103 protein-coding genes, 1 pseudogene and 1 riboswitch (1 of these 105 cut by a window edge) are annotated in these 115343 nt (G+C 66.5%); of the genes and pseudogenes, 50 read left to right on the plus strand and 54 right to left on the minus strand.

Annotated elements, in window-relative coordinates:
• The first annotated feature begins 234 nt into the window (after positions 1–234).
• The 5 genes from QPK29_RS16640 to QPK29_RS16660 all read left to right on the plus strand — a co-directional run bounded on the left by QPK29_RS16640 (position 235) and on the right by QPK29_RS16660 (position 9930).
• Positions 235–1581: an efflux RND transporter periplasmic adaptor subunit gene (locus QPK29_RS16640; RefSeq protein WP_371768120.1), complete on the plus strand. Its 1347-nt coding sequence runs from the start codon at positions 235–237 to the stop codon at positions 1579–1581.
• Between the two features lie 148 nt (positions 1582–1729).
• Complete coding sequence (locus tag QPK29_RS16645; RefSeq protein WP_371768121.1) at positions 1730–4846, plus strand: efflux RND transporter permease subunit; 3117 nt, start codon at positions 1730–1732, stop codon at positions 4844–4846.
• Positions 4843–8082 carry an efflux RND transporter permease subunit gene (locus QPK29_RS16650; RefSeq protein ID WP_056137126.1) on the plus strand — a complete coding sequence of 1080 codons (3240 nt, stop codon included), beginning with the start codon at positions 4843–4845 and terminating at the stop codon, positions 8080–8082. The genes QPK29_RS16645 and QPK29_RS16650 overlap by 4 nt, the downstream gene beginning before the upstream one ends.
• 8 nt (positions 8083–8090) lie before the next feature.
• Positions 8091–9536: an efflux transporter outer membrane subunit gene (locus QPK29_RS16655; RefSeq protein ID WP_371768122.1), complete on the plus strand. Its 1446-nt coding sequence runs from the start codon at positions 8091–8093 to the stop codon at positions 9534–9536.
• A gap of 4 nt (positions 9537–9540) precedes the next feature.
• Positions 9541–9930, plus strand: a complete 390-nt coding sequence (locus QPK29_RS16660) for a hypothetical protein (protein WP_056330567.1) — start codon at positions 9541–9543, stop codon at positions 9928–9930.
• 72 nt (positions 9931–10002) lie between these two features.
• Here QPK29_RS16660 and QPK29_RS16665 read toward each other — a convergent pair whose 3' ends face one another.
• On the minus strand, positions 10003–10995 hold the full coding sequence (locus QPK29_RS16665; protein WP_371768123.1) for a bile acid:sodium symporter family protein: 993 nt from the start codon (positions 10993–10995) through the stop codon (positions 10003–10005).
• Positions 10996–11211: 216 nt separating this feature from the next.
• Between QPK29_RS16665 and QPK29_RS16670 the strand changes: the two genes are divergently transcribed.
• The 3 genes from QPK29_RS16670 to QPK29_RS16680 all read left to right on the plus strand — a co-directional run bounded on the left by QPK29_RS16670 (position 11212) and on the right by QPK29_RS16680 (position 15882).
• On the plus strand, positions 11212–12930 hold the full coding sequence (locus tag QPK29_RS16670) for a rhamnogalacturonan lyase B N-terminal domain-containing protein (protein WP_371768124.1): 1719 nt from the start codon (positions 11212–11214) through the stop codon (positions 12928–12930).
• 11 nt (positions 12931–12941) lie between these two features.
• Complete coding sequence (locus QPK29_RS16675; protein ID WP_160410048.1) at positions 12942–13598, plus strand: hypothetical protein; 657 nt, start codon at positions 12942–12944, stop codon at positions 13596–13598.
• Positions 13599–13743: 145 nt separating this feature from the next.
• The gene (locus tag QPK29_RS16680) at positions 13744–15882 is read left to right on the plus strand and encodes a S46 family peptidase (RefSeq protein WP_371768125.1); all 2139 of its coding nucleotides are present in this window, start codon (positions 13744–13746) and stop codon (positions 15880–15882) included.
• 4 nt (positions 15883–15886) lie between these two features.
• On the opposite strand, the gene QPK29_RS16685 is transcribed toward QPK29_RS16680, so the two are convergent.
• From QPK29_RS16685 to QPK29_RS16710, 6 genes are read right to left on the minus strand one after another with little or no spacing between them, the layout of a single operon-like run.
• Positions 15887–17263: a sensor histidine kinase gene (locus QPK29_RS16685; protein ID WP_371768126.1), complete on the minus strand. Its 1377-nt coding sequence runs from the start codon at positions 17261–17263 to the stop codon at positions 15887–15889.
• Complete coding sequence (locus tag QPK29_RS16690; protein ID WP_371768127.1) at positions 17260–18651, minus strand: sigma-54-dependent transcriptional regulator; 1392 nt, start codon at positions 18649–18651, stop codon at positions 17260–17262. The genes QPK29_RS16685 and QPK29_RS16690 overlap by 4 nt, the downstream gene beginning before the upstream one ends.
• A 9-nt stretch (positions 18652–18660) precedes the next feature.
• Positions 18661–19857: an ABC transporter permease gene (locus QPK29_RS16695; RefSeq protein WP_371768128.1), complete on the minus strand. Its 1197-nt coding sequence runs from the start codon at positions 19855–19857 to the stop codon at positions 18661–18663.
• Positions 19857–21110 (minus strand): ABC transporter permease, encoded by a 1254-nt coding sequence (locus QPK29_RS16700; protein ID WP_371768129.1) that lies wholly within the window; start codon positions 21108–21110, stop codon positions 19857–19859. The genes QPK29_RS16695 and QPK29_RS16700 overlap by 1 nt, the downstream gene beginning before the upstream one ends.
• Positions 21100–21783: an ABC transporter ATP-binding protein gene (locus tag QPK29_RS16705; RefSeq protein WP_056330580.1), complete on the minus strand. Its 684-nt coding sequence runs from the start codon at positions 21781–21783 to the stop codon at positions 21100–21102. The genes QPK29_RS16700 and QPK29_RS16705 overlap by 11 nt, the downstream gene beginning before the upstream one ends.
• Before the next feature lie 19 nt (positions 21784–21802).
• The gene (locus tag QPK29_RS16710; RefSeq protein WP_400189784.1) at positions 21803–23050 is read right to left on the minus strand and encodes an efflux RND transporter periplasmic adaptor subunit; all 1248 of its coding nucleotides are present in this window, start codon (positions 23048–23050) and stop codon (positions 21803–21805) included.
• Positions 23051–23235: 185 nt separating this feature from the next.
• Here QPK29_RS16710 and pnuC point away from each other — a divergent pair, with 185 nt between their 5' ends.
• Positions 23236–23853, plus strand: a complete 618-nt coding sequence (gene pnuC, locus QPK29_RS16715; RefSeq protein ID WP_371768131.1) for a nicotinamide riboside transporter PnuC — start codon at positions 23236–23238, stop codon at positions 23851–23853.
• Positions 23850–24458, plus strand: a complete 609-nt coding sequence (locus QPK29_RS16720; protein ID WP_371768132.1) for an AAA family ATPase — start codon at positions 23850–23852, stop codon at positions 24456–24458. The genes pnuC and QPK29_RS16720 overlap by 4 nt, the downstream gene beginning before the upstream one ends.
• 55 nt (positions 24459–24513) lie before the next feature.
• Here the strand turns inward: QPK29_RS16720 and QPK29_RS16725 are convergent, their stop codons facing one another.
• The 3 genes from QPK29_RS16725 to QPK29_RS16735 form a co-directional block, all read right to left on the minus strand.
• Positions 24514–26646, minus strand: coding sequence for a TonB-dependent siderophore receptor (locus tag QPK29_RS16725; protein WP_056137151.1), 2133 nt, complete (start codon positions 26644–26646; stop codon positions 24514–24516).
• Between the two features lie 85 nt (positions 26647–26731).
• A riboswitch (TPP riboswitch) is annotated at positions 26732–26831 on the minus strand.
• Positions 26832–26903: 72 nt separating this feature from the next.
• A complete protein-coding gene (locus tag QPK29_RS16730; protein WP_371768133.1) occupies positions 26904–28061 on the minus strand; it encodes an iron-containing alcohol dehydrogenase in 1158 nt (385 codons plus the stop codon).
• 75 nt (positions 28062–28136) lie between these two features.
• Positions 28137–29093, minus strand: coding sequence for a DUF535 family protein (locus QPK29_RS16735; RefSeq protein ID WP_371768134.1), 957 nt, complete (start codon positions 29091–29093; stop codon positions 28137–28139).
• A gap of 250 nt (positions 29094–29343) precedes the next feature.
• Between QPK29_RS16735 and QPK29_RS16740 the strand changes: the two genes are divergently transcribed.
• The gene (locus tag QPK29_RS16740; RefSeq protein ID WP_371768135.1) at positions 29344–30051 is read left to right on the plus strand and encodes a glutathione S-transferase; all 708 of its coding nucleotides are present in this window, start codon (positions 29344–29346) and stop codon (positions 30049–30051) included.
• 1 nt (position 30052) lies between these two features.
• Here QPK29_RS16740 and dkgB read toward each other — a convergent pair whose 3' ends face one another.
• Both dkgB and QPK29_RS16750 read right to left on the minus strand, forming a co-directional pair.
• Positions 30053–30859, minus strand: coding sequence for a 2,5-didehydrogluconate reductase DkgB (gene dkgB / locus QPK29_RS16745; RefSeq protein WP_371768136.1), 807 nt, complete (start codon positions 30857–30859; stop codon positions 30053–30055).
• A gap of 16 nt (positions 30860–30875) precedes the next feature.
• Complete coding sequence (locus QPK29_RS16750; protein WP_371768137.1) at positions 30876–32084, minus strand: MFS transporter; 1209 nt, start codon at positions 32082–32084, stop codon at positions 30876–30878.
• 249 nt (positions 32085–32333) lie between these two features.
• On the opposite strand from QPK29_RS16750, the gene QPK29_RS16755 reads away from it, so the two are divergent.
• From QPK29_RS16755 to QPK29_RS16770, 4 genes are all read left to right on the plus strand, one after another.
• Positions 32334–33230 (plus strand): LysR family transcriptional regulator, encoded by an 897-nt coding sequence (locus QPK29_RS16755; RefSeq protein ID WP_371768138.1) that lies wholly within the window; start codon positions 32334–32336, stop codon positions 33228–33230.
• A 25-nt stretch (positions 33231–33255) separates the two neighbouring features.
• Complete coding sequence (locus QPK29_RS16760; RefSeq protein WP_371768139.1) at positions 33256–34107, plus strand: PhzF family phenazine biosynthesis protein; 852 nt, start codon at positions 33256–33258, stop codon at positions 34105–34107.
• Positions 34108–34236: 129 nt separating this feature from the next.
• Positions 34237–35010 (plus strand): hypothetical protein, encoded by a 774-nt coding sequence (locus QPK29_RS16765; protein WP_371768140.1) that lies wholly within the window; start codon positions 34237–34239, stop codon positions 35008–35010.
• Positions 35011–35110: 100 nt separating this feature from the next.
• Complete coding sequence (locus QPK29_RS16770; RefSeq protein WP_371768141.1) at positions 35111–38071, plus strand: putative bifunctional diguanylate cyclase/phosphodiesterase; 2961 nt, start codon at positions 35111–35113, stop codon at positions 38069–38071.
• Here the strand turns inward: QPK29_RS16770 and QPK29_RS16775 are convergent.
• From QPK29_RS16775 to QPK29_RS16785, 3 genes are all read right to left on the minus strand, one after another.
• Entirely contained in the window at positions 38068–38409 is a 342-nt protein-coding gene (locus QPK29_RS16775) for a DUF4124 domain-containing protein (protein ID WP_371764451.1), read from the minus strand. The two genes, QPK29_RS16770 and QPK29_RS16775, sit on opposite strands and share 4 nt — an antisense overlap.
• 62 nt (positions 38410–38471) lie before the next feature.
• Positions 38472–39425 (minus strand): DMT family transporter, encoded by a 954-nt coding sequence (locus tag QPK29_RS16780; protein WP_371768142.1) that lies wholly within the window; start codon positions 39423–39425, stop codon positions 38472–38474.
• A gap of 107 nt (positions 39426–39532) precedes the next feature.
• Positions 39533–40174, minus strand: a complete 642-nt coding sequence (locus tag QPK29_RS16785) for a hypothetical protein (RefSeq protein WP_371768143.1) — start codon at positions 40172–40174, stop codon at positions 39533–39535.
• Between the two features lie 982 nt (positions 40175–41156).
• Here QPK29_RS16785 and QPK29_RS16790 point away from each other — a divergent pair.
• From QPK29_RS16790 to QPK29_RS16800, 3 genes are read left to right on the plus strand one after another with little or no spacing between them, the layout of a single operon-like run.
• Positions 41157–42674 (plus strand): TadE/TadG family type IV pilus assembly protein, encoded by a 1518-nt coding sequence (locus QPK29_RS16790; protein WP_371768144.1) that lies wholly within the window; start codon positions 41157–41159, stop codon positions 42672–42674.
• The gene (locus QPK29_RS16795; protein WP_371768145.1) at positions 42671–43165 is read left to right on the plus strand and encodes a TadE/TadG family type IV pilus assembly protein; all 495 of its coding nucleotides are present in this window, start codon (positions 42671–42673) and stop codon (positions 43163–43165) included. Before QPK29_RS16790 ends, QPK29_RS16795 begins: the two co-directional genes overlap by 4 nt.
• 49 nt (positions 43166–43214) lie before the next feature.
• On the plus strand, positions 43215–43775 hold the full coding sequence (locus tag QPK29_RS16800) for a TadE family protein (protein ID WP_371768146.1): 561 nt from the start codon (positions 43215–43217) through the stop codon (positions 43773–43775).
• Positions 43776–43846: 71 nt separating this feature from the next.
• Here QPK29_RS16800 and QPK29_RS16805 read toward each other — a convergent pair whose 3' ends face one another.
• The 5 genes from QPK29_RS16805 to ompR form a co-directional block, all read right to left on the minus strand.
• Positions 43847–44299 (minus strand): hypothetical protein, encoded by a 453-nt coding sequence (locus tag QPK29_RS16805; RefSeq protein WP_160410055.1) that lies wholly within the window; start codon positions 44297–44299, stop codon positions 43847–43849.
• Positions 44292–45020, minus strand: coding sequence for a helix-turn-helix transcriptional regulator (locus QPK29_RS16810; RefSeq protein ID WP_371768147.1), 729 nt, complete (start codon positions 45018–45020; stop codon positions 44292–44294). The genes QPK29_RS16805 and QPK29_RS16810 overlap by 8 nt, the downstream gene beginning before the upstream one ends.
• 250 nt (positions 45021–45270) lie before the next feature.
• Positions 45271–45630 (minus strand): YXWGXW repeat-containing protein, encoded by a 360-nt coding sequence (locus QPK29_RS16815; protein ID WP_371768148.1) that lies wholly within the window; start codon positions 45628–45630, stop codon positions 45271–45273.
• A 107-nt stretch (positions 45631–45737) separates the two neighbouring features.
• Positions 45738–47084: an ATP-binding protein gene (locus QPK29_RS16820; RefSeq protein WP_371768149.1), complete on the minus strand. Its 1347-nt coding sequence runs from the start codon at positions 47082–47084 to the stop codon at positions 45738–45740.
• 29 nt (positions 47085–47113) lie between these two features.
• Positions 47114–47878, minus strand: a complete 765-nt coding sequence (ompR, locus tag QPK29_RS16825; RefSeq protein WP_056137191.1) for an osmolarity response regulator transcription factor OmpR — start codon at positions 47876–47878, stop codon at positions 47114–47116.
• 219 nt (positions 47879–48097) lie between these two features.
• Between ompR and QPK29_RS16830 the strand changes: the two genes are divergently transcribed.
• The 3 genes from QPK29_RS16830 to QPK29_RS16840 all read left to right on the plus strand — a co-directional run bounded on the left by QPK29_RS16830 (position 48098) and on the right by QPK29_RS16840 (position 52417).
• Positions 48098–48472, plus strand: a complete 375-nt coding sequence (locus tag QPK29_RS16830; RefSeq protein WP_371764460.1) for a hypothetical protein — start codon at positions 48098–48100, stop codon at positions 48470–48472.
• A 117-nt stretch (positions 48473–48589) separates the two neighbouring features.
• Positions 48590–50473: a flagellar assembly protein A gene (locus QPK29_RS16835; protein WP_371768150.1), complete on the plus strand. Its 1884-nt coding sequence runs from the start codon at positions 48590–48592 to the stop codon at positions 50471–50473.
• A gap of 75 nt (positions 50474–50548) precedes the next feature.
• Entirely contained in the window at positions 50549–52417 is a 1869-nt protein-coding gene (locus QPK29_RS16840) for a M2 family metallopeptidase (protein WP_371768151.1), read from the plus strand.
• Here QPK29_RS16840 and QPK29_RS16845 read toward each other — a convergent pair.
• Positions 52414–53445: an HDOD domain-containing protein gene (locus QPK29_RS16845; protein ID WP_400189785.1), complete on the minus strand. Its 1032-nt coding sequence runs from the start codon at positions 53443–53445 to the stop codon at positions 52414–52416. The genes QPK29_RS16840 and QPK29_RS16845 overlap by 4 nt on opposite strands.
• A gap of 152 nt (positions 53446–53597) precedes the next feature.
• On the opposite strand from QPK29_RS16845, the gene QPK29_RS16850 reads away from it, so the two are divergent.
• Positions 53598–54062 (plus strand): chemotaxis protein CheW, encoded by a 465-nt coding sequence (locus QPK29_RS16850; protein ID WP_056137447.1) that lies wholly within the window; start codon positions 53598–53600, stop codon positions 54060–54062.
• 124 nt (positions 54063–54186) lie between these two features.
• On the opposite strand, the gene QPK29_RS16855 is transcribed toward QPK29_RS16850, so the two are convergent.
• The 8 genes from QPK29_RS16855 to dapC form a co-directional block, all read right to left on the minus strand.
• Complete coding sequence (locus tag QPK29_RS16855; protein WP_371768153.1) at positions 54187–56154, minus strand: ATP-binding cassette domain-containing protein; 1968 nt, start codon at positions 56152–56154, stop codon at positions 54187–54189.
• A gap of 124 nt (positions 56155–56278) precedes the next feature.
• Entirely contained in the window at positions 56279–57166 is an 888-nt protein-coding gene (gene prmB, locus QPK29_RS16860; protein WP_056137193.1) for a 50S ribosomal protein L3 N(5)-glutamine methyltransferase, read from the minus strand.
• A gap of 15 nt (positions 57167–57181) precedes the next feature.
• Complete coding sequence (gene dapE / locus QPK29_RS16865; protein WP_371768154.1) at positions 57182–58333, minus strand: succinyl-diaminopimelate desuccinylase; 1152 nt, start codon at positions 58331–58333, stop codon at positions 57182–57184.
• Complete coding sequence (locus QPK29_RS16870; RefSeq protein ID WP_056137195.1) at positions 58330–58692, minus strand: ArsC family reductase; 363 nt, start codon at positions 58690–58692, stop codon at positions 58330–58332. The genes dapE and QPK29_RS16870 overlap by 4 nt, the downstream gene beginning before the upstream one ends.
• A 306-nt stretch (positions 58693–58998) precedes the next feature.
• Positions 58999–59616, minus strand: coding sequence for a hypothetical protein (locus QPK29_RS16875; protein WP_400189786.1), 618 nt, complete (start codon positions 59614–59616; stop codon positions 58999–59001).
• Positions 59617–59680: 64 nt separating this feature from the next.
• Positions 59681–60823, minus strand: a complete 1143-nt coding sequence (locus QPK29_RS16880; RefSeq protein WP_371768156.1) for a PilT/PilU family type 4a pilus ATPase — start codon at positions 60821–60823, stop codon at positions 59681–59683.
• 163 nt (positions 60824–60986) lie between these two features.
• Positions 60987–61826 (minus strand): 2,3,4,5-tetrahydropyridine-2,6-dicarboxylate N-succinyltransferase, encoded by an 840-nt coding sequence (gene dapD / locus QPK29_RS16885; protein WP_160410062.1) that lies wholly within the window; start codon positions 61824–61826, stop codon positions 60987–60989.
• 25 nt (positions 61827–61851) lie between these two features.
• On the minus strand, positions 61852–63072 hold the full coding sequence (gene dapC / locus QPK29_RS16890; protein ID WP_371768157.1) for a succinyldiaminopimelate transaminase: 1221 nt from the start codon (positions 63070–63072) through the stop codon (positions 61852–61854).
• Positions 63073–63178: 106 nt separating this feature from the next.
• On the opposite strand from dapC, the gene QPK29_RS16895 reads away from it, so the two are divergent.
• Positions 63179–63982: a YoaK family protein gene (locus QPK29_RS16895; protein WP_056137200.1), complete on the plus strand. Its 804-nt coding sequence runs from the start codon at positions 63179–63181 to the stop codon at positions 63980–63982.
• An 8-nt stretch (positions 63983–63990) separates the two neighbouring features.
• Here QPK29_RS16895 and QPK29_RS16900 read toward each other — a convergent pair whose 3' ends face one another.
• On the minus strand, positions 63991–66264 hold the full coding sequence (locus tag QPK29_RS16900; protein WP_371768158.1) for a glycoside hydrolase family 31 protein: 2274 nt from the start codon (positions 66262–66264) through the stop codon (positions 63991–63993).
• Between the two features lie 103 nt (positions 66265–66367).
• Positions 66368–67381, minus strand: a complete 1014-nt coding sequence (locus tag QPK29_RS16905) for an AraC family transcriptional regulator (RefSeq protein ID WP_229502097.1) — start codon at positions 67379–67381, stop codon at positions 66368–66370.
• 95 nt (positions 67382–67476) lie between these two features.
• Here QPK29_RS16905 and QPK29_RS16910 point away from each other — a divergent pair, with 95 nt between their 5' ends.
• From QPK29_RS16910 to QPK29_RS16925, 4 genes are read left to right on the plus strand one after another with little or no spacing between them, the layout of a single operon-like run.
• Positions 67477–69069: an FAD-binding oxidoreductase gene (locus tag QPK29_RS16910; RefSeq protein ID WP_371768159.1), complete on the plus strand. Its 1593-nt coding sequence runs from the start codon at positions 67477–67479 to the stop codon at positions 69067–69069.
• Positions 69066–70634, plus strand: a complete 1569-nt coding sequence (locus tag QPK29_RS16915) for a glycerol-3-phosphate dehydrogenase/oxidase (RefSeq protein WP_371768160.1) — start codon at positions 69066–69068, stop codon at positions 70632–70634. Before QPK29_RS16910 ends, QPK29_RS16915 begins: the two co-directional genes overlap by 4 nt.
• Positions 70624–72201, plus strand: coding sequence for an FGGY-family carbohydrate kinase (locus QPK29_RS16920; protein WP_371768161.1), 1578 nt, complete (start codon positions 70624–70626; stop codon positions 72199–72201). Before QPK29_RS16915 ends, QPK29_RS16920 begins: the two co-directional genes overlap by 11 nt.
• Before the next feature lie 56 nt (positions 72202–72257).
• A complete protein-coding gene (locus tag QPK29_RS16925) occupies positions 72258–72815 on the plus strand; it encodes a GNAT family N-acetyltransferase (RefSeq protein WP_056137206.1) in 558 nt (185 codons plus the stop codon).
• A gap of 34 nt (positions 72816–72849) precedes the next feature.
• On the opposite strand, the gene QPK29_RS16930 is transcribed toward QPK29_RS16925, so the two are convergent.
• From QPK29_RS16930 to QPK29_RS16945, 4 genes are all read right to left on the minus strand, one after another.
• Entirely contained in the window at positions 72850–74190 is a 1341-nt protein-coding gene (locus QPK29_RS16930; protein ID WP_371768162.1) for a diguanylate cyclase, read from the minus strand.
• A gap of 185 nt (positions 74191–74375) precedes the next feature.
• Entirely contained in the window at positions 74376–75569 is a 1194-nt protein-coding gene (locus QPK29_RS16935) for an aminotransferase-like domain-containing protein (protein WP_056137208.1), read from the minus strand.
• Positions 75570–75698: 129 nt separating this feature from the next.
• The gene (locus QPK29_RS16940; protein ID WP_160410068.1) at positions 75699–76160 is read right to left on the minus strand and encodes a RidA family protein; all 462 of its coding nucleotides are present in this window, start codon (positions 76158–76160) and stop codon (positions 75699–75701) included.
• A gap of 96 nt (positions 76161–76256) precedes the next feature.
• Positions 76257–77177, minus strand: a complete 921-nt coding sequence (locus tag QPK29_RS16945; protein WP_371768163.1) for a DMT family transporter — start codon at positions 77175–77177, stop codon at positions 76257–76259.
• A 182-nt stretch (positions 77178–77359) separates the two neighbouring features.
• Here QPK29_RS16945 and QPK29_RS16950 point away from each other — a divergent pair, with 182 nt between their 5' ends.
• Positions 77360–78721, plus strand: a complete 1362-nt coding sequence (locus tag QPK29_RS16950) for an aminotransferase-like domain-containing protein (RefSeq protein WP_371768428.1) — start codon at positions 77360–77362, stop codon at positions 78719–78721.
• A 3-nt stretch (positions 78722–78724) separates the two neighbouring features.
• Here QPK29_RS16950 and QPK29_RS16955 read toward each other — a convergent pair whose 3' ends face one another.
• The 3 genes from QPK29_RS16955 to QPK29_RS16965 are packed head-to-tail and all read right to left on the minus strand — an operon-like array spanning position 78725 to position 80575.
• Positions 78725–79651, minus strand: coding sequence for a DMT family transporter (locus tag QPK29_RS16955; RefSeq protein WP_371768164.1), 927 nt, complete (start codon positions 79649–79651; stop codon positions 78725–78727).
• Entirely contained in the window at positions 79648–79971 is a 324-nt protein-coding gene (locus tag QPK29_RS16960; protein ID WP_056137213.1) for a DMT family transporter, read from the minus strand. Before QPK29_RS16960 ends, QPK29_RS16955 begins: the two co-directional genes overlap by 4 nt.
• 1 nt (position 79972) lies before the next feature.
• Positions 79973–80575, minus strand: a complete 603-nt coding sequence (locus QPK29_RS16965) for a glutathione binding-like protein (RefSeq protein ID WP_056137214.1) — start codon at positions 80573–80575, stop codon at positions 79973–79975.
• Positions 80576–80671: 96 nt separating this feature from the next.
• On the opposite strand from QPK29_RS16965, the gene QPK29_RS16970 reads away from it, so the two are divergent.
• The 3 genes and pseudogenes from QPK29_RS16970 (at position 80672) to aroQ (ending at position 82850) form a co-directional block, all read left to right on the plus strand.
• Positions 80672–81529: a LysR family transcriptional regulator gene (locus QPK29_RS16970; RefSeq protein WP_371768165.1), complete on the plus strand. Its 858-nt coding sequence runs from the start codon at positions 80672–80674 to the stop codon at positions 81527–81529.
• 58 nt (positions 81530–81587) lie between these two features.
• Positions 81588–82364: pseudogene (locus QPK29_RS16975) on the plus strand (transporter substrate-binding domain-containing protein); the annotation flags it as partial.
• Positions 82365–82376: 12 nt separating this feature from the next.
• Positions 82377–82850 (plus strand): gamma subclass chorismate mutase AroQ, encoded by a 474-nt coding sequence (aroQ, locus tag QPK29_RS16980; RefSeq protein WP_371768429.1) that lies wholly within the window; start codon positions 82377–82379, stop codon positions 82848–82850.
• Here aroQ and QPK29_RS16985 read toward each other — a convergent pair.
• Genes QPK29_RS16985 through QPK29_RS17005 form a run of 5 tightly spaced genes read right to left on the minus strand, consistent with a single transcriptional unit; the run spans position 82828 to position 86540 of the window.
• Positions 82828–83436 carry a GyrI-like domain-containing protein gene (locus tag QPK29_RS16985; protein WP_371768166.1) on the minus strand — a complete coding sequence of 203 codons (609 nt, stop codon included), beginning with the start codon at positions 83434–83436 and terminating at the stop codon, positions 82828–82830. The genes aroQ and QPK29_RS16985 overlap by 23 nt on opposite strands.
• Positions 83437–83440: 4 nt before the next feature.
• Positions 83441–84736 (minus strand): RNA polymerase sigma factor, encoded by a 1296-nt coding sequence (locus tag QPK29_RS16990; RefSeq protein WP_371768167.1) that lies wholly within the window; start codon positions 84734–84736, stop codon positions 83441–83443.
• Between the two features lies 1 nt (position 84737).
• Positions 84738–85619, minus strand: coding sequence for a YciI family protein (locus QPK29_RS16995; RefSeq protein WP_371768168.1), 882 nt, complete (start codon positions 85617–85619; stop codon positions 84738–84740).
• A gap of 10 nt (positions 85620–85629) precedes the next feature.
• Positions 85630–86055, minus strand: coding sequence for a YciI family protein (locus QPK29_RS17000; RefSeq protein ID WP_371768169.1), 426 nt, complete (start codon positions 86053–86055; stop codon positions 85630–85632).
• Positions 86052–86540, minus strand: a complete 489-nt coding sequence (locus QPK29_RS17005; protein ID WP_371768170.1) for a VOC family protein — start codon at positions 86538–86540, stop codon at positions 86052–86054. The genes QPK29_RS17000 and QPK29_RS17005 overlap by 4 nt, the downstream gene beginning before the upstream one ends.
• Positions 86541–86787: 247 nt before the next feature.
• On the opposite strand from QPK29_RS17005, the gene htpG reads away from it, so the two are divergent.
• Entirely contained in the window at positions 86788–88710 is a 1923-nt protein-coding gene (gene htpG / locus QPK29_RS17010) for a molecular chaperone HtpG (RefSeq protein WP_371768171.1), read from the plus strand.
• Between the two features lie 51 nt (positions 88711–88761).
• Here htpG and QPK29_RS17015 read toward each other — a convergent pair whose 3' ends face one another.
• Genes QPK29_RS17015 through kynU form a run of 4 tightly spaced genes read right to left on the minus strand, consistent with a single transcriptional unit; the run spans position 88762 to position 92607 of the window.
• Positions 88762–89877 (minus strand): acyltransferase family protein, encoded by a 1116-nt coding sequence (locus tag QPK29_RS17015; protein WP_371768172.1) that lies wholly within the window; start codon positions 89875–89877, stop codon positions 88762–88764.
• Positions 89878–89891: 14 nt separating this feature from the next.
• Positions 89892–90437, minus strand: a complete 546-nt coding sequence (locus QPK29_RS17020; protein WP_371768173.1) for an RBBP9/YdeN family alpha/beta hydrolase — start codon at positions 90435–90437, stop codon at positions 89892–89894.
• 46 nt (positions 90438–90483) lie between these two features.
• The gene (gene kynA, locus QPK29_RS17025) at positions 90484–91281 is read right to left on the minus strand and encodes a tryptophan 2,3-dioxygenase (RefSeq protein WP_371768430.1); all 798 of its coding nucleotides are present in this window, start codon (positions 91279–91281) and stop codon (positions 90484–90486) included.
• 51 nt (positions 91282–91332) lie between these two features.
• Positions 91333–92607 carry a kynureninase gene (gene kynU / locus QPK29_RS17030; protein ID WP_371768174.1) on the minus strand — a complete coding sequence of 425 codons (1275 nt, stop codon included), beginning with the start codon at positions 92605–92607 and terminating at the stop codon, positions 91333–91335.
• Between the two features lie 507 nt (positions 92608–93114).
• Between kynU and flhD the strand changes: the two genes are divergently transcribed.
• From flhD to QPK29_RS17105, 15 genes are all read left to right on the plus strand, one after another.
• Complete coding sequence (flhD, locus tag QPK29_RS17035; protein ID WP_036230363.1) at positions 93115–93432, plus strand: flagellar transcriptional regulator FlhD; 318 nt, start codon at positions 93115–93117, stop codon at positions 93430–93432.
• A 117-nt stretch (positions 93433–93549) separates the two neighbouring features.
• Positions 93550–94098 (plus strand): flagellar transcriptional regulator FlhC, encoded by a 549-nt coding sequence (gene flhC, locus QPK29_RS17040; protein WP_056137227.1) that lies wholly within the window; start codon positions 93550–93552, stop codon positions 94096–94098.
• A gap of 20 nt (positions 94099–94118) precedes the next feature.
• On the plus strand, positions 94119–94892 hold the full coding sequence (locus tag QPK29_RS17045) for a class I SAM-dependent methyltransferase (protein WP_371768175.1): 774 nt from the start codon (positions 94119–94121) through the stop codon (positions 94890–94892).
• 134 nt (positions 94893–95026) lie between these two features.
• Positions 95027–95887 carry a flagellar motor stator protein MotA gene (gene motA, locus QPK29_RS17050; protein ID WP_056137229.1) on the plus strand — a complete coding sequence of 287 codons (861 nt, stop codon included), beginning with the start codon at positions 95027–95029 and terminating at the stop codon, positions 95885–95887.
• A gap of 36 nt (positions 95888–95923) precedes the next feature.
• Positions 95924–96925: a flagellar motor protein MotB gene (gene motB, locus QPK29_RS17055; RefSeq protein ID WP_371768176.1), complete on the plus strand. Its 1002-nt coding sequence runs from the start codon at positions 95924–95926 to the stop codon at positions 96923–96925.
• 25 nt (positions 96926–96950) lie between these two features.
• Positions 96951–97502, plus strand: coding sequence for a hypothetical protein (locus tag QPK29_RS17060; RefSeq protein WP_056137231.1), 552 nt, complete (start codon positions 96951–96953; stop codon positions 97500–97502).
• A gap of 146 nt (positions 97503–97648) precedes the next feature.
• Positions 97649–98014 carry a response regulator gene (locus QPK29_RS17065; protein WP_036230353.1) on the plus strand — a complete coding sequence of 122 codons (366 nt, stop codon included), beginning with the start codon at positions 97649–97651 and terminating at the stop codon, positions 98012–98014.
• A gap of 36 nt (positions 98015–98050) precedes the next feature.
• Positions 98051–100213, plus strand: coding sequence for a chemotaxis protein CheA (gene cheA, locus QPK29_RS17070; protein WP_371768177.1), 2163 nt, complete (start codon positions 98051–98053; stop codon positions 100211–100213).
• Between the two features lie 35 nt (positions 100214–100248).
• A complete protein-coding gene (locus tag QPK29_RS17075; RefSeq protein WP_036230347.1) occupies positions 100249–100746 on the plus strand; it encodes a chemotaxis protein CheW in 498 nt (165 codons plus the stop codon).
• 76 nt (positions 100747–100822) lie between these two features.
• Entirely contained in the window at positions 100823–101680 is an 858-nt protein-coding gene (locus QPK29_RS17080; protein ID WP_371768178.1) for a CheR family methyltransferase, read from the plus strand.
• Positions 101681–101697: 17 nt separating this feature from the next.
• Entirely contained in the window at positions 101698–102297 is a 600-nt protein-coding gene (cheD, locus tag QPK29_RS17085) for a chemoreceptor glutamine deamidase CheD (RefSeq protein ID WP_056137233.1), read from the plus strand.
• A gap of 17 nt (positions 102298–102314) precedes the next feature.
• Positions 102315–103388 carry a protein-glutamate methylesterase/protein-glutamine glutaminase gene (locus tag QPK29_RS17090; RefSeq protein WP_371768179.1) on the plus strand — a complete coding sequence of 358 codons (1074 nt, stop codon included), beginning with the start codon at positions 102315–102317 and terminating at the stop codon, positions 103386–103388.
• A gap of 156 nt (positions 103389–103544) precedes the next feature.
• Positions 103545–103940, plus strand: a complete 396-nt coding sequence (cheY, locus tag QPK29_RS17095) for a chemotaxis response regulator CheY (protein ID WP_036230336.1) — start codon at positions 103545–103547, stop codon at positions 103938–103940.
• On the plus strand, positions 103941–104573 hold the full coding sequence (cheZ, locus tag QPK29_RS17100) for a protein phosphatase CheZ (RefSeq protein WP_056137235.1): 633 nt from the start codon (positions 103941–103943) through the stop codon (positions 104571–104573).
• Between the two features lie 59 nt (positions 104574–104632).
• Entirely contained in the window at positions 104633–105841 is a 1209-nt protein-coding gene (locus tag QPK29_RS17105) for an EAL and HDOD domain-containing protein (RefSeq protein WP_371768180.1), read from the plus strand.
• Between the two features lie 26 nt (positions 105842–105867).
• Here the strand turns inward: QPK29_RS17105 and QPK29_RS17110 are convergent, their stop codons facing one another.
• The 5 genes from QPK29_RS17110 to QPK29_RS17130 form a co-directional block, all read right to left on the minus strand.
• Positions 105868–106623, minus strand: a complete 756-nt coding sequence (locus QPK29_RS17110) for a flagellar brake protein (protein ID WP_371768181.1) — start codon at positions 106621–106623, stop codon at positions 105868–105870.
• 108 nt (positions 106624–106731) lie between these two features.
• Positions 106732–107571 carry a pantoate--beta-alanine ligase gene (panC, locus tag QPK29_RS17115; protein ID WP_371768182.1) on the minus strand — a complete coding sequence of 280 codons (840 nt, stop codon included), beginning with the start codon at positions 107569–107571 and terminating at the stop codon, positions 106732–106734.
• A gap of 21 nt (positions 107572–107592) precedes the next feature.
• Positions 107593–108474 (minus strand): segregation and condensation protein A, encoded by an 882-nt coding sequence (locus tag QPK29_RS17120; RefSeq protein ID WP_056137238.1) that lies wholly within the window; start codon positions 108472–108474, stop codon positions 107593–107595.
• 45 nt (positions 108475–108519) lie between these two features.
• Positions 108520–108717, minus strand: coding sequence for a DUF3460 family protein (locus QPK29_RS17125; protein ID WP_056137239.1), 198 nt, complete (start codon positions 108715–108717; stop codon positions 108520–108522).
• Positions 108718–108807: 90 nt separating this feature from the next.
• Positions 108808–110124 (minus strand): enoyl ACP reductase FabMG family protein, encoded by a 1317-nt coding sequence (locus QPK29_RS17130; protein ID WP_371768183.1) that lies wholly within the window; start codon positions 110122–110124, stop codon positions 108808–108810.
• A gap of 166 nt (positions 110125–110290) precedes the next feature.
• On the opposite strand from QPK29_RS17130, the gene QPK29_RS17135 reads away from it, so the two are divergent.
• On the plus strand, positions 110291–110536 hold the full coding sequence (locus QPK29_RS17135) for a hypothetical protein (protein ID WP_156650961.1): 246 nt from the start codon (positions 110291–110293) through the stop codon (positions 110534–110536).
• A 19-nt stretch (positions 110537–110555) separates the two neighbouring features.
• Here the strand turns inward: QPK29_RS17135 and metG are convergent, their stop codons facing one another.
• Positions 110556–112691: a methionine--tRNA ligase gene (gene metG / locus QPK29_RS17140; protein ID WP_371768184.1), complete on the minus strand. Its 2136-nt coding sequence runs from the start codon at positions 112689–112691 to the stop codon at positions 110556–110558.
• Between the two features lie 147 nt (positions 112692–112838).
• On the opposite strand from metG, the gene apbC reads away from it, so the two are divergent.
• Both apbC and QPK29_RS17150 read left to right on the plus strand, forming a co-directional pair.
• Entirely contained in the window at positions 112839–113927 is a 1089-nt protein-coding gene (apbC, locus tag QPK29_RS17145) for an iron-sulfur cluster carrier protein ApbC (protein ID WP_056137242.1), read from the plus strand.
• A 140-nt stretch (positions 113928–114067) separates the two neighbouring features.
• Positions 114068–115105, plus strand: coding sequence for an RNA methyltransferase (locus QPK29_RS17150; protein WP_371768185.1), 1038 nt, complete (start codon positions 114068–114070; stop codon positions 115103–115105).
• Here the strand turns inward: QPK29_RS17150 and QPK29_RS17155 are convergent.
• Positions 115074–115343 carry the 3' end of a 2'-5' RNA ligase family protein gene (locus QPK29_RS17155; RefSeq protein WP_371768186.1) on the minus strand. Its footprint extends 450 nt past the window's final position, so the window shows 270 of its 720 coding nt (coding positions 451–720); its start codon lies beyond the right edge, outside the window; its stop codon occupies positions 115074–115076. The genes QPK29_RS17150 and QPK29_RS17155 overlap by 32 nt on opposite strands.

Genomic DNA, 115343 nt, shown 5'->3' on the forward strand with positions numbered 1-115343 from the left:
CAAAACGGGGGCGGGAATCTTCCCGCGCCCGTTTTGTTTCGATCTCCCCGCATGTAGGCGGCTTTGGTGTAAAGCCATGTAAAGATGCAACTATCCACGCCCGGGCACGTCGCCCGCTCACCAGGCTGAACGATTGGCTGTCCGTACGTTACGAAACATAAAGTCCCTCTTGGGCGTGCTACATTCAAGGGAACTTTTATTGTGCTTTTGAACACTCGGCCACCAGGGATCAGCATGGATTCGACCGTCACACCCGACAAGAATAAAACCCCGACCCAACCCAAGCGCTCGCGCCGCACCCGCATCATCGGGATCCTCATCGCCATCGTCGCGATGGGCGGCCTGGGCTGGCTCGCCTGGCACCTCGTGCACCAGCAGCCGCAGGGCGCGCCCGGCGGCGCGGGGAGGCAGGGCGCGGGCGGACCAGGGGCGGGCCGCGGTGGTCCGGGCGGCGGGCGCGGCATGCCGGCAACGACGGTCGGCGTCGGCAAGGCCGAGCATGCCGACATCCCGATCGTGCTGGACGCCCTCGGCACAGTGACCCCGGCCGCCGTCGCGACCGTGCGGCCGCAGGTCGGTGGTGTGCTGCAGAAAATCCTGTTCACGGAAGGCCAGCTCGTCAAGCAGGGCCAGGTGCTGGCGACCATCGACCCGCGCCCGTCCCAGATGGCGCTGCTGCAGGCGACGGGCCAGCGCCAGCGCGACGAGGCCCAGCTCGAATCGGCCAAGGTCCTGCTGTCCCGCTACCAGACCCTGCTCCAGCAGGACTCGATCGCGCGCCAGGACGTCGACACGCAGGCGGCCCTCGTGAAACAGCTGCAGGGCGCCGTCACGACCGACAAGGCGGCCGAAGGCATCGCCCAGATCAACCTCGGCTACACGCAGGTGCGCGCGCCGATCGCCGGACGCGTGGGCCTGCGTACGGTGGACATCGGCAACCTGGTGGCCAGCAGCGATGCGAACGGCATCGCCGTCATCACCCAGCAATCGCCGATCGACGTCGAATTCGCCGTGCCGCAGGACCACCTGCCCGCGATCCAGGCGCGCATCAACGCGAACGCCACGCTGCCCGCGACGGCGCTGGACCGCACCCGCACGCGCGAGCTGGCGCAGGGCCGCTTCATGGCGCTGGACAACCAGGTCGACACCTCGACCGGCACCGTCAAGGCCAAGGCCCGCTTCGGCAACGAGGCTTCCAAGCTGTTCCCCAACCAGTTCGTGAACGTCCGTCTGCAGGTGAACGTCATCAAGAACGCGATCACGGTGCCGGTGACGGCATTGCGCCACGGCGCCAACGGCGACTACGTCTACGTGCTGGATCCGCAGACCCGCACGGTGAAGCTGACGAACGTGAAGCGGGGCGAGGAGGATGCCGAGCGCGTCGAGATCACGAGCGGCCTGAAAGGCGGCGAGACCGTCATCACGGAAGGCGCCGACCGCCTGAAGGATGGCGCGAAGGTGACGCTGCCGGGCGAGCATCCGGCGCGCGGTGCCGGTGTTCAGGGCCGCCAAGGGGCGCAGGACGGCGCGCAGCAGGGCCAGCACCGGCGCCGCCAGCAGCAGGAAGGGGCGGCACAATGATGTCGTTCGCAGTCGCCGAGGCCCGCGCCACCAGCATGTCGTTCCCGCGCAGGCGGGAATCCAAGTACTGCCCGCACCGCGTCGGCTCGAAAAACTTAGGCCCCGGCCTGCGCCGGGGCGACGGTCTCGCGTGTGACGGAGATGGTCGATGAGCCCATCCGCACCGTTCATCCGCCGCCCCGTCGCCACGTCGCTGCTGATGCTGGCGATCGTGCTGGCGGGCCTCGTCGGCTATAAATTCCTGCCGCTGTCCGCGCTGCCGCAGGTCGACTTCCCGACGATCCAGGTGCAGACGCTGTACCCGGGCGCGAGTCCGGAAGTGATGGCGCGCACCGTGACGGCGCCGCTGGAACGCCAGTTCGGCCAGATGTCGGGCCTGGCGCGCATGAGTTCCAACAGCGCGGCCGGCGTCTCCGTGATCACCCTGCAGTTCACGCTTGGGCAGACGCTCGACGTGGCCGAGCAGGAAGTGCAGGCCGCGATCAATGCCGGCGGCTCGCTGCTGCCGACCGACCTGCCGGCGCCGCCCGTCTACGCCAAGGTCAACCCGGCCGACGCGCCCGTGCTGACGCTCGCCATCACGTCCGATTCGATGCCGCTGACGGAGGTGCAGAACCTCGTCAACACGCGTCTCGCGCTGAAGATCAGCCAGGTGACGGGCGTGGGCCTCGTCACCCTGCAGGGCGGCCAGCGTCCGGCCGTGCGCATCCAGGCCAACACCGAGGCGCTCGCCGCCAACGGCCTCGGTCTGGACACGCTGCGCACCGCGATCACGAACGCCAACGCCAACAGCGCCAAGGGCAGCTTCGACGGCCCGCTGCGCGCCTACACCATCAACGCCAACGACCAGCTGGTGACGGTGCCCGACTACACGAATTTGATCGTCGCGTACAAGAACGGCGCCCCCGTGCGCCTGGGCGACGTGGCGAAGGTCGTCGACAGCGCGGAAAACGTCAAGCTGGGCGCGTGGGCGAACATGAAGCCGGCGATCATCCTGAACGTGCAGCGCCAGCCGGGCGCCAACGTGATCGCCACCGTGGACGCCATCAAGCAGCGCCTGCCCGAGCTGCAGGCCAGCCTGCCGCAGAGCATCCACATGGACGTGCTGTCGGACCGCACGAACGGCATCCGCGCTTCCGTCGAACACGTGCAGATCGAGCTCGTGCTGGCCGTCGTCCTCGTCGTGCTCGTGATCTTCGCGTTCCTGCACAGCATCCGCGCCACCGTGATCGCGAGCCTCGCGGTGCCGATCTCGCTCGTCGGCACGTTCGGCATCATGTACCTGCTCGGGTACAGCCTGAACAACCTGTCGCTGATGGCGCTGACGATCGCAACGGGCTTCGTCGTCGACGATGCCATCGTCATGATCGAGAACATCTCGCGCTACATCGAGGAAGGCGAGAAGCCGATGGACGCCGCGCTGAAGGGCGCCACGCAGATCGGCTTCACCATCATTTCGCTGACCGTGTCGCTGATCGCCGTGCTGATCCCGCTGCTGTTCATGGGCGACGTCGTGGGCCGGCTGTTCCGCGAATTCGCCGTGTCGCTCGCCATCACGATCCTGATCTCGGCCGTCGTGTCGCTGACGCTCGTGCCGATGATGTCGGCCCGCTGGCTAACGCAGCACGACAAGTCGCACAGGTCGGGCTTCGAGCGTCAGTTCCAGTCGTTCTTCGACTGGACCGTCGGCCACTACGACCGCGGCCTGAACTGGGTCCTTGCGCGCCAGGGCCTGACCCTGCTCGTCGCGTTGGGCACGCTCGTGCTGACGGCGATCCTGTGGACGTTCATCCCGAAAAGCCTGTTCCCCACGCAGGACACGGGCCAGCTGCAGGCGCGCGTGGAAGCGCGCCAGGCGATCTCGTACAGTTCGATGGCCGAGATGCAGCAGGCCGCCGCGCGCGAGATCCTGGCCGACCCGGACGTCGAATCGCTCGCGTCGACCGTGGGCGTGGATGCCGCCAACAACACGATGCTCCACACGGGCACCATGCTGATCAACCTGAAGGCGAAGCACGACGACCAGCAGGATGTCATGAACCGCCTGCGCCGCCGCGTGGCGCAGAACGTGGCCGGCGTCACGCTGTACCTGCAGCCGACCCAGGACCTCACCATCGACGCCGAGACGGGACCGACCCAGTACCGCCTGTCGATCGAGGGCGCGGACACGAAGACGGTGACGGAGTGGGCGAAGAAGATGGTCGACGCGATGGCGCGCCGCAAGGAGCTGGCGAACGTCGTCACGGACGCGGGCGCCACCGGCGCGGCCGCCTACGTCAACATCGATCGCGACAGCGCGTCGCGCCTGTCCGTGACGGCGTCGAACGTCGACGACGCGTTGTACAGCGCGTTCGGCCAGCGCATCGTGTCGACCATCTTCACGGAGACGAACCAGTACCGCGTGATCCTGGAAGCGCAGCAGGACGACAAGATGTCGCTCGACGCGCTGTCGGACCTGCAGCTGCGCACGGGCTCCGGTGCGCCGACGCCGCTGTCCGCGATCGCCTCCATCACGGAGCAGGCCGCGCCGCTGCAGATCACGCACGTGGCGCAATACCCGGCGACGACCATCGGTTTCGACACCGCGTCCGGCATCAAGCTGGGCACCGCCGTCGTCGCGATCAAGGAAGTCGCGCAGGAGATCGGCCTGCCGGGCTCCGTGACCATGACGTTCCTCGGCGCGTCCGGCGCGTACCAGGCGTCGCTGTCGAACCAGCTGTGGCTGATCCTCGCGGCCGTCGTCTGCGTGTACATCGTGCTGGGGGTGCTGTACGAGAGCTACATCCACCCGCTGACCATCCTGTCGACCCTGCCGTCGGCCGGCGTCGGCGCGCTGCTGGCGCTGGGGATCACGGGACAGGGCCTCGGCGTCATCGGCATCATCGGCATCATCCTCCTGATCGGCATCGTGAAGAAGAACGCGATCATGATGATCGACTTCGCCATCGAGGCCGAGCGCGACGAGGGCAAGGACCCGCGGACGGCGATCCACCAGGCCGCGATGCTGCGCTTCCGTCCGATCATCATGACGACGCTGGCGGCGTTGTTCGCCGCCATCCCGCTGATGCTCGGCTGGGGCGAGGGCGCCGAGCTGCGCCGGCCGCTGGGCCTCGCGATCTTCGGCGGCCTGATCGTCAGCCAGCTGCTCACGCTGTTCACGACGCCCGTCATCTACCTCGCGTTCGACCGCCTCGCGCGGCGCTGGAGCGGCGCGGAACCCGCCAAACCCGGCGGCGCGGTGAAACCCGGCGGAGCGGGCGCATGAGTCTCTCGCAGCCGTTCATCAAGCGGCCCATCGCGACGGTGCTGCTGACCATCGGCATCGCGCTGGCGGGCATCGGCGCGTTCTTCGTGCTCCCCGTGTCGCCGCTGCCGCAGGTCGACTTCCCGGCGATCTCCGTGTCGGCCAACCTGCCGGGCGGCAGTCCGGACACGATGGCGACGTCGGTCGCCACGCCGCTGGAACGACGGCTGGGCGTGATCGCGGGCGTCAACGAGATGACGTCCAGCAGCGGCAACGGCTCCACCCGCATCAACCTGCAGTTCGACCTGACGCGCCAGATCGATTCCGCCGCGCGCGAAGTGCAGGCCGCGATCAACGCGGCGCGCGCCGACCTGCCGGCCACCCTGCGCAGCAATCCGACGTACCGCAAGGCCAATCCGTCCGACGCGCCCGTGATCATCCTGGCGCTGACGTCGAAGACGCGTTCGCCCGGCCAGATCTACGACGACGTGTCGAACGTCGTGCAGCAAAAGCTCGCGCAGGTAAAGGGCGTGGGCGACGTGGAGATCGGCGGCGGCTCGCTGCCGGCCGTGCGCGTCGACCTGAACCCGTACCAGCTGAACCAGTACGGCCTGTCGACCGAGGACGTGCGCGCCGCCATCCAGGCGACGAATGCCAACCGGCCGAAGGGCGCGCTGGAAGGGCAGGGCATGCGCCTGCAGATCTATTCGCAGGCGAACACGCCGACCAATGGCCGCACGGCGGCCGACTACAAGGGCCTCGTCGTCGCATGGCGCAACGGTTCCGCCATCCGCCTGCAGGACGTCGCCACGGTCTGGGACGGTGTCGAGAACATCAACACGCTGGGCCTGTTCAACGGCCAGCCCGCCGTGATCGTGCTGGTGACGAGCCAGCCGGGCGCCAACGTCATCGAGACCGTGGACGGCGTGCGCGCGCTGCTGCCGCAGCTGCAGGCCCAGTTGCCGCAGGACGTGCGCATGCAGGTCGCGTCGGACCGCACCAATTCCATCCGCGCGTCGCTGCACGAGATCGAGATGACGTTGATGATCTCGATCCTGCTCGTCGTGCTCGTGGTCTCCGTGTTCCTGCGCAGCGTGCGCGCGACCGTCGTGCCGGCCGTGGCGACCGTCGTCTCGCTGCTGGGCACCTTCGGCGTGATGTACCTGCTGGGCTTCTCCCTGAACAACCTGTCGCTGATGGCGCTCACGGTGGCGACGGGATTCGTCGTCGACGACGCCATCGTCGTGCTGGAAAACACGAGCCGCCACGTCGAGCAGGGCATGGACCGCATGAAGGCGGCGCTGCTGGGCGCGCAGGAAGTGGGCTTCACGGTGCTGTCCATCAGCCTGTCGCTCGTGGCCGTGTTCATCCCGCTGCTGTTCATGGGCGGCCAGGTGGGCCGGCTGTTCCGCGAATTCGCCGTCACGCTGTCGGCCGCCGTGATGATCTCGCTCGTGATCTCGCTGACGACGACGCCGATGCTGTGCGCGATGCTGCTGAAACCGGGCCAGGCGCTGCACGACCACGTGGGCCGCAAGCAGGGCCGCCTCGCGCGCTGGGCCGAGCGGGCCTTCGACGGCGTGCTGAAGTCGTACGAGCACGCGCTCGACTGGGCGCTCGACATGAAGCCGCTCGTGATGCTGATCCTCGTGTTCGTCGTCGGCCTGAACGTGTATCTGTTCTCGGCCGCGCCGAAAGGCTTTTTCCCGCAGCAGGACACGGGCCAGGTCAACGGCGGCCTGCGCGCGGACCAGAGCATCTCGTTCCAGGCCATGCAGGGCAAGCTGCGCCAGCTCGTGAACATCATCAAGAGCGATCCGGCCGTCGACACCGTCGTCGGCTTCACGGGCGGCTCGCGCGCGGGCGGCGGCTTCATGTTCCTGAATCTGAAACCCGTCGACGAACGCGCCAAGGGCGAGAGCGGCCAGGCCGTGATCGCGCGCCTGCGGCCGAAGCTCGCGCAGGTGACGGGCGTGCAGCTGTTCCTGAACCCCGTGCAGGACCTGCGCATGGGCGGGCGCCAGTCGAACTCCACGTACCAGTACACCTTGAAAAGCGACAACCGCGCCGACCTGAAAACGTGGGCGACGAAGCTGGCGGACGCGATGAAGGGGCAGAAGGCGCTGACCGACGTCGACACCGACCAGGCGGACAACGGCGTCGAGACCTATGTCGACATCGACAAGCAGACGGCCGCGCGCCTCGGCATCAGCGCAAAGGACATCGACAACGCGCTGTACGACGCGTTCGGCCAGCGCCAGGTCGCCAACATCTACGACGAGTTGAACCAGTACCACGTGATCATGGGCGTCGCGCAGCAGTATGCGCGCTCGCCGGCCGCGCTGGACGACGTGTATGTGCCGGCGAAGAACGCGCCCACGGCCGCCGCCGGCACGCCCGCCGCGCCCGCGAACCTGACGGCCGCGCGCGATCCGTCCGGCGGCGCGGCGCTGTCGTCGTCCGCCACCACGATGGTGCCGCTGTCCGCCATCGCCCACTTCGCGGAGCGCTCGACGCCGAGCTCAGTCAACCACCAGGACGGCGAGCTGGCGACGACGATCTCGTTCAACCTCGCGCAGGGTTTTTCGCTGTCGGAAGCGCAGCAGGCGGTCAAGCAGGCGGAGGCCGATATCGGCATGCCGACCAATGTGCGCGGCAGCTTCCAGGGCCAGGCCAAGCAGGCGCAGGAATCGAGCCAGCAGCAGCCGCTGCTGATCCTCGCCGCCATCGTCGTCATCTACATCGTCCTCGGCATCCTGTACGAAAGCCTCGTGCATCCGATCACGGTGCTGTCGACGTTGCCGTCGGCCGGCGTGGGCGCCGTGCTGGCGCTGCTGCTGTTCCACATGGAGTTTTCCATCATCGCGCTGATCGGCGTGTTCCTCCTGATCGGCATCGTGAAGAAGAATGCGATCCTGATCATCGACTTCGCGCTGGAAGCGGAGCGCGCGCGCGGCCTGTCGGCCACGGAGGCCGTGCGCGAGGCGTGCCTGCTGCGCTTCCGCCCGATCCTGATGACGACCCTGGCGGCGGCGCTGGGCGCGCTGCCGCTGGCGATCGGCTTCGGCGAGGGCTCCGAGCTGCGCCAGCCGCTGGGCATCGCCATCATCGGCGGCCTGGTCGCGAGTCAGCTCCTGACGCTGCTGACCACGCCCGTCGTCTACGTCTACCTCGACAAGCTCCGCCGCCGCAACGCGGACGAGCATCACCTGGTCCGCCATCCGCTGGAGGACCAGCCCACGACTTCCCAGCCATGAACCGAACCATGCCAATTGCCACGACCATTCGTCCGCTGATCTCCGCGTTGCTCGCCGCCGCCGTGCTGTCCGGCTGCGCGCTCGCGCCCACGTACGAGCGCCCGGCGACGCCGCAGCCGGCCGCGTTCAAGGAACTGCAAGACTCGGCGTCTGCCGGATGGGCGCCCGCCGCACCGGCAGATACGCTCGACCGCGGTCCATGGTGGACCCTGTTCAACGACCCCGTGCTCGATGGCCTCGCGCGCCAGGTCGAGGTCAGCAACCAGAACGTGGCGGCGGCCGTCGCCGCGTACAGCCAGGCGCGCGCGCTCGTCGCGCAGCAGCGCGCGGCGCTGTTCCCGACCGTGACGCTGACCGGCGGCGCGAACCGGAACGGCAACGGCGGTGGCAACGACAACAACAATGGCCGCACGTCGAACAGCTTCCGCCTGAACATCGGATCGAGCTGGGAGCCGGACGTGTGGGGGCGCCTGCGCGCGGGCATCTCCGCGGCGCAGGCCAATGCCCAGGCCAGCGCGGCCGACCTCGCGTCGGCACGCCTGTCCGCGCAGGGCGAACTGGCGGCCGACTATTTTTCGCTGCGCTCCGTCGACGCCCAGCGCGCGCTGCTGGCCACGACCATCGAAGGCTACCAGCGCGTGCTGAAGATCACGCAGAACCGCTTCGACGTGGGCATCGTGCCCCACTCGGACGTCTACCAGGCCCAGACCCAGCTCGCCAGCGCGCAGAGCGACGACCTCACGTTGGCCCGCCAGCGCGCGCAGCTGGAGCACGCGATCGCGGTCCTCGTCGGTAAGGCGCCGGCCGACTTCGCGCTGGCGCCGGCGCCGTGGACAGTGACGGTGCCGGACGTGCCGGTTGGCGTGCCGTCCACGCTGCTGGAGCGCCGGCCCGACATCGCCGCGTCCGAACGCGCGGTGGCCGCGGCCAATGCGCAGATCGGACTCGTGCGCGCCGCCTACTTCCCGCAGATCGGCCTCACGGCGTCGTACGGCCCGTCCGCCAGCGCCATCGGCGACCTGTTCAAGGCATCGAGCATGGCGTGGGCACTGGGCCTGTCGGCCACCGAGACGATCTTCAACGGCGGCGCCAACCGCGCGGCGGTGCAGGGCGCCGACGCGGCGCGCGAGCAGGCCGTCGCGCGCTACCGCCAGACGGTGCTGGACGCCTTCGCCGACGTCGAGGACCAGTTGAACGCCACGCGCGTGCTGGCGCAGCAGCAGGAGCTGCAGCGCCAGGCATCGGCGGCGGCGGACAAGGTCGAGGAGCAGGTGCTGAACCGCTACAAGGCCGGCCAGGTGAGTTATTCGGAAGTGGTGCAGGCCCAGGTGACGGCCCTGAACGCGCGCCGCGCGCTCGTGCAGACGCAGGGTAACCGGCAGACGACGGCCGTGGCGCTGATCCAGTCGCTGGGCGGCGGCTGGCACGCGGACCAGCTCACCGCGCAGGAGTAACACCATGCCCGCATGGAGCGCGCTGTACCTCGCCGGCGACGTCGCGCTGTCGGCCTGGATGCTGCGTCGGGACTTCCGCCGCCGCGGCCGCGCGGCCGTCGTCGCGACGGCCGAACTGCTGGGCAGCGTGAGCCTCGCGCTGCCGGCGCTCGCCTACCTCGACATGGATTTCGCGGCGCTGCTGAACGATGCGGCGCTGTGGTCGTTGTTCGCGCTCGGGATGGTGGCGCTGGCAAGCTTCGGCTGGCGCGACATCCGCGCGAGCCTGCATGATCCGCGCACGGCCTGGCTGCCGCCGCGCCGACGCTGGCTCATCACGGCGCTGGGCCCCGGCATGATGCTCGCAGCCGCGTTGCCGGAGGTATGGTGGGGCGGACTGGCTTTGGCCAAATAAAACCGGGGTCAGAGCCCGAATTTTGGCAACAGCCTCAAAGACATTTCCAAAAATCGGGCTCTGACCCCGGTGTTAACGCTGTTCTCGGCCCCATTTCTGGGCCAGCACCGCGCAGACCATCAGCTGGATCTGGTGGAACAGCATCACGGGCAGGATGACCATGCCCAGCGCGCTCGGCGCGAACAGCACCTTGGCCATCGGCACGCCGCTCGCGAGACTCTTTTTGGAGCCGCAGAACACGATGGTGATCTCGTCCTCGCGGCTGAAGCCCAGGCGCCGGCTCGTCCACGTGGCGAGGCCCAGCGCGATCGCCAGCATCACGCAGCTGATGACGACGAGCGCAACGAGCGATTCCCCCGACAGCTTGTGCCACAGGCCTTCGTTGACGGATTCGGAAAACGCCGTGTAGACGACCAGCAGGATCGAGCCCTGGTCGACGATCTTCAGCATCGGCTTGTGGCTGTCCACCCATTTGCCGATCCACGGACGCAGGACTTGCCCGGCCAGGAAAGGCAGCAGAAGCTGCTCGACGATGGTGATCACGGCGTCCAGCGACGAGCCGCCCGCCGCGCCCTGCACGATGAGGGTCGACACGAGCAGCGGCGTGACGAAGATGCCGACGAAATTCGACGCCGACGCGCTGCACACGGCCGCCGCCACGTTCCCGCGCGCCATCGACGTGAACGCGATCGACGACTGCACGGTGGAGGGCAGGGTGCACAGGAACAGGATGCCCACGTACAGCTCGGGCGTGACGACGTTGCCCGCCAGCGGCTTCAGGGCGAGACCCAGCAGCGGGAACATGACGAAGGTCGACGCGAGCACCAGCAGGTGCAGGCGCCAGTGCGTCATGCCGGCGACGATCGCTTCGCGCGACAGCTTCGCGCCGTGCAGGAAGAACAACAGGCCGATGGCGACGGTGGTGACCTTGCCGAGGACGACGGCCGTCTCGCCCGCGCACGGCAGCACGCTCGCGAGGGCGACGGTGCACAGCAGCAGGATGGTGAAGGTGTCGATCGACAGGCGGCGGAGGAGGGCGGAAACGGGTGCGAGGAGACTGGGCATGGTGATGGTCGGCGAGAAGCTCCGGACGGCGCCGGACCCGCCATTCTATCTGCATCTGCTGGCCTCCGCTCAAGCGCGTGATTCTTTGCGTGGCAAGCATTCCACGCCGTTGACCCGCCGCGTGCAGCCCGTCAATACTGATGTGCAAACCCGGGTGCGTACATATTTGACAATCGGGACCGACGTCCCGACAAACCGACAAACAGGAGACAGACGATGCACATGTATATGCGCAGGACCGCGTTCGCCTCGACGTTATGCTTGCTGGCCGCCGGCTGCGGCGACGCCGGCAACACCGCCACCGCCGGCGCCACCCGCACGCTGGCGACCGTCGCCACGGCATCCGCGTTCGGCCTCACCCAGGATGCCAGTTTCTACACGATCGACACCGGCGCGGGCCTCGTGTTCAAGGTGCTGCGCCTGGACAACGGCGTCAGCACGCAGTCGGCCGGCGACCTCGCGTCGCTGGTCTACAACGGCGTCGAGTACCAGGACCAGGGCCGCGGCACGCAGGTCAATTCCGGCTTCGACTACCTGTACAAGGGCATCTCCGCGGTGGACGTGAACGCGGAGACGATCGGCAGCGACGTCGTCAAGGTGACCGTGCGGGCGGGCGGCCTCACGCACTACTACATCGCGCGCCGCGGCGAGGCGAAGATCTACATGGGGACGTATTTCACGAGCGAGCCCGATACGCTGAACCTCGCGCGCTTCATCGTGCGCGTGCCGATCGCGCGGCTGCCCAACGGCCCGGCGCCGTCCGACCTGCGCGGCACCAGCGGGGCGATCGAAGCGAGCGACGTCTTCGGCATGCCGAACGGCGAAACGCGCTCCAAGCACTACTCGAACATGCGCCTGAAGGACTGGCAGTTCATCGGCGCGACGGGGACCAATGTCGGCCTGTGGATCGTCCGCGACGACAACGAGGGCAATTCGGGCGGCCCGTTCTACCGCAGCCTGCTGAACCAGGCCACGGCGACGAACCAGGAGATCACCTACATCATCAACTACGGCGAGGGCCAGACGGAGCCGCTGCGCACGAAGATCCTCAACACGTACACGATGGTGTTCAACGACGGTTCCGCACCGGCACCGGTGGACACGTCCTGGCTCGGCGCCCTCGGCCTCACGGGCTGGGTGGGACCGGAAGCACGCGGTGCGGTGAGCGGGGCCGCCATCACGGGCCGCGATCCGCGCTTCGCCTACACGGTCGGCTTCGCGAATGCGACGGCCCAGTACTGGACGGCGGCCGACGCCACGGACGGCCATTTCGCCAGCACCGGCATGATCCCCGGGACCTATACGATGAAGGTCTACAAGAACGAGCTCGCGGTCGACACGCGCACGGTGACGGTCGGCGCAGGCGCCACGACGGACGCGGGCACCGTCGCCGTGACGGGCGATCCGGGCAGCGCGGCCGCGCTCTGGCGCATCGGCGAGTGGGACGGCACGCCGGCGGAATTCATCAACGGCGGCAAGGTCGCGACGATGCACCCGTCCGACGTGCGCATGGCGTCGTGGACGCCGGGCGATTACGTGGTCGGCACGTCGACCCCGGCGACCGGCTTCCCCGCGTATCAGTGGAAGGACGTGAACGGCACGCTGACCGTGCGCTTCAACCTGCGCGCGAGCCAGATCGTGCCGCTGCGGCTGCGCGTCGGCATCACGGACGCCTTCGCGGGCGGACGGCCCAAGGCGCAGGTGAACGGCTGGGTGTCGGCGAATCCGCCCGCATCCACGCAGCCGTCGTCGCGCACGCTGACGGTCGGCACCTACCGCGGCAACAACACGATGTATACGTTCGACATCCCCGCCACCGAACTGGTCGTGGGCCAGAACGTGCTGACGCTGACGGCGATCAGCGGCTCCAGCGGCATCCGCTTCCTGAGCCCCGGCTACAGCTACGACGCGCTCGACCTGATTCCCACGCCATGATGGAGACGACCATGCATGTCAAGAACCGCCTGCTGTGCGCAGCCGCGCTAACCCTGGTCGCGCAATGGGCGGGCGCCGCCGTGCTGCAGACCCTCGGTGCCGGCACGGCCGTCGGCACCGTCACCAACGCGGCGCACTTCGACCTGAACACGGCGCTCGCCAACGACTGGATCGAGGACGGCCTGCTGTTCCACGCAAGCGGCTACGGCGCCAACAACGGCTGCGGCTATGCCGGCGTGGACTGCTACGACGCGGTGTCCGACCTGAGCCCCGCGTTCTCCGGCAACTACCTCGCCACGTCCGGCACGAACGCGTACATCAGCGTGCGCCGCGCGGACGGCGCAGATATCTACCGGATCGAGTTCGCGGCCGGCAGCGGCTACCAGTCCCTGAACGGCTACTGGGCCACGTATGCGGATGGCCAGCGCACCGGCAGCGGCAACTTCAGCTCTCCGCGCGGCGCGATCCTGGGACTCGTCGACGGGAACGGCTTCGACGAGGTGCGCTACTTCGCCTTCTCGACCGCAAACCGGCAGGCGGGCTACAGCGCGCCCGCGCTGGACGAGGTGCGCGTCGGCCTGCCGGAACCGGCGTCGCCGGCGTTGTGCGCGGCCGCGCTGGCGGGGATGGCGGCGGCGCTGCGGCGACGCAAACGTAAATACGCCTGATCGGTGGAATTACGGGATGTGGCGTCCGCGCGACGCCGTTATGGGGGCTGTACATACTCTCCCTGGGCGAATCGTGACAATTTTGTTTCCGAAACAAGACGGCTAGACGATATACTCGTGTTTGCTTTTTTTCGCGAGGTTTGTCTTGTTCAAATCCGTCGTCCTTCCCGTCGCCCTGCTGGGGGCGAGCGCCGGTGCGCTCGCCGACGAGGGCCAGTGGCAGCCGCACCAGCTGCCGCAGCTGAAATCCGAGCTGAAACGCATCGGCATCACGATTCCGGCCGAGCGGCTCGCCGACCTGTCGAAACACCCGATGAGCGCCATCGTGGCGACGCCGGGCTGCTCGGCGTCGTTCGTGTCGCCGGACGGTCTCGTCGTCACGAATCACCACTGCGGCTACGGCGCGATCCAGCGCAACTCGACCCCGGATCACAATTACATCGCCAACGGCTTCCTCGCGAAGACGCGCGCGGAAGAATTGCCGGGCGGTCCGAACACGGTCGTCTACGTGACGGAGAAGGTCGAGAACGTGACGGATCGCGTCCTGAAGGGCCTCGGTGCCGGCATGTCGGGCAAGGAGCGCCACGAGCAGGTCGGGGCGCGCATCAAGGCGCTGATCGCGGAGTGCGAGAGCGACAAGGCCTACCGCTGCGCGGTCCCGGCGTTCAACCGCGGCGGCGAGTACTACCGCATCAAGCAGCTGCTGATCCGCGACGTGCGCCTCGTCTACGCGCCTGCGAACAGCGTGGGCGACTTCGGCGGCGACATCGACAACTACGAGTTCCCGCGCCACGTCGGCGACTTCTCCTTCCTGCGCGCGTACGTCGGCAAGGATGGCCGCCCGGCAGATCCGTCGCCGGACAACGTGCCGTACAAATCGAAGAGCTTCCTCGTCGTCTCGGCCGAAGGCCTGAAGGCGGGCGACCCGATCCTGCTGGCCGGCTACCCGGGCCGCACGAGCCGCTACAAGCTGCCGGCCGAGATCCGCTTCGCGCGCGACGTCGACTATCCGGCCAAGGTGGCATCGATCACGGCCGACCTCTCGGTGATCGCGGCCGCCACGATGGGCAACCCGGACTACACGGTGCGCTACGCGAGCGTGGCGAAGAGCCTGAACAACGTGCTGAAAAAGACGCGCGGCCTGCTGGACGGCTTCGCGCGCAAGGACATCGCTTCGATCAAGGATGCGCAGGACGCCGAATTCCGCACCTGGTACAAGCAACACGGCACTGGACCGAAGAATTTGCTGGCCGACCTCGACGCCGCCATCGCCGCCGACATGGCGACGACACAGCACGAGACCGCATGGGCGGAAGCCACGCACAGCGACCTGCTGAAGAGCGCGCGCACCCTGTACCGCCTGGCGCTGGAACACCAGAGGCCGGACGCGCAGCGCGAAGCGGGCTTCCAGGACCGCGACGTCTCGTTCATCAAGGCGCGCCTGGCCCGCCTCGAGCAATCGTTCGTGCCCAGCGTCGACCAGGCCCGCTGGCAGTCCGCGCTGGTCCGCTACGGCAAGATCGACACGGAGGTGCGGCCGCACGGGCTGGACGGGCTGCTGCCCGCGCAGAACGCGCTGGCCCCGCTGTACAAGGGCACGGAGCTGGGCGACACGGCGAAGCGCCTGGCCTGGATCGGCAAGGACGCGGACGCGTTCCGCAAATCGAACGACCCGTTCATCCAGCTGGCCGTGCACCTGCACGACGTCGGCCTCGCGCTGGAAGAGCGCCGCAAGGAAGTCGACGGCAACCTGGAACGCGTCGTCCCGCTGTACATGGACGCCGTCGTGGCCTGGAAGAAGTCGCAGGGCAAGCCGGTCTACCCGGACGCCAACGGCACCTTGCGCGTGACCTACGGCACCGTGGCGCCGTACAGCCCGCGCGACGGCATCGTCAAGGGACCGTTCACCACCGTCGAAGGCATCCTCGAAAAGCAGACGGGCAAGGCGCCGTTCGACGCGCCGAATTCGCTGCTGCAGGCAATCCGCGACAAGCGCTACGGCCAGTTCCGGGATCCGGCGCTGGGCACGGTGCCGGTGAACTTCCTGTCGAGCGCCGACACGACGGGCGGCAATTCCGGTTCCGCCGTGATGAACAAGCGCGGAGAACTGGTCGGCCTGAACTTCGATTCGACCTATGAGTCGATCACGAAGGACTGGTACTTCGATCCGGTGATCACGCGCGCGATCCACGTCGACATCCGCTACATGCTGTGGGTGATGAAGGAGGTCGACCATGCGGACAACCTGCTGAAGGAAATGACGATCAAGTACCCGAAGGGGTAATGCGTCACGGCGCCGGGAACCAGATGTCGAACCGCGTCTCTCCTGGCGCCCCCGGTGCCAGCGAATACGTGCACCCGTGCCGCTGCAGCACCTCGCGCACGAACATCAACCCGATCCCCTGGCCGCCTTTGCGCGTCGTGAAGAACGGCGTGAATAGCGGCCGGTCCGGCCCGGTGGCCAGCAGGTCGCCGGAATCGACGACCGACAGCCGGACCCTCCGGCCTTCATCCACAAGCTCCAGTCGGATCGTACCCTGTGCCTGACCGGCAGCCTCGATCGCTTCCATCGCATTCTTGACGATGTTCATGAGGGCCTGCTCGATCAGCTGCGCATCCAGTGCGAGCGGCGCGACGGCATCGCAGCGGTGCCAGCCCAGCGCGATGCCGCGGCTGCTGCATTGTTCGCGGTTCAGCCACAGGATGTCGTCGACGACGGCTTTCAGATCCGTCGGGCGCGGTTCCGGCGGCGGCATCTTGACGACCTTCGTGAAGCGGTCGATGAATTCGCCGAGGCTCGCATTGCGGCGCTTGACGGCGACGATGGCCGTCGCGAAGTCGCCCGCGTCCCGTTCGTGCAGCTGGTCGCGGTAGTACAGCAGCGAGTCGAGCACGGAGCCCGTCGCGGCCACCGTGTTGTTGACTTCATGCGCCAGCACGCGGATCAGGCGTGCGTACGTGGCCCGCTCCGAGTCTTCCAGTTCCGCCGTCAGTTCCTCGACCATGATGAAGTGGCGCGCGAAGCCGCGGTCGTAGAACTGGCCGCGCTGGGCGCGGTAGCGGCGGCCGTCCGGGTCCGTCAGCAGGCGCGATTCGCCCAGCGGCAGGGCGTCCAGCTGCGCGGCGAGCTGGCGGCTGCGCGCGTGTCCGCGCGCGTCGAGGTGTCGCGCGAATCCGGCAGCGCCGTCGGCCCAGGCGGACAAGCGCTTGCCCTCGGGCCGGTCCAGGCCGAGCAGTTCGCCCGCGCTCGCGTTCACGAGGCTGATCGCGCCGTCGAAGTCGAACACGAGGACGGCGACCGGCGTCGCTTCCAGCAGGCGGTCGAGGAAGCCCTGCTGCTCGCCGATCGCGAGGCGTTCGCGGTGCAGCGCGGCCAGCATCGTGTTGAACGTGTCCACGAGGTCGTCCAGTTCGCGCGACGCGGGCGCGGCCAGGCGGTTGGCGTAGTGCTGGTCCTGCAGCAGCTCATGGAAGCGGCGCGTGTAGCCGAGCGGTTCCAGCGCCTGGCGCACGAGCCGCCAGCCCAGGCCCAGGCTCGCGAGCAGCAGCCCTTCCGCGCCGACGAACAGCAACGGCCGCGCGGGCAGCAGGAGGGCGGCGCAGCCGAACAGCGGCACGTGCAGCGCGAGGATGTACGTGCCGAGGCGCGGGCGCAGCCGCATCATGCGGCGCCGTCCGCGCCGGCGAGGCCGTGGCGTTCCAGCCTGCGGTACAGCGCCGTGCGCGACAGGCCCAGGGCCTTCGCCACGCGCGAGATGTTGCCCGCGTGCTGGCGCAGCGCCTGTTCGATCATCAGGCGTTCGACCTGGTCCAGCGTCATGCCGTCAACGCCGAGCCGGCCGCCGGACACGCCTTCGTCGACGGCGTTCGTCGCGAGGAAGTCGGCCTGCGTGAGCACGTCCTTGCCGGCCAGGAGGAGGGTGCGTTCCAGCGTCTGCTTCAGCTGGCGGATGTTGCCGGGCCACGGCTGCGCCGCGAGCCAGTCCAGCGCCTGCGGGGCGAGGGCGACGGCTCGCAGGCCATAGCTGTCGGCCACATGCTCCACGATATGGCGCGCCAGCAGCGGGATGTCGCTGCGCCGTTCGCGCAGCGGCGGCAGGCGGATCGTGATCAGGTTCAGGCGATAGAACAAGTCTTCGCGGAAGTCGCCGGCGGCGACGAGCTCCGCCAGTTCACGGTTGGTGGCCGAGATCACGCGCACGTCGGCCTGCTCCGCGCGGCTCGCGCCGACGGGCTGGTAGCGCTGGTCCTGCAGCACGCGCAGCAGTTTCACCTGGTCGCCGCGGTTCAGTTCTCCGATCTCGTCGAGGAACAGCGTGCCGCCGTCGGCGCTGGCGATATGGCCCTTGCGGTTGTCGCGCGCATCCGTGAACGCGCCGCGCACGTGGCCGAACATCTCGCTTTCGAACAGCGACGTCGTGATGGCGCCCATGTTGATCTTGACGATAGGCGCAGCCCGGCGCGGGCTGTTGCGGTGGATGGCGTCGGCGATCAACTCCTTGCCGGTGCCGCTCTCGCCGAGGATCAGCACCGGGGCGCGCGTGGCCGCGACCTGCGCGATCGTCTCCAGCACTTTCAGCAGCTTCGGGTGCGCGCCGACGATGGCAGTGAAGTCATACCTGGCATCGAGCGCGGTGCGCGTGCGGCTGCTTGCTGTTGGCGGCGTGCCGAGATCGAGCGTCGCTTCGATCAGGTCGACCAGTTGGGCGTTGTCCCAGGGCTTGGTGAAAAAGTTCGCGGCGCCCGCCTTCACGCCGCGCACGGCCAGCGCGATCGAGCCCCAGGCCGTCATCAACAGCACGGGCAGCGCCGGATGCGCGGCCTTGGTGCGCGCGAGCAGGTCGAGGCCCTCCTCGCCGCTCGTCTGCAGCGAGAAATTCATGTCCTGTAGGACGAGGTCGAATGGCGTTGCGTCGAGTTGCGCCAGCGCCTCGCGCGGCCCGTCCGCGCATGCCGCGTCGAAGCCGGCCTGCTTGAGGAGCAGGGCCAGCGAGACCTGGACGGCGTGGTCGTCGTCGACGACCAGTACGCGCCGCCTGCGTTGTGGTTCCATGTCAGCCTTTTATTCGTAGTGCAGTGCCGCGGCCGGATCGAGGCGGCTCGCGCGCCAGCCGGGGTAGAGCGAGCACGCCAAGGATAGCAGATAGATAACGGCCATCGACAGCCCCACGGCGCCGGCGAACACGGACCAGTTCAAGGTGTCGCCCAGCGCGCCGGTGAGCGGCAGCTGCACGAGCAGCACGAGGCCGACGCCCATCGCCAGGGACCCGATGAGCAGCTGTTCGAGGACGATCTGGCGGTAGATGTCGGCGGCGCGCGCGCCGATCGCGCGGCGCAGGCCGATCTCGGGGATCCGGCGCGTCGTGTTCTGCCACAGCACGCCGAACAGGCCGAAGGCGACCATGACGAGCATGAACGACGCGATCACGCCCGCCACGGCCAGCGGAATGAGCTGCTCCTTCAGCAGCGAGGCGCGCAGCGATTGCAGCGGCGCGATCTGGTAGCCCCAATCGTTGCGGACCGCCTTGAGCCGCTCGTTCAGCTTCGCCTCGAAGCCGCGCGGCGTGCCGGGCGCGACGCGCAGCAGGATCGTGCGCACGCGCGATTCCGTCGTGTGCGGCGTGAACCGCATGAGGACGAAGTTCGTCGGCACCATCAGCGGGCCCTGGTTGCGGAACGTGTCCACGATGCCGATCACGCGGAAGGTGCGCGTGACGCCGTAGTCCGTGCTCGTGTAGCGCTGGCCCAGCGCCGGCCGGCCCGGGAACATCTCGGCCGCCACGCGCCGGTTCACCACGGCCGGCCGCGCGTCCTGGCCGTCGTCGGCGGTGCTGAACCAGCGGCCGGCCACGAGCCGCATGCCGAGCACCTCCGGCAGGTCGTCGCCCGCTTCGATGGTATTGGTCTGCACGGCGGCGCCGGTCTGCGGCGACGCGAACTGCGTGGTCCACGTCGAGCGGGTATAGGGCGCATAGCTGGCAAAGCTCACGGCGCGCACTTCCGGCAGTTCCAGCAGGCTGCGGCGCATGGTGTCGTAGACGTCCGGCGCGATGGACTTGGGCGGTGCCTCGCCCATCTGCATCTGCACGGACCACGTGTCGGTGCCGTCGAAGCCGACCGGCTGGCGGTACAGCTGCCAGTAGCGCAGCCCGAACGCGGCGATGCCGAACACGATGACGAAGGCGAGCAGGATCTCGAGGCTCAGCATGAGGTTCCTGGACTTGCGCTTCCAGGTCAGTCGCAACAGGTGGCGCAGCATCACGCGGCTCCTTTCAGGGCATGGACGGGATCGAGGCGCGACATCTTCCACGCGGGGATCGCGCCGGACAGCAGGCCGAACACGAAGGCGAGCAGCATGCCGCAGCCGAACACGGTCGGGTTGATGTGGACTTCCAGGTACGGGATCAGCTGCGATGCTTCGAGCCACCACAGCACACCCTGGGCGCAGGCCAGGCCGAGCAGGCCGCCGGCGAGGCACAGCAGCACGTTCTCGACGACGAGCTGGCCCGCGAGCTGCAGGCTGGTGGCGCCGAATGCCTTGCGCACGCCGATCTCCGCGCTGCGTTCCATGATGCGGCCCATGTTCAGGTTGACGAGGTTCAGCGCGGGCAGCAGCATGAACACGAGCATGCCGCCCGCGATCATCGCCAGGAGCCGGCTGCCGCCGGAATCGACATGGCTCTCCCGGCCCTGCAATGCGCGGGCGACGACGTCGAGCTTCGTATCGGCCCAGAACGTCGTCTTGCCGAAGATCTGGTCGCCGACCGGCTGGATGGTCTTCGCAACCCGTTCGACGTCGGCGCGGACGCGCGGCAGGTCGGCGGGCGAGCGCGCCAGCAGCAGCGCGGCGAACATGCCCGTGTATTCGTCGCGGTAGTTCGACGACGGGAACGTGGACAGGGGCGCCCAGATGTCCGCGTACGCGTTGATGTGGATGACGTCCGCGACGACGCCGATGATCTCGAACGCCTGGCCGTTCACGCTGATCCGTTGGCCGACCGCGGCGGCCCCGGGGAACAGCTGGCGCGCCGTCGTCGCGTTGACGACGGCTACCATGCGGCCCAGGCGGTCGTCGTCCTCGTCCGGCAGGCGGCCGGCCAGCAGCTTGAATTGCATGATCTTCCAGTAGTTCGCGTCGACGCGGCGCATGTCGAGCCGGCTCACGCGGTCGCCCTGGTAGACCGAGACCTCGCTCGTCGTCGTGATGGCGGAGACGCGCTCCACGCTCGTCAACGGCATCAGGTAGCGCGAGATCGTCTTGTAGCCCAGCAGGCCGGTGCGCAGGCCGGTGGGCAGGCCCTTGTCGTTGACGCTCTCGCTGCGCATGCCGTACACCTGCAGCAGGCGGTCGCTCCGGCCCTCCACGCCGGTCGGCCAGAACGCCGTGTCGAGCAGGGCGCTGATCACCATCAGCACGACGAGCGTGAGCACGATGCACGCGAGGTTGATGGCCGTGAACAGCTTGCGGCGCATGAAGACCTTGTAGGCGGTCAGCAGGTAGTTACGCAGCATGGAGATGCTCCGGCTGGACGAGCTGGCCGTCGAACACGCGCACGATGCGGCCGACCTGCGACGCCTCGCGCTCGTCGTGCGTGACCATCACGATGGTCGTGCCTTCCGCGTTCAGTTTCAGCAGGATGTCCATGATCTCGGCGCCCATCCGGCTGTCCAGGTTCCCCGTCGGCTCGTCCGCGAGCAGCACGTGCGGCTGGCCGACGATGGCGCGCGCGATCGCCACGCGCTGCTGCTGGCCGCCGGACAGCTGGTTCGGGTAGTGGTCCATGCGCGCGGACAGGCCCACGCGGGCCAGCGCCTCGCGCGCGAGCCGGCGCCGCTCGCCGCCGGACACGCTGCGGTAGAGCAGGGGCAGTTCCACGTTGTCGATCACGCGCAGGTCCTGGATCAGATGGAAGCTTTGGAAGATGAAGCCGAACGTCTGGTTGCGCAGCTTCGCGAGCTGGCGGTCGGCGTAGCGCTTGATCGGAATGCCGTCCACGTCGATCGCGCCCTGGCTGGGCCGGTCGAGCAGGCCGATGAGGTTCAGCAGGGTGCTCTTGCCGCAGCCGCTGGGGCCCATCAGCGCGACGAATTCGCCGCGCTCGACGACGAGGTCGATGTCTTTCAGGGCCAGCGTTTCCACCTTGTCGGTGCGGTAGGTCTTGCTGACCTGGTTCAGTCTGATCATGGTGTCCTCTCGTTTGGATTCAGTTCGTGATGCGGATGCTGTCGCGGTGCTTGAAGTCGGCCGTGTCGGAGACGACGACGCGGTCGCCCGCGTGCGCGCCGGCCACGACCTCGACGACCTTGCCGTCGCCGGCGCCCAGGTCGAGGGTCGTCCTGCGCGCCACGCCGTCGCGCACGACGAACGCGGGCTGCGGGCCGCGGCCGTTGAACGCGGGGCCGCCGTCGACCACGAGCACGTTCGTGCGGCGCTCGGTGACGACGGCGACGTCGACGCGCATCTTGTTGCGCAGGTGCGGATTGCGCGGTTGGGCGAGGTCGACGAGCAGCTTGATGGTGCCGTTCTGGATTTCGGGCAGGATCGTGTGGACGGCGCCGGCCATGACCTCGCCGTTCTGCTCCACCCGCACGGCCTGTCCCGGCGCGAGCTGGCGCGCGTGGAAGTCGGACAGCGTCGCCTCGACGCGGTAGTTGTTCAATTCGGAGACGCGCGCGACGAGCTGGCCCGCAGCCACGCTCGCGCCTTCTTCCTCCAATAGCCACGTGAGCATGCCGCCGAACGGGGCGCGCACGCGGGTGCGGTCCAGCAGCTGCTCCTGTTGCGCGATCTGCTTTTGCAGGATCGCCTTCTGCAGGTCGGCCGCCGCGATATTGGTGGCCGTCGTGCGGTGCGTGGCCTCGAGCAGCGCGCGCTGCTGGCGCAGCTGGATCTCCGTGCGCTTCACGTTCAGCTGCGCGGTCAGCAGGTTCTCGCCCGATACGAGGCCGCTTGAGCGCAGCTTTTCGTTGCGTTCCAGCGTGGCGCGCGCGGCCTGCAAATCGATCTCCAGCAGTTCGAGGCTGCTCGTGATCTGCGTGCGCTTCTGTTCCAGTTCCTGCTTCAAGGTGGCGATGCGGTTGTCCTGCTGCGCGAGCTGTTCCTTCAGCGCTTCCAGCGCGAGGCGGATGTCGCGGTCGTCCAGTTCGAGCAGCAGGTCGCCCGCGCGGACCTGCTGCCCGGGCTTGGCGAGGACCTTCGCGACGCGGCTCGCGCCGGGACTGGCCACCACTTCCTCGTGCACGGGGATGACGACGCCGGCCGCGCCCACCGTGTTGTCCACGTTCCCGCGCCGGACTTCCGCGACGACCACGTCGGCCGCGGACACGCTCGGACGCAGCGCGCGGTTCAGGCCCCACGCCGCGGCGCACAGGGCCCCGAGAACGAGGAGCGTGGAGGCGAGCCGCATGCGGGTGCGGCGGTGGAGGATGTCGAGCGGGATGGCCTGGTCCATGATCAAAGCGGGCATTGTGATGCTGCCTGTACTGCAAGCCCCGTGCCAGCAGGGTTTCCCTCTGGGGGCGGACTGCCGCATTGCCCGCTGGCGGGCAGCGGTGTCCGGAAACGGACACTCGCCGTCGGGTTGCATAAACCCGCGCCACCTTCCATAATCGCCGACTCACCTGTCATTGTCCGCCCATGAACGATACCCTGGTCCTGCTGGGCTTTTCCACCACGCCGCTCGAACTGCTCGGCTTCGTGCTGTCCGTCGCGACGGTCGTCCTGACCATCCTGCGCAATCACTGGGGCTGGTTCTTCGCCATCGTGTCGTCCGCCACGTACGGGGTCGTGTTCTTCGACGCCCGCCTGTACGGCGACGCCGGCCTGCAGGGCGTGTTCATCGCCGCCTCGATCTGGGGCTGGTGGCAGTGGCTGCGCGGCGCCGGGGGCAGGCCGCTGCCCGTGACGCGCCTGTCGCACACGGGCCGGCTCGCGTCGCTGCTCGGCTGGGCCGTCGGCTTCTTCGCGCTGTCGGCATTCCTGAAGGCGTGCACGGACACGGACGTGCCCCACATGGACGGCTTCCTCACCGCGGGCAGCCTGCTGGGCCAACTGCTCACGGCGCAGAAGAAGATCGAGAACTGGCACACGTGGATCGTCGTCGACATCCTGTACGTGGGCCTGTACATCTACAAGGGCCTGCACCTCACGGCGATCCTGTACGCCGTGTTCGTCGTGCTGGCCGTGCTGGGCCTGCGCGCGTGGACCCATGCCGCGCAGGACGCGGACATGCCGGTGGCCGAGGGCGCGCGATGACCGTGGCGCCGGTGGACCGTGTAGCGCTGCTGGGCGCCGAATCGACGGGCAAGTCGACATTGGCGCAGGCGCTGGCGGCGCGCTACGGCACGTTGTGGGTGCCGGAATACCTGCGCGAATTCGTCGAGGTGAACGCGCGCGTGCCGCGCGAGGACGACCAGCCCGGCATCGCGCGCACGCAGCGTGCCCGCGAGGCGCTGCTCGCGCGCGACCCGCGCGTGCGGGACTTCCTGTTCGTCGACACGACGCCGCTGATGACGGCCGTGTACAGCCGCATCTACTGGGGTCGCGTGCCGCCGGACCTGCTCGCCCTGGAAGCGGAACACGACTACGCGTTCACGCTCGTCGCGGCGCCCGATCTGCCATGGGTGCCGGATGGGTTGCAGCGCGAGTCGGAGGAGGTGAGGCAGCGCGTGCATGCGCAGCTCGTGGACGTGCTGGATACGCGGGGAATTCCGTTTGCGCTGCTGACGGGGGAGCTGGACGCGCGGGTGCGGCAGGTGGAAGCATTGATAGGACCACCCGACGCCCGTCGTTCCCGCGACAGCGGGAACCCATGCCGAGCTACTGAATCCGGTCCCTCGGATACAACGCGATCTGTTTAAACGGGCAGACTCCGGAGAGTCGGCATGGGCCCCCGCTTTCGCGGGGGCGACGAGGTCAGAAGTCGAACTGCGCCGACGCCCGGAACGTCCTCGGCGCGCCCGGCAACAGATAGCCGCCCAGCGCCGGCGTCACATCGCGCCAGTAGAACTTGTCGAACAGGTTCTCCGCCCGAGCACGCAAGGTGACGTTCGTCGTGCCCCATTTCAGGCCGTACGACGCGCCCACGCCGAACACGTGGTAGTCCGGCACGAACACGGTGTTCTCGACGTCGAACGCCTTCTTGCCCGAGTACTGCCACGTGCCGTCCAGCTTCAGGCCCGGGATCGCGGCGACGGCGTACTGCACCCATGCCGTCGACTTGAACGCGGGGACGTCCGTCACGCGCTTGCCGTCGATGCTCGCCTGGCCCGTGCCTTCCTGGCGGGTGTTCAGCGCCATCAGCGACACGCTCCAGTCCAGCGCCGGCGTCGCCCGGCCCTGGGCGGTCAGCTCGATGCCGCGGTGCGTCTCACGCCCGTTGCGGACGAACGTGTTGTTCGCGTTCGTGTATTCCAGGCCCTGGCGGATCTGGAACAGCGCGGCCGACAGGTTCAGGCCATTGTCCAGCGCGGCCTTGGCGCCGATCTCGACCTGGTGCGAACGCTGCGGCGCCAGCACCGAATTCTCATTCGTCGTCTGCATCGGCGCGATGCCGCCGTGCTGCAGGCCGTGGCTGACGGCGGCGTACACGTTCCAGTCGCGCGCGGGGCTGAAGACGAGGCCCACGTTCGGCAGCAGGAACGAGTCGTCGGCGTGTACGTAGCCGGTGGCGTCGTCGACGAATTCGCTGCGCTTGATCTGGACGTGGCGCAGGCCCGCGTGCAGGGTCAGCTGGTTCGTCAGGCTCACGATGTCCTGCGCGAACACGGCGCGTTCCTCGTCGCTGCGGCGCTCGAACACGGGGCCCGTCACGCGGTCGGCCGGCACGTGCGGCGTCACGAGCGGGTGCCAGATGTTGCTGTAGCCGACGTAGTCGTAGACGTAGTCGCCGAAGCTGTCGTGGCGCTCCGAATACGACGCGCCCAGCGTGAGCGCGTGGCGCAGCGCGCCGGTCGCGAATTTACCCTGCACCTGCGCCTGCACGCCCCACGGCGACTTGCGCTCGCCCGTGCTCTGGTAGTCGTAGACGTCGTAGTCGCCGTTGCCGCAGTAGCCCGGATAATAGCCCGCGCCCTCGTTGCTGCAGCCGTAGGGGAACGCGGTGAAGTCGTCGCGCTTGAACCAGTGCTTGTTGCCGGACACGGTGGCGGTCCAGTCCTGCGCCAGCTTGTATTCGAAGCGCAGGCCCACGTTGCTGTCCTTGGTCGTGACGGGGCGCGTCCACGGCTGGTCGTTCAGCAGCATCTTGGCCGACACGCCGGTCGGCAGCGTCGTACCCTGGATCAGCTGGAAGCCGGGCGCCGTGATCTGGGCCTTGCGCTGGTAGTCCATGTCCAGCTGCAGCAGCGCATCCGGCGTGATCTGCCAGTCGAAGGCGGCCGACACGAACTGGCGGTCGCCGTTCGCGCCGCGCACGTAAGGATGCAGGTCGGCGGCGGCCGCGTTGATGCGGTAGCCGAAACGGCGGTCCTCGAAGCGGCCGCCGAGATCGACGGTGCCGTACAGGGTGCCGCGCTCGGACACTTCAACCGTCGCGGAACGCAGCGGTGCATTCGTCGGGCGCTTGGTCACGTAGTTGACGATGCCGCCCGGCGTGGCGATGCCGGCCGTGAGGCCCGCGAGGCCCTTCAGGATTTCGAAGCGTTCCTTGTTCTCCAGCGGAATCTGCGTGTCGCCCGGGATCGCGAAGCCGTCCTTGCGATAGCTGTAGTTGTTGTCGAGGGCGAAGCCCCGGATGGAGAATTGCTCGGCATAGCCGACGGCGTTGTAGGCGTCGGCGACGGATGCGTCGAAGCGCACCGCCTCGGTCGTCGAGCGGATCGACAGGTCCTGCATCTGCGTGCGGCCCATGGAGACGATGGAGGCCGGGGTGTCGAACAGCGACGCTTCGCCGAAGCCGCCGACGCTGGCGCGGTCGACGGCGATGAAGCGGTTGCCCGTCACGACGACTTCGGCGACGGGGTGGGTGGTGTCCTGGGCATGTGCGTTCGCGATGAAGGCTTGCGCGATGGCGTACGCGACTGCGGTGTACTTCAAATGACGGTTCATGGTTTGCTCGTTTTCGCGCGCCGGCGATGGGCGCGCTGCTTTTTCTTAAAAGCCGGAGCCAACGGGGGGAAGGGCAAACAAGGATGGGAACTGCGTTGCGCTTTCCTTCGCTGGCATTATCCAGATCAGGTACGAAGGGTATCTCTCACCCGGGAAGCGAACTCCCAGGACCCCTAGCGAAGGCGCGAGTGTAGCACAACGCGCCTTGTCGTGATGCTTCAGCCAATAGACATGTTGTAAAGCGGATGGTTCCGCGCTCAGGCGGCCCCTTCCAGCGCCGCGCGCGCCACGTCCAGCGTGACCTCGCCGGTCTCGCCCATGCGCGTCATGCCATGCGCTTCCAGTGCGGCAATCACGGCCGGGATCGCATCGCGGCCCAGGCCATAGTCGGACAGCTTTGTCCCTACGCCCATGGCGCGGAAGAAATCTTCCGTGCGGGCGATGGCCGCCTCGATGCGCGCATCCTCGTCGCCCGTGCGGAGATCCCACACGCGGGCCGCGTATTGCAGCAGTTTCTCCCGCTTGGCCGCGCGGCGCACGCGCAGCATCGACGGCAGCACGATCGCCAGCGTCTGCGCGTGGTCGAGGCCGTACAGCGCGGTCAGCTCGTGGCCGATCGTGTGCGTGGACCAGTCCTGTGGCACGCCGGTGCCGATCAGGCCGTTCAAGGCCAGCGTGGCCGTCCACATCAGGTTGGCGCGTACATCGTAGTTCTCCGGCGCGGCCAGCGCCCGCGGACCGTCCTCGACGAGCGTCAGCAGCAAACCTTCCGCAAAGCGGTCCTGTACCTTGGCCTGGGCCGGGACCGTCATGTACTGCTCCATCACGTGGACGAACGCGTCGACGACGCCGTTGCCCACCTGGCGCGCGGGCAGCGTGTAGGTGCGGGTCGGGTCGAGCACGGCAAACTGCGGGTACACGGTGCGCGAGACGAACGCGAATTTTTCCTGCGTGCGCTTGCGTGTGATGACGGCGGCCGCGTTCATCTCGGACCCGGTCGCCGGCAGGGTCAGCACGACGCCGATGGGCAGCGCCGCGCGCACGTTCTTCGCGTGCTGTTCGAGGATGGTCCACGGATCGGCGTCGAGCAGGGCGCCCGCCGCGACGAACTTGGTGCCGTCGATGACGGAGCCGCCGCCCACGGCCAGCAGGAAGTCCACGCGTTCGCGGCGGACGAGCGCGATCGCTTCGGATAACGTTTCGACCGTGGGATTCGGCTCGATGCCGCCGAACTCGAACACGGTGCGGCCGGCCAGCGCGGCCATCACGGCGTCGAACGTGCCGTTGGCGCGGATGCTGCCGCCGCCGTACAGCACGAGGACGCGCGCCTCGGACGGCACCAGCTTGCCGATGCGCTCGATCTGGCCGTCGCCGAACAGGATGCGGGTGGGATTATGAAAGTCGAAGTTGTGCAAGGTGATCCTCTGGTTTTGCTCAGAGGATCATTATCGCGCAGGTGTCCTGCCGGCGTGGGCCAGGCCGGCAGGCTTTCAGGCCGGTTCGGGCACCGCGGCCGGATGCGCCACGTGCGCGCGCGCATGCAGCAGATGGCGCTGGATGACGGCGCGGGACGCGTCACCGATCAGCCGCCAGTGTTCGCGCCGCAGCGCCGCGCGCTTGCGGTGCTTGGACGGCATCTCGGACAACGGCTTCACGTAGAACGGCAGCGGGATCAGGTAGCCGTCGCGCCCCGGCATGTCCTCGCCGCCGAGGATCTTCCAGAAGCCGTCATACGCGTTGGCAAAATGTTTTTCCGGATCGGGATCGTAGGCGATGTGCGCTTCGCTGCGGATCGCGACGACCTTGTCCATGCCGAGCGCCAGCGCGATGCCCTGCATGGCCGCGAAGCAGAAGAAGCTGGGCGAGTTGTTCGGGAAGACCCGTTCGAACGCTTCGAACGCGGCGCCGGAATCGATCCAGCGGCCCTGGTTGCGCGCGATGAACGGGACGACGGGCATGTTGACGCCCACCATGTCGCCTTCCAGCCAGCTGAAGGACAGGCGGTGCAGGCATTTGCCGTCCGCGATGAGGGCGAGGGTGAGGTCGCCTTCGGCATTGCTGCGCGACGCCATCTCGAGCTGGATCATGAACGTGCTGCCCTCGGCCTCCTGCTGCCACAGGGGCAGGCAGCGCTGGCCGTAGACGGCGTCCAGGTAGCTGTCGTTGAACGTCGTTTCTTCGAACCGGTAATGGCTCAGCACGGCCTGCACGCGCTGGCGCGGGCTCAAGTCCTTGATGAGGTAGTCGCGGTGGCTGAGGTGGTGGAACAGGTCGTCGCCGGCGTCTTTCGCGACGTGGTTGCGGTAGACACCCAACTGGCACAGCGCGCGGTGGTCGCGGTAATAGGCCAGCACGCGCAGGCTGCGCGCGATGCACAGCACCCACGACGACAGGCTGTACTGGCGGCGACGGGCCATCCAGTGTTTGGTCAGGTGAGCGAAAATCATAATGCGCTCCGGGCAAAATCGTTATCGGTGGTTGCGTCTTGTTGGTTTGCTTAACGGAAATAAATCGTTCAGCAGATCAAGATCGGAGCCTCCGATGCCCCATCCCGTTATCAATTCTTGTTTTCATGTCTCTCTTTTTATTAATCTTTTGTCAGGCAAGCGCCAGACGCAAGACTAGCACGATTGCCGCGCCGAACATCAAAATCCTGCTCGATAATTGAGTCAGACCGAACAAGTTGAGGAGCATGGCATGGTGTATGAACTTTTTTATTGGCCGAGCATCCAGGGCCGCGGCGAATTCGTGCGCCTGGCGCTGGAAGAGGCAGGAGTGCAATACGTGGACGTGGCGCGCGAGCCGGGCGGCATGGCGCGCATGATCGCGGCGATGGACGGCGCCGACCACCCGTCGTTCGCGCCGCCGTTCCTGAAGGCGGGCGACGTGACGGTGGGCCAGACCGCCAACATCCTGATGTTCCTGGGCGAGCGCCACGGGCTGGCGCCGCAGGATGCGCAAGGTAGATACTGGGTGAACCAGATCCAGCTGACCATCGCGGACCTGGTCGCCGAGACGCACGACACGCACCATCCGATCGCGACGTCGCTGTATTTCGAAGACCAGCGCCCGGAAGCCAAGCGCCGGTCGGCCGATTTCATCGACACGCGCATCCCGAAATTCTTCGACTGGTTCGAGAACATCCTGGCCCGGCCCGAACCGAAGGACTACCTGCTGGGCGACGCGGTCACGTACGCGGACCTGTCGCTGTTCCAGCTCGTCGCGGGCCTGCGCTACGCCTTCCCGAAGGCGCTGGGCCGTATCGACGCGGGCTATCCGCTGCTGACGGCGCTGCACGACCGGGTGGCCGCGCGGCCGCGCATCGCGGCCTACCTGAAGTCCGGGCGGCGGATTCCCTTCAATGAAGAAGGGATCTTCCGCCACTACAAGGAGTTGGACAGGTAGTCTAGTCCCACGCCGGCGCGAAGTCCGGGCTGACGAGGCGTTCGTCCCGGTCCAGCGCGTCGATGTCGGCGATGTCCTGCCGCGACAGGATCAGGTCGCGCGCCCGCAGGTTGCTCTCCAGGTTCGCGCGCTTCGTCGACGACGGGATCACGGCATATCCCTTCGCCATCGCCCAGGCCAGCGCCACCTGGGCCGGCGTCGCGCCGTGCACCTGCGCGATGCGGGCGATGGTGGCGTCGTCCATCACCTTGCCGTAGGCGAGCGGCATGTAGGCGGTGAGGTGGATGCCGGCATCGACCATGAACGCGTCCACTGCGCGGTTCTGCAGGAACGGGTGCAGCTCGACCTGGTTCGTCGCGATGTTGTCCGCGCCCACGGCCGCGATGGCGTCGCGCAGCAGCGCAATCGGGAAGTTCGACACGCCGATGGCGCGCGTCAGGCCCGCCTCGCGCGCGGCCAGCAGCGCTTCCATCGATTCCGCGACGGACACCGCGGCGCCCGGCGACGGCCAGTGGATCAAGGTGAGGTCGACGTAATCCGTGCGCAGTTTCACGAGGCTTTCTTCGAGGCTGGCGCGCAGGCGGTTCGCGGCCAGGTGCTCGGTCCAGATCTTGGTGGTGACGAAGACGTCGCCGCGCGCCACGCCCGATCCTGCCAGCGCCTGGCCGACTTCGGCCTCGTTGCCGTAGATCTGCGCCGTGTCGATGTGGCGGTAACCCAGTTCCAGGCCGGTGGCGACGGCATCGATGGCCTGCCGTTCCTTCAGGCGGAACGTGCCGAGGCCCAGTTGCGGGATAGTGGTATGCATGGTTTCTCCTTTCAATTCAATGCATGGCGACGGCGCGTTCGCCGTGGACGGCGTGCTGCGGCGCCGGATCGCGCCGGTCCAGCCAGCCGGCCAGCGTGGTGAGGGCGAGCGCGCCGATGACGATCAGGGCGCCGATCCACGGCGTGTGCATCAGGCCAAAGTGCGCGACGATCAGGCCGCCGCCCCACGCGCCGATGGCGATGCCGACGTTGAACGCGGCGATGTTCAGGCCCGACGCCACATCGACCGCACCCGGCGCATCGCGCTCGGCGCGCTGCACGACGTAGACCTGCAGGCCCGGCACGTTGCCGAAGGCGACGGCGCCCCAGGCCAGCACGGTGACGAGGACGGCGATCTTGTTCGCGGCCGTGAAGTCGAGGACGAACAGCACGCCGGCCAGCAGCGCGAACACGATCTGCAGGGCGCGCACGGGGCCCTTGCGGTCCGCCAGCTTGCCGCCCCAGATATTGCCGAAGGCGACCGACACGCCGTACACGAGCATCACGAGGCCCACGCTGTTCGACGAGAAGCCGGCGACCTGTTCGAGGATCGGCGCGAGATACGTGAAGGCGATGAACGAGCCGCCGTAGCCCAGCGTGGTCATCGCATACACGAGCAGCAGGCGCGGTTTCTTCAGCACGGACAGCTGCGTGAGAAGGCTAGCCGGCTTGCTGCCGGCGATGCCGCGCGGGACGAGCAGGGCGATGCCGGCGAATGCGATCACGCCCAGCAGCGCGACGGCCAGGAACGTCATCTGCCAGCCGAAGTGCTGGCCGATGAACGTCCCGAGCGGGACACCGGTCACGAGGGCCACGGTCAGGCCGCTGAACATCAGCGCGATGGCGCTGGCCGCCTTTTCTTTCGGCACGAGGCTCGTCGCGATCGTCGAACCGATCGAGAAGAAGACGCCGTGGGCGAGGCCCGTCAGCACGCGGGCGGCCATCAGGGCGGCGTAGCCGGGGGCCATCCACGCGGTCAGGTTACCGGCCGTGAACAGCAGCATGAGGCCGAGCAGCAGCGTCTTGCGCGGCACCTTGCCGGTGAGGGCGGTCAGCACCGGCGCGCCGATGGCGACGCCCAGCGCGTACAGGCTCACCAGCAGGCCGGCGGACGGCACGGATACGTGCAGGCTGGAAGCGATGGTGGGGATCAGGCCGACGATCACGAATTCCGTCGTGCCGATGGCGAAGGCGCTCAGTGTAAGGGCCCATAAAGCGAGTGGCATTCTTGTTCTCCTAAAAGTACCGTCGTTCCCGCGGAGGCGGGGATCCAGGTTCTGCTCATGTCGCCGCAGCGCCTGCAAAATTGGGCCCCCCGCCTTCGCGGGGGCGACGTCGGTGGCGGGGGCAACGTCGGTGGCGGGGGCAACGTCGGTGGCGGGGGCGACGTGGGTTATCGATGGGGGCATTCTGGCCGTCCCGTCCACAAAGAAAAACCCGTGGCCGTACAATAGACTTTTGACCTGGGAGCAAAAATGCTGGACGTGGGCGCGTTGATCGCATTCGTCGCCGTGATCGACACGGGTTCGTTTTCGAATGCCGCCGAGCGGCTGGGGCAGACGCCGTCCGGCGTGTCGCGTACCATCTCGCGTCTGGAGCAGCAGCTCGGCATGACCCTCATCCACCGCACGACGCGCCGCCTCGATCTCACCAAGGAAGGCAGCTGGCTGCTGGCCCGCGCGCGCCGCATCCTCGCCGACCTGGAAGAGACGGAGTCGCAGGCCGCCCTCGCGCGCGCGCAGCCCGCGGGCCTCGTGCGCGTGAACGCCGCGACGCCGACCCTGGATCACCTGATCGCCCCGCAACTGGCGGACTTCCTCGATGCGTACCCGCAGGTGCAGGTGGAACTCACGAGCGGCGAGACCGTCGTCGACCTGATCGAGGAGAAGGCCGACGTCGCGATCCGCATCGGCCAGTTGACCGACTCGACGCTCAATGCCCGCCGCCTGGGCCGCAGCCGCATCCGCGTGCTCGCCGCCCCCGGCTATCTCGAACGCCACGGCACGCCGCGGCAAGTGAAAGACTTGATGAAGCACCGCCTCGTCGGCTTCGTCGCGCCGGCGTCGCTGAATACGTGGCCGCTGCGCGCCGGCACGGAAGAGGGCTGGCGCATCGCGCCGCACGTGACGGCCACCAGCGGCGAGACGGTCCGCCACCTCGCGCTGCAGGGCGCGGGCATCGTCAGCCTGTCCGACTTCCTCACGCGCGCCGACGTCGCCGCGGGCCGCCTCGTGCCGGTGCTGGAAGAGGCGGCGCTGCCGTGGACCCAGCCCGTGTGGGCCGTGTTCTACAAGCAGGGCGCGCTGGCGCCGCGCGTGAAGGCGCTCGTCGACTTCCTCGCCGACCGGCTGGCCGGCGTGCTCGAACCTTGACCATCCATCCCGACAAGGAGACCGCATGACCATCACGACTTCGCACATCCTTCGCATCGCCGCATTCTCGGACGGCGACGCCGGCGGCAATCCGGCCGGCGTCTGGATCGGGGAATCCCTGCCGCCGGCCGACGAGATGCAGCGCCTGGCCCACGCCGTCGGCTATTCGGAGACGGCATTCGCCGAGCCGCAAGGAAAGGGCTGGCGCGTGCGCTACTTCTCGCCGGCGTCCGAAGTGCCGTTCTGCGGCCACGCGACGATCGCGCTCGGCGCCGCGCTGGCCCGGCGCGACGGCGACGGCGTGTATGCGCTGGCGCTGAACGATGGCGACATCACGGTCGAAGGGCGACGAGAAGGCGGTCGCGTGGCCGCCGCGCTGCAATCGCCGCCGACGTGGAGCCGCCCGGCCGCGCCGGAACCCGTCGCGGACGCATTGATGCTGTTCGGTTACCACGACGCAGACCTCGACCCGCGCATCCCGCCCGGCCTTGCCCACGCGGGCGCGAACCACCTCGTGCTGGCGCTGGCCAGCCGCGACCTGCTGGCCGCCATGCGCTACGACCTGGAGGCGGGCCGCGCGCTGATGGAGAAGCACGGCCTGACGACGATCGTGCTGGCCTGGGTGGAGTCCCCGCGGCGTTTTCATACCCGCAATCCATTCGCGATCGGCGGCGTCTACGAGGACCCGGCCACGGGCGCGGGCACGGCCGCACTGGCCGGCTACCTGCGCGACCTCGGCTGGCCGCACGGCGGCGCGATCGACGTCGTGCAGGGCGAAGACATGGGCATGCGGTCGTTATTGCGGGCCGAAATCGGTCCGGAACAGGGCGGTTCGATCCGCGTTAGCGGGACCGCAAGAATGTTGATGAAAGACTAATGAAATTGATCATGATTTATTGAAAATTGAAATAGGGGCAAAAGACACGCTTTTTCGACAATTTGTTAACCCCTGCAACGTTGATAAAGTTCAAAACATCCGTTTCTGAACATCAACACAGGAGTCAACATGGAAATGCGCCACCCCGGCGTTCTTCGCCCCGCCGTTTCAGGCCCCGCCGCCGGCGTGGGCAAGCCGACCGAACGCCTGCCCTTCACCATCCGCCGCGTGGACAACGAGGCCGACTTGTGGAAAGCCGTCCGCGTGCGTCACGCCGCGTATGCGCGCCACGTCCCGGACTTCGCGCGGCAGCTCGTCAAGCCCGAATCTTCCGACTACGGCGACGACGCAATCGTTTTCCTCGCCGAATCCAAGCTGGACGGCGCACCGCTGGGCACGGCCCGGATGCAGACGAACCTGGATGAGCCGCTGCATGTGGAAGCGTCCGTCGCGTTGCCCGACTGGCTGCGTGGCCAGCCGCTGGCCGAGATGAGCCGCCTGGGCGTGGACAACGGCCGCATCGGCCGCATGGTCAAGACCGCGCTGCTGAAGGCCGGCGTCATGTATTGCCAGCAGAACGGCATCCACTGGGCCCTGGCGACAGGCCGCGCGCCGATCGACCGCCAGTACGAACAGCTGACCTTCGTCGACGTGTTCCCGGAACTGGGCTTCATCCCGCTGCGCCACGTGGGCAATATTCCGCACCGGATCATGGCGTTCGACATCTCGACGATCGAGGAACGCTGGACGGCCGCGCAGCACCCGTTGCTGAACTTCTTCTGCCACACGCACCACCCGGACATCGATGTCCGGGGCCATGCCGGTGTGCGGCCGCCGTTACCCAATGCGGGTGCGATGGGTGTTGTAAGGCAGGCATCGGAATGGCACGAACTTGTTGCCTGATCCATTAATTGCATGACGGCATTACTGTAAAGCTGTATCCTTGCGAAACGATAACGGCCGCCCGCGCCAACGGGCCGCGATACGAGCTTTTCAGATACTCATGCAATTCACATCATCCGGTCGCTGGAAACTGCCGGGCATGGCGCAGTCCGCGCTGGACCTGACGTTCAAGGCGTTCGCCTATTATCTGATTCCGATCGTGATCGGTGTCGTTTCCATCGTCGCCCTCATGTGCTGGGACAGCCAGTACGTGTCGGGCAGCAGCGATGCGCGCGACATCCGCGTCCTGAAGGAAACCGCTCCGCTGAGCCCGCCCGCGGCCAACGCCCGCCTGCATGCCGCCGTTCCGGTGTCGTACTTCGACACCCACCTGTCCGAAGCGCCCGTGTGGTTCCGCTTCAGCACGCGTCCGCGCGCGCCCGGCAGCATCGTCGGCGACGTCATCGAATTCCCGTCGCGCCACGCCGTCGATATTTCCTGCTGGGACGCCGCCACCCTGCAACTGCTCGGCATGGCCACGCGCGAGCAGGGCACGCCCTATCTGCATCCGTCCAAGGCCGGCTTCGCCCTGCAACTCACCGACCTGCCGCGCGAGATCCTGTGCCGCGGCACGTTCGCCGGCCCCGCGCGCGTGAACGTCGTGCAATGGCCGGAGACTCAGTTCGACCTGTCCGTCGAGGGCTACCACCGCAAGTCGGGCCTGCTCGACGGCGGCATGATCGTGCTGTCGCTGTTCGTCCTGATCACGGCGCTCATCAACCGCCAGCCGCTGTACGTGCTGTTTTCCGGCTGGCTGCTGCTGAACCTGCGCATCGCCGGACTGTCGGCCGGCTGGGACATCCAGTGGCTGGGCATGACCGTGCCGCCGCAATGGATGCTGCTGGGCCGCTCGCTGACGATCGCGTTGTACGGCGTGTCCACGCTCACGCTGTACCAGGCCCTGTTCCGCGAAGAGCTCGTCAAGACGCGCTGGGCGATCCCGCTGCGCATCACGCAATGGGCGTGCATCCCGCTGCTCATCGGTGCCGTCACCATGCCGTACGGGACGTTCCTGCCGATGCTGTGGGTCATCATGGCCTTCGGCTTCACGCTGATGACGCTGGGCCTCATCACGATCATCATCCGTTCGCGCAACCGCGTGGCGGGCTGGTTCGCGGCCTCGTTCGCGCTGACCTATGTCGCCTCGCTGGCCGAGGTCGTGTCGGCGGCGCTCGGCATGCACCAGGTGCTGAACGTGATCAACAGCGTGACGGCGGCGCTCGCGTCGAGCCTGCTGGCCGCGCTGGCCGTCGCCGAGCAGATGCGCATGGAAACGCAGAAGCGCCGCGAAGCGCAGGAAAAGCTGGAACATGCCTACGAAGCGATGCCCGTCGGCCTGTTCACGCTGGACATGTACGGCAACATCGTGAGCGCCAACCCGGCCATGCGCAAGATGCTGGGCATCACCGAGATCGTCCCCGGCCGCACGTCGTGGAAGCAATTCTTCGCCGACAGCCTGTGGTCGGAATTGCTGGAGCAGGTGCACTTGCGCAGCAACGCCGAGATGCAGATCGCCAGCCGCGACGGCGCCCAGCGCTTCATGGTCAGCGCCACGCTCGCGCGCGGCCGCGTGGAGGCGGTGCTGCAGGACGTCACCGAGCAATACCAGGCCACCGAGCAACTGCGCTTCATGGCCAACAACGACCCGCTGACGAAAGTCTTCAACCGGCGCGGCATCGAAAAGATGTTCGAGGGCGCGGCCCAGCTGCTGGGCGCGGGCAAGCCGCTGGCGCTGGCCTACATCGACCTCGACCGTTTTAAACTGATCAACGACCTGTTCGGCCACGCGGCCGGCGACGAAGTGCTGAAGCAGGTGTGCGAACGCATGGAACTGACCTTGGCCGGCGGCCAGAAGATCGGCCGCGTGGGCGGTGACGAATTCGTCATCGTCATGCCGGATACCGCGATCCCGCTGGCGTCGCTGATCTGCCGCGGCATCGTCGACCGCATCGGCGGCACGCCGTACCGCGTGGGCGACAAGGCGTTCCACGTGCGCGGCTCCGTCGGCCTGATCGAAGTCTCGCCGGGCATGCCGATGAAGGACGCCGTGTCCACCGCGGACCGCGCCTGCCGCGAGGCGAAGGGCGGGCACCACGAAGGCCTCGTCGTGTACGAACGCGGTTCGAACGCGTTCCAGGAGCGCGCCAACGAATTGAACCTCGTCGCGCGCCTGTCGGGTCCGGACGCCACCGACGGCATGTTCCTCGAGATGCAGCCGATCATGTCGCTCTCCGCGCCGTACGAATCGCTGAACTTCGAGGTACTGCTGCGCATGCGCGAGGCGGATGGCCGCGTGGCCCCGGCCGGCCCGCTGATCGCCGCCGCCGAGAAGAGCGGGCGTGCGGGCGTGATCGACCGCTGGGTGCTGTCGACGACGCTGTCGTGGATCGAGGACAACCTGGAATCGCTGACCAATACGCGCTTCGTGTGCATGAACCTGTCCGGCGCGTCGCTCAACGACGAGCGCTTCGTGCAGGACACGCTGGAAGTCCTGGCCCGCTACACGCACGTGGCGAGCCGCCTGTGCATGGAGATCACGGAAAGCGTGGCGCTGCACGACCTGGACAACACGCGCCGCTTCATCGACCAGGTGCGCAACTTCGGCGTGAAGGTGGCGCTGGACGACTTCGGCGCGGGCTACACGTCGTTCTCGTACCTGAAGGAGCTGCCGGCGGACGTGCTCAAGATCGACGGCAACTTCATCGTCAACATCAACGCGCACCCGGCCAACGTGGCCATCGTGGAAGCGATCGTCAGCCTGGCCGGCAACCTGGGCATGCGCACGATCGCGGAGTGGGCCGAGGACGCGGCCACGATCCGCACGCTGGCGGAGATCGGCGTCGACTACGTGCAGGGCTATGCGGTGGCGCGTTCGCAGCTGCCGGAAAAACTGCTCGCCGCGAGTTCATCGGCCAGCTTCATCCAGGGCGAGGACGTGCTGCAGCTCGTGCGCACGCTGGGTACGTCGGCCAATGAGTCCGACCTGCTCGGATTCGCGCCCTGCGACGGGCACCTGTCCTAATTCAAACCGGCCAGGCGCGGGCGCGCGTCCTGCAGCATCAGCATGCGCCGCGCTTCCTTCAGCGTGGCGATGTCGCGCGCCAGCTTCACGGGCGCCGCGAGATTCGGCCGCTTCCACGTCACGCGCGGCAGCTCGGCCGCGGGCAGCACGTGGCGCTGCGGCGGCAGCGGGCCGGTGTCGCGCGACACGGGCGTCGAGACGGAACCGGATGCGCAGGGCTGGTCCGTCAGCGTGACGTGACCATTGCTGTCCACGCATTTGACGATCTCGCCGGCCCATGCCGGCGCCGCCAGTACCGCGGCGGCGATCATGCTCAGCAGTCTAACTGGGCGTTTCATGGTGTTCTCCTGTGCTAGGTTCCCATCGTGCCCCGCGCGGCCGCCTGCCTCTGTTCGGTGCCTCACCCAGTGCGCATGTCGGCCTCCAGCGCCTTCGGGACGCGCGTTTCTTCGCGATGTGCCCGCGTGCACAGGACGACCCCCGCGACCAGCAGCGCCAGCGCGACCGCTTCGAGCGGCGTCGGCCAGCGGCCCTCCCACAGGTAGCCGTACAGCGACGCGAAGATGGTCTCGAACACGATCATCTGCCCCGTGAGCGTGAGCGGCAGCGCGCGGCTGGCCACGTTCCACAGTCCATTGCCGAGCACGGAACAGAACAGCGCCATCGCGCCGACGAGACCGGCGAAGCGCAGCCAGTCGGAGTTCGTGTGGACGAGTGTGTCGCCATAAAACGCGGGCACCGCCAGCACGATCGCTTCGAGGCCCGTGACAACGCCCGTCAACAGGCTCCAGTCCTGCGCCGACACGTGGGCCAGCCGCGCGAGCCAGCGGCTGTTGCTGACGGCATACGTCGTCCACGACACGAGCGCGCCACCGGCGCACAGCAAGCCCGTCAGGGAGCTCCAGCCGGAGGTGGCCAGCGATTGCCAGCTGATGCAGACGAGCCCGGCCATGCTGCAGGCCAGCGAGGGCAGCAGTTCGCGCAGTGCCGGAGAATGGTGCTCGCGGCTGCCGACGAGCGTCACGGCGAGCGGCAGCAGGCCGATCACGAAGGCAGTCATCGCGACGCCGCCCGTCTGCACGGCCCTGGCCAGCAGCACGTAGTACAGGATGTTGCCGATGACACTGAGCCACGCAAGGGCCCGCCACTCGCGCCAGCCGAGCGCGCCCTTCAGCCGGCGCCACGACGGCGCGACGAGCACGGCGGCGACGAGCCCGTAGGCGAGATAGCGCCCGGCGGACAGCTGCAGCGGCGGAAAATCGGCGGCCAGCTTGGGGGCCAGGAAGACGAGTCCCCAGAACGCGCCGGCGACGATGCCGGCCACGATGCCGAGGAGGGTTTTGTTGGTGGTCACGGGATGCTCCAGATGCGGAAAGCATCCATTGTCGGGGGCGGGCGACGGGGTGTCTTGGCTGGAACTACTGGCGAATTGACCGCGTCTCCCGATGTCCGCTTTGCGCGCTAGAGCACTGCCCGATTCTGCGAAATCGACCGGTTGAATTCGAGCCAGCTATTGCCGAGCGCCGTGATCTGGTAGTCATTGCCGATACGCTGCAAAAACATATTCGATTCCAGCCAGGTCCGGATTTCCTCGCTCATCATGGGCGCATCCAGGCCGCATTGAATGCTGTTGAGCGCACGCACGCAGGCATAATGCTTCAGCGCCTGCCGGCCTTTCACAGTGATCACGGGCTTGCCGTCGTCATCCAGCTGAATCAGGCCAAACCGGCGCAATTCAACGGGACACTCGGCAATCGTCATCCTGTGCATGCCGGTGTCCGCTTCGAAGCGAAGACGGTGCAGGATCGCCATCGCCGCCGCGTCGAGCGTGACCGGTTCGTCGTCGTCGGTTGACGCTGGATGCGGGTCTGCGGACCCAGACGGCGCTTCATCGATACGACGTCGCTGCGCGCGGCGTTCCTCGGGAATGGCCAGCACACGCTCGACCAGCGCCTCGTCGAGGCCATTGCGCAGGAGTAGATTTTTCGCGGCGGCGTTGCCGAAACTGCGCCGCATGACGAACATGGTGCGCAGGATTTTTGCGGTGACGCCATCGGTACGTCGATCTCCCGAGCGTCGATCAGGGTGAATCACGAGAGCCATGGCCGCCAAAAGATGTGTCGATGATTAATAATAACAAAAAATCATCAAAAATGGAGGCTCAGGCTGTTTTGTCTTACTGAAACAAGCGGCCGGGTCCGGCCCTTTCCGCCATTGTCGCGCCAGGTTTCCGATAAGTCAGCCCCACGAGCGAAACGGCGATAACCCAGAGTGCCCATGCGTCAAGCATGTAGGGGAACAGGGCCACTGGATTCCCTCCAGGCGCCAGGACGCCTCCAGACACCAGGGGCGCTCCGGCGCCCAGGGCCAGCACTGCGCTGGATATGAAGAAGTGCCGCAGGCAGAAGCTGATCCTGGACCAGGGAAAAAAGATCAGTCCAGCCATGCAGAACGTGAAAAGGGTGCAGGAACCGGATTTTATGGACAGCCCCCAAAGTCCCCCGATCCCTGCCAATGCCAGGCACGGCAACACGTCGCTGCCGCTATAGCCACCTGATGAAACCTGGGCGCCGGGATTGGAACTGCCGAATCCAGGCCACCATGCCCTGCACCTGCGTAGTGCGAGGGAAGAAATCATGCCGCCGATGAGTGCGACTGTGAGATGCAAGCGTATTCCCCCGCCGTGCTGGAAAAGCAGGATTTCAAAATTCGCCCCAACCAAGAATCGAGCAGAAAAATACGCTGAATGTCAGGTTTGCCGTTGCCGAATCAATTTTTCTGCGAACCATGATGATGGCTTTCCAAAGTCAATGGGCGACGGGTTCGACGTTGTTGAATCACAGGAACCCCTAGTCTGGTCGCCTACGAAATTTGCCTCAAGCAAACGCCTGCCCAAGGTTGCTGTGGCTCAGTCGTTGCCAGCCCAATTGAGGCGCGCCGCTTGGGCACAGGCAGTGTTGTACGTTCTCCGCATCCCAATCGAGATTGCTGGGAATCAATGCCACAGTGTTGCTCAACCTTAAAATCTACCTTGGCTCTATTTAATTGATCTGTCGCAAATATCGCCAGATGAAGGAGGAACGTGATGAAAGAAACGATGCTCACGCTCGATCGGCATTCCCCTTTCCTGACAGGCGGGTCATTCTCTTGTTCCGGCCGCAGCATGAATCGGGAAACCGGCGCAATTGCCATCATGACCGCCGTACTTCTACCCGTAATTTTTGGCTTTTTTATGCTGGCTCTCGATTTCTCGCGGATTTACAACCGTAAAGTGGAAATGCAGACCTTGGCTGACGCCGTTGCGATCGCCGCAGCGAAAAAACTGGATGGAACAACCACTGGAATCAGCGCGGCGCTGGCTGCTGCGCAAGGCGTCGTGGAAGACCCGGCGAATGGTCCCAAGTACGACTATCTGAACAATATTACTTGGGAAAATGCCGCGATAAAATTTGGGGCTTCACCTGACGGCAACTCGGGCTGGAAATCCGATGGCGAGGCGGCAGCTTCTCCAGCCGGGCTGGTGTTCGTAAAAGTGGACACCGGGCTGCTGAGCGGACATTACGGAAAAGTCGACATGTTCTTCGCTCCCATACTGTCCTCATCTTTCAGTTCCGTCGAAACCGGCCACATTACCATTGCAGGCAAGGCGCGCCTCCAGGTTACGCCGCTGGCCATTTGCGCTATGTCTCCCACGGCGAGAGCAAGGCGCCAGAACGCGAACGGGACCCAATACGACGAACTGGCCGAGTACGGCTTTCGCCGCGGTGTCGGCTATAACCTCATGAACCTCAATCCGAACGGGCCGACAGCAATGAGTTTCCAGGTCGACCCGGTTTCATTGGCAGGCGGCGCTACAACCAATTTCAACCAATCGATTTACGAGCCGTATATCTGCACAGGAACGATGGCCGTCCCGAAAGTGACGGGTGCGACGGTTGCCGTCCAGAGCCCATTTCCAATTGGTACGTACTACAGTCACCTCAACTCCCGATTTGACCCTTATTCGGGGACCTGCGACGTCAACACCTCGCCGCCGGACAGCAATGTCAAGCAATACGCGTTTGCCGGCGTGAGCTGGATGTCCACGAAGGCTACGGTCCAGGTTGCAAAAACGGATACCTCGACTACCGCAATGCTGCAGACGGTTGCCGAGATTGGGCCGACGAATTACCCGACTGCGGTAGATTACGGGGCGCTCTGGTCTTTTGCCCGCGCGGTTCCCTGGTCGTCCGTTGCAGATCCGGCCGCACCGGAACCCGCCGGGGGTTATACGTCCTTCAATGCAACTTCACTCATCTGGAGCAAGTTGTACGGGTCCGCTTCGACGGTTGGAACCTATCCGAGCTCGACACCTTATCTCACGACCAGTGGCAGCTCATATTTTCAGACTCCACCAACAGTGGCGCGCCGGCCCGGCGCCAAGAATAGACGGGTCCTGAACATACCCCTGCTTTCGTGTCCAGTAACCGGCTCTACCGCGACGGTGCTCGGGATCGGGAAATTCTTGATGACCATACCGGCCGATTCCAGCGCCATCTACGCGGAGTTCGGCGGCATTGCGACTGACGCGCAACTGGGCGGACCAGTGGAGATCTATCAATGAGCGCACCGATTCGAAAACCGTCCTTGCGCGGAAGAGGCAGCGTTGCCGTCGAGTGCGCAATCGTACTTCCTATTCTCCTGCTCCTGATAAGCGGCCTGTTGTTCTTTGCCCGGGTGTTCTGGTGCTACACCGTCGCACAAAAGGCCGCGCATGACGGCGCCAGGTTCCTGGCGGCGACCACACTGCGGGAAATCGCGCCATCGTCAGCCGGCCCCGTGGTACCCGTTGCCGTCGTGGCACAGAAAATCGCAATGGATGAGCTCGCAGAACTGAATCCCGGCGGGGGCATCAGTGCCACGGCCCTGTGTTACGTAGGTAGCCCGACCCCGTACTGGGACCTGTGCTACGGTTACGACGTCCCGAAGAAGGTTTCGGTACGCGTCACCGTTTCCGTCTCCGACCCGTTCTTCGATCCATTTACAGAGCTATTTACCGATGGCAGTCCAATCATTCTCAGGGCGGTCATGGCAACGGACTATGTAGGGGGCTGAGGTGAGGAGACCATCCATTCGGCCCCCGATGCGGGCTGCACAGAGCGGTGTGGCAGCAGTTGAATTTGCGCTTGTCGGGCTTCTGTTTTTCACGGTCGTATTCGGCACCATCGAGATCGCCCGGGTAATGTACATGTACAACACACTTGCCGAAGTCACCCGGCGCGCAGCGCGAGCCGCCGCCAATATCGACTGGCGCGACACCGCCGAATTGGATCGTGCGAAGCAGCACGCGATTTTTCGAGATTCCCCAGGAGAACTGCCGTTCGGTGCGCCTATCACCGACCAGCACATCCGCATCGATTACCTGTACCTGAAACAGGACGGAACGACGACTTACGAACCTATCTCGGCCGGATCCATGCCCGGCAGCCCCGGCCGGAACCGTCTAAACTGCCTGACAAATCCTTACGGCAGCGCAACAGGCCCATCCAATACCTGTATTCGCATCGTTCGTGCCCGGATATGCAAACCCGATACCGATTGCGAAGCGGTCGACTACCAAATTCTGATCCCCCTCGTGAACCTGGGAGTAAAGCTGCCGATATCCACTACGCTCGTCAGCGCCGAGACGCTGGGCTATCATGCCGGCGATCCAGTTTCACCTTGAGCGAAATTGAATCGCCTGCGCCAGCTACGCTTCGACAGGCTTTCGAAACGTCGGTTTGCGGCCCGCAGCTTTCATTTCTTGCGATGAAACCGCCGCGCCCCGATGGGCTTTCCGGCCGCATACTCGATCAATTCGATATGCTGGGTATCGTAGATCAACGGATAATTGATCCGAACCGCCGAGCCACCGCTGCCGCAGGTACCGTCATCCAGTTGGAGCAGATAGGTCGGTATGCTGCCCTTGGCCCCCGCGACGAACTTCGTGCCGCGCGCGTTCACGTACACCGTTCCCGGCTTTTCCTGTCGTACCGCGAATTGGCGCACGCACCTGGGCACTGACTTGTCCCGCCCATGCCAGGCGATGGTGTCGCCCTTCACGGTAAGCGTCGTGTAGGGCGATGCCGCCTGGTCGTCCGCGAGCCAGCGTCCGGCAAACGGCACGGGATCCGCCAGCACAGGCGAACTGCAGCCAAGACCGGCCACGACCGCAACGAGCCGTGCGCAAGACATCACACGCTCAGCCATGCCGATTCGCCCGTCGATACGCTCCAGGCGTCATCCCCGTCGCATCCCGTAGCGCCCGCGTCAGCGCGCTCTGGTCCGAAAAGCCGGCCGCCAGCGCGATCTCGGCGATGGAACGCGACGTGTCCGCCAGCCACGCCTGTGCGCGTGCCAGGCGGACGCCGCGCAGCCACGCGTGCGGACTCGAGTCCAGTTCCGTGCGGAACAGGGCGTGCAGGCGGCTGACGGACAGGCCCGCGTGGCGCGCCATCGAATCCGTCGTCCAGGCGAGACCGGGCTCCGCTTCGACGCTGGCCATGAGCGCGGCGAGGCGCGAGGCGGGGCGGGGCGCGTCCAGCGCGATGGTGTCGAGCAGCAGCGGGACCCAGCCCCGCAGCAGTCCGCGATCGAAGGCCTGCGTACGCATCACGCCCATGAATTCGACCAGCTTGCGCGCGCCCGGGCCGAGGCTCATGAACGGGCGGTCGAGCATGCGGTCCCAGGCCGGGTGCGCCATGGCGGCCGGTTCGACGTCGAGGATCAGCGACTGGTTGGTCCCGATGCCGCACTGGGCGTGCCAGGTGTTCGGCGCGACGCAGGCGGCGCGCAGCGGGTCGAGCCGTCCGCGGCGGCCTTCGATGTCGAGCAGCACGGCGCCGCTCACGGGCAGGACCAGCTGGGCGAACACGTGGCGGTCGGTGACGATGTCGGCGCCATAGGTGCGCAGGTGGAGGTCGGTATCCATGGCGGGCAGTCTAGCAGTGATTGTGCGACAAGGCCTACAAGTCGACGGGAAAAAATATATGCGCCTACCCTCTTGCAGGCGCGGCCGCCGTCCCAATTTGCCATCCTGATCCAGCGCCTTCGGGCGCGTGTCTCCTCTGTCTCCTCCAAGTGCAAACTTGGATTTACCGCCTGGCGCAGCAATGCGCAGGCGGTTTCTTTTTTGTGGGGTGCGCCCGGCCAGCCTGTCCGGGCGCGGTGCCGCCGCTGCGTCAGTCCCGGCGCGGATTGTTGGGATGGTCGTCGAACCGGTTCGGCACGCCGTCGCCGTCACGGTCGCCGCGGCGCCACCCGCCGCGTTCCATCACCCAGTGGCCGTCGCGCTCGACCCAGGTCGGTGCGCGGTAGGCGTAGCCGTGGCGCTGGCGCAGCCATTTGCCGTTCGTCCAGACGTAGCGGCCGTGGCGCCATTCCCAATGGCCCGGGGCCCACACGTAACCGTGGCGCGCGGCCGGGATGCGCTCGTCGCGCGGCGGGGGCGGGGCAGTGCGGATGACGACGTCGGCGGCGGCCGGCAGCGCGACGCTGCCGAAGGAGCCTGCAACCAAAGCGGCAATGAGCAGTTTTTTCATCTTGGCCTCCTCATAAGTAGGTGTAGACCGACTGTACTGCCGCGTTACGGGCGCGACCGTGCGGCGTTTCGCTTAACGCCGCAACTTAAGGTGCGATGGGGAAAGAGTCAGGTGGCCAGGGGCAACGCGAACTGCAGCACGAGCCCGCCGCCGTCGCGGTTGCGCACGGTGAGCTCGGCGTTGTGGCGGGTGATCACGCGTTCGACGATGGCGAGGCCCAGGCCCGCGCCGTTGGCCTGGCCGCGGGCGCTGTCCAGGCGGGTGAATGGCCGCAGCAGCTGCTCGATCTGGTCGTCCGGGACGCCGGTGCCGTGGTCGTTGATCTCGACGACGGCACGGCGGCCGTGGCCCGTCATCCTGACGTGCAGGGCCATGTCGATCTCGGTGACGTCCGCGCCCGGCGTCTTGCCGTAGCGGCGCGCGTTCTCGATCACGTTGTTGATCACGCGGCGCAGGTCGGTCGAGTTGCCCATCACGTGGATGTCCGCGTCGATGTCGGTCGAAGTGCGCACGTCCGGCAGGCGGGCGGCCGTGTGCGCGCAATCTTCCAGCAGTTCCGAGAGGTTCACCGGCACGAACGTCGCGCTTTCCGTGGGGCGCGCGAAGTCGAGGAACTGGCCGATGATGGCGTCCATCTGGGCGATGTCCGACTGCATGCCGGTGCGGGCTTCGTCCGACAGCGGCGCCATCTCCACTTCCAGCTGCATGCGCGCGAGCGGGGTGCGCAGGTCGTGCGAGATGCCGGCCAGGATCACGGCGCGGTCCTTCTCGAGCTGCTGCAGGTCGTCGACCATCTGGTTGAAGCTGCGGTTCGCCTCGATGATCTCGCGCGATCCTTTTTCCGGCAGCGGAGTGGGGCGCTTGCCCTGGGCGATCGAGCGCGCGGCCGCCGTCAGGCGCGCGAGCGGCAGGTTGACGAGGCTCGAGATCAGTGCGGCGCCCAGCAGCGACAGCACGCCGACCACCGTGGCCCAGCCGAGCCATTGCACGCGCGTGAGGCCGGGCAGCTTGTCGCGCTCGAGCATGAGCCAGTACTTGTCGCCGTCGATGTCGAAGCTGACCCAGAAGCCGGGGATCTCGTTGACCATGCGCGAGAAGCGCGTGTCCGGTCCCAGCTTGTCGCGCACGAGGGCGGCCACTTCCGGCATCAGCGAATTCGGCGGCGGCGGTTCGACCGTGTCCGTCGGCTTCACGTCGTAGATACGGATGCCCTCGTTCGACACCAACTCGAATAACAGTTCGCGCCGCAGGTCGGGCGCGGAGTGCGTCAGCGCGGCCTTCGTGATGGTGACGACGGAGACCAGCAGCTCGGCCGTCTGCTCGACCTGCGGGCCGCGCTGGAAGACATTGAGCATGCCGATCCACGAGGCCATCGACAGGCCCGTCAGCATGGACAGCAGGAAGAAGGTGCGCCAGAACAGGCCACTCTTCATCCTGCCGAAAATCCGCGGCATGGCCTGTTCCTTCGAGGTTGATGCGAACACTAGCGCGGCTGGCCTTCAGGAATGAATACGTAGCCCAGGCCCCATACGGTCTGGATGTACAGCGGGCTCGACGGGTCCGGCTCGATCAGCTTGCGCAGGCGCGAGATCTGCACGTCGAGCGAGCGGTCGAATACTTCGTACTCGCGGCCGCGCGCCAGTTCCATCAGTTTTTCGCGCGACAGCGGCTGGCGCGCATGGCGCGCGAACACTTTCAGCACCGAGAACTCGCCCGTGGTCAGCGGCACGGTCTCGCCGTTTTTCTTGAGCGTGCGCGTGCCGAGGTCCAGCACGAAGTCGCCGAATTCGAAGGTCTGGGGCGTCTCGCTCGGCGCGCCGGGGATCTCGTCCGGGCCCTTGCGGCGCAGGACCGCGTTGATGCGGGCCACCAGCTCGCGCGGGTTGAAGGGCTTCGGCAGGTAGTCGTCCGCGCCCATCTCGAGGCCGACGATGCGGTCGACGTCCTCGCCTTTCGCGGTCAGCATGATGATCGGGGTCTGGTCGCCGGCACCGCGCAGGCGGCGGCAGATCGACAGGCCGTCTTCGCCGGGCAGCATCAGGTCCAGCACGAGCAGGTCGTAGCGCTCGCGCAGCCACAGTTTATTCATTGCCGGCGCGCTTTCGGCGGTCACGACCTGGAAGCCCTGTTCGGTCAGGTAGCGGCGCAACAGGTCGCGCAGGCGCACGTCGTCGTCGACGACCATGATCCGGGCGGAGTGGCCGCCATTCGCGCCGGCCGTGCCGGCATTCGAGCTCGTTGCATTCATTGTTCTGTCGGATTTGTCAGATTAATGTCGCTATGGTAACGTCTTATGGCTCGACGCCAAGGGGGTATCGTTGAGCCATTACATTGTGTTACAAACTTTACCCAATTCGCCTTATGCCCGGAGTCGATTCCTCATACACTGGCCTCATCGAATCGCAGCTTACACCACAGCTCAAAACCACAGCTTACTCCTGACACGGCAACGCGAATGAGGAACACCATGAACAGTGCGTTCACACATCACCACGCAGCGAAAAAGGCCGGCCGCCTGGCCCGCCTCGCTGTGCTGGCGTGCGCCCTGGTGCTGGGAGCCGGCGGCGCGTTTGCCCAGCAAAACGGCGACCGGCGGGACGACCGCGGCGACCGGGGTGACTTGCAATCGCAGCCGCAGTTCTCGCGTTTCCGCCTGCCTCCGCAGGGCCGCGACCAGCGCGACGACATGCGCGCCTACGAGGAACAGCGCCGTGCCCAGCAGCAGGACCAGCGCGAGCAGCAGCACGAGCGCCGCGGCAGCCGCATGACGCCGGACGAACGGCGCGACCTGCGCCGCCAGATCAACGAAGCGGGCATGGACCTGTACCCTCAGCGTCGCTGAAATTTCTCTGCATCAACTTAGTTGCTTGTTGTTTATTTTCAAGTGACAACATGATACGCTAGCCGGATTCTGCCGCGGCCCAGCCCATGCCGCGGCATCAACCGCACGGAGCGTATCGTGACCACAGACATTTCCGTAACGGCGACCCGCTTCGCCGCGACCGGTCCCGAGCATTGCATCGCCAAACGCGACGACGGCGTGTATGCCGATCCCTCCGTGCTCGGCACCACGCTGGTCGCTGCCATCGACAACGTCTACCGCGCGGGGAACTACTTCACCGGGATCGATTATCCCGTGCTGATGAAGGCGCTGTTCGGCCACGGTCCGGAGCTGCCGCAAGGGCCGGACGGCACGACGCTCGTGCGCTTCGCGGCCGACATCCAGACCTTCGATCCGGCGCGCCGTGCCCTGTACCGCGCCGTCAAGATCGGACGCGGCTATGCGGAATATTACTTCGAGCCCGTCTGGCTGCCCGACCCGGCCGACCCCGACGCCCCTGGCTTCCAGACCCGCCTCGATCTCGACGAATTCATCGCCGACGTGTGGATCAAGGGCATCCGCTTCGGCCTCGACCTGCCGGCCATCCGCGCCGCGATGGAATCCACCAGGGCCGACCGCGTCACGGTCGCGCGCCAGCTCGAGCCGAGGCCGGGCGAGGATGCCCACATCGTCGAAGTGTCGGATGACCTCCACCGCAGCGATGCGCCGCTCGAACTGGGCAATGGCCGCCTCGACCTGAACAGCTTCCAGAACCGCTTCCCGCAGATCCAGGCCGGCGTACGCCTGTTGAAGAAAGTCCCTGCGACGGCGGGCGCGATGGGCTTCGAGATGTCCGGCGCGGCGCTGCCGCCCGAGCCGGGGCGCGACGTCGACCTGCCGGCATATGCGGGCACCGGCACGAAGGTGGAGCGCACGCCGGAAGGCGAGTTCCTCGTGTCCAGCGCGGCCGGGTTCCTGATGGTCGATGCGAAGACGAGCCGCATCTCGGTCGAGGACAAGGTCGTCAGCCACGACGGCGTCAGCGCCAAGACGACGGGTAACCTGAGCCTCACCGGCGACTACGAGGAGTTCGGCGAAGTCCAGGAAAAGCGCGTGATCGAGGCCGACAGCATCACCGTCCACGGCGACGTGTTCGGCAGCCTCGTGTCGCGCGGCGGCACGGTCGACGTGCGCGCGAACCTCGTGGGCGGCAGCGCCCGCAATGCGCGCGGCGACATCCACGTGCGCGGCGTCGCGTCGGCTTCGGTGCTGTGCGCGGAAGACGGCCGGATCGTCGTCGAGCGCGCGGAAAACTGCGTCATCGCGGGCACGCGCGTCGAGGTCAATCATGCCGTCAACTGCGAGATCGTCGGCGACGAAGTCGTCGTGAACATGGCCGAGGGCTGCGCGCTCGCGGGCCGGCGCGTGACGGTGGAATGCACTGTGCCGCGCAAGCAGAGCGAGATGCTGGTGGCCGTGCTGCGCGAGGAAGGCCAGCAGATCGACGAGGTGATCGCGGCGGTGACGCAGCGCGTCGCGCAGTTCGCCACCCTGGCCGCGCAGCTGAAGGCCGCGCAGGATGCGCTGACGGGCAAGCCGGACGTGCGCCGCTACCTGATGCTGGCCACGCGCGTGCGCAAGGGCGAGATCAGCCTGACGCCCGAGCAGGCGCGCCAGTTCCAGAAGATGGCGCAGGACGTGGGCCCGGCGCTGAAGGCGATCGGCGATGTCTCCGCGAAGATCAAGGCCGCGGAAGCGGAGCAGCAGGCGGGCACGCACATGCTCGCAAACCTGCAGGCGCAGCGTGGCGACGCGGCCAGCATTTCCAGCGTGGCGATCGCCTCGGTGCAGGGCGAGACGCAGGTGCGCATCCTCGCCTACAGCCCTGCGGGCGGCCAGCCCTGGCGGTGGTTGCCGCGCGAGATCCGCACCCGGCTGCGCGGACCGCAGGCGGGAGAACTCCTGTTCATGGGCGGCGCGGGCAGCGTCGCGTGGAGCAGCGATACCGTCGCTGCGTCGTAAAGTTTATACTTGGGCGTGGCCGCGAGGCCATACCCATAACGACTCCAATCCGACAGAGGGGAAACCTTGAACACCATGCGTCCCATCCTCCAGCGCCGCCCGATCGGCGCGCTGGTCGCCGCGATGTGTGCCGGCGCGCTATTCGCAGCGCCGGCATATTCTGCAACCAAGGCAGCCAGCAGCAAGGGCAAGCCGACCGTGGCCGAAGCAGAGCGCTTCGTCGCCGAATCCGAAAAGAAGCTCGACCAGCTGGGCCTCGACGCCGGCCGCGCCGAGTGGGTGGCCGAGAACTTCATCACGCTCGACACCGAGACACTGACCGCGCAGGCCAACGAACAATACCTGACCGTGAGCGGCGACATCGCCCTCAAGGCGCGCCGCTACAACGGCCTGAAGGTGCCGGAAGCGAGCGCCCGCAAGCTGATGCTGATGCAGCAGTCGCTGATGCTGGAAAACGCCGACGACCGCGGTGCATACGCGCGCCTGGCCGCCAGCATGACGGGCGCGTACGGCAAGGCGAAATACTGTCCGGCGGCCGCTGCCGGCGCGGCAAAGCCGGACTGCATGCCGCTGGGCGAACTGGAAAAAGTGCTGGCCACGAGCCACGACCCCGCGCGCCTGAAGGAAGTCTGGCTCGGCTGGCACGCCCAGTCGCCCGCGTACAAGCAGGATTATGCGAAGTATGTCGAGCTGTCGAACAAGGGCGCCCGCGCGATGGGCTATGCCGACACGGGCGCGCTGTGGCGCTCGCGTTACGACATGGCGCCGGATGCCTTCTCGGCCGAGATGGAGCGCCTGTGGCAGCAGGTGAAACCACTGTACGACTCGCTGCACACGTACACGCGCTACAAGCTGCGCCAGGCCTACGGTCCGGACGTCGTGCCGGCCGACGGCCCGATCCCGGCCCACCTGCTGGGCAATATGTGGGCGCAAAGCTGGGACAACCTGTACCCGATCCTGAAGCCCGCCGGCCTCGAAAAGGGTGAAGACCTGACGGCGCTGCTGGAAGAGCGCAAGACGAGCGCCGTCGAGATGACGCGCTATGCCGAAGGCTTCTACACGTCGCTGGGCATGCGCAAGCTGCCGGCCACGTTCTGGGAACGTTCGCTGCTGACGAAGCCGCGCGACCGCGAAGTCGTGTGCCACGCATCCGCCTGGGACCTGGACGGCAAGGACGACGTGCGCGTCAAGATGTGCATCACGCCGACGGCCGAGGACTTCCGCGTCATCCACCACGAGCTGGGCCACTTGTACTACGACCTCGCGTACAGCAACCAGTCGCCCATGTTCAAGAACGGCGCCAACGACGGCTTCCACGAAGCCATCGGCGACACCGTCGCGCTGTCGATCACGCCGGCCTACCTGAAGAAGATCGGCCTGATGAAGACGGACCCGGATCCGAAGCAGGAAATCGGCCCGCTGCTGTACACGGCGCTGCAGAAGATCGCGTTCATGCCGTTCGCGTACAAGGTCGACAAGTGGCGCTGGCAGGTCTACGGCGGGCAGGTCAAGCCGGCCGACTACGACAAGGCCTGGTGGGCGCTGACGCAGCAGTACCAGGGCGTTTCCCGTCCCGCACCGATCGCGGACGGCGGTTTCGACGCCGGCGCCAAGTTCCACGTCGCGAGCGACACGCCGTACGCGCGCTACTTCCTCGCCCACGTGCTGCAGTTCCAGTTCCACCGCGCGCTGTGCAAGGAAGCGGGCGACACGGGACCGCTGTACCGCTGCTCGATCTACGGCAACCAGAAGGCGGGCGCCAAGTTCCAGCAGATGCTGGAGATGGGTACGAGCAAGCCATGGCCGGAAGCGCTGAAGGCCGTGACGGGGTCGGACAGGATGGATGCGACCGCGATGCTGGAATACTTCGCGCCGCTCAAGACCTGGCTGGATGAGCAGAACAAGCAGCTGGCCGTCGAAGACGCGAAGCTGACGAAGCGTTAATCCGCGGCGGCTTCCGCCAGGGCGGCGTAGCATTGCGCCGCTTCCGGCGGGAGCCCTGCGAACAGATGTTCATCCGCCTCGTCGACGAGTCCCTGCTCGACGAGCATCCGCACCTTCCCGAGATAATCCGCCAGCTTGAGCAAACGCCCCAGCGGCGACATGACCGCGCCGCGCCGCAAGTCGCCCTGTTCCAGCAGCGCCTGTGCCACCGTGTCGGGAAAATTCCACTCGCGCGCGATGCTTGCGCACAGGCCGCGCGTGGCGCGGGGCAGCTGGGCGAGGAACACGTCGGTGCCGAGGCGCTCGCCGTCCTTCGCCTCCTGGTCCATGATGCGCAGGCTGACGATCAGCCCCACGTTCTGCAGCAGCCCGGCGAGGAAGGCGTCGAACGGTTCGATGCCGGCGCCGGCCAGCTGGCGCGCGGCGATCGCGCAGCGCTCCGAATGCGCCCACAGGTGCTGCGCCAGCCGGCGCGTATAAAATCCCGAACGTACGTCGATGATGGGCCGGAACGCGACCGTCGTGATCAGCTGGCGCAAGCCCTCCTGGCCGATCAGGATCACGGCCTGTTCGACGCTCGTGATCGACTGGCCCGTCCCCCGGTAGCAGCTGTTGGCGAGACGGACGACGGCCGCCACCAGCACGGGATCGGTCGCGATCGTGCGCGACAGCGCGCTGCCGGAAAACGTCTCGCTGCGCAGGCTTTGCAGCAGTTGCGGGACGAGCCCCGGCATGCGCCGCACGAGCGCCGCGCCGGACTGCTGCGTGCCGACGATCGCCGCCAGCGCTTCCAGCACGCGCGTCTCGGCGTCGGAGAGTTCGAGGCCGCCGTCCGCGCGGTCGAACAGCCACGCGTGCCAGGCGCCGTTGATCCGTTCCAGCTGCTCGAACGAGACGGGGGCCGTGCGCGGTTGCGGCGCGAGTGCCGCGGGTGCGGGAGCAGGGGCGGGAACAGGCTCGACGGCCGGCTGCGGCTGCGTTTGCGCCACGGACGGGCTGGAAAACAGGCTTTGCAGCCACCGGAACATCGTCATCCCCTTTAGGTCAATTCCGAACATTGTACGGACGTAAGCGCTGAGCGCAAGGTAGGAAATGTCTCATTGATTGTTGACTGCACTCAACAATTTCCAATCGTCATCGCCTTAGCATGGCGATCTTGAGGAAAGGATCCGCCATGCACATGACTACGACGACCACCACCCAATTCCTGAGTTTTACCCTCGGCGGCCTCGAGTACGGGCTCGACGTCGCCAAGGTGCAGGAACTCCGGGTACTCAAGGCACTCGAGCGCTTCACATCGGACGGCGAGATCGTCGGCGGCGTGGCCGTCTCGCGCGGCGTGATCATGCCGCTCGTCGACATGCGCGCCGCCTGCGGCACGTCGCCGGACGCGCCCGATCCGATGACGGACGTGATCATCCTCAGGCTGTCGACCTGCACGATGGGGATGGTGGTGGATGGCGTGACGGGCGTCGTGTCGCTGGCGCCCGAGCAGGTGTCGCCGGTGCCCGGTGCGGACCAGGCGCAGGTCGATTACCTGATCGGGCTGGGGCAGATGGGGGCGCGGCGGTTGATTCTGGTCGATATCGACCGGTTGATGTCGGTGCGGAGGCCGAAGAAGGACGGGGCTCGGCAAGTCGCCTGACCGTCGTTCCCGGACTAGCCGTCCGCCTTGGCGGGAACCCAAGTTGCTTGCGCTGTCGAGATGCATGCAACTTGGGCCCCCGCCTGCGCGGGGGCGACGGTTATTCGAGCGTGTACGTAAAAAATCAGGCGACCAGGCTTTCCAGCTGCTCCTGCAATTCCAGCCACTCGTTCTCGAGATTGCCCAGATCCCGCGTCAGGAAGGCCTGGTCGGCCACGAGATTCTTCAGCTCTTCCTTCTTGTCCGCCTCGTAGATGCCCGGCTCCAGCAGCCGGGCGTCGACCTCGGCCTTCTTCGCGTTCAGCTTGGCCATCTGCTCTTCCAGCCGCTTGATGCGGTTTTCGATGGGCTTCTTCAGCGCGGCCAGGCGCTGGCGTTCTTCCGCTTCCAGGCGCTTCTGTTCCTTGCGGTCGACGGCGGGCGCCGGTGCGGCCGGGCTTGAGGACGGCAGCGGTGCGCTCGTGCCGGCATCGCCCTTCAGCTTGGTCTGGAACAGCCAGTCCTTGTAGTCGTCCAGGTCGCCGTCGAACGGTTGCAGGCGGCCGTCGGCCACGATGATGAACTGGTCGGTCGTCGCGCGCAGCAGGTGGCGGTCGTGCGAGACGACGACCAGCGTGCCTTCGAACTGCGCCAGCGCCAGGGTGAGCGCCTCGCGCGTCTCCAGGTCCAGGTGGTTGGTCGGTTCGTCCAGCAGCAGCAGGTTCGGACGCTGCCACACGATCAGCGCCAGCGCCAGGCGCGCCTTCTCGCCGCCGGAGAACGGCTTGATGGAACTCGTCACCATATCGCCCGGGAAGTTGAAGCCGCCGAGGAAGTTGCGCAGTTCCTGCTCGCGCGTGGTCGGCGCGATCTTTTGCAGGTGCCACAGCGGCGATTCGTCGTGGCGCAGCATCTCGACCTGGTGCTGGGCGAAGTAGCCGATCACGAGGCCCTTGCCGAGCGTCGCCGTGCCCGCGAGCGGCGCGAGGTCGCCGGCCACGGTCTTGATCAGCGTGGATTTACCGGCGCCGTTCACGCCGAGGAGGCCGATGCGCTGGCCCGTCTGCAGCGAGAAATTCACCTTGTGGACGATGGTCTTGCCGCCGACCTTGTCGCCATGCGCGTCGAGCAGCGGGTAGCCGGCGTCGACGTCTTCCATCACGAGCAGCGGATTCGGCGCCGAGACCGGGTCGCGGAATTCGAACGAGAACTCGGCCGCCGCGCGCAGCGGGGCCAGCTCTTCCATCTTCGCCAGCGCCTTCATGCGGCTCTGCGCCTGGCGGGCCTTGGTCGCCTTGGCCTTGAAGCGGTCGACGAACGATTGCAGGTGGGCGCGCGTGCGCTGCTGCTTTTCGTAGGCGGCGGCCGCCAGCACGAGGTGGGCGGCGCGTTGGCGCTCGAACGCGGAGTAGTTGCCCGAGTAGCGCTTCAGCTTGCGCTCGTCGATGTGCACGATGACGTTCACGATCTCGTCGAGGAAATCGCGGTCGTGCGAGATGATGATCAGGGTGCCGGTGTAGCGCTTGAGCCAGTCCTCGAGCCAGATGATGGCGTCGAGGTCCAGGTGGTTGGTCGGTTCGTCCAGCAGTAATAAATCGGAAGGGCACATCAGCGCCTGCGCCAGGTTCAGGCGCATGCGCCAGCCGCCGGAGAAGCTGGCGACCGGTTGGCGCATCTGGTCCAGCGAGAAGCCCAGGCCCAGCAGCAACTGCTCGGCACGGGACTGCACCGTGTACGCGTCGGCGTCGGCCAGCGCCGAGTGGACGTGGCCGATGGCGAGGCCGTTCTCCGTCGTGTGGGGCAGGGCTTCCAGGCGGTCCAGCTCGGCCTGCAGGGTGCGCAGGTTGGCGTCGCCGTCGATGGCGTACTCGATGGCGGGTCGGTCCAGCGCCGGGGTCTCCTGCGCCACATAGGCCATGCGCCAGCGCGCGGGGAAGTCGATCGCGCCCTGGTCCGGGTGCAGCTCGTTGCGCAGCATCGCGAACAGGCTGGATTTGCCGGCGCCGTTCGCGCCGATCAGGCCGATCTTGTCGCCGGGATTGAGGGTCAGGTCGGCGTCTTCCAGCAGCGGTTTCGTGCCGCGCATCAGGCTGACGTTGGAGAATCGGATCATTTCAGTAGCTACCGTAAAAACGTCGTTCCCGCGGAAGCGGGAATCCATGCTGAGCATCAGAATGCCGAGTCAGTATGGATTCCCGCGTGCGCGGGAATGACGGTGTGTCTTGGGACGACGTGGATTACTTCGCCAGTTGTTCCGCCGTCAGCAGGAACACCGCATCATCGCCCTGGCTCGTGGTCAGCCAGGTGAGGCCCAGGTGCCCGAACGCCGCTTCCGCATACTCGCGCTCGTTGCCGATCTCGACGATCAGCACGCCTTCCGGCGTGAGGCGCTCGGCCGCGCCGTCGACGATCTTGCGCACGAGGTCCATGCCGTCTTCGCCGCCGGCCAATGCAATCTGCGGCTCGCGCAGGTATTCCGGCGGCAGCTTGCCCATCGAATCGCTGTTCACGTACGGCGGGTTCGTCACGATCAGGTCGTACTTCTTGAACGGGACGTGCTGGTACAGGTCGGACTCGATCGGGTTTACGCGGCCTTCGAGCTTGTAGTCGCGGATGTTGCGCTCGGCCACGGCCAGCGCGTCCTTCGAAATGTCGACGGCATCGACGACGGCGTTGGGAAACGCGTCCGCCAGCATGATCGCCAGGCAGCCGGAGCCGGTGCACAGTTCGAGCACGTTCTCGACGCCGTCCGGATCGGCCACCCACGGGCTGAACAGGTTCGGGATCAGCTCGGCGATGAACGAGCGCGGCACGAGCACTCTTTCGTCGACGTAGAAATTGTAGCTGCCCAGCCACGCCTCATTGGTGATGTAGGCGGCCGGCACGCGCTCGTTGACGCGGCGCTCGATGACGGCCATCACCTGCAGGATTTCTTCCGGCAGCAGGCGGGCGTCGAGGAAGGGCTCGAGCTTGTCCAGCGGCAGCTTCAGGGTGTGCAGGATCAGGTAGGCGGCCTCGTCGAACGCTTCGGCGCTGCCGTGGCCGAAGAACAGCTTGGCGCCGTTGAAACGGGTCACGGCGTAGCGCAGCAGGTCGCGGGGCGTGCAGAAATGGGTCGTGGTCATGGCCTGGTCTCGTCGTTATGCCGCGGACGGCGGGATGGTCAGCAATCGCTCCAGCGTGCGCCGGTAGATGTTCTTGAGCGGATCGATGTAACGCACTTCGATGTGCTCGTCGATCTTGTGGATGCTGTCGTTGGGTGGCCCGAATTCTATCACCTGGGGGCAGATACGGGCGATGAAGCGGCCGTCCGACGTCCCGCCCGTGGTCGAAAGTTCCGTCGTCACACCCAGTTCCTGCTTGATCGAGCCGCAAATCGCGTCCGACAAGGTCCCCTTCGGCGTGAGGAACGGGTGGCCGGACAGCGTCCATTTCAGGTCGTAGTCGAGGCCGTGGCGGTCGAGGATCGCGTGCACGCGCGCCTGCAGGCTCTCGGCCGTGCTGGCGGTCGAGAAGCGGAAATTGAAGTCGACCTTCAGCTCGCCCGGGATCACGTTCGTCGCCCCGGTACCGGCCGCGATATTGGACACCTGCCAGCTCGTCGGCGGGAAGTACTCGTTGCCCTCATCCCATTGCTCGGCAGCGAGCTCGGCCAGCGCGGGCGCCGCCTGGTGGATCGGGTTGCGCGCCAGGTGCGGGTAGGCGATATGGCCCTGCACGCCCTTGACGACGAGGCAGCCGGACAGCGAGCCGCGGCGGCCGTTCTTGATCATGTCGCCCAGCACGTGGCTGGACGTGGGTTCGCCCACGAGGCAGTAGTCGATCGTCTCGCCCCGTTCTTCCAGCAGGTCGCAGACGATGACGGTACCATCCGTGGCCGGGCCTTCCTCGTCGGACGTGAGCAGGAACGCGATCGAGCCCATATGATCCGGGTGCGCGGCCACGAATTCCTCGACGGCGACGACCATGGCGGCGATCGACGTCTTCATGTCCGACGCGCCGCGGCCGTACAGCCTGCCGTCGCGCCGCGTCGGCACGAACGGTTGCGACGCCCATTGGTTCGCGGGCCCGGTCGGCACGACGTCCGTGTGGCCGGCGAACACGAACACGGGCGCCGCATCGCCGCGCCGGGCCCACAAATTCGTCACGCCGTTCGACTCGATCGTCTCGCAGCGGAAGCCGAGCGGCGCCAGCAGGGCCTGCAGCTTCTGCTGGCAGCCCTTGTCCTGCGGCGTGACGGAATCGAGCGCGATCAGCTCCTCCGTCAGGAGTTGGGTGCGCGACGGCTTCATGCCGGCCAGTCTCCGAACAGGTCTTCGTACTGGGCGGCCGAGAAGCCGACGGACACGCGGCCGCCGCCTTCGAGGACCGGACGCTTGATGACGGACGGATTTTCCAGCATCAGGTCGAGGGCGCTGGCCTTGTCGACGACCTGCGCGCGGCGCTCGTCGGTCAGCTTGCGCCACGTGGTGCCCTTGCGGTTGACGAGCGTTTCCCAATCGATCTGCTCGAGCCAGCGCGCAACGGTGGCGCGGTCCAGGCCTTGCTTCTTGAAGTCGTGGAACTCGAATGCCTGGCCGTTGTCGGCGAGCCAGGTGCGGGCTTTCTTGACGGTGTCGCAGTTGGGAATACCGTAGAGGGTCTTCTTCATGGCGGGGTGGTCTTGCTGTTCGGGAAGGCGCGAAGGATAGCACAGGCCGGCTATCCCACCGACAGTTTACCAATGGCGAAGGGAGGGCGGCGTTATGTACGTCGATTGGATAAGGTTCTCACCGTCGATGCCGGCGCCCCGCCCGCTCGATACCGCCGGCGCACCGACCTGCGACGACCTGGTGAACAATGTCGCGGCGGGATAGAGAGCGTTGCCGGCGGCGTCCAGGTCGCCGTGCGCAGCCCGGCGGTACACGCCCATCGCCGGACGGCCGTCGTCGAGTAAACGCTGGCCGGCGAGGCCGGCTTACTTCTGCGGCCTGAAGGCGTGGCTGTTGTCGAACCCAAACTGATTTTCGTCATACATCCGCTTCATCTTGCGCACTAAATGCGTTTGCAGAACGGGCGGCAGCTTGAAGTACGACGCGCTGGCGGTGGTCGAGCGTTGCAGGTCGAGGTCGCCTGTGATGGCCCGGATGGCGGCTTTGGCGTCACGATGAAAAGCGATCATCTTCAGCCGGCCTCCATAGGGGGCGCGCAGCATCTTGCCGTTGTCGCTGGCGTAGAAGCGGTAGACCAGGATCGGATCGACCAGGCCATCGCCGTCTATATCGTTCAACTCGGTCAGCTTGGTCCACCATTGCACACCGGCCGTCCCCGCCAGTGCGCTATCGCTGACTGTGCCCATGGCCGCCAGGGTTGGTCCTGCATTTATCTTGAACAAGTGCGCGCCGATCTTGCTCGACAAGGTGTCGTCATCGTAGCGGCGGTCGCCGCTTTCGGTCAGGTACACCACGTATGCGCCGCTCTTGTCGCGATAGCAGAAGTGGGCGAACACCGGCAAGCTCACCTTGGCGGCCTTGAGGATATCGCGATGCAGCAGGAAGTCATCGCCGACGCAGCCCGAACCGGGCACGGCATGCACGTTCGAGGACGATAATACGAGAAGGCCACACAGGAGTGCGGTCGATAGCGGACGGTCAGTCAAGTCAACTATCCAGCGTAAATTCCGTGAACGACGGCCCATCCGGCTCGGCCGGTTTGGGCGCTTCCTCTTCCTTGGCCTTGCTGTCCGGCCCGTTATTGATCAGCCAGAGCAGATTGGTGGCCGAGTCGGCATTCGCCAGCGCCTCGTCCTGCGTGATGAGGTCGGCCTGCACGAGTTCCAGCAACGCCTTCTCGAACGATTGCGACCCCGGCGACAGGCTCTTGTCCATCGCTTCCTTGATCTGGCCGATCTCGCCCTTTTCGATCAGGTCGGCGACGTAGCGCGTGTTGACCATGATCTCGACCGCGGCCTGGCGCCGCCCGCCGGCCTTCGCGCGCACGAGGCGCTGCGACACGATCGCCTTCACGGCGGACGACAGGTCCTGCAGCAGCGCGGGGCGGTTCTCGATCGGGTAGAAGCTGATGATGCGGTTCAGCGCGTTGTAGCTGTTGTTCGCGTGCAGGGTCGCCAGCACGAGGTGGCCAGACTGGGCGTAGGCGAGGGCGGCGGCCATCGTGTCCTTGTCGCGAATCTCGCCGATCAGGATGCAGTCCGGCGCCTGGCGCATCGAATTGCGCAGGGCGACGTCGAAGCTCTTCGCGTCGCTGCCGATCTCGCGCTGGTTGACGATCGCTTTCTTGTTCTTGAACAGGTACTCGATCGGGTCTTCCAGCGTGAGGATGTGGCCGTGGCGCTGCTCGTTGCGGTGGTCGAGCATGGAGGCGATCGTCGTCGACTTGCCGGAGCCCGTCGCGCCGACGATCAGCAGCAGGCCGCGCTTCTCCATGATCAGCTCGGACAGCGCGGACGGCAGGCCCAGCTCGGCCAGCGGCGGGATCGTGGCGGGAACGAAACGGAACACGGCGGAAATGCTGCCGCGCTGGCGGAATGCGGAGAGACGGAAACGGCCCAGGTTCGGGACCGAGATGCCCATGTTGAGCTCGTTTTCGCGGTCCAGCTCGTCCATCTGCTCCGGCGACGCGATTTCGGCCAGCAGGACGCGGATATTGTCCGGCTCGAGCTTGTTCTGGTTGATCGGGATGAGGTTCCCGTTGATCTTGATGTGGACTGGGGAATTGACCGCGAAGAACATGTCGGACGCGTTCTTTTCCTTCATCAACTGGAACAGGCGTTCCATCATCATGGCCTCTCTCCCTTGCTTTGCGCTAATACCCCCCATCGTCGTTCCCGCGAAGGCGGGAACCCATGCTGAGGCACCGACGCCGCATCTTTGCACTATCGATGTGCGTTCGGCTGTGCGATTTCTGATGCCCAGTATGGATTCCCGCTTCCGCGGGAATGACGGATCAGACGCCGCGCAGCAGCTCGTTGATACCCGTCTTCGCGCGGGTCTTCGCATCGACCTGCTTGACGATCACCGCGCAATACAGGCTGTACTTGCCGTCGGCCGACGGCAGGCTGCCCGACACGACGACCGAACCGGCCGGGATGCGGCCATAGCTCACTTCACCGGTCTCGCGGTTGTAGATCTTGGTCGACTGGCCGATGTACACGCCCATCGAGATCACCGAGTTCTCTTCGACGATCACGCCTTCCACGATTTCCGAGCGGGCGCCGATGAAGCAGTTGTCTTCGATGATGGTCGGGTTGGCCTGCATCGGTTCCAGCACGCCGCCGATGCCCACGCCGCCCGACAGGTGGACGTTCTTGCCGATCTGGGCGCACGAGCCGACCGTCGCCCACGTGTCGACCATCGCGCCTTCGTCGACGTAGGCGCCGATGTTCACGTACGACGGCATCAGCACGACGTTCTTGCCGATGAACGAGCCGCGGCGGGCGACGGCCGGCGGGACGACGCGGAAGCCGCCCTTGGCGAAATCTTCGGCCGAGTAGTTGGCGAACTTGGTCGGGACTTTATCGTAGAACTGCAGGCTGCCGCCGAGGCCCGCCGCCGAGCCCATTGGGGTGTTGTTCTCGAGGCGGAACGACAGCAGGACGGCTTTCTTGATCCACTGGTTCACGACCCAGCTGCCGGTGTCCTTCTGGGCGACGCGCAGGCTGCCGTCGTCAAGGCCGGCCAGCACGTGGGCGACGGCGTCGCGCACTTCGGCGCTGGCGCTGGTCGGGCTGATGTCCGCGCGCTGTTCCCACGCGGTGTCGATGATGGTCTGGAGTTGTTGGGTCATGATATTGGTCTATACAGGTGGTGTTTCAGGAAGCCTTGAGATCGTTGCAGAACTGGACGATGCGGTTCGCCGCCTCCAGTCCTTCGTCCACTTCGGCGACGAGCGCCATGCGGATGCGGTTGCGGCCCGGATTGCTGCCGTGCGCGTCGCGCGCCAGGTAACTGCCGGGCAAAACCGTCACATTATATTCGGCGTACAGGCCGCGTGCGAACTCCGTGTCCGACAGGCCCGTGCGGCGCACGTCGGCCCACAGGTAGAAGCCGGCGTCCGGCAGCTCGACGTCCATCACCTGCTTCAGGAGCGGGGTGATGAGGTTGAACTTTTCCTTGTACAGCATGCGGTTCTCCTGCACGTGGGCCTCGTCGTTCCACGCGGCGATCGACGCGGCCTGCACCGGCGGCGACATCGCGCCGCCGCAGTAGGTGCGGTACAGCAGGAATTTCTTCATCAGTTCCGGATCGCCGGCGACGAAGCCCGAGCGCATGCCCGGCACGTTCGAGCGCTTCGAGAGGCTCGAGAACACGATCAGGTTCGCGTACGGACGCGCGCCGCTGCTCCGGCCCAGCTGGTGCGCCGCTTCCAGCGCGCCCAGCGGCGGCGTGGCGCCGAAATAGATCTCGGAATAGCACTCGTCGGCCGCGATCACGAAGCCGTGGCGGTCGGCCAGCGCGAACAATTCGCGCCAGTCGTCCAGCGACAGCACGGCGCCCGTCGGATTGCCCGGGGAGCACAGGTACAGCAGCTGTACACGGGACCATACCTCGTCCGGCACGCTGGAGTAATCGCAGGCGAAGTTGCGGGCCGGCTGGGAATTCACGAAATACGGCTCGGCGCCCGCCAGGTAGGCCGCGCCTTCGTAGATCTGGTAGAACGGATTCGGGCTGACGACGAGCGCGCCCGGCTTGCGCGGGTCGATCACGGTCTGGGCGATCGCGAACAGCGCCTCGCGCGAGCCGTTCACCGGCAGCACCATCGTGGCCGCATCCAGCGCCGGAATCCCGTAGCGGCGCTCCAGCCATGCGGCGATCGCGGCGCGCAGCGGCTCGTTGCCGTGCGTCGTCGGATACGTGGCGAGGCCGGCCATCGCGTGCGTCAGCGCTTTCTGGATGAACGCGGGCGTCGGGTGCTTCGGCTCGCCGATGCCGAGGCTGATGGCGTTGTAGTCGGGATTCGGCGTGACGCCGGCGAACAGCTGGCGCAGCTTTTCGAACGGGTACGGGTGCAGGCGGTCGAGATGTGGATTCACGGCGATGTGTTTTCCTGGCGATATTCGAGGTGAGAAGGGCAATTATAGCCACGTGACCCCGGGTGCGTTAGTATTGACTTAAGGAATCCAAATCGAACCCATCATCATGCAGCGCTCCGTCGACTATGTCCGCACCCTGACCGCGCAGGCGCGCAGCGCCCGGGCCAACCGCCACCTCGGCTATGCACTGGCGGGCGTGGCCGGGGCCGTGAACGCCGGCGGCTTCCTCGCCGTGCAACAGTACACGTCGCACATGACGGGCATCGTGTCGTCGGCCGCCGACAATCTCGCGCTGGGCGCCTTCGACCTCGTGCTCGACGCGCTCGGCGCCATCGTCTCGTTCCTGCTGGGCGCGGCCACCACGGCGATCCTCGTCAACTACGGCCGGCGCCGTGCGCTGGCCAGCGAATACGCGTTGCCGCTGCTGTGCGAAGCCATGCTGCTGCTCGCCTTCGGCGTGCTGGGCGCCCAGCTGTCCAGCGTGCGGGGCCTGTTCGTGCCGGCCACGGTGATGCTGCTGTGCTTTACGATGGGCCTGCAGAACGCGCTCGTAACGAAGATCTCGCATGCGGAGATCCGCACGACGCACATGACGGGCATCGTCACCGACATCGGCATCGAACTCGGCAAGATGATGTACTGGAACGTGGACGATGGCTTGACCAGCCCTCCGCACCCGCGCGTGACCGCGAACCGCGGGCGCCTCGTCCTGCTGTGCGGCCTGCTGGGGGCCTTCTTCTGCGGCGGCGTCGCGGGCGCGCTCGGCTTCAAGATCTTCGGCTACGTGGTGACGGTGCCGCTGGCGCTGCTGCTGTGCGGCCTCGCCATCGTGCCGGCGCTGGACGATTTGCGGGCCGGCGCCCGCGCGCGCCTGCGCGCACGCCTCCGTGCCGGCAGGCGCGCGCGCTGAGCGGCGCGTCAGCCGCCGCAGTGCGGCAGCGCGACGGAAGCCGCCTTGTCGTCATAGACGACCTTGACGATGGCGCCGGGCTTGGGACCGCAACGCACCGCGAACGCCTGGCGGGCCGGCATGCCGTCGTAGCGGCCCTGGCGCGGCGCGATGTCGAGGCGCCTGGCGCCGTCGTTCCACGTCATCCGCACGACCGCATACTCGCCTTTCTCGTAGGCGTAACCGTCGCCGCCGTCGTCGTACAGTTCATAAGCGCCATCCTTGCCCGGATAGACGACGAGATCCACAGGCGCATCCGATTTCTCGTCCGCGAACTGCTTCACGGGGCCCAGCGGCAGGATGCTGCCGGCGCGCACGTAGAGGGGAATGGTCGCGATGTCGGCCTTCGCCGTCACGACCTGGCCGGCCGCCAGCCGCGCGCCGCTCCAGAAGTCGTACCATGCGTCCTTGCCGGGCAGGTAGACGTCGCGCGCCCGCGCCTTCGCCTGCACGACGGGCGCCACGAGCAGGGCCTTGCCGAACATGTACTGGTCCGGGATGTGGAGCGCGTGCTCGTCCTCGCGGAAGTCGAAGGCGAGGGCGCGCATCATCGTGCCGTCGTTGTGCGTGACGTCCCACGACGCCGAATAGATGTACGGGAGCAGGCGGTAGCGCAGGTCGATGTAGTCGCGCATGATCTTCTGCGTGGCGTCGTCGAACTGCCAGATCTCCTTGCCGTCGCCGGTGCCGTGCACGCGGAACATCGGGTTGAACACGCCGAACTGGAACCAGCGCGTGAACAGTTCCGCGTACGCCGGATCTTTCGGCGAACCGCCGAAGAAGCCGCCGATGTCGGCCGACCAGTACGGGATACCGCTCAGCATGAAATTCAACCCGGCCGGAATCTGGCGGCGGAACACGTCCCAGTTGCCCATCGTGTCGCCCGACCACGTGATGGCCGCGTTGCGCTGCTGGCCCGCGTACGCGGAGCGGGTCAGGATGAACGCGCGCTTGCCGGGCTGGTCGCGCTTCATCCCGTCATGCACGGCCGTCGTGTGCAGCAGCGGATAGGCGTTGTAGACGACGCTGCCCGGACCGGCGCCGGTCTGCAGTTCGCGCATCTGGCCCCACCAGCCGCCGAGTTCCGCTTCCGACGCGTCCAGCCACCAGCCGTCGAAGCCGAGCGTGCCGAGGCCGCGCATGACCTGGCGCCAGTACAGGTCGCGGGCGCGCGGGTTGTACGCGTCGTACCAGCGGCCCTTGCCGGCCGGGTAGACGTTCGGATAGGTGGGCGGGTACAGGCCGCCCATCGCGTCCAGCGCCTTCGTGTTGGCGGTGTCCGGGTCGAGGCGGGCCCACACGGAGATGATCGTGTGGACGTTCTGGTCGTGCAGCTTCCTGACCATCGCGGCCGGATCGGGGAAGCGCGCCTTGTCGAATTCGTGGCTGCCCCACTGGCCCGGCAGCCAGTACTGCCAGTCCTGGATGACCGCGTCGAGCGGCACCTTCATCTCACGGTATTTCGCCGCGACCGACAGCAGCTCGTCCTGCGTCTTGTAGTGTTCCTTCGACTGCCACAGGCCCCACGTCCAGCGCGGCATCATGGGCGCCGTGCCCGTCAGGCGGCGGTAGCCCTTGATCACGTCGTCCAGCCCGGGACCGTACATGAAATGGTAGTCGACGCCGCCGCCCGCTTCCGAACGGACCAGGATCGGCGGTCCGGACGGGATGTCGACCTCGACGTCCGTGACGGCCGCGTTGTTCCACAGGATGCCGTAGCCCTTGGGCGAGACCAGCATCGGCACGGCCACGTCGCGGTTCGCCTGCTGCAGGCGCACGATGTTGCCGCCGTAGTCGAGCAGGCCGTTCTGGTGCTGGCCGAGGCCGTACAGGACCGTGCCATGGTCGTCGTTATAAAAGCGCTGCACGACGCCGCGCGACAGGTCGCGGCCGCCTTCCTTGACGATCTCCTTGCCGTCCGGCGTCTGGAACGAGACGTTGCCGTCCTGGCGTCCCACGCGCACCTTCAGGCCGGCCGTGGACAGCGTCCACGCGTCCGTGGATTCACCGATCTCGAACGCGATCTTTTGCGGCTGCGCGATGACGGCCGGGTTGTAATTGCCCGTGTAGCCCGCGGGGCCGAAGCGGACGTGGACGACGCGCGGCGCCACCGGCTCGATCGTCAGCACGCCCTGGTCCGTGCGCACCTCCATGCCCGTGCCCACGCGCTGCATGGTCGGCGGCGCGGCATGTGCCGCCAGCGCGCACGCGGACAGGCCTCCAATGAATAACGATTTCCACATTTGTATTGACTCTCTGTGTGTAGTCCAGCCCAGCGGCCGGGTCAACCTGTCGTTATAGCAAATGCGTCCGCGGCATCGTTTATGAAAACACCCAGGGCGCCATCTATTTTTTACCGGCCACGCGCTCGCGCCACGCGCCGGGATTCATGCCCGACCATTCGCGGAACGCGTGCGTGAACGCGCTCTGTTCCTGGAAGCCGAGCAGGAAGGCGATGTCGACGAGCGACAGCCCGTCCCGGCGCAGGTAATCCATCGCCAGCGCGTAACGGGCCGCGTCGAGCGCCTGCTGGAACGTCGCGCCGGCGTCGGCCAGCTTGCGCTGCAAGGTGCGCGGGGACAGGTCCAGCGCGGCCGCGATGCCGGCCAGCCGCACGGGTTCGCGGGCGAGCGCGTCGACGATGGCCGCATGGACCTGCGCGACGATCCCGCTCGCCGTCTGTTCCCGTTCGCGCAGCAGGCGTTCGGCGTGCTGCTGCAGCAGCGGGTACATGGTGATGTCCGCGGCGGGCAGCGGCAGCGCGAGGAGGGCGGCGTCGAAGTCGGCGGTGTGCGCGGACGCGCCGAAGTCCGGCATCGTGCCCAGCACGCGCGCATACTCGGCCGGGTCGGCATCGGGCGGGCGCGCATGCGCGAACGCGAGCGCGTGCGGCGCGAGCGGACGTCCCGCGAGCCACGACCCGAACGTGCGGATGCCGGCGAACACGCTCTCCGCCAAGTGGCGGCTCGCATGCGGATAGTGGCTCGTCCACGTGTAGCGGGCAAGCGCGCCGCGCGGTTCCAGGCGCGAGCGTCCGAGGTCGTGCGCGAGCCGTTCGTAGCGCTGCGTCTGATCCAGCGCCTGGCCGATGTCGCGGCAGGCCAGCAGCACGAGACCGTACACGCTGTACGTGCCGGGCCGTACGCGCTCGCCCACGTGCAGGCCGAAATGCGGATCGTTCGCGAGGCGGCTGCCCGCGTCCAGCAGGGCGATGTAGTCGGCAGCCGGCAGCGGATCCGATGCGATGTCCGCGAGACCGGCGCCCGCCGCGAGCGCGGCCGCGTCGATACCGCGCGCGGCGGCCGTCTCCAGCAGCGGCTGCAGATAGGCCGCGGTGACCCGGGGCGGCGTGGCTGGCATGTTCGAACAAGCGCTTGGCATGAATCCGCAATACGGTCGTGATGACCCCAGGCAGTATAGCGACAGGATGGACACTGCGTACGGAGAAAAATAGAATGCGACGCTGGAACGGCTGGGGAGACGATACGATCGAGGTGGCGCTGGGCGAGTCCGCGCTGGATTTCCTGCGCGGGCAGATCGGCGCTGGCACGCCGCCGCGCGACGCCGGGGTCGACGCGCTGTGCGCTTCCCTGCCGCCGGGCAGGCTGCCGGCGCATCCTTTGGTCGATGCGACGCCGCCGATCCGCCTGACGCATGCGGCGGGCCAGAGCCTGCAGGACTGGCTGCGCCTGCGCTACGGCCGCATCGGCACGGCGCCGGATGGCGTCGCGTTCCCGGAAAGCGGCGCCGACGTGCGCACGCTGCTGCGCTGGGCCGCGGACCACGACGCGGCCGTCGTCCCGTACGGCGGCGGCACGAGCGTCGCCGGACACCTGGACGCCGTCGGCGCGCGGCCCACGCTGTGCGTCGACATGGCGCGCATGCGTGCGCTCGTGTCCATCGACGCGGAGGCGCAGCTGGCCGTGTTCGAAGCCGGCGTGGCCGGCCCGGACCTGGAGGCGCAGCTGCGCGCGCACGGCCATACGCTGGGCCACTTCCCGCAATCGTTCGATTATTCGACCCTGGGCGGCTGGGTCGTCACGCGCTCTTCGGGCCAGCAATCGCTGCGCTACGGCCGCATCGAACAGCTGTTCGCCGGCGGCCGCGTGGAGACGCCCGCCGGCCCGCTCGCCATCCCCACCTTTCCCGCGTCCGCCGCCGGCCCCGACCTGCGCGAACTGGTGCTGGGGTCGGAAGGCCGGCTCGGCATCCTGACGGAAGCCGCCGTGCGCATCAGCCGCCTGCCCGCATATGAAGCGTTCCACGCCGTGTTCTTCCCCGACTGGACGGCGGCCGAGCGGGCCGTGCGCACCATCGTGCAGGCGCGACTGGGCCTGTCGATGCTGCGCCTGTCGAATGCGGCGGAGACGGCGACGATGCTCACGCTGGCCGGCCACGGCCGCCAGGTGGCGCTGCTGGAGACGTGGCTGAAGCTGCGCGGCGCGGGCCCGGATAAATGCATGCTGCTCGTGGGCGCGAGCGGAGAAAAGGCGCAGGCACGCGCCGCGCTGAAGGCGGCGCTGGCGCTGGCACGTCCGGATGGCGGTGTGCACGTCGGCCAGGGACTGGGCGAGCGGTGGAAGCGCAACCGCTTCCGCAACGTCTACCTGCGCAACAGCGCGTGGACGCACGGCTATGCGATCGACACGGTGGAGACGGCGCTCGACTGGCCGCGCGTCACGCCCGCCATGCGCGCCATCGAACGGTCCGCGCACGATGCGCTGGCGTGCGACGGCGAGCGGGTGCACGCGTACACGCACCTGTCGCACCTGTATCCGCAGGGCGCGAGCGTCTACTCGACGTTCATCTGGCGCCTGGCCGGGGACTACGACGCGGACCTCGCGCGCTGGCGGCTGCTGAAAACGGCGGTGTCGGAAGCCATCGTCGCGAGCGGCGGCACCATCAGCCACCAGCACGGCGTGGGCCGCGACCACGCGCCGTGGCTCGCGCACGAAAAGGGAGAGCTGGGCATGGCCGCGCTGCGCGCCTTGTTCCGCGCATTCGATCCGGACGGCCGCATGAACCCGGGCAAGCTGGTGACGCCATGAGCGGCGCCTTCGCCGCGCTGTGGCAGCGGGGCGGCCGCGCTGGCCTGGCGGACGTGCTGGCGCGCGACTGGGACGTGCTCGTGATCGGCGGCGGCATCAGCGGCGCGGGCGTGCTGCTGGAGGCCGCACGGCGGGGACTCAAGGCGCTGCTCGTCGAACGCCGCGATTTCGCGTGGGGCACGTCGAGCCGTTCGTCGAAGCTCGTGCACGGCGGCCTGCGCTACCTGAAGGATGGCCACGTGCGGCTGACGGCGGAATCCGTGCGCGAGCGCGAGATGCTGCTCGCCTGCGCGCCTGGCCTCGTCGAACCGCAGGGCTTCGCATTCGCGCAGTACGGGGGCGCGCGCGGCCGGCGCAGCTTCCTGGCCGGCCTCGCGCTCTACGACGTGATGGCGGGCCGGCGCGAGCGGCACTGGCTCGATGCCGACGATTTTCTGATGGCGGCGCCGAACGTGAAGCGGGGCGGTCTCGCGGGCGGCATCGTTTACACGGACGCGCGCACGGACGATGCCCGCCTCGTGCTGCGCGTGCTGCGCGAGGCACTCGGTCATGGCGCGGCGGCCGTCAATTATCTCGGCGCGCGCGAGTTGCTGCGCTCTTCCGATGGCCGCGTGTGCGGGGCGCTGCTCGCCGGCGACGGTACGGACTACGCGGTGCGTGCCCGGGTCGTCGTCGATGCGACGGGCGCGTGGTCCGGCCCTCTGCACGGCGCCGGCCCGCGTCTGCGTCCGCTGCGCGGCAGCCATCTCGTGCTGCCCGCGTGGCGGCTGCCGCTGGCGCGCGCGGTGAGCCTGATGCATCCGCACGACGGCCGGCCCGTGTTCGCGTTTCCGTGGGAAGGCGCCACGCTGGTCGGCACGACGGACCTCGACCACACGGACGGCATGGACCGCGCGGTCCGCATCACGCGTGCGGAAGTCGATTACCTGATGGTGGCGCTGCAGGCGCAGTTCCCTGGCCTGCAACTAACCGACGAGGACGTGGTGGCGACGTACGCGGGCGTGCGCCCCGTCATCGCGGGCAAGGAGGGCGGGGCGCCGTCGCGGGCAGGGCGTGAACATGCCGCGTGGAGGTCGGCCGGCCTCGTGGCGATTGCCGGCGGCAAGCTCACGACGTTCCGCGCCATCGCGCTCGATGCGTTGCGGCTGGTAAAACAGCAGTTGCCCGGCTGGGACGATCCGCTCGATGCCCGCGCCGTGTTCGCGCCCGTGTCCTGCGCCGGCGCGAGTGTGCCGCGGCGCCTCCACGGCCGTTATGGCGCTTGCGCGGCCGCGCTGCTGGACGCCGCGCGGCCCGGCGAACTGGAACGCATCCCCGGCACGGAGACCGCGTGGGCCGAACTGCGCTGGGCCGCGCGCTGCGAAGCCGTGCAGCACCTGGACGACCTGCTGCTGCGCCGCACGCGCCTCGGCCTGCTGCTGCGCGACGGCGGCACGGCGCACCTGGACCGCATCCGCGCGATCTGCCAGCCGGAACTCGGCTGGGATGACGCACGCTGGGCGCACGAGGGCGCGGCATACCGCGCACACTGGACCCTTCACCACGGTTTGCCACATGAAGACTAGGAAGAACTGCGATGCGACGACGATCCTCGCCATCGACAACGGCACCCAGAGCGTGCGCGCGCTGCTGTTCGACCTCGCCGGGAACATCGTCGCGAAATCGCAGGTGATGCTGGACCCGTATTTCTCGACGCAGCCCGGCTGGGCCGAGCACGATCCGGAGGATTACTGGCAGGCGTTGTGCCGCGCATGCCAGGGCCTCTGGACGCAGCCCGGCGTCCGGCGCGACGCCATCGCCGGCGTGGCCGTGACGACGCAGCGCGGCACGGTGGTGAACCTCGACCGCAACGGTCGGCCGCTGCGGCCCGCGATCACATGGCTCGACCAGCGCCACACGGACACCGTGCCGCCGATCTCGTGGTGGTGGCGCACGGCGTTCAAGCTGGCGCGCGTGGACGGCACCATCGATTATTTTCGAGGCGAGGCGGAGATCAACTGGATCCGCGCGCACGAGCCGGACGTGTGGGCCGCGACGGACAAATTCCTGCTGCTGTCCGGCTACCTGAACTGGCGGCTGTGCGGGTGCTTCGCGGATTCGTCCGGCTCGCAGGTCGCGTACGTCCCGTTCGATTACAAGCGCCGCCGCTGGGCCGGTCCGCGCGACTGGAAGTGGCAGGCGCTCGCCGTCGAACCGCGCATGCTGCCGGAACTCGTCGAGCCGGGCGAGCGACTGGGCGAGATCGGCCGGGATGCATCCGACGCGACCGGCATCCCGGCCGGCACGCCGCTGCTGGCCGCGGCGGCCGACAAGGCCTGCGAGGTGATCGGCGCCGGCTGCCGCGAACCGCACGTGGGATGCCTGAGCTACGGCACGACGGCGACCATCAACACGACGGGCACGCGCTATGTCGAGGTGACGCCGTTTCTGCCGCCGTATCCGGCCGCGATCCCCGGCGCGTACAGCAGCGAGGTGCAGGTGTTCCGCGGGTACTGGATGGTCAACTGGTTCAAGGAGCAGTTCGGCCACCGCGAGCAGCAGCGCGCGCTGGCGGAAGACGTGGCGCCCGAACAGCTGTTCGACCAGCTGGCGCGTTCCGTCCCGCCCGGATCGATGGGGCTGATGCTGCAGCCTTACTGGACGCCCGGCATCCGCGTGCCGGGCCGCGAAGCGAAGGGCGCGATCGTCGGCTTCGGCGACGTGCACACACGGGCGCACGTGTACCGCGCGATCCTGGAAGGGCTCGCGTACGCGCTGCGCGAGGGGAAGGAACGCATCGAGAAGCGAAGCGGCGTGGCGATCACGGAACTGCGCGTGTCCGGCGGCGGCTCGCAGAGCGATTGCGCGATGCAGCTGACGGCCGACATCTTCGGCCTGCCGACGTCGCGGCCGCACGTGTACGAGACGTCGGGCCTGGGGGCCGCCATCGACGCGGCCGTGGGGCTGGGGCTGCACCGCGATTTCGCGACGGCGATCGGCGCGATGACGCGCGTGGGGCGGGTATTCGAGCCAGTGCCGGCGCATCGCGACGTGTACGAGCGGCTGTATCGGCAGGTCTATTTGAAGATGTATCGGCAGTTGCAGCCGTTGTATCGGGAGATTGCGGAGATTACCGGGTATCCGCAGCGTTGACGGGCGTCAGCCCTGGCTCATACACTGGGCCTTCCGAGTTACCCTGTGGAGTGGCTGTGAACGACGACCCGACCGATTCCCCGGAGAATAGCGACTTCATCACTGCTGTTCCCTACCTTCACACGGAACGGCTCCTCCTGCGCGAATACCGGCGCGAGGACTTCGACGCATTCGCGGCCCACCTGGCCGACCCGGTCAGCGCGGCCCACCTGATCCCGGCCGACCGCCATGCCGCCTGGCGCATCTTTTGTTCGCAAGCGGGCCTGTGGCTCATCCACGGCGCCGGATGGTGGGCTGTCGAGGAAAAGGCGACGGGCCGGCTCGTCGGCAACGTCGGCGCGTTCTTTCGCGAGGATTGCGCCGTGATGGAGCTTGGCTGGAATACCTATCGCGCATGTTGGGGCCGCGGATTCGCGAACGAAGCGGCGGCGGCGGCCATGCATCATGCGCTCGAGGTCCGGCGCGAACCGAAAGTCCGCGCTGTCATCGCTGCGGCCAATGAATCGTCGCTGCGCGTCGCCAAACGCCTTGGCCTGGCTTACGAAGCGGACACCGAGATATACGGCAAAGCGGTCGGCATTCATGCGCGAACGCGGGGAGGCCCGGTCGTTTAGGCCTGCAGGACTGCATGGGACTGCCCACGGGCGTTCAGGGCGCGGTCAGAACAGCCGCGTCGTGCACCACGTCCCATGCCGCCCCGACAATGGTCGACTCCACCCGATTGCGCCCCCCGGCCTTGGCCGCATACATGGCGCGGTCCGCGCACACGAACAGGTTGTCGATCGCATCGAGCTGCGTCGGCACGATCGTCGCCACGCCCACGGATACCGTGAGCCAGGTCGACGTCGTCGAACCCGGATTCGGGATTTCCAGCGCCGCTACGGCCGCGCGGATCATCTCCGCCAGGCGCGCCGCGTTTTCCGCGGGCGTCTCGGCGAACAGCAGCACGAATTCCTCGCCGCCGTAGCGGGCCGCCAGGTCGGTCGGGCGCGCGGCGTGGTCCTGCAGCGTCTGCGCGACCTTCTGCAGGCAGACGTCGCCCGCCGCGTGGCCCAGCGTGTCGTTGTACAGCTTGAAGTGGTCGACGTCCAGCACGACCAGCGACAGCGGCTGGGCGGTGCGGATGGCACGGTGCCATTCCTTGTCCAGGAAGGCGTCGAAGTGGCGGCGGTTGGCGATCTTGGTCAGCGGGTCCAGCATCGCGGCACGCTGCAGCGCGTCCTCGGACTGCTTGTGGTGCGTGATGTCGTGCAGCAGGACGACGAACAGGCCGTCCGCCGCGTGCATCGGCGTCATCGTCAGGTCCATCGCGCGCAGGTTGCCGTCGCGGTGACGGATCTCGACTTCGCGCGTGCCGTACGTCATTGCATCGAGGCCTGCACAGCAGCCGGGTTCCTTGCAGTCCAGCAGATCCTTCAGCGACTGCCCGACCAGTTCCTCCGGCGCATAGCCCAGGTAGCGGTCGCATGCCGGGTTCGCGTACTGCACGCGGCCGCAGCTCTCGACGATCAGCAGGCCCTGGTCCATGCTGTTGACGATCATGCGCAGGCGGTCGGTCTGCTCGGACTGGGTGTCGCTGCCGCTGCGCAGGCGCAACTGGGCGCGCACGCGGGCACACACTTCTTCCAGGCGCAGGGGTTTCGGGATGTAGTCGGCGGCGCCCGTGTCGAAACCGGCGACGATGTCTTCCGTCTCGCCGCGCGCGCTCATGAAGATCACGGGGATGCGCGTCGTGGCCGGATGCGCCTTCAGGCGGCGGCACGTCTCCAGGCCGTCGATGCCGGGCATGACGACGTCCAGCAGGATCAGGTCCGGCTTGACGCGCTGGGCGATGTCCAGCGCGCGGTCACCGGAAGTGGCGACGAACGTCTGGTAGCCTTGACGCAGCATCATCGAACGCAGCGTGCCGAGGTTGTCGGGCGCGTCGTCGACGATGAGGATGGCGGGCTTGCGTGGGTCGGCAAGCGGCACGGGCACTGGGTTGGTCATACGGTGCTTTGCGAGGACTGCACGTTGATATTGCGTCCAAAATCATACACCTCGCAGCACTGACGTGGGGCAACAACTTCTTTTACAAGTGGAAAAATCTGTAACTTTTTCGCAACTGACAATTGTCTGATCTGTTCAACAATTGTTGATGCTCGGCGGCACATAACCGCCGAGCAGGTAAAGCCCTACATCTGGTCCTTGATCAGCTTGCCCAGGGTCGCAATGCCTTCGCGGATGCGCTCCGGCGGCACCGTCACGAACGACAGGCGCAGCGTGTTCGTTTCCGGCTTGTTGGCGTAGAACGGGGCGCCCGGGACGAACGCGACGCGGGCGGCGATCGCCTGGTCCAGCAGTTTCATTGCGTCGATGTGCTTCGGCAGCGTGACCCAGATGAACATGCCGCCTTCCGGACGGGTCCACGTCACGCCTTCCGGGAACTGCTCGGCCATCGCGTCCAGCATCACCTGGCACTGGTTGGCGTACAGGTTGCGGATGGTCGGGATGTGTTCGTTCAGGAAGCCGTCCTTGACGACTTCGTGCACGACCATCTGCGTCAGGGTCGCGGTGTGCAGGTCGGCGGCCTGCTTGGCCAGCTCGAGGCGGCGCACGAGCGGCAGCGGGGCGACGACGTAGCCCAGGCGGATGCCCGGCGTCAGCACTTTCGAGAACGAGCCCATGTAGATGACGCCGTCCGGGTTCATCGACAGCATGCGCGGCATCGGCTCGCCCTTGTACGACAGTGCGCCGTACGGATCGTCCTCGATCAGCGGCAGGCCGAGGCGGGCGCAGGTTTCCACCAGTTCGCGGCGGCGCTCGATCGACAGCGAGCGGCCGGTCGGGTTCTGGAAGTTCGGCAGCGAGTACAGCAGGCGTGCACCCTTGGCCAGCGGCTCGATCGACGACGGCACCAGGCCGTGGTCGTCCGTGTCGACCGACTGGAATTCCGGACGGTAGACCGAGAAGGCTTGCAGCGCGCCGAGGTAGCTGGGGGTTTCCACCAGCACGCGCGAGCCTTCGTCGATCAGGACCTTGCCGAGCAGGTCGAGGGCCTGCTGCGAGCCGGACACCATCAGGATCTGTTCCGGCACGATCTTGCTGCCTTCCGTGGACAGGTAGTTCGCCACCCATTCGCGCAGCGGCGCGTAGCCGTCCGTCGGGCCGTACTGCAGCGCTTGCTTGCCGTTTTCGCTGAGCACCTTGTCGTAGGCTGCCTTCATGCGTTCGACGGGGAAGGTGGCGGGCGAAGGCAGGCCGCCGGCGAAGGAGATGATCTCCGGACGCTGGGTGATCTTCAGGATCTCGCGGATCGCCGAGCTTTGCAGCTGCTGGGCGCGCTCCGAGAACTGCCACTGGATGGGATTGGGATTTTCGATTTTCATACTGGTCTCACAGGAAGGGCCACGATGGTGCGTCGGCCATTATAAAGCACGCCGGGTAGGCTGCTCTCTCGATAGAGGAGCACGCCTGATAAGCATGCTCCGGTTAAATTTCTGTAGCAGAGCGATAGTTTATTCCACTTCGGCGATCAGTTCGATCTCGACCGAGGCACCGAGGGGCAGCGATGCCACGCCGAACGCCGAGCGCGCGTGCTTGCCGACGTCGCCGAACACTTCGCCCAGCAGTTCCGAGCAGCCGTTCGTGACGAGGTGCTGTTCCGTGTAGTCCGGCGTCGACGCCACCAGGCTCATCACCTTGACGATGCGCTTCACGCGGTTCAGGTCGCCGCCGACGGCCGCCTGCAGCGTGCCGATCAGGTCGACCGCCACGGCGCGCGCCGCCGCCTTGCCCTGTTCCGTCGTCTTGTCCTTGCCCAGCAGGCCGGTGTTCACCGTACCATCCGCATTCTTGGAAATGTGGCCGGACAGGAAGACCAGGTTGCCGGTCTGCGCATACATGACGTAGGCAGCCGCCGGCGTCGCCGGTGCCGAGAGGGTGATGTTCAGTGCGTTGAGTTTGTCGTAGACGGACATGGATTCCCCAGGGTTGTTTGAAAAGAAAGCCGTTATTGTACGACTTGCCGGCCGGCGTAGGCATCGCGGGACGCTTCCCCCTGTGGTTCATGCCCATCATCGCCTCACCTGCATGCGTCGCCCCAGCGCGACGGTCGCGATCACGGCCAGCGCGAAGCCGACGTTGGCAAGCGTGAGCGTCTCACCGAGAAGGATGGCGGCGCCGGCCAGCGACAGGAAGGGCTGCAGCAACTGTACCTGTCCCACGCGGGCCACGCCGCCCAGCGCCAGGCCGCGGTACCAGAAAAAGAAGCCGATGAACATCGAGAAGACGGTGACGTAGCCGAACGCGAGCCAGCTGGCCGCGCCGACGTCGCCCAGGCGGCCGATCTGCTCGCCCTCCATTAACAGCAGCAGGACGGCGGCCGGAACGGCGGCCAATACGAGCGCCCAGCAGATGGTTTCCTGCCCGCCCAGCGTGCGCGCCAGGCGGCCGCCTTCCGCATAGCCGGCCGCCGCGGAGACGATGGCGCCGAACATCAGTACATCGGCCGCCTGCAGCGCGCCGCCGCCCTGGCTCAGCGCGAACGCGACGACCAGTCCGGAACCCAGCAGCGCGACGAGCCAGAACCCGTTCGATGGCCGCTCGTAGCCGCGCAGCGCCGCGTACAGCGCCGTCGCCAGCGGCAGCATGCCCGCCAGCACGGCACCGTGCGACGCCGGCACGCTGCGCATCGCGATCGAGCTAAGCAGCGGAAACCCGAGCACGCAGCCGAGCCCCACGATGACCAGGGGCCGCAGCGCCGCGCGTCCCGGCCACGCCACACGGCGCATCCGCAGCCAGCCGGCCGCGAGCACGGCGGCGCCCAGTGCGCGCGCCAGCGTGAGGAACAGCGGGTCGAGCTCGCGCACCGCGAGCCGCGTGAACGGCAGGGTGAGGCTGAAGATGGCGACGCCGACCAGGCCCAGCAGCATGCCGCGCGCTTCGTCGGACGTCGTGCCGAGGGGTGTGGTCGGTGTGAGTGTCGTGGGACGCATACGTTCTCCGGTTGTCGTTGCAGCAAACTTTGGCCAGGGTTATGCTAGTCCGGACGAGCAGTACAGTCCCTATACACTTACCGATATCCTTTTCGCACTGTAATGGTGAAGTGACCGATACAACGATCCCGACATTGCTGTCACGCGATTCCGGCGAACCGCTGGCCGACCAGATCGTCCGGATGATCAGCGCCCGAATCGACGACAAGCAGTTGCGCGCGGGTGCGCGCATGCCCTCGATCCGCCGCTTCGCCGCGGCGCACGGCGTCTCGCCGTTCACGGTCGTCGCCAGCTACGACCGCCTCGTCGCGCAGGGCTACCTGGAATCGCGCCGCGGCGCCGGTTTTTTCGTGCGCGAGCGCGCGCCGCTGAACACGGCGCTGCGCCGCGACGCCCCGGACATTGCGGGCGCGCTGGAAAAGCGCGCGCTGGACGTCGTTTGGCTGGTCCGCCACATGTTCCGCCAGATGCCGGGCCAGCCGACGAGCGCGGCCGGCGTCTTGCCGACCGCGTGGCTGGACGGGCAGGGCGTCGCCAACGCGCTGCGTGCCGTCAGCCGCCAGAACAGCAGCGCGCTGCTGAACTACGCCAGTCCGCAGGGGTACGCGCCGCTGCGCGAACAGCTGCAGCGCAAGCTGGCGGAGCTGGAAATCGCGGCCGCGCCCGAACAGTTCGTGACGACGCTGGGCGTGACGCAAGGACTGGACCTCGTCGCGCGCGAATTCTGCCGCCCGGGCGACACCGTGTTCGTCGACGACCCGGCCTGGTTCCTGATGTTCGGCTCGTTCGCCGCGATGGGGCTGAAAGTGGTAGGTATCCGGCGTCAGGCGGACGGCCCGGACCTGGCCGAGTTCGAGGCGCTGGCGGCATTGCACAAGCCGCGCCTGTACATCATCAACTCGGTGCTGCACAATCCGAGCTCCACGTCGCTGTCGGCCGCGAAGGCTTTCCAGATCCTGCGCATCGCCGAGCGCCACGACATCACGGTCGTCGAGGATGACATCTATTGCGATCTGCACCCGGGCGGCTCGCAGCCCGCCACCCGGCTGGCGGCGCTGGACCAGCTGCAGCGCGTGATCTACCTGGGCGGCTTTTCGAAATCGCTGGCGCCGAACCTGCGCGTGGGCTTCATCGCGGCCTCGAGCGACATCGCGCAACGCCTGGCGGACCGCAAGATGCTGGCCACCCTGAGCACGAGCGACCTGGGCGAGCGGGTCGTTTATAAAATCCTGTCCGAGGGCGTGTACCGCAAGCACCTGGACCGCATCCGTACCCGCCTGGACGCCATCCGCCCGCCGGTGCTGCGGCGCATCGAATCGCTCGGCATGACCCTGGAGCCGGCGCCGACCGCGGGCATGTTCGTGTGGGCCGACTGCGGCCGCGACACCAACGTGCTCGCGGCGCGCGCGATGGACGAGGGCCTGCTGCTCGCGCCGGGCAGCCTGTTCTCGCCGAACCAGCTGCCGTCCACGAAGCTGCGCCTGAACGTGGCGGCCATGGAGGACGACACCGCGTGGCGCTTCCTCGAGCGCGCATTGGCCTGATGGTCAGGGCAGCTTGATCGACACGACGCCGGCCAGCAAGACCAGCGCGCCGGCGAGCCGGACGCCGGAGACGGCACTTTTCGGCAGGCCGAACAGGCCGAACCGGTCGGTCAGGATCGCCACGACCTGCTGCCCGGCGATCGTGAATCCGACCGTCGCGGCCGCGCCGATCACGGGCAGCGCGAGGAAGACGGTCGTGACGTAGCACACGCCCATCGGCCCGCCCAGCCACGCCCACCACGGCACGGCGCACAGTCCGCCGAGCGTCGGACGTTCGTTGCGGTTCAAGGCCAGCACGAGGGCGAGCACGATCGCCATGCCCGCCGTCGCGACGGCGAAACTCGCGAGCGACACGACCAGCGGCGCACCGACGGTCCGCGCGACGGCCGCGTTGAGCGCACCCTGCATGGGCAGCACGCCGCCGCACAGCGCGGCCGCCGCGACCCACGCCAGCTTGATCCGGCGGGGCGGGGCGCCCGCCGCGGGACGCTGGCCGCGCACGATCAACAGGATGCCGGCGGCGACGCACGCGGCGCCCAGCCACGTGAACGGCCCGGGCGCGCGCTGGACGACGCCCAGCAGGCCGGCACCGTCCAGCAGCAGCGACGTGAACGCCTGCCCCGCGATGAACAGCCCGATCGTGGTGACGGCGCCGATGCGGGGGATGAACACGATCCCCGCGACGACAAACATGGCGCTGGCGAGGCCGCCCAGCAGCTGCCACCAGTGGGCTTGCCCCAGGCGGCCCAGCGCGGGCAGGGCGCCGCCGGCCGCGACGGCAATGAACAGCAGGACGGTGGCGACGAACAGTTGCAGGGTCGCGGCGGCGAACGGGCTCGCGACGGCCTTGCCCAGGCGGGCGTTGGCCGCCGCCTGCAACGGCAGGCCGCAGCCTGCCAGGAAGGCGATAACAATATAAATCGTATTCATGATTGCTCCAGGAATTTGAGACCGGCGATCCCGCCGAAGACGACCGCCATGCACAGCATCCGCGCCGGCGACAGCGTCTCGGCGAAGATGGCGACACCGACGAGGCTGACGCCGAGGGCGCCGATGCCCGTCCACACCGCATACGCGATCCCGAGCGGCAGCGTGCGTACGGCACCAGCGAGCAGCCAGATGCTGCCCAGCGCGGCGAGCACCGCCACGAGCGAGGGAACGGGGCGGGTGGCGCCCGCCGATGCCTTCAGCGCGAAGGCCATCGCGACTTCCAGCACCCCGGCCGCGAAGAGTTGCGCCCATGCGGCCATGTCAGGCCTGCCGCATCTTGATCCGGGCCCGCGCGACGGCCGGGCGCTCGTCGATCCTGCGCAGCCAGGCGTCCACGTGCGGATAGTCGCGTGGGGCGATGCCCAGCTCGTCATAGGTGGCCAGCCACGGGTAGAACGCGATGTCCGCCATCGTGTACGCGTCGCCCGCGATCCAGGCCGAGACGGCGAGGCGGCGCTCGATCACGCCGTAGAGCCGCTGCGTTTCGCGCGTGTAGCGGTCCAGCGCCATCGCGTTGCGTTCCGGGGCCGCGTGCCTGAACCACCACAGCTGGCCCAGCATCGGCCCGACGCTGGCCGCCTGCAGGAACAGCCATTGCAGGACGACATCCTCGTCGGGGATCAACCTGCCCGTGGCGCGGCCGAGGTGGGCCAGGATCGCGCACGATTCGAACATGCCCTGGCCGGTGTGGTCGTCGACGAGCGCGGGGATCTTGTTGTTGGGGCTGATTTTCAAGAACGCGGGCGCGAACTGCTCGCCCGCGCCCAGGTCGACGTGGCGGACCCGGTAGTCCAGGCCGAGTTCTTCCAGCGCGATGATGAGTTTCCTGCCGTTCGGGGTGTCGGCGACATAAGCGGTGTACATGCTTTCCTCCTGTGATGGACAGGGAGAGCGTAGCTTGTGCAAAAATGGATGAACATTCGATTTATTCAGACATTGCTTGTCTGTTTTTGCATATCCATGGACTGGGACGACTATCAATACTTCCTGGCGGTGGCGGGCGGCGGCTCCGTCTCGGCCGCCGCGCGCCGGTTCGGGCAGAGCCACTCGACGGTACTGCGCCGGCTGGACAAATTGGAGACCGCGCTCGACGTCCGCCTGTTCGAGCGCTTCCAGACCGGCTACGTGCTGACGGCCAGCGGCGAGGAATTACAGGCGCTGCTGACCCCGATCGGCGAGGGCATGCAGGACATCGAGCGGAAGCTGGCCGGGCAGGATGCGGCACTGCAGGGCACGATCCGCGTCACGACGACCGATACCCTGATGGCCGTGCTGCTGCCGGTGCTGGCGGATTTTCGCGCGCGCTACCCCGGCATCCAGTTGCAGATCACGGTCAACAACAGCTTCCTGAATCTGTCGAAGCGCGATGCGGACGTCGCCATCCGGCCGTCGAACATGCCGCCCGACAACCTCGTCGGCCGCAAGGCCGGCACCCTGCGCACGGCGCCGTACGCGTCGACGGCGTATCTGGCGCAGCGGCCGCGCGGAGACCACGAGTGGATCGCGCCCGACGACAGCCTCGCGCACCTGCGCCAGGCCCGCTGGCTGCGCGAGCACGTGCCGGCGGACAAAATCGCCGCCAGCATGGATACGCTGCTGGGCATGGCGGCGGCCGTCGAGGCCGGCCTGGGTGCCGGCATGCTGCTGTGTTTGCTGGCGGATGCGCGGCCGGGGCTCGTCCGGCTGGCCGATCCCGATCCTGCGCTGGACACGGACGTGTGGATACTCACGCATCCCGACCTGAGGCGCGTGCAGCGGATCCGGGTGTTCACGGCGTTCGTCTTCGACGGGCTCGCGGCGGTGCTTGGCCCGGCTTGACAGGCATATTCTCTTGTCCTACGCTGCGCGGTCCGCTACGGACAGACAAAGGAACAGCATGCGCGCAGCAACGATTCATGGAGCCTGGATAGCCGTCCTGCTGGCAGCTGCACTGACGCCGGCGCAGGCCGGCCGACTGGACGACATCGCCGCGCGCGGCGTGCTGCGCGTGGGCAGTACGGGCGACTACAAGCCCTTCAGCTACCGGCAGGCCGGCGGCGGGTTCATCGGCATGGATGTGGAGCTGGCGGGCGAACTGGCGCGCTCGCTCGGCGTGCGGCTGGAACTGGTGCCGACCACCTGGCCGACGCTGATGGCCGACCTGGGGGCGGACAAGTTCGACCTCGCACTGAGCGGCGTCTCGGTGACGGCCGAGCGTCGACGGCAGGCGCTGTTCTCGGTGCCCTATCTGCACGATGGCAAGACCCCGATCACGCGCTGCGAGAACGCCGCCCGCTTCCAAACGCTGGCGCAGATCGACCGGCCGGAGGTGCGGCTGATCGTCAATCCGGGCGGCACCAACGAACGCTTCGCGCGCGCCCGGGCGCCGCACGCCCGGCTGACCGTGTACCCGGACAATGTGACCATCTTCGGCCAGATCGTCAGCGGTGCGGCCGACCTCATGATCACCGACGCCATCGAAACCCGTTTGCAGCAGCGCCTGCACCCGCAGCTGTGCGCGGTGCATCCGGAGGCGCCGTTCGACATGGCGCAAAAGGCCATCCTGCTGCCGCGCGATGCGGCGCTGAAGACGTACGTCGACCGCTGGCTGCAGCAGCGCCTCGACAATGGCGACGTGCCGCAGCGCCTGGATCGCTGGCTGGCGTTCCCCTGGGGGCCGGAGTCGCTGCGCCAGGCCATCGACCAGCGCCTGCTGCTGGCGCAGGATGTGGCGCGGGCCAAGTGGAATGCGCAGGCCGCCATCGAAGACCTGCCGCGCGAAGAACAAGTCATCGCCGCGGCAGTGCGCCAGGGACGCGTGCTGGGCCTGCCGGAGGCATGGATACGCACCGTGTTCCGCGCGCAGATCGACGCCTCCAAGACGGTGCAGCGCGCGCTGTACGAGCGCTGGCAAGCGGAGGGCGCGGGCCGCTTCGACGACGCGCCCGACCTTGGCAAGACCATCCGTCCGGAGCTGGACCGCCTCACCTCCCAGCTGCTGCGCGCCATGGCCGATAACCAGGCGCTGTTGCACGACGGCGGCCGCCAGGCCGACGTCGCCGCCGCCATGCATGCGCTGCAGGCACGCGCCATCAATCCGGCCGCGGCCGGGCAGGCGCTGGCGCCGTTCCTGTCCGCTACGCCATCGGCTGGCGAATGACCGTCTTCCACCGGGCCGGATCGGCGCGGCGGATGTCGCTCAGGTAGATTTCGTGGTGCTTGCCGGCGAGGCGGCCGCGCGCCTCGATGAAATCGTGCACCCGCCGGATCGTCGGACCTTCTGCGGTGAACGGGCCGACGTGCAGGACCTGGGCGCACGGGCCTTCCGTAAAACGTTCGATCCGCAGTGCGTCGACGGTGTCCAGTCCCTTCTTGCGCTTCACTTCCGCCAGCGCGTCGCGCAGCAGCGACTCGTCGACGAACGCCGGCTGGTGGATCATCATCGTCCATTGCCACTTCGTCCGGTCGTTGGCGACGAATGACGCCATGTCGTCCGACCACCACAGGCCCTCCAGCGGCATCACCGCGTAGTCGATGCCCGCCGGTCCCTTCTTGACCATGAACTTGGCCGTATAGGACACGGAGAACAGCGCTTCCACGGCCCGCGCATAGTGCGGCGACGTGTTCGGATCGCCCGCGCCGTCGATCATCAGGTAGCGGATTGCGGGGACGTCCACCTGCACGACGTCGCGCGCGGACGGCTGGTACAGATGCTTGAGGTCTTTCTTGAGGTCGATCTTGCCCACGGGTCTATCTTTCCAGTAGCGCGCTCGACCGTGCCCGCTCCAGCAGCAGCGCCTGCTCGCGCTCGTTCTGCGTGAGGCTGGCAGCCCGTTCGAACTCCGCTTTCGCTTCCGCATGCCGGCCCAGTTTCGCCAGCAGGTCGCCGCGCACGCTCGGCAGCAGGTGGTACATGCGGAGCGCAGGCACGTCGAGCAGCGCGTCGGCGAGGGCGAGGCCCGCGTCGGGGCCGTAGGCCATGCCCAGCGCGACGGCGCGGTTCAGTTCTACGACGGGCGACGGCGTCAGCTGGGACAGCGCGTCGTACAGCGCGGCGATGCGGGTCCAGTCGGTCGCGTCGGGCGTGAGCGCGCGCGCGTGGCAGGCGGCGATGGCGGCCTGCAGCGCGTAGGGGCCGAGCGCGCCGAGGCGCCCCGCGCGATCCAGCGCGGCCAGGCCGCGGCCGATCAGCAGCCGGTCCCAGCGCGAACGGTCCTGGTCCATCAGCAGGATCGGCGCGCCGTCCGGGCCCGTGCGGGCGCGCTCGCGCGAGGACTGGATTTCCATCAGCGCGACGAGGCCGTGGACTTCGCCCTCGTCGGGCATCAGTTCCGCCAGCACGCGGCCCACGCGCAGCGCCTCGCGGCACAGTGTCGGCCGCAGCCATTCGTTGCCCGCGCTCGCGGAATAGCCTTCGTTGTAGATCAGGTAGATCACCTGCAGCACGGACGCGAGGCGCGGCTTGAGTTCGTCGTCGCGCGGCACTTCGAACGGCACGCGCGCTTCCGCCAGCGTGCGCTTGGCGCGCACGATGCGCTGGGCGACCGTCGCTTCCGGCACGAGGAAGGCGCGGGCGATTTCTCCGGTGGCGAGACCGCCCAGCAGTTTCAGCGCCAGCGCCGCGCGCGCCTCGGCCGACAGCACGGGGTGGCAGCAGACGAAGATCAGGCGCAGCACGTCGTCGTCGATCTCGCCCGCGGTCTCCTGCGTCAGCGCGGCCAGCTCGGCCGGGTCGCGGAAACTGCCGCCGTCCGCGAGCAGGTTGTCCATCTCCCAGCTCAGCTCGCCTTCCTTGCTGGCGTGCATGGCGTGGTGGCGCAGGTGGTCGAGGGCGCGCCGCTTGGCCACCTGCATCAGCCAGGCGCCGGGCCGGACCGGCACGCCATCCGCCGGCCAGCGCTCCAGCGCTTCCAGCAGCGCGTCCTGGGCGAGTTCCTCGGCCCGGCCGAGGTCGCGCAGCATGCGGGTCAGCGCGCCGACGATGCGCGCCGACTCCATGCGCCAGACGGCCTCGACGATCTTGCCTGTGTCGGCGCCGCGCGTCATGTCACGGACGGTCCCAGGCCGGTTGCGGCGCCAGCTCGGCGCGCAGGGCGGCGTCGAGCTGTTCGGCGCGCACGCTGGCATCCTCGCGCAGCCGGGCCGTGGTCTCGTCCACCGGCGCGTGCTTGCCGAGCGGCGCGATCAGCGCCACCGGCCGGACCTCGACCTCGACTTCCGGCCCCGTCGGATAGGGCAGCGTGCGCGCCCAGTCCAGCGCGGCATCGATCGACGGTGCGCGGATCATCCAGAAGCCGGCGATCAGTTCCTTGGCTTCCGCGAACGGGCCGTCGATGATGCTGGCGCCGCCGTTCGCGACGCGCACGCGGGCGCCGCGCGCCGTGGATTTCAGGCCGTCGCCGGCCAGCAGCGTGCCGGCCGCCGCGTGGATGGCGTTGAAGGCGTTCAGCCGGTCCAGCTTTTCCTGCAGCGGGATGGCGTCGCGCTCGGTGCCGGCGTCGGAGCGCAGCAGGATCGCGTAGCATGTGTCGTCGCCGGCCGCGCCGGGCGGGATGCCCGCGCAGCCGCCGGGGCAACCCGTCTCGCGCAATTCCACCGTGACGTCGTCCTTGGCGGAGACCACGCCATTGGCCTGCAGCCATGCCAGCGCCGCGGCGCGCGACGGCGCCTCGAACACGGCGAAACCGGCCGGCAGGCGCTCGCCGGCCGGGAAGGGGCCGGAGGTCACGGCTTCGCCGCCGGGCCACAGTTTCAGGCGCCGCGCGTCGGCATCCGGCGCGAAGGCCAGCGCGAGCGCGGGGGCGCGCGGACCGTCGGCGGTCGCCGCCTGGCCGCCCGGCAGGCGGCGCAGCAGGTCGTCCAGCACGGCCTGCGGGTCGGCGGCCGCGGCGCGCGTGCCGTTGTCGGTACGGATGAGCATGAACTGCATGGTGGTCTCCTTAGCGTGCCGCCATTTGTTCGCGCAGGCGGTCTTCCTGTTCGCGCACGTCGGCCGGGAGGTCCGTGCCGAAGTCGTCGGGGCCGAAGATCTGGCGGATTTCGATCTCGCTCTCGACACCTTCGTGCGGATTCGGACAGCGCTTGAACCACTCGATGGCTTCTTCCTTCGAACCCACCTCGATCAGCCAGAAACCGGCCACGAGTTCCTTCGTTTCCGTGAACGGACCGTCGATCACGGTGCGCTGGTTCCCATTGAACCGGATGCGGGCGCCTTTGGCACTGGGCATCAGGCCCTCGCCGGCCAGCATGACGCCGGCCTTGACGAGTTCCTCGTTGAAATTGCCCATGTCCGTAAACAGTTTTTCGTTCGGCATGATGCCGGCTTCCGAGGCCGCGCTGGCCTTCACGATCACCATGAATTTCATTGCTGTGCTCCTTCGCAGCCCTGGCCCATCGATTGCAGCATCTCTTCCCGGATCTGCTCGGGCGTCATGTCGCGCTTGTGGGTGGCGATCGACCAGCGGTGGCCGAACGGGTCCTCGAGCTGGCCGTAGCGGTCGCCCCAGAACATGTCGGCGACCTGCATGATCGGCTTGCCGCCCGCGTCGATGGCGCGGGCGTAGGCGGCGTCTACGTCTTCCACGTACAGGTGGATGTAGACGGGCGTGTTCTTCAGGGCCAGCGGGCCGACGCAACCGTAGTCGGGGAAGTCGTCGGCCAGCATGAAGATCGAGTCGCCGATGCGCATCTGGGCATGCATGATCTTGCCGTCCGGGCCGGGCATGCGGCTCATTTCGACGGCGCCGAAGGCCTGCGCGTAGAACGTCAGCGCGTCGGCCGCGCCGCTGCAGACGAGGTGCGGGGTGATCGTGTGGAAGCCTTCTGGGATGGGACGCACTTGCTGGGTCATGATGGATCTCCTTCGTGAGTGGTTGTGGGTGCCGCCATCCGTACGACGATCGGGCTTCCACGGTTTCGACACGCCCGCACAAAAAAATTTCGGCCGACCGCAACGTTATGCCGACTCGGTCAAAAAGTCGAGAATCTTAGTGTATGTATAAGAAATGCGATTCGGAAAAAATAGCTCTTGAAATCCCTGTTGGTATCCCAATATCGAACCGGTCTGTCCAACCCTGTTAGTCACGAGGATATAAAAGATGGCTGTCGCCGAAAAAGAAACCCTTGGGTTCCAAGCAGAAGTCAAACAGCTGCTGCAACTGATGATCCACTCCTTGTATTCGAACAAGGAGATTTTCCTTCGAGAACTGATTTCCAATGCGTCCGACGCGGCCGACAAGCTGCGTTTCGAGGCCATCAACAACGACAGCCTGTACGGCAACGACCATGAACTGAAGATCAAGGTCCTGTTCGACAAGGACGCGAAGACCGTCACCATTTCCGACAACGGCATCGGCATGAGCCGCGACGAAGTGATCTCGCACCTGGGCACGATCGCCAAGTCGGGCACGAAGGAATTCTTCAGCAGGCTGTCGGGCGACCAGCAGGCCGACGCCGCGCTGATCGGCCAGTTCGGCGTGGGCTTCTACTCGGCCTTCATCGTGGCCGACCGCGTCACCGTCGAGACCCGCCGCGCGGGCGCCGACGCGGCGGACGGCGTCCGTTGGGAATCGACGGGCGAGGGCGACTACACCGTCGAGCAGGTCGAGAAGACCAGCCGCGGCACCGACATCGTCCTGCACCTGCGCGAGGGCGAGGAAGAGCTGCTGTCGTCGTGGAAGCTGAAGTCCATCATCCGCAAGTACTCCGACCACATCTCGCTCCCGATCGAGATGAAGAAGGAAGAGTGGGACGAGGAAAAGAAGGAAACCGTCGTCAAGGACGAATTCGAGACCGTCAACCAGGCGTCCGCGCTGTGGGCCCGTTCGAAGTCGGACATCACCAAAGAGCAGTACGAAGAGTTTTATAAACACGTCTCGCACGACTTCCAGCCGCCGCTCGCCTACACGCACAACCGCGTCGAAGGCCGCAGCGAATACACGCAGCTGCTGTACGTGCCGGGCCACGCCCCGTTCGACCTGTGGGACCGCAACAAGCGCGGCGGCATCAAGCTGTATGTCAAGCGCGTCTTCATCATGGACGACGCCGAACAGCTGATGCCGGTCTACCTGCGCTTCGTGAAGGGCGTGATCGATTCGAACGACCTGCCGCTGAACGTCTCGCGCGAGATCCTGCAGGAATCGCGCGACGTGCGCGTGATCCGCGAAGGCTCGACCAAGCGCGTGTTGGGCATGCTGGAAGAGATGGCCAACAGCGACGAGCAGGAAGGCAAGGACAAGTACGCGACCTTCTGGAAGGAATTCGGCCAGGTGCTGAAGGAAGGCATCGGCGAGGATGCCACCAACAAGGACCGCATCGCCAAGCTGCTGCGCTTCGCGTCGACGCAGACGGATTCCCCGGACCAGACCGTGTCGTTCGCCGACTACATCGGCCGCATGAAGGAAGGCCAGGACAAGATTTACTACGTCACGGCGGATAACTACAACGCCGCGAAGAACAGCCCGCACCTGGAGATCTTCCGCAAGAAGGGCGTCGAAGTGCTGCTGCTGACCGACCGCGTGGACGAGTGGATGCTGTCGTTCCTGAACGACTTCGACGGCAAGGAACTGGTGTCGGTCGCGAAGGGCGGCCTGGACCTGGGCAAGCTCGAGGACGAAGCCGAGAAGAAGGAGCACGAAGAGACCGAGACGCAGTACAAGGATCTCGTCGAGAAGATGAAGAGTGCGCTGGCCGACAAGGCCAAGGACGTGCGCGTCACGTTCCGCCTGACGGATTCGCCGGCCTGCCTCGTGGCGGACGAACACGAACTGTCCGCGAACCTCGTGCGCATGCTGAAGGCGGCCGGCCAGGATGCGCCGGAGTCGAAGCCGATCCTCGAGATCAACCCGAACCATCCGCTCGTCACGCGCCTGAAGTACGAGGACGCCGCGAGCCCGCGTTTCGGCGACTGGGCGCACATCCTGTTCGACCAGGCCATGCTGGCCGAAGGCGGCAGCCTGACGGATCCGGCGGCGTTCGTGAAGCGCCTGAACGAGATGCTGCTGGCGACGGCGGCCAAGTAAGCGCATCATCATGGAAGCCGGGCACTGCCCGGCTTTTTTTTCGACCTGGATTCAGGCCCGCATACCCAGTCCGCGCGCACCCAGCGACAGGGCGGCAGCAATCGCCCGCCGCAGCACCCGCTGCAGCGCTTCGGTGAGCGGATTCAACGCCAGCGCCACGACGGCGATCGCGGTGCCGATCGCGAGGATCTCGTGCGCCGCCCCGCGCTCGATCGGCAGCAGCGATTGCCACAGCCCGATCACGATTCCGTGCGACAGGTAGAGCGTGAACGTATGTCCGGCCACGAAGCGGATCGGGCGCGCCAGCCGCGGCAGGGCGTCGAACCGCGCCTGGCGCGCGCAGGCGAAATTCAGCAGCACGAGCAGCGTGACGGCGTAGTCGGCCAGCACGCGGTCGGCGCTGCCCATGCGGATGCCGGCGAAGGGCCACAGGCCGTTGGCGACGTCGCGCAGGTAGGGTTCCGGGTCGAACCAGCCCCACAGGCCGATCAGGACGACGGACAGCATCCAGCCGGCGCGCGCGAGGGCGGGACCGAACGTCAGCCGGCCCTGCAGGCGGTACAGCGCGACGCCGGACAGCCACACGGGCAGCAACAGCCACAGGCGCGGGCCGACGACCGCCAGCACGGCACCGGCGGCGAGCCAGCGGCGCCGCCCCTTCGTGAAATGGAAGACGCCGAACAGCACGTAATACCAGGCTTCGTAATCGAGCGACCAGTACGGGATCAGCCACGGCGGCCGCTCGACGAAGCTCCATGCGTCGCCCAGGAAGGCGAGGTGGAACGGCACGTACAGCCAGGGGCGGCGCAGCTCGTACGAGTCGTCGATGGGCACGTGCAGCACGTCCTGCACGACCGTCGCCAGGATGAAGGCCAGGGCCAGCACGGGCAGCACGACGGAATACAGGCGCGCCGCCCGCGCCACGACGTAGCTCGGCGCCGTCAGGTTCTTGTGTTCGGCGCTGTACGCGATCACGAAGCCGGACAGCACGAAGAACGCGATGACCGCCTCGCGCCCGAAGTCGGGCATGTGGGCGATCTGGGCGTCGTCGAAGATGCGGAAATAGCCGAAGTGCGCCACCACGACGGCCAGCGCGGCGCAGGCGCGCGCGAGGTCGAGGTAGAGGGAGAAGCGCGCGTCGAGCGCGCCGGCCCGCGCCGGGGTCATCGTGCCGTCCGGCGTTACGGGTTCAGGTCGCGGCAGAATTCGTCGAGCATCGCTTCGCCCTCCGGCCATGGACCGTAGCCGCTGCCGCCGTTGATGTGGCCCGCCGGTCCGATCTCCACCAGCTTGCTGCCCCAGGCCTGGGCGAACATGCGCGCGCGGTCCGGGGCCACGTATTCGTCGTTGCTGCTGGCGACGACGATGGACGGGAACGGCAGCTTTGCCAGCGGGATCGGCCTGAAGCCGTTGGCATCGATCGGGTAGGACGCCGCTTCGACGTCGCTCGGCGCGACGAGGAAGGCGCCGGCGATCTTGAGCTTCGATCCGGACTGCGCCCATTGCGCCACCAGCATGCAGGCGAGGCTGTGCGCGACGAGGATCGGCCGGCCCTCGCACTCGGCGATGGCGGCATCCAGTTCGGCCACCCATTCGTCGCGGTCCGGGTTGTTCCAGTCGCGATGCGGCACCCGTGTCCAGGCGGGATATTTACGTTCCCAATGGGTCTGCCAGTGCTGCGGGCCCGAGTTCCACAGGCCGGCCAGGGTCAGGATGTCGCACTTCATGTTCGCTCCAGTGTGGTCTTGCCGGCCATTGTACGATGGCGCGCCGCTACAGCGCCGTGCGCAGCGCGAACAGCTCGGGGAACAGTACGACGTCCAGCATCTTGCGCAGGTAGCTCACGCCCGCCGTGCCGCCCGTGCCGGTCTTGAAGCCGATGATGCGCTCCACCGTCGATACGTGGCGGAAGCGCCAGAACCGGAAGGCCGTCTCCAGGTCCACCAGCTTTTCGGCCAGTTCGTACAGGGCCCAGTGGTGCTCCGGATCGCGGTAGACCTCGAGCCACGCGGCCATCACGCTGTCGTCGTGGACGGTCGGCTGCGTGGGGTCGGCGTCCAGCCGGCCTGGCGCGATGGCGAGGCCGGTGCGGGCCAGCAGCCGCACGGCTTCGTCGTAGATCGACGGCGCGTGCAGTTCGCGCTCGAGCAGCGCGTGGTGCTCGGGCGAGGCCTTGTGCACGGCCAGCATGGCGGCATTCTTGTTCCCGAGGATGAATTCCAGCTCGCGGTACTGGAACGACTGGAAGCCCGAGGACGACGCCAGGTAGGGGCGGATCGCGCTGTATTCCGGGGGCGTCATCGTGGCCAGCACGTCCCAGGCGTGCACCAGCTGGTCCATGATGCGCGCCACCCGCGCCAGCATTTTAAAAGCGGGCGGCAAGTCGTCCGCGCGGATGTGGGCGCGCACGGCCTGCAGCTCGTGCAGCATCAGCTTGATCCACAGCTCGCTCGTCTGGTGCTGGACGATGAACAGCATCTCGTTGTGGTTCGGCGACAGCGGGTGCTGGGCCGACAGGATCTGGTCCAGGCCCAGGTAGTCGCCGTAGCTCATGCTGCGGCTGAAATCCATCTGTGCGCCGTGCCACTGCGGGTCTTTTTTATCGGTGTCCACGGTGCCTCCTCAGGTCACGGCGCTGCGCTCGGCGCGGGTGTCGTAGCCTGCGCGGTCGAGGATGTCGCGCAGTATCTCCACGGCGTCCCAGACGTCCGCGAAACTGGTGTACAGCGGCGTGAAGCCGAAGCGCATGATTTCCGGCTCGCGGTAGTCGCCGATGACGCCGCGCGCGATCAGCGCCTGCATCACCGCATACCCGTGCGGATGCGTGAAGCTCACCTGGCTCCCGCGCGCGGCATGCTCGCGCGGCGTGACGAGGCCCAGCGGGTGGGCGGCGCAGCGGCTTTCCGCCAGCGCGATGAACAGGTCCGTCAGCGCCAGCGATTTGGCGCGCAGGGCGGCCATGCTGGTGGCTTCGAAGATCTCCAGCCCGCACTCGACGAGCGCGAGCGACACGACCGGCTGCGTGCCGCACAGCGCGCGTCCGATGCCGTCGGCGGCCTCGAACCCGTGCGCCATGGCGAACGGCGCCGCGTGGCTCCACCAGCCCGTGAGCGGATGGCGGAACGCGGCCTGGTGGCGCCTGGGCACCCAGATGAAGGCCGGGGCGCCCGGGCCGCCGTTCAGGTATTTATAGGTGCAGCCCACCGCGAAGTCGGCGTCGGCCCCGTTCAGGTCCACCGGCACGGCGCCGGCCGAGTGGGCGAGGTCCCACAGCACGAGGGCGCCGCGGGCGTGCGCGTGGCGCGTCAGCGCGGCCATGTCGTGCATGCGCCCCGTGCGGTAGTTCACGTGCGTGAGCATCAGCACGGCGCAATCCGCGTCGACGGCCGCTTCCAGTTCCGCGGGCGTGTCGACGAGGTGGATGCGGTAGCCGCGGTCCAGCCAGCGCGCGAGACCGTCCGCCATATAGATATCGGTGGGGAAGTTGCTGCGTTCCGTGACGAGCACCTTGCGGGCCGGGTCGCGGTCCGCCTGGATCGCCAGCGCGGCGGCCAGCGCCTTGAACAGGTTCAGCGACGTCGTGTCCGTGACGACCACTTCGCCGGCCGTGGCGCCGATCAGCGGGGCGAGGCGGTCGCCCAGGCGGCCGGGCAGGGCGAACCAGCCGGCCGTGTTCCAGCTGCGGATCAATCCCTGGCCCCATTCCTGGGCGACGATGTCGCGCGTGCGGTCGAGCGCGGCGCGCGGGCGGGCGCCCAGAGAATTGCCGTCCAGGTAGATGACGCCCTCGGGCAGGTCGAAACGGTCGCGCAGCGGTGCGGCCGGGTCGGCGGCGTCGAGCGCGAGGCAGGCCGCGCGCGTGGTGACGGCGGCGATGTCATAGGTGGGTGGGTTCATGCGGGAAGTGTAGCCAGTTTTGCATCAATCGGGCGCAGAAAAAAATTTTCAAAATTTTTTGGTCCTGACCCTAAAGTTTCTCTGAAGGCTGACGATAACCGTCTCAGATGACCAGGATTGGATCGAAAAAAAGTTTGTCGAAACCCTAAAGTTCGGCAAAAACGGTCCGATAACGAGTCAGTAGGGTTGCTTGAGGGACAAAAAATTTTTTTTGAGAAACCCTAAAGTTCCCGAAACCGTTGACGTAAACCAACACAGCAATACGTTGTTGGCGACGTCGAAGGGCAGGAAATCGCCCCGGTTGCACATCATTCTTCTGGCCCCTTTTCATAGGGGAGCCACCACGATTCGGCAGGGTTTGTCAGACAAACTCCTACGGATCGCTCTCGTCTTTGCCGGACGAAAAATACAGACAGTCTCCTATTCTCCAAAAGTTTCCTCACAGTCAGAATCTATCTCACCGGCAACACACAACGCCTCACAGATAGATCAAACGGAGAGATGGAAATGACTGCGAACGACATGATGGCTGAAATTCGTGATGCGAACCTGAGCTACCTGATGCTGGCACAGCAGATGATTCGCGCAGACAAGGTCACCGCAATCTTCCGTCTTGGCATCTCGGCCGACATCGCCGACCTGATCGAAGGCATGAGCAACGCCCAGATCCTGAAACTCGCCGGCGGCAACATGATGCTGGCCCGCTTCCGCTTCGACGACGCCGCGATCCTCGGCATGCTGACGAGCCACAGCAAGGACCGCGCCCTGGCCCAGTCGCACGCCGCCATCCTGATGGCTGGCCAGCCCGCAGAAGAAATCGCATAGGGTCAGAGCCCGGTTTTTCAGTTAGGGCTCTGACCCGGGTTCAATTGCCCATTTCAGGGCTCTGACCCCGGTTTCAGCCAGCAGCAATACATCAGAATCGAAGTCACGGAGAACAGCATGACCAAGAAAAGCGTCGTCTCGGAAGCCCAGGAAATCCAGCTGGCCATCGAACTGATCCAGCTCGGTGCACGCCTCCAACTGCTGGAAAGCGAAGTCTCCCTGTCGCGCGAGCGCCTGATCAAGCTGTACAAGGAACTGAAGGGCATGTCGCCGCCGAAGGGCATGCTGCCGTTCTCGACCGACTGGTTCCTGACGTGGCAACCGAATATCCACGCTTCGCTGTACATCAACATCTATAAATTCCTGGTCGAGTATGCCGGTGCCACGGGCATCGAGGCCGTGATGAAAGCCTACAAGCTGTACCTGGAACAAATGCCGCCGGCCGCGGGCGAAGAGCCGCTGCTGTCGCTGACCCGCGCCTGGACTCTCGTGCGCTTCTTCCAGGGCAATATGCTCCAACTGGCACCGTGCTCCAAATGCCAGGGTAAATACGTCGTCAACGCCCTCGACCTGAACAACGATTACCAGTGCGGCCTGTGCCACATGCCTTCACGCGCCGGCAAGACCCGCAAGGCCAAGGACGCCGCCGCACTCGCCGCCGCCTGAGCGGTTTTCCCTCCAGGTCGATGACCCAGCCTGCCTCGCGCCGCGCGTTCGCGGCGCCGTCCGTCCGCGCGCTGCTGGCCCAGGCCGGCGCTTTCCCTCTCACCCTGATCGCCGTCTGGCTGCTCGCCCGTGCGGGCGTACCCATGTCGTGGGAGGGCGTCGCCCTCGTCCAGGGCGCCCTGGCTGCACTGCTGGCCTGGGGCTTCCGGCTCGCCATCTGGTGGCGCGCCATCGAACTCGTGTTCCCGACCGGCGTGCTGCTGGCGCGCGGCTTCGAGCTGCCGCCGGGCGTGTTTCTCGTGCTGTTCGTACTGTTCCTTCTAATATATTGGTCGACGTTCCGCACGCAGGTGCCGTACTACCCGTCCGGGCGTGCTGCCCGGGATGCCGTCGCCGGCGTGCTGCCCGCGGACCGTCCGCTCGCGATCGCGGACGTGGGCAGCGGCCTCGGTGGTCTCGTGCTCGATCTGGCGCGGCGCCGTCCCGATTCTCAGGTGGACGGCATCGAACTGGCGCCGCTGCCGTGGTTCGCCAGCCGCCTGCGCGGGAAACTGTCGGGCAGCCGCGCGCGCTTCCTGCGCGCCGACTACGAGATGGTGAATTTTGGTCACTACGATGTCGTGTTCGCCTATCTGTCGCCGGCGGCGATGGCGGGACTGTGGCGCAAGGCGGAGAGCGAAATGCGGCCCGGTAGCATCCTGTTAAGTTACGAATTCGACATTCCTGGAAGAATGCCCGACCGTCGCATTGTGACGACTAACAGTAAGAAAATTCTCTTTCTTTGGCAATTTTGACGGTCGTCCGGGCACTTTTACTTGCCCGTGGGCCATTCTCAAGCTAATCTAGTTCCCTACGTAAATATTTCTCTTTGGATTCATCAACTTGGATCCAATCCGGGCGAACCCCGGAATCACGCATCGGGAGTCCCGTGTTTGTCATTGTTGGTTACGTAATCGTCTGCGCATGCGTCTTCGGCGGCTTTGCCATGGCCGGCGGTCACCTGGCAGCATTGTTCCAGCCGCTCGAACTGCTGATGATCGGCGGCGCGGCTGCCGGTGCGTTCTTCGTCGGTAACACGCCCAAGGCGGTGAAGGCGACGCTGGGCGCACTGCCCACGCTGTTCAAGGGGTCCAAGTACACGCGCGAGATGTACATGGAGCTGATGTCCCTGCTGTTCGACGTGTTGTCGAAGGTACGCAAGGAAGGCCTGATGTCGATCGAAGGCGACATCGAGAGCCCCGAGCAGAGCCCCGTGTTCTCGAAGTACCCGCTGGTGCTGGCGGACCACCACATTATCGAATTCATCACCGATTACCTGCGATTGATGGTTTCGGGCAACATGGACGCGTTCCAGATCGAGAACCTGATGGACAACGAGATCGAGACCCACCATCATGAAGGTGCGGTCCCGGCGCAATGTATCGCGAAGCTGGGCGACGGCCTGCCGGCGTTCGGTATCGTGGCGGCCGTGATGGGCGTGGTGCACACGATGGAATCCGTGGGCCTGCCGCCGGCCGAGCTGGGCATGCTGATCGCGCACGCGCTGGTCGGCACATTCCTCGGCATCCTGCTGGCGTATGGCTTCGTGGGACCGCTGGCCAGCCTGCTCGAACAGAAGCTGGAAGAGTCGAGCAAGATGTTCCAGACCGTGAAGGTGACGCTGCTGGCGAGCCTGAACGGTTACGCGCCGGCGCTGGCCGTCGAATTCGGCCGCAAGGTCCTGTACTCGACCGAGCGCCCGACGTTCGCGGAACTCGAGGACCACATCAAGAAGGCCAAGAGCAAGTAATGGTGCGAGCTAACCACATCGGCGCGGGAGTGCGGCATGGCTGACGAAGGCCAGAAGCCGATCATCGTCAAGCGCGTCAAGAAGGGCGGCCATGGTCACCATGGCGGCGCCTGGAAGATCGCGTACGCCGACTTCGTGACGGCGATGATGGCGTTCTTCCTGCTCATGTGGCTGCTCGGCTCGACGACCAAGGGCGACATGGAAGGCATCGCCAATTACTTCAAGACGCCGTTGAAGGTCGCCATGCAGGGCGGCTCCGGCTCCGGTAACAGCAATTCGATCCTGCAGGGCGGCGGCAAGGACCTGACGCGCCGCAACGGCCAGGTCAAGAACGGCGACATCGAGCCCAACAAGAAATCGATGGACCTGAAGTCCGCGCGCGAAGCCCTCGAGAAGCAGGAGGCGGCGCGCCTGGAAGAGCTCAAGCAACGTATCCAGCAGACGATCGACGCCAATCCGCTGCTGCGCAAATACAAGAACCAGCTGCTGCTCGACGTGACGAGCGAAGGCCTGCGCATCCAGATCGTCGACGAAAAGAACCGCCCCATGTTCGCCTCGGCGAGCGCGCAATTGCAACCGTACACCCGCGACATCCTCGATGTGCTTGGTCTCGTGCTGAACGACGTGCCGAACCGCATCGGCCTGTCGGGGCACACGGATTCCACGCCGTATTCGACGGCCGAAGGGTATACGAACTGGGAATTGTCGGCCGACCGCGCCAACGCTTCGCGACGCGAGCTGGTGCATGGAGGCCTGTCCGACGCCAAGATCCTGCGCGTGGTGGGTCTCGGCTCGGCCGTCCACCTCGACCGCGCGGATCCGTTCAACCCGATCAACCGCCGCATCAGCATTCTCGTGATGAACAAGCGTACCGAGAACGCCGTGCTGCACGACGGCACGCCTTTGGACGTGCCGGGCGAAAGCGCCGACGCGGCGGTGAAAGCCGTGGCTGAAGCGACGGGTGCCGGGGTGGCGGCACCCGTCGAAAAAGGTGGCGGTCTGGCACAGCCGGCGGCAGCGCCGGCCGGAAAGAAATAACGGGCGGGGAGTTCTGGAGGATTTTATGACGACAAGAAAAAAGATTCTCGGGTCACACGTCAAGCGCCTCCTGTCGGGTGTCTCCGACCATGGCCGGCGCCACCTGTCCGAAGTCGAGACCGACCTCGTGCAGACGACGCTGTTGCTGGAGGAAGCCGTCGAGAAGCTGACGAGCAGTTTCATGGCGATCCACCACGTGGTCGACTCGCGCCAGGAGGCGATCAACCGCCTGCTGGCGGGCCAGGCGCCGACGGCCGAGGAGAGCGCATGCCTGACGGGCATGTCGGGCGAGATCGCCGGCCACGTGAACGCGGCCGTGACGAGCATGCAGTTCCAGGACATGACGAGCCAGCTGCTGGACCGCACGTTGCGCCGCGTGACCGGCCTGCGCGAGTTCCTGACGACGTTGTCCGAGCATGGCGACGAGATCCTGCCGGAGAGCGACGGCGACGAGATCGTCGAGCGCCTGGGCAAGGTCAGCATGGCGCTGGCGATCCAGTCGCTCGAGCTGCGGAGTATGCTGCGCAAGTCGGTGGAGCAGCGGCATCTCGAAAGCGGCGACGTGGAATTATTTTAACCATGGGGTCAGAGCCCGGTGTCCGGGTCGGGCTCTGACCCCATCTGACTATAAAATAAAAGGCCGGGCGACTGGCGCGGATTGAAACCGGGGTCAGAGCCCCAAAAGAAAAACCGGTCTCTGACCCCAACAGCAGGAGCATAAAGATGGCAAAAACTATTCTCGCAGTCGACGATTCCAGTTCCCTGCGCCAGATGGTGGCTTTCAGCCTGAAGGCCGCGGGCTACCAGGTGGTGGAAGCCGTCGACGGACAGGATGGCCTGGAAAAGGCGAAGCTTCAGACCGTCGACCTGGTCCTGACCGACCAGAACATGCCGAAGATGGACGGGCTCACCCTCATCAAGTCGCTGCGCGGCCTGCCGGGCTACCAGAAGACGCCGATCCTCATGCTCACGACCGAGTCGTCCGAAGACATGAAGACGAAAGGCCGCGCGGCCGGCGCCAACGGCTGGCTGGTCAAGCCGTTCGACCCGCAGCGCCTGATCGAGGTGGTCAAGAAAGTCATCGGCTGATCGTTTCACGCCGATCGCACCAGACGGAAATTTGACATGACCATCGACATCAGCCAGTTTTACAAGGTCTTTTTCGACGAGGCGGAAGAGCTGCTCGCCGAGAAGGAGCGTCTGCTGCTGGCCGTCGATATCGATTCGCCGGACCCGGAAGACCTGAACGCGATCTTCCGCACCGCCCATTCGATCAAGGGCGGGGCATCGACCTTCGGCCTGACCGACATGAGCGAAGTGACGCACGTGCTCGAGTCCCTGCTGGACCGCATCCGCAAGGGCGAGATGGCGCTCACCAGCCAGCACGTGGACGCCTTCCTGGCCGCCAAGGACATCCTCAAGATGCAGCTCGACGGCCACCGCAATGGCGCGGACGTCGACCAGGAAGCGGTCGCCAACGTGCGCATGATGCTGCACGACCTGTCCGAAGGCGTGATCGTGCCGACGCACCAGCCGACCGTGCCGTCGTTCCTGCACGCGGAACAGAAGCAGCAGGTCGCCGAGGGCGCCCACCGCTACAAGATCGAGCTGCCCGACCTCGCCAAGCGCGACGTCGACGCGCTCGTGGACGAACTCGGCCTGCTGGGCCGCGTGTCCGTCGTGCCGCTCGCAGCGGGACGCACGGCGCTGATCATCATGACGCACGAGAGCCTGGACGACATCATCGCCATCTGCTCCTTCGTGCTCGACCCGAACGACCTCAGGATCTTCGAGGCGCCCCCGCTCACGCCCGAGCAGCGCGCGCGAGAGGCGGCAGAACGCGCCCGCATCGAGGACGAGCAGGGCTACGGTTTCTTCGACCCGACCGATGCGGTGGACGCCACCACGAACGAGCCGTCCGAGGACGAACTCGGCTATGGATTTTTCCAGCCGATCGAGCAGATCCGCCGCGAAGCGGGCATCGTGGCCGAGGCGCCGCTGCCCGTGCCCGCGAAGCCGGAATCGCTCGACATCACCGAAGTGGCGGCCGAAAAGAAAGCCGCCAAGAAGGCTGCCGAGGGCAGCCACGCGCAGGGCTCCGAATCGTCGTCGATCCGCGTATCGATCGAAAAGGTCGACCAGCTGATCAACCTCGTCGGCGAACTGGTGATTACGCAGGCCATGATCGAGCAGCGCAGCGACGGGCTCGACCCGATGGTGCACCAGCGCCTGCTGGCGTCCGTGTCGCAGCTGACGCGCAATACGCGCGACCTGCAGGAAGCCGTCATGTCGATCCGCATGATGCCGATGGACTTCGTGTTCTCGCGCTTCCCGCGCATGGTGCGCGACCTGGCCGGCAAGCTGGGCAAGAAAGTCGACTTCATCACCAACGGCGCCGCGACGGAACTGGACAAGGGCCTGATCGAACGCATCGTCGATCCGCTCACGCACCTGGTGCGCAACTCGATCGACCACGGCATCGAGCTGCCCGCCGCGCGCATGGCCGCCGGCAAGTCGGAGTCGGGACGCCTGTTCCTGTCCGCCGCTCACCAGGGCGGCAACATCGTGATCGAAGTCGCGGACGACGGCGGCGGCCTGAATCGCGAACGCATCCTGGCCAAGGCCAGGCAGAATGGGCTGCCGGTGTCGGACAACATGAGCGACGCCGACGTCTGGCAACTGATCTTCGCGCCCGGCTTCTCGACGGCGGAAATCGTCACCGACGTGTCGGGCCGCGGCGTCGGCATGGACGTCGTCAAGCGCAACATCCAGGCGCTGGGCGGTACCATCGACATCCGCTCGGCGCGGGGCTTCGGCACGACGATCCTGATCTCGCTGCCGCTGACGCTCGCGATCCTGGACGGCATGTCGATCCGCAGCGGCGACGAGATCTACATCCTGCCGCTGGGCTTCGTCGTGGAGTCCCTGCAGCCGGCGCGCGCCGACGTCAAGGAGATCCACGGCCAGGGCCGCGTGGTGAAGGTGCGCGGCGAATACCTGCCGCTGATCCCGCTGTACCAGATGTTCAACATCGAGCCGCGCATCACCGACCCGTGCGAAGGCATCCTCGTGATCCTCGAGGCGGAAGGGCGCAAGGCCGCGCTGTTCGTCGACGAACTGGTCGGCCAGCAGCAGGTCGTCGTGAAGAACCTGGAAGCGAACTACCGCAAGGTCGCCGGGATCTCCGGCGCCACCATCCTCGGCGATGGCGGCGTGGCGCTGATCCTGGACGTGGGCGCGCTGCTGCGCTCGTCGCGCCAGTTGTCCGACGAATCCGTCATCTCCTGATTTAACCCTTACTTTTGCTCCGATAAGGAACCGACATGTCCACTCAACCGACGAACAAGCCGAACGATGCCCACGACGGCAACGGCAGCGAATACCTGGCCTTCACCCTCGGCTCCGAGGAATACGGCATCGACATCCTGAAGGTGCAGGAGATCCGCGGCTACGAAGCCGTGACCCGCATCGCCAACGCCCCCGAATTCATCAAGGGCGTGATCAACCTGCGCGGCATCATCATCCCGGTGGTCGACATGCGCATCAAGTTCAACCTGGGCACGCCGACCTACGACCAGTTCACCGTCGTGATCATCCTGAACATCGGCGGCCGCATCATGGGCATGGTCGTGGACAGCGTGTCGGACGTGACCACGCTCACGCCGGACCAGATCAAGCCGGCGCCGGAGATGGGCTCCGCCTTCAATTCCGACTACCTGACCGGCCTCGGCACCGTCGACGAACGCATGCTCATCCTGATCGACATCGACAAGCTGATGTCGTCCAGCGAGATGGGCCTGATGGACCGGTTGGCGGCATAAGACACACAGCGCGGCGCAAGGGACACACCCGGACCGCACGCGGTCCGCAGAACGACAGCAATCCATAGGTTATAACGTGCCGCCCACCAATACGAACAAGCAGGAGACGGGCAAGGAATTCAACTTCACGCGCGCCGACTTCGAGCGCGTGCGGGGCCTGATCTACCAGCGCGCCGGCATCTCCCTGGCCGACAGCAAGCAGGAAATGGTCTACAGCCGTCTCGCGCGCCGCCTGCGCGCGAACGGCATCGCCTCGTTCGCGTCCTACCTCGACGCGCTGGAAGCGGGCCGCATGCCGGCCGAGTGGGAATCGTTCACGAACGCGCTGACGACGAACCTGACGTCGTTCTTCCGCGAGGCGCACCACTTCCCGCTGCTGGCCGAACACGCGCTCAAGGCGCGCGCGAAACACGGCGCGCCGCTCACGATCTGGTGCTCCGCCAGTTCCACGGGCGAGGAGCCGTATTCCATCGCGATGACCGCGTGCGAGGCGTTCGATACCTTGACCCCGCCGGTCCAGATCATCGCCACCGACATCGATACGAACGTGCTGGCCACGGCCAGCGCCGGCGTCTATCCGCTCGAACGCGTCGACAAGATGGAACAGGCGCGCCTGCGCCGCTTTTTCCTGAAAGGGAAGGGCGCCCAGGAAGGCCTCGTGCGCGTGCGCCCGGAACTGCGCCAGCTGATCACGTTCCGGCAATTGAACCTGCTGGCCGACGGCTGGGACCTCAAGGGCCCGTTCGACGCGATCTTCTGCCGCAACGTGATGATCTACTTCGACAAGGCCACGCAGCGCAAGATCCTGTCGCGCTTCGTGCCCCTGATGAAGCCGGACGCGCTGCTGTTCGCCGGCCACTCCGAGAATTTCCTGTACGTGTCCGACTCGCTGCGCCTGCGCGGCAAGACGGTCTACGAATTGAACCAAGGCTGACGCCCACCACACCGCCCATGGAAACGAACAGCCATTTCGCCACCAACGTCTATTACGACCGCACGTTCGACTGCGACGCGGCCAAGATCCTGCCCGGCGAGTACTACTACACGGGCAAGGACATGCTGATCGTGACGGTGCTCGGCTCGTGCGTGTCGGCGTGCATCCGCGACCGTGTGAAGGGCCTGGGCGGCATGAACCACTTCATGCTGCCGGACGGCGGCGATCCGGGCAACCCCGTCTCGGCCTCGATGCGCTACGGCACGCATGCGATGGAAGTGCTGATCAACGACCTGCTCAAGGCCGGCGCCCGGCGCGAGCACCTGGAAGCGAAGGTGTTCGGCGGCGGCGCCGTGCTGCGCGGCTTTTCCGCGATGAACGTGGGCGAGCGCAATGCCGCGTTCGTCATTCAGTTTCTCAAGACGGAACGGATTCCCGTGCTGGCCGAGGACCTGAACGACATCTATCCGCGCAAGGTGTATTTCTTCCCGCGCACGGGCAAGGTGCTCGTCAAGAAACTGATGCAAACCCATAACGATACGCTGGCGAAGCGCGAGCTCGATTACGCCAGCCGCCTCAAGGTCACGCCCGTCTCCGGCGCCGTCGACCTGTTCTGAAGAGAAAGGCAAAACCAATGACAAAGATCAAAGTGGTGATCGTGGACGATTCCGCGCTGATCCGCAGCGTGATGACCGAGATCGTCAATTCGCAGCCCGACATGGAAGTGGTCGGCGTCGCGCCCGATCCGCTCGTCGCCCGCGAACTGATCAAGCGCACGAACCCGGACGTGCTCACCCTGGACGTCGAGATGCCGAAGATGGACGGCCTCGACTTCCTCGAAAAACTCATGCGCCTGCGCCCGATGCCCGTGCTGATGGTGTCGTCGCTGACGGAGCGCGGTTCCGAGATCACGATGCGCGCGCTGGAGCTGGGCGCCGTCGATTTCGTGACCAAACCCAAGATCTCGATCCAGAGCGGCATGCGCGAATATACCGAACTGATCGCCGACAAGATCCGCGGCGCGTCGCGCGCCCGCATCAAGCCGCGCACCCTGCATGCGGCCACGGCCGGCGCCTCGACCCCGCTGCCGCAACTGCGCAGCCCATTGACGTCGTCGGAAAAGCTGATCATCATCGGCGCCTCGACGGGCGGCACGGAAGCGATCCGCGAATTCCTCATGCAGATGCCGTCGGACTGCCCCGGCATCCTGATCGCCCAGCACATGCCGGAAGGCTTTACGACGTCGTTCGCGCGCCGCCTCGATTCGCTGTGCAAGATCAGCGTCGTCGAGTCCGCCGGCAACGAGCGTGTGCTGCCGGGCCACGCGTACATCGCGCCGGGCCACTCCCATTTGCTGTTGACTCGATCCGGCGCCAACTACATGACGAAGATCGAGCAGAGCGAGCCCGTGAACCGTCACCGTCCGTCCGTGGACGTCCTGTTCCGCTCGGCGGCGCAGGCGGCCGGCAAGAATGCCGTCGGCGTGATCCTGACGGGCATGGGAAAAGACGGCGCACAGGGTATGCTGGAGATGAAGAACGCGGGCGCCCACAATTTCGCCCAGGATGAAGCGTCGTGCGTCGTGTTCGGCATGCCGCGCGAAGCGATCGCCATCGGCGCCGCCCACGAGGTGGCCGCCCTGAGCGCATTGCCGGGCCTTGTGCTTGGCCATCTGGCAACGCATGGAGGCCGGGCGTTGCGCGTTTGATCCGCGTACGGTGCATTCACTGCGGTTTTATCGCCGTAGAGCAACAAAACTGCTATGCTTTAGCCTGTATTCGCAGTGCCGAACCGACCAACCTATACTAGGGGCTTCGTAGTCCTCGAAGCCCATCATCAGAGTTAAGAAACAACGGAGTATTTCATGGCTGATCCTAAGATGCGTTTCCTGGTTGTTGACGATTTTTCGACGATGCGACGCATCGTCAAAAATCTGCTGAAAGAACTGGGTTACGGCAATGTCGACGAGGCAGAAGACGGTGTCCAGGCACTGGCCAAGCTGCGCAGCGAACAGTTCGATTTCGTCGTGTCGGACTGGAACATGCCGAACATGGACGGTCTGACGATGCTGCAGAACATCCGTGCCGATCCCGCACTGGCCAAGCTGCCGGTGCTGATGGTGACCGCCGAAGCCAAGAAGGAAAACATCATCGCGGCGGCGCAAGCCGGCGCCAACGGCTACGTCGTGAAGCCGTTCACCGCGGCCACGCTGGACGAAAAGCTGAACAAGATTTTCGAAAAGATGGAAAAGGCCGCGTAAATGAGCGAGCACATCGCCGACTCGACTTCGCCCGACGAGGTTCTGAGCCGGATCGGGCACATGACCCGCGCATTGCACGAAAGCCTGCGCGGGCTGGGCCTGGACAAGCTGATCGAAAAGGCGGCCAGCGACATCCCCGATGCGCGCGACCGCCTCGATTACGTGGTCCGGCTGTCCGAGCAATCGGCCAAGCGCGTGCTCGACGCGACCGATGCCGCCAATCCGCTTCAGGATGGCATCGACGACCGTGCCGCCGAACTCGGCCGCTCGTGGCAGGCCCTGCTGGCCGCACCGGGCGCCGACGGCGACTGGCGTGCGTTGGCCGAGCGCACGGTCGCGAGCCTGGCCGAATCGCGCGACGCGGCCAGCGCCACGAAGGCGCATTTGATGGACATCATGATGGCCCAGGACTTCCAGGACCTGACCGGCCAGGTGATCTCGCGTATCACGGGCATCGCCCAGAACCTGGAAAAGCAGCTGGTGCAGGTGCTCGTCGATTTCGCCCCGAGCGAGATCAAGCGCGAGCTCGACAATGGCTTGCTGAACGGTCCGCAGATCAACCCGGAAGGCAATAGCGACATCGTGGCCGACCAGGGCCAGGTCGACGACTTGCTGGACAGCCTGGGCTTCTGATCCCGACGCGGCGGCCTCGAGCCGCCGTTTTTCGTTCCACCCGGCGATCGTTACAAGACATGCACCAGACTCACTTCATCGTCCGTGAACCCCTGCTCGACCCGAAGCAACGCGTGATCGGGTACGAGCTCCGCTGGCAACAGCGCGACGGCCAGCCACTCGGCGACGCCGACCTCGAACGCCTCGTCGCCTTCGTGGCCGACCACGTGGTCGACGAGGAGCAGGGCTGGCTCCTGCGCGACAAGATCCTGTTCCTCGACGCCGTGCCGGCGATGCTGTCGCTGGATGCGCTGCACGCGCTGCCCCCGGAACGCACCGTCCTCTCGCTGCCCGTGCGCGATCTCGCGAATCCCGACACCCGCGCGGCCGTGCAGGCGCTGCGCGCGGGCGGCGTCGGTATCTCGATCCGCGGCGCCGACCTGACCCTGCTGGGCAAGAACCTGTCTCCTTTCGCGTCCTACGCCGAAGTGCGCTTCGCCGGCGCCGACGTGGCCGCCCAGGCGCGCGCGTACGCCGCCGCGAAGCAGTCGGCGCTGCGCCTCGTCGGCCGGCCCGTGTCGACGTGGCAGGATTTCGACGCCTGCGCCGCGCTGGGCCTGGATGCCTTCGTCGGCAAGCTGCACCTGACGCCGCGGCCGGGCAATCCCGTCAAGGGCATGAACCCCGCCCAGACCATCATCCTGCAGCTGATGCAGATGGTGCAGAACAACGAGGACGTGCCCAAGATCGAGGCCGTGCTCAAGCGCGATCCGGCACTGATCTATAAACTCCTGCGCTTCATCAATTCGGCCGGCTTTGGCTCGGGCCGCGACATCCAGTCGCTGCGCCAGGCGATCGCGATGCTCGGCTACGCGCCGCTGTACCGCTGGCTCGTCCTGCTGCTGGCGACGGCCAGCACGAGCGGCTATTCGCCCGTGCTGATGGAAACGGCGGTCGTGCGTGCGCGCCTGTGCGAACTGCTGGGCCAGACGTATCTGCCGCGCAGCGAGGGCGAGCACCTGTTCGTGGCGGGCATGTTCTCGCTGCTGGACCGCCTGCTGGGGCTGCCGATGAAGGAGGTGCTGGACACGATCCAGCTGCCGGAGCAGGTCGTGCAGGCGTTGCTGGGGCGCGATGGCGTCTACGGGCCTTATCTCGCGCTGGCGGAGGCGTGCGAGCTGAATTCGGACCTCGTGGCGTCGTTGGCGGCGTCGCTGGATATCAGCCCGCTCGACGTCAACAAGGCGCATTTATCGGCGCTGGCGTGGGCGCAGAACGTCGCAGCATGAAAAACGGCCCTGACGGGCCGCCTTGTTTATCTGCGCTTCTGGACCTTGACGACAGCCCGCTCGAGCGTCTGCCGCATCTGCATCGAAATATTCGAAATGCGGCACCCCACCTGCACCTGCTGACCCAGCAGGAAGGTACGGAACGGCCGCAGCAGGCGGATTTCGAGGTCGGCCGAGACGGCCAGCGACGTGCCCAGTTCCAGCTGCACGCCTTCCAGCTTCTTGCCGACATACAGTTCGAGCGCCTGTTCCGGCGTCGCGCGCAGGCCGACGCCCCCGCGTGAGAAATCGTACAGAGGCATCTCGAACACCTTGCCCAGCAGCGTGAAGCGGGCGCCGTAATTCATGCCGACCGGCGACTCCAGGCGAGGCTCGGCGCGCCGGTTCAGCACGAGGCAGACCTCCGGCAGCGGCAGTTGCACGAGTTCCGGGCGTCCCTCCACGATGGCCCAGTCGGCGTCGAGCTCGAACTGGATCTTCGCATTGCTCCCGAGCGCCGCGACGAACACGGCCTCGCCTTCCGCCAGGACGTCGTCGCCGGCGAGCTCGAGGGTGAACACCTTGTGCTCGGGATCGACGCTGTCGATGCGCGCCATGACGAAGTCCTGGCCGCGCGGGTACACGGTCACGGGTTCGCCGGTCAGGGCGAGCGTGGTCAACGCGTCGCCGATGTCGAACGGGTCGCGCATGTCATGGGCGCCGGAATCGGGGCGGATCCGGTCCACGGCGTCCGCCGGTTTGGGCGGGCCCTTGCGCATTTGAAGCAACGAGAGGTCGGTCAAGACGCTACTCCTTCTTTTTACGTGGTTTGGGTAAAAAGCCAAACTCCGAGTCTAGCAAGAAGAGTTGCCAATTCCTACAACATATTTGCAACAAAGTAATTTTTAGAGTCAGATCTCGAGATTATCGATCAGACGCGTCGCACCAAGTTTGGCGGCCGTCAGGACGACGAGCGGTGCGCCCGCTTCATATTCCGCGCGGCCCGGCGCCTGCAGGTTCATGCGCTTGCGGATCGACACGTAGTCGGGCTGCCAGCCGCGCGCGGCCAGGCGTTCCATCGCGTCGCGCTCCAGCGCGGCCAGGTCGGCGTGGCCGGCGCGGGTCTGTTCCGCCACGTACTGCAGCGTCTGGTACAGGAACGGCGCTTCGGTGCGTTCCGCCGTGCTCAGGTAGCCGTTGCGCGACGACAGCGCCAGGCCATCTTCCGCGCGGAACGTCTCGGCGCCGATGATTTCCGTCGGCAGCGCGAATTGGCGCGCCATGTTACGGACGATCATCAACTGCTGGTAATCCTTCTTGCCGAACACGGCCACGCGCGGCTGCACGCAGGAGAATAGCTTCGTCACGACCGTGCACACGCCGTTGAAGAAGCCGGGGCGGAATTCTCCCTCCAGGATATTGCCCAGGTCGTCGGGCGGCTGCACGCGGTATTCCTGCGGCTCCGGATACAGGTCTCTTTCGGTCGGCGCGAACAGGACGTACACGCCTTCCTTCTCCAGCTTGGCAACGTCCGCTTCGAACGTGCGCGGGTATTTGTCGAAGTCCTCGTTCGGGCCGAACTGCAGGCGGTTGACGAAGATCGAGGCGACGACCGGGTCGCCGTGGCGGCGCGCCAGGCGCATCAGCGACAGATGACCTTCGTGCAGGTTGCCCATCGTTGGCACGAAGGCGGTGCGCAGTTGTCCGCGCAGCTGGTCGCGCAGTTCGTCAATGGTGGAGATGATTTTCATGGTATCGGATTCGTAATGGCGTCACGCGGGAGAATAGGCGAGCCGCACATAGATGGGGGCGAAAGGTTCGGCCTGGGTTATTTCGATTAAGGTTTCTTTCGCCAGTTCGAGCATGGCGACGAAATGCACGACGACGACGGGCACGCTCGCCTGGCCGCCGAACAGTTCCGAGAACTCGACGAAGCGGGCCGACTGCAAGGTGCGCAGGATGGCCGACATGTGCTCGCGCACGGACAATTCCTCGCGGCCGATGCGGTGGTGCTGGGTCAGCTTGGCGCGGCGCAGCACGTCCATCCAGGCGCGCTGCAGATCGTGCGGGTCGACCTGCGGCCAGACCGGCCCCAGCGCCTGCTCGATGTGCAGCTGCGGGCGCACGAAGTCGCGGCCTTCCTGGGGCAGGGCACCCAACTGCTGGGCCGCGATCTTGATCTGCTCGTAGTCCAGCAGGCGCCGCACCAGTTCCGCACGCGGGTCTTCCGCTTCCTCGACGAGCGTGTCGACGCGCTTTGGCAACAGCATGCGCGACTTGATCTCGATGAGCATCGCGGCCATCAACAGGTATTCCGCCGCCAGCTCCAGGTTGCTCTTGCGGATCTGCTCGACGTATTCCAGGTACTGCAACGTGACCTGGGCCATCGGGATGTCGAGGATATTGAAATTCTGCTTGCGGATCAGGTACAGCAGCAGGTCGAGCGGACCTTCGAACGCATCAAGAAAGATCTCGAGCGCATCGGGCGGAATGTACAGGTCGGTGGGCAGCTGCAGCATCGGCTCGCCGTACAGGCGTGCGATGGCGCTGTCGACGTGGGCGTCGACACTCGCGGGATCGGAAGGGGAGGCCGTGGTGCCGTCGCCCGTGTCGGGATCGGCGCGCCCCCCGGGCGTCGCCTGCTCGGGCACCATCGTCGTCGGCCTGGGAATGATCGAGAGGGCGTCAGACCGGGTAGGTCAGACCTTCGTCTGGTACGGATACGCCTGCTGGCGGAGGCGCGACTCGTCGATGCGGCGCTGCTCGTCCAGCGACAGCGGGGCTTTGTCCCACAGCAGCGAGCGGCCGGCCTGCTGGCGCTCTTCCATGCCCGGGGTCTTTTCCTTCAGTTCCTTGATGAACTTGGTGTGCTCGGATTCGTACTGGATGTGTTTCATGGCTTTTCTAGGCAGGTCGTACAAACGGCGGCCTCGCTTATCGAGAGCCGCCGCATCATAAAAACAAGGAATGATACTGCGAGTCAGCGCTTATTGGTGCAGCGCATTCAGTTGACGGGCGATGATGTCGTGGTTGAGCCACAGCACCGGTGCGATCTTCTCGGCGGCGCCGTGGAACATCAGCGGGCCGGTGCCTTCCAGCACGAGGGCCGACAGGTGGTCCGTGATCAGCGCCTTCTTGTCCGTGTGCAACGACGTGATCTCGTCGGACGTGCCGATCATCAGGTCGGCCAGTTCCGGCGTGTTGTCCATCGGCCAGGCGTCGAAGTTGCGGAACGAGGTGCTGGTGGCGGTCTGCAGATACGCTTCCAGCTTGTCGAGGATCGATTGCAGCGAGACGCCTTCGCCCAGCAGTTCCTGGCAGATGTCCCATTGCTCCTGCGCCCACGCGCCGCCACCTTCCTTCTTGAGGGCGAGCAGCAGCGGGAACAGCGACAGTTCCACGCCGACGAAGATGTCGGACGAGTTCGTGCGGATTTCCGGGCAATTGAACACGGTGGCGGTGACGCCCTGGGCCCAGGCGGCCTCGGCGATCGACTCCAGGCGCATCTTGGCATAGCCCTGCGTGTAGTTCGTGTAGGTCTGCCACACGTACTCGCCGCCGATCAGGATCTCGGTGCCGTGGTAGCCGTACGCCGTGTAGCGCACCTGGCCGCCCTTGGCTTCCACGCGCGCGCGGATGGCGGCGGACGCATCGATCAGGTATTTCAGCGTGTTCGCCGACACTTCGTCGAAGTTCATCAGGATCAGCTTGCCCAGGTCGCTGTCGAGCAGGGCGCGCGACGACATGAAGCGGTCGCCGCGGCCTTTATAGATGCGGTTGGCGATGGCCAGGAAGGCCTTGATCTTCGGGATGCCGCCGGCCATCGTGTGGGCGAAGAACACATTGGCGCCGTCCGGGATCAGCTTGTCGATCTCGGCCATGACGTCTTGCGCGGACTGCGTGAAGCGCTGCACGCCTGCGGTGCGGCAGGCTTCGATCTTGGTCCAGTCCAGCTTGTCTTCTTGCCAGCTTTTGAGGGTAATACCGGACAGCATCTCGGTCGGATTCTGCTCGCCCGGGGGCGCGTCCATGTCGAAACCGGCCATCAGGGGCACATTCACGATGCGGCCGCCCAGCTTGGCTTCCGCTTCCGCGTGCTCTTCCGGCGTCAGGGCGCGCAGGGTGCCATCGTCGTTGCGGCGGCCGACGGTGATGCCGAGGATCGTCATGCCGGCGGCGCGCGCCTCGTCGATCAGGCCGTTCGCATAGCCGCGGCCGAACAGTTCGCCGAACAGGACGAAGACGTCACCTTGGCGGAACAGATTCGCTTGCGGGATGTGCCTCAGGGCTTTGTATTCGGTCATATTAGTCGCTACTACTCTAAAGTGTGGAGGATGGACGTCGATGGTATTGCTCGCGTCCTATTTTTTTCTAAAAACAGCGCATTATACTGCTACCCGCGTGCGGGAATTGATAGTATTCTGGCAAGGTATTTATCTTTCCCTGAACCTATTCCCGTACAGGTGATCCATGAAAGCTGTCCTGCCTTGCGCTGCCTTGTCATTCATCCTGGCCGGGTGCGCCAGTACGAATGAGCCCGCCGCCGCGGACATGCCCGCGCCGGGCGCCGCATCCACATCGACGACGGACGCGGCCGCGCCGATCACCGGCAGCCGCATTCCCGCCAAACGCACCGAAAAGATGGTCAGCCAGATCGGCGGCAAGGACTACAAGGACAACAAGAGCTCGCTGATGGCGCCACTGCAGAGCAACTAGCGCCACCGGCACGGCCCGCTTAGCGGATCCGCATGCCCGGCTGGGCGCCGCTCACCGGTTCCAGCAGGTACAGGCCCGGATTCGCTTTTTCATCTTTCGCGGACGCGCACAGCACCATGCCTTCCGACACCCCGAACTTCATCTTGCGCGGCGCCAGGTTGGCCACGAGCACCGTCAGCTTGCCGATCAATTGCTCCGGCTGGTAAGCCGACTTGATACCCGAGAACACATTACGATAGCGGCCTTCGCCCACGTCCAGCGTGAGGCGCAGCAGCTTGCCAGCGCCTTCGACGTGCTCACAATTGACGATCTTCGCCACGCGCAGGTCGATTTTCGTGAAGTCGTCGATCGAGATTTCCGGTGCCAGTTCCTCGATGTCGGAGGCTTCCGGGGCCGGGGCGGCGGCGGTCTCGACGGCGGCGGCGGGCGCGGCAGCGGCCGGTGCCGGCGCGGGCTTGTCGAACAGGTCCTCGACCATCTTCGCATCCACGCGCTGCATCAGGTGGCTGTACGCACCGATCGTGCGGCCCAGCAGCGGGGCGTAGACGCCCTCGCCCTGGGTGTCTTGCCACGAGTACGCCTCGTCGCCGAGGAATTCACGCACGCGCGCGGCCACGTGCGGCAGCACCGGCGACAGCATGATCGTCAGCTGGCGGAACAGGATCAGCGCGGTCGTGCACACGTCGTGCAGCTCGGCCGTCTTCGACTCGTCCTTGGCCAGGATCCACGGCTTGTTCTCGTCGACGTAGCGGTTGGCGACATCGGCCACTTCCATGATTTCACGCAGCGCCTTGCCGAATTCGCGCGACTCGAAGTTCGCGGCGATGGCGGCCTGGCGTTCACCATTCTCGCCATTGAGGGCGCGCGCGATCCAGCTCTTCGCATCGTCCGACAAGGTCGATGCCAGCTTGCCGTCGAAGCGCTTGGCGATGAAGCCGGCGCAGCGGCTGGCGATGTTCACGTACTTGCCGATCAGGTCGCTGTTCACGCGCGCGACGAAGTCCTCGCCCGTGAAGTCCAGGTCTTCGACCCGGGCGTTCAGCTTGAACGCGAGGTAGTAGCGCAGCCATTCCGGATTCATGCCCAGCTGCAGGTAGCGCAGCGGCGAGATGCCCGTGCCGCGCGACTTCGACATCTTCTCGTTGTTCACGGTCAGGTGGCCGTGGACATTGACCTTCAGCTTGTCGATGATCGGGTGGCCCGAGAAATTCAGCATCGCCGGCCAGAACAGCAGGTGGAACGACACGATGTCCTTGCCGATGAAGTGCACTTGCTCGGCGGACGGATCGTTCAGGAACGCTTCGTAATCGATGCCCTGTTTTTCGAAGTAATTCTTCAGGCTGGCGAGATAGCCGACTGGCGCGTCCAGCCACACGTAGAAGAATTTACCTGGCGCATCCGGGATCGGGATGCCGAAATAGGGCGCGTCGCGCGAGATGTCCCAGTCGGCCAGCTTTTCGCCGTTCTCGCCCAGCCATTCGGAGACCTTGTTGACCATTTCCGGCTGCAGGCGGCCCGGCGTGTTCAGCCACTCCTTCAGGAATTGGAAGCAGCGCGGGTCGGACAGCTTGAAGAAGTATTGTTCGGACGGCTTCAGGATCGGCGTCGAGCCCGTGAACACGGAGTACGGGTTGATCAGCTCGGTCGGCTGGTAGGCGGCGCCGCAGACTTCGCAGTTGTCGCCGTACTGGTCCTTCGCGTGGCAGACCGGGCACTCGCCCTTGATGTTGCGGTCGGCCAGGAACATGCCCTTGGCCGTGTCGTAGAAGCGGTCGACGGTCTTCGTAGTGATCAGGCCGTTGTCGCGCAGGCGGCGGTAGATGCCCTGCGACAGGTCGACGTTTTCCGGCGAGTCCGTGGAGTACCAGTTGTCGAACGCGATGTGGAAGCCGTCCAGGTATTGCGCGCGGCCGGCCGCGATCTTCGCGACGAATTCCTGCGGCGTGACGCCTTCCTTTTCCGCGGCGATCATGATCGGCGTGCCGTGCGTGTCGTCGGCGCCGACGAAGTGCACGACGCGCTGCGCACCGGCGTCGCGCTGCATTCGCTGGAAGCGGACCCAGATGTCGGCCTGGATGTATTCCATCATGTGGCCGATGTGAAAGGCAGCGTTGGCGTAGGGCAGGGCGGTGGTGACGAACAGCTTGCGTGTCATGGTCGAAGGGTGAGGTTGTCGAGGAAAAAAAGCATTTTACCAGCGGATGACCCCAAGCGCGCAGGGGGTACTCCGTGCATTTGCCGGCCTGACAACAGGGGATACCGTGTTTTGCGCTAAACTTGCGCATCACATCCGGAGAACCCAATGAGCATCACTGTAGATGACGTCAAGGCCGCCCTGGCCGCTGTCGTCGATCCCAACACCCATAAAGATTTCGTCACCTCCAAGGCAGTCAAGAACATCCAGGTCGACGGCGGCAACGTCGCCCTCGACATCGAGCTCGGCTATCCGGCGAAGAGCCAGGTCGCGGGCATCCGCGCGGCCGTCGTCGACGCGCTGCGCAAGCTTCCGGGCGTGGACAACGCCAGCGTCAACGTCACGAGCAAGATCCTGTCGCACGCCGTGCAGCGCGGCCTGAAGGTGATGCCGAACGTGAAGAACATCATCGCCGTCGCGTCCGGCAAGGGCGGCGTCGGCAAGTCGACGACGGCCGTCAACCTCGCGCTGGCGCTGGCCGCCGAGGGCGCCGCGGTCGGCCTGCTGGACGCCGACATCTACGGCCCGTCGCAGCCGATGATGCTGGGCGTGAACGGCCGCCCGCAGAGCCTCGACGGCAAGACGATGGAGCCGCTGGAGAATCACGGCGTGCAGGTGTCGTCGATCGGCTTCCTGATCGATCCGGACGAGCCGATGGTGTGGCGCGGACCGATGGTCACGCAAGCCCTGCAGCAGCTGCTGGAACAGACCAACTGGAAGAACCTCGACTACCTCGTCGTCGACATGCCGCCAGGTACGGGCGACATCCAGCTCACGCTGTCGCAAAAGGTTCCGGTGACGGGCGCCGTGATCGTCACGACCCCGCAGGACATCGCGCTGCTGGACGCGCGCAAGGGTCTCAAGATGTTCGAGAAGGTCGGCATCCCGATCGTCGGCGTCGTGGAAAACATGAGCACCCACATCTGCTCGAATTGCGGCCACGTCGAGGCGATCTTCGGCGAAGGCGGCGGCCAGAAGATGTGCGAAGACTTCCATGTGGACTTCCTCGGCAAGCTGCCGCTGCAGCTGTCGATCCGCGAGCAGACGGATTCCGGTACGCCGACCGTCGTGGCGGAACCGGATGGCGCCGTCGCCGCGATCTATAAGGAGATCGCGCGCAAGGTGGCCGTGAAGGTGGCGGAGCAGTCGAAGGATATGTCGGCGAAGTTTCCGACGATCGTCGTCAAGAATGACTGAGTCGCCACCGCTATATACGTCGTTCTCGCGCTATAGACACGTCATCCCCGCGCAGGCGGGGATCCAATTTTGCTTGCGTTTCGACTGCGCGTGCAGAACTTGGGTCCCACCTTCGCGGGGACGACGTTTTTGGGCAAACCATGAGAATTGAAGCAATCCGTGCGCATTTGCGTACTTTAGGCGCCCGGCCCCTGCACGAAGACCGCGTGCTGCGCGACTGGGTCCGCGTGATGGACCACGACCGCGGCCGCCGCCGTCCCGACGACTTCCTGCCGAAGCCCGTGCGCGAAGCGCTGCCGCAGCTGGATGCCGAACTGGACGCGCTCGCCCGCGTCATCAGCACGCACCCCGCGGACGACGGCTCGGCCCGCCTGCTGGTCGGCCTCGCCGATGGCCAGACTGTGGAATCCGTGCTGCTGCCGCGCGACGGCGTGTGCGTATCGAGCCAGGTCGGGTGCGCGGTCGGCTGCCAGTTCTGCATGACGGGCCAAAGTGGCCTGATCCGGCAGGTGACGAGCGGCGAGATCGTTGCCCAGGTCGTGCTGGCGCGCCGCCTGCGGCCTGTCAAGAAGGTCGTGTTCATGGGCATGGGCGAGCCCGCGCACAATCTCGACAATGTGCTGGAAGCCATCGAGCTGCTGGGCGTCGAAGGCAATATCGCGCACAAGAACCTCGTGTTCTCGACGGTGGGCGATCCGCGCGTGTTCGAGCGCCTGCCGCAAGGCCGCGTGAAACCGGCGCTGGCACTGTCGCTGCACACGACCAAGGCAGACCTGCGCGCACGCCTGCTGCCGCGCGCACCGCGCTTCGCGGCGCGCGAACTGGTCGACGAGGGCGAACGCTATGCGCGCCTGACCGGCTATCCGATCCAGTACCAGTGGACCTTGCTGGACGGCGTCAACGACGGGCCGGACGAACTCGAGGCCCTGGTAGACCTCTTGCGCGGCAAGTATGCCGTGCTGAACATGATTCCCTACAACACGAATCCCGGGCTGCCGTTCCGCCGGCCCGACTGGGACAAGGCGCAGTCGGTCGCCGCCTGGCTGTTCGAGCGGGGCATCCTGACCAAGTTGCGCGATTCGGCCGGGCAGGATGTCGACGGCGGCTGCGGCCAGTTGCGGGCGCGCGCCACCGGCGAACAGACCGTCATGTTGCGTCGGACGGCGGCCGCAGCGTAAATGGCGCGACCGGTTCGACCGCCGCGCTCGACATATACCAGTCGTTGATCACGAGCTGCAGGCTGCTTGCCCGCATGGTCCCGAGCGGCACGTCGCGCATCGCCGCCAGCACTGCGGCCAGGCGCGCCGGATCGGCGGGCGGGGCGACGAAGCGCAGCACCGTCGAATGCGCGGTGACGAGCCGGTAGCGCTGGTCCAGTGTCCCGTCGAGCCCGCGTGCGCGCAGCGCGTCGCGCAG

The organism is Massilia orientalis, from assembly GCF_030411975.2.
GTDB lineage: Bacteria > Pseudomonadota > Gammaproteobacteria > Burkholderiales > Burkholderiaceae_D > Telluria > Telluria orientalis.

Bases quoted from the DNA above. Each gene is read 5' to 3' on its own strand.
- QPK29_RS17135 (WP_156650961.1), top strand. From the start codon at position 110,291: ATGAAAGCTGTCCTGCCTTGCGCTGCCTTGTCATTCATCCTGGCCGGG.
- QPK29_RS17125 (WP_056137239.1), bottom strand. From the start codon at position 108,717: ATGAAACACATCCAGTACGAATCCGAGCACACCAAGTTCATCAAGGAA.
- kynA (WP_371768430.1), bottom strand. From the start codon at position 91,281: ATGGATTTCAGCCGCAGCATGAGCTACGGCGACTACCTGGGCCTGGAC.
- QPK29_RS16770 (WP_371768141.1), top strand. From the start codon at position 35,111: ATGCAATTCACATCATCCGGTCGCTGGAAACTGCCGGGCATGGCGCAG.
- QPK29_RS16740 (WP_371768135.1), top strand. From the start codon at position 29,344: ATGGTGTATGAACTTTTTTATTGGCCGAGCATCCAGGGCCGCGGCGAA.
- QPK29_RS16855 (WP_371768153.1), bottom strand. From the start codon at position 56,154: ATGATCCGATTCTCCAACGTCAGCCTGATGCGCGGCACGAAACCGCTG.
- QPK29_RS16640 (WP_371768120.1), top strand. From the start codon at position 235: ATGGATTCGACCGTCACACCCGACAAGAATAAAACCCCGACCCAACCC.
- QPK29_RS17150 (WP_371768185.1), top strand. From the start codon at position 114,068: ATGAGAATTGAAGCAATCCGTGCGCATTTGCGTACTTTAGGCGCCCGG.
- QPK29_RS16805 (WP_160410055.1), bottom strand. From the start codon at position 44,299: ATGGCTGAGCGTGTGATGTCTTGCGCACGGCTCGTTGCGGTCGTGGCC.
- flhD (WP_036230363.1), top strand. From the start codon at position 93,115: ATGACTGCGAACGACATGATGGCTGAAATTCGTGATGCGAACCTGAGC.
- flhC (WP_056137227.1), top strand. From the start codon at position 93,550: ATGACCAAGAAAAGCGTCGTCTCGGAAGCCCAGGAAATCCAGCTGGCC.
- prmB (WP_056137193.1), bottom strand. From the start codon at position 57,166: ATGACCACGACCCATTTCTGCACGCCCCGCGACCTGCTGCGCTACGCC.
- QPK29_RS16765 (WP_371768140.1), top strand. From the start codon at position 34,237: ATGGAAATGCGCCACCCCGGCGTTCTTCGCCCCGCCGTTTCAGGCCCC.
- QPK29_RS16820 (WP_371768149.1), bottom strand. From the start codon at position 47,084: ATGCCGCGGATTTTCGGCAGGATGAAGAGTGGCCTGTTCTGGCGCACC.
- QPK29_RS17065 (WP_036230353.1), top strand. From the start codon at position 97,649: ATGGCAAAAACTATTCTCGCAGTCGACGATTCCAGTTCCCTGCGCCAG.
- QPK29_RS16900 (WP_371768158.1), bottom strand. From the start codon at position 66,264: ATGTGGAAATCGTTATTCATTGGAGGCCTGTCCGCGTGCGCGCTGGCG.
- QPK29_RS17105 (WP_371768180.1), top strand. From the start codon at position 104,633: ATGCACCAGACTCACTTCATCGTCCGTGAACCCCTGCTCGACCCGAAG.
- QPK29_RS16675 (WP_160410048.1), top strand. From the start codon at position 12,942: ATGCATGTCAAGAACCGCCTGCTGTGCGCAGCCGCGCTAACCCTGGTC.
- cheY (WP_036230336.1), top strand. From the start codon at position 103,545: ATGGCTGATCCTAAGATGCGTTTCCTGGTTGTTGACGATTTTTCGACG.
- QPK29_RS16660 (WP_056330567.1), top strand. From the start codon at position 9,541: ATGCCCGCATGGAGCGCGCTGTACCTCGCCGGCGACGTCGCGCTGTCG.
- QPK29_RS17060 (WP_056137231.1), top strand. From the start codon at position 96,951: ATGACGACAAGAAAAAAGATTCTCGGGTCACACGTCAAGCGCCTCCTG.
- QPK29_RS16995 (WP_371768168.1), bottom strand. From the start codon at position 85,619: ATGCAGTTCATGCTCATCCGTACCGACAACGGCACGCGCGCCGCGGCC.
- QPK29_RS16910 (WP_371768159.1), top strand. From the start codon at position 67,477: ATGCGACGCTGGAACGGCTGGGGAGACGATACGATCGAGGTGGCGCTG.
- QPK29_RS16940 (WP_160410068.1), bottom strand. From the start codon at position 76,160: ATGTCCGTCTACGACAAACTCAACGCACTGAACATCACCCTCTCGGCA.
- motB (WP_371768176.1), top strand. From the start codon at position 95,924: ATGGCTGACGAAGGCCAGAAGCCGATCATCGTCAAGCGCGTCAAGAAG.
- QPK29_RS16775 (WP_371764451.1), bottom strand. From the start codon at position 38,409: ATGAAACGCCCAGTTAGACTGCTGAGCATGATCGCCGCCGCGGTACTG.
- QPK29_RS16840 (WP_371768151.1), top strand. From the start codon at position 50,549: ATGCGTCCCATCCTCCAGCGCCGCCCGATCGGCGCGCTGGTCGCCGCG.
- cheA (WP_371768177.1), top strand. From the start codon at position 98,051: ATGACCATCGACATCAGCCAGTTTTACAAGGTCTTTTTCGACGAGGCG.
- QPK29_RS16665 (WP_371768123.1), bottom strand. From the start codon at position 10,995: ATGCCCAGTCTCCTCGCACCCGTTTCCGCCCTCCTCCGCCGCCTGTCG.
- QPK29_RS17130 (WP_371768183.1), bottom strand. From the start codon at position 110,124: ATGACCGAATACAAAGCCCTGAGGCACATCCCGCAAGCGAATCTGTTC.
- QPK29_RS16650 (WP_056137126.1), top strand. From the start codon at position 4,843: ATGAGTCTCTCGCAGCCGTTCATCAAGCGGCCCATCGCGACGGTGCTG.
- QPK29_RS16830 (WP_371764460.1), top strand. From the start codon at position 48,098: ATGAACAGTGCGTTCACACATCACCACGCAGCGAAAAAGGCCGGCCGC.
- QPK29_RS16955 (WP_371768164.1), bottom strand. From the start codon at position 79,651: ATGAATACGATTTATATTGTTATCGCCTTCCTGGCAGGCTGCGGCCTG.
- dkgB (WP_371768136.1), bottom strand. From the start codon at position 30,859: ATGCATACCACTATCCCGCAACTGGGCCTCGGCACGTTCCGCCTGAAG.
- QPK29_RS16670 (WP_371768124.1), top strand. From the start codon at position 11,212: ATGCACATGTATATGCGCAGGACCGCGTTCGCCTCGACGTTATGCTTG.
- cheD (WP_056137233.1), top strand. From the start codon at position 101,698: ATGGAAACGAACAGCCATTTCGCCACCAACGTCTATTACGACCGCACG.
- QPK29_RS16965 (WP_056137214.1), bottom strand. From the start codon at position 80,575: ATGTACACCGCTTATGTCGCCGACACCCCGAACGGCAGGAAACTCATC.
- QPK29_RS16655 (WP_371768122.1), top strand. From the start codon at position 8,091: ATGCCAATTGCCACGACCATTCGTCCGCTGATCTCCGCGTTGCTCGCC.
- QPK29_RS17090 (WP_371768179.1), top strand. From the start codon at position 102,315: ATGACAAAGATCAAAGTGGTGATCGTGGACGATTCCGCGCTGATCCGC.
- QPK29_RS16725 (WP_056137151.1), bottom strand. From the start codon at position 26,646: ATGAACCGTCATTTGAAGTACACCGCAGTCGCGTACGCCATCGCGCAA.
- QPK29_RS16720 (WP_371768132.1), top strand. From the start codon at position 23,850: ATGACCGTGGCGCCGGTGGACCGTGTAGCGCTGCTGGGCGCCGAATCG.
- QPK29_RS16700 (WP_371768129.1), bottom strand. From the start codon at position 21,110: ATGCTGCGTAACTACCTGCTGACCGCCTACAAGGTCTTCATGCGCCGC.
- QPK29_RS17045 (WP_371768175.1), top strand. From the start codon at position 94,119: ATGACCCAGCCTGCCTCGCGCCGCGCGTTCGCGGCGCCGTCCGTCCGC.
- QPK29_RS16735 (WP_371768134.1), bottom strand. From the start codon at position 29,093: ATGATTTTCGCTCACCTGACCAAACACTGGATGGCCCGTCGCCGCCAG.
- QPK29_RS16990 (WP_371768167.1), bottom strand. From the start codon at position 84,736: ATGACGCGCGGCGCCGACACAGGCAAGATCGTCGAGGCCGTCTGGCGC.
- apbC (WP_056137242.1), top strand. From the start codon at position 112,839: ATGAGCATCACTGTAGATGACGTCAAGGCCGCCCTGGCCGCTGTCGTC.
- QPK29_RS17020 (WP_371768173.1), bottom strand. From the start codon at position 90,437: ATGAAGTGCGACATCCTGACCCTGGCCGGCCTGTGGAACTCGGGCCCG.
- QPK29_RS16870 (WP_056137195.1), bottom strand. From the start codon at position 58,692: ATGAAGAAGACCCTCTACGGTATTCCCAACTGCGACACCGTCAAGAAA.
- QPK29_RS16850 (WP_056137447.1), top strand. From the start codon at position 53,598: ATGACTACGACGACCACCACCCAATTCCTGAGTTTTACCCTCGGCGGC.
- QPK29_RS16785 (WP_371768143.1), bottom strand. From the start codon at position 40,174: ATGGCTCTCGTGATTCACCCTGATCGACGCTCGGGAGATCGACGTACC.
- QPK29_RS16810 (WP_371768147.1), bottom strand. From the start codon at position 45,020: ATGGATACCGACCTCCACCTGCGCACCTATGGCGCCGACATCGTCACC.
- QPK29_RS16815 (WP_371768148.1), bottom strand. From the start codon at position 45,630: ATGAAAAAACTGCTCATTGCCGCTTTGGTTGCAGGCTCCTTCGGCAGC.
- QPK29_RS16755 (WP_371768138.1), top strand. From the start codon at position 32,334: ATGCTGGACGTGGGCGCGTTGATCGCATTCGTCGCCGTGATCGACACG.
- QPK29_RS16705 (WP_056330580.1), bottom strand. From the start codon at position 21,783: ATGATCAGACTGAACCAGGTCAGCAAGACCTACCGCACCGACAAGGTG.
- QPK29_RS16930 (WP_371768162.1), bottom strand. From the start codon at position 74,190: ATGACCAACCCAGTGCCCGTGCCGCTTGCCGACCCACGCAAGCCCGCC.
- QPK29_RS16760 (WP_371768139.1), top strand. From the start codon at position 33,256: ATGACCATCACGACTTCGCACATCCTTCGCATCGCCGCATTCTCGGAC.
- QPK29_RS16790 (WP_371768144.1), top strand. From the start codon at position 41,157: ATGAAAGAAACGATGCTCACGCTCGATCGGCATTCCCCTTTCCTGACA.
- panC (WP_371768182.1), bottom strand. From the start codon at position 107,571: ATGAAAATCATCTCCACCATTGACGAACTGCGCGACCAGCTGCGCGGA.
- ompR (WP_056137191.1), bottom strand. From the start codon at position 47,878: ATGAATGCAACGAGCTCGAATGCCGGCACGGCCGGCGCGAATGGCGGC.
- QPK29_RS16645 (WP_371768121.1), top strand. From the start codon at position 1,730: ATGAGCCCATCCGCACCGTTCATCCGCCGCCCCGTCGCCACGTCGCTG.
- QPK29_RS16845 (WP_400189785.1), bottom strand. From the start codon at position 53,445: ATGTTCCGGTGGCTGCAAAGCCTGTTTTCCAGCCCGTCCGTGGCGCAA.
- QPK29_RS16915 (WP_371768160.1), top strand. From the start codon at position 69,066: ATGAGCGGCGCCTTCGCCGCGCTGTGGCAGCGGGGCGGCCGCGCTGGC.
- QPK29_RS16710 (WP_400189784.1), bottom strand. From the start codon at position 23,050: ATGGACCAGGCCATCCCGCTCGACATCCTCCACCGCCGCACCCGCATG.
- QPK29_RS16905 (WP_229502097.1), bottom strand. From the start codon at position 67,381: ATGCCAGCCACGCCGCCCCGGGTCACCGCGGCCTATCTGCAGCCGCTG.
- QPK29_RS16695 (WP_371768128.1), bottom strand. From the start codon at position 19,857: ATGCTGCGCCACCTGTTGCGACTGACCTGGAAGCGCAAGTCCAGGAAC.
- QPK29_RS16950 (WP_371768428.1), top strand. From the start codon at position 77,360: ATGATCAGCGCCCGAATCGACGACAAGCAGTTGCGCGCGGGTGCGCGC.
- QPK29_RS16880 (WP_371768156.1), bottom strand. From the start codon at position 60,823: ATGATGATGGAACGCCTGTTCCAGTTGATGAAGGAAAAGAACGCGTCC.
- QPK29_RS16935 (WP_056137208.1), bottom strand. From the start codon at position 75,569: ATGAAAATCGAAAATCCCAATCCCATCCAGTGGCAGTTCTCGGAGCGC.
- QPK29_RS17075 (WP_036230347.1), top strand. From the start codon at position 100,249: ATGTCCACTCAACCGACGAACAAGCCGAACGATGCCCACGACGGCAAC.
- QPK29_RS17015 (WP_371768172.1), bottom strand. From the start codon at position 89,877: ATGACCCCGGCGCGGGCCGGCGCGCTCGACGCGCGCTTCTCCCTCTAC.
- QPK29_RS16750 (WP_371768137.1), bottom strand. From the start codon at position 32,084: ATGCCACTCGCTTTATGGGCCCTTACACTGAGCGCCTTCGCCATCGGC.
- QPK29_RS16960 (WP_056137213.1), bottom strand. From the start codon at position 79,971: ATGGCCGCATGGGCGCAACTCTTCGCGGCCGGGGTGCTGGAAGTCGCG.
- QPK29_RS16895 (WP_056137200.1), top strand. From the start codon at position 63,179: ATGCAGCGCTCCGTCGACTATGTCCGCACCCTGACCGCGCAGGCGCGC.
- QPK29_RS16945 (WP_371768163.1), bottom strand. From the start codon at position 77,177: ATGCGTCCCACGACACTCACACCGACCACACCCCTCGGCACGACGTCC.
- dapD (WP_160410062.1), bottom strand. From the start codon at position 61,826: ATGACCCAACAACTCCAGACCATCATCGACACCGCGTGGGAACAGCGC.
- QPK29_RS17005 (WP_371768170.1), bottom strand. From the start codon at position 86,540: ATGACCCAGCAAGTGCGTCCCATCCCAGAAGGCTTCCACACGATCACC.
- pnuC (WP_371768131.1), top strand. From the start codon at position 23,236: ATGAACGATACCCTGGTCCTGCTGGGCTTTTCCACCACGCCGCTCGAA.
- QPK29_RS17000 (WP_371768169.1), bottom strand. From the start codon at position 86,055: ATGAAATTCATGGTGATCGTGAAGGCCAGCGCGGCCTCGGAAGCCGGC.
- QPK29_RS16685 (WP_371768126.1), bottom strand. From the start codon at position 17,263: ATGATGCGGCTGCGCCCGCGCCTCGGCACGTACATCCTCGCGCTGCAC.
- htpG (WP_371768171.1), top strand. From the start codon at position 86,788: ATGGCTGTCGCCGAAAAAGAAACCCTTGGGTTCCAAGCAGAAGTCAAA.
- kynU (WP_371768174.1), bottom strand. From the start codon at position 92,607: ATGAACCCACCCACCTATGACATCGCCGCCGTCACCACGCGCGCGGCC.
- dapE (WP_371768154.1), bottom strand. From the start codon at position 58,333: ATGAAGCCGTCGCGCACCCAACTCCTGACGGAGGAGCTGATCGCGCTC.
- QPK29_RS16970 (WP_371768165.1), top strand. From the start codon at position 80,672: ATGGACTGGGACGACTATCAATACTTCCTGGCGGTGGCGGGCGGCGGC.
- cheZ (WP_056137235.1), top strand. From the start codon at position 103,941: ATGAGCGAGCACATCGCCGACTCGACTTCGCCCGACGAGGTTCTGAGC.
- metG (WP_371768184.1), bottom strand. From the start codon at position 112,691: ATGACACGCAAGCTGTTCGTCACCACCGCCCTGCCCTACGCCAACGCT.
- QPK29_RS16920 (WP_371768161.1), top strand. From the start codon at position 70,624: ATGAAGACTAGGAAGAACTGCGATGCGACGACGATCCTCGCCATCGAC.
- QPK29_RS17120 (WP_056137238.1), bottom strand. From the start codon at position 108,474: ATGGTGCCCGAGCAGGCGACGCCCGGGGGGCGCGCCGATCCCGACACG.
- QPK29_RS16690 (WP_371768127.1), bottom strand. From the start codon at position 18,651: ATGGAACCACAACGCAGGCGGCGCGTACTGGTCGTCGACGACGACCAC.
- QPK29_RS16795 (WP_371768145.1), top strand. From the start codon at position 42,671: ATGAGCGCACCGATTCGAAAACCGTCCTTGCGCGGAAGAGGCAGCGTT.